99 protein-coding genes, 1 pseudogene and 1 riboswitch (1 of these 101 only partly in view) are annotated in these 115,343 nt (G+C 73.1%); of the genes and pseudogenes, 21 read left to right on the top strand and 79 right to left on the bottom strand.

What is annotated here, in order from left to right:
* The 3 genes in view from CRV15_RS24990 to CRV15_RS24980 are tightly spaced (each overlapping or abutting the next) and all read left to right on the top strand, a layout consistent with a single transcriptional unit that may run on beyond the window.
* Positions 1–277 carry the 3' portion of a LamB/YcsF family protein gene (locus CRV15_RS24990; RefSeq protein WP_029182841.1) on the top strand. 488 nt of this gene lie to the left of the window's left edge, so 277 of the gene's 765 nt are visible here — the last part of the coding sequence; the start codon falls outside the window, past its left edge; the stop codon is at positions 275–277.
* A complete protein-coding gene (gene pxpB, locus CRV15_RS24985) occupies positions 274–903 on the top strand; it encodes a 5-oxoprolinase subunit PxpB (protein WP_003959693.1) in 630 nt (209 codons plus the stop codon). The genes CRV15_RS24990 and pxpB overlap by 4 nt, the downstream gene beginning before the upstream one ends.
* Positions 900–1,766 (top strand): 5-oxoprolinase subunit C family protein, encoded by an 867-nt coding sequence (locus CRV15_RS24980; protein WP_003959694.1) that lies wholly within the window; start codon positions 900–902, stop codon positions 1,764–1,766. The genes pxpB and CRV15_RS24980 overlap by 4 nt, the downstream gene beginning before the upstream one ends.
* A 71-nt stretch (positions 1,767–1,837) precedes the next feature.
* Here the strand turns inward: CRV15_RS24980 and CRV15_RS24975 are convergent, their stop codons facing one another.
* From CRV15_RS24975 to CRV15_RS24965, 3 genes are all read right to left on the bottom strand, one after another.
* Positions 1,838–5,629: a hydantoinase B/oxoprolinase family protein gene (locus CRV15_RS24975; RefSeq protein ID WP_003959695.1), complete on the bottom strand. Its 3,792-nt coding sequence runs from the start codon at positions 5,627–5,629 to the stop codon at positions 1,838–1,840.
* Between the two features lie 705 nt (positions 5,630–6,334).
* Entirely contained in the window at positions 6,335–7,750 is a 1,416-nt protein-coding gene (locus CRV15_RS24970; protein WP_003959696.1) for a hypothetical protein, read from the bottom strand.
* Between the two features lie 328 nt (positions 7,751–8,078).
* Positions 8,079–8,471 (bottom strand): ankyrin repeat domain-containing protein, encoded by a 393-nt coding sequence (locus CRV15_RS24965; protein WP_003959697.1) that lies wholly within the window; start codon positions 8,469–8,471, stop codon positions 8,079–8,081.
* Positions 8,472–8,913: 442 nt separating this feature from the next.
* On the opposite strand from CRV15_RS24965, the gene CRV15_RS24960 reads away from it, so the two are divergent.
* Both CRV15_RS24960 and CRV15_RS24955 read left to right on the top strand, forming a co-directional pair.
* Positions 8,914–9,108: a hypothetical protein gene (locus CRV15_RS24960; RefSeq protein ID WP_003959699.1), complete on the top strand. Its 195-nt coding sequence runs from the start codon at positions 8,914–8,916 to the stop codon at positions 9,106–9,108.
* 125 nt (positions 9,109–9,233) lie between these two features.
* Positions 9,234–10,973 (top strand): membrane protein, encoded by a 1,740-nt coding sequence (locus CRV15_RS24955; RefSeq protein ID WP_009995458.1) that lies wholly within the window; start codon positions 9,234–9,236, stop codon positions 10,971–10,973.
* Positions 10,974–11,132: 159 nt separating this feature from the next.
* Here the strand turns inward: CRV15_RS24955 and CRV15_RS24950 are convergent, their stop codons facing one another.
* Positions 11,133–12,632: an SCO1417 family PLP biosynthesis transcription factor gene (locus tag CRV15_RS24950; RefSeq protein WP_174391370.1), complete on the bottom strand. Its 1,500-nt coding sequence runs from the start codon at positions 12,630–12,632 to the stop codon at positions 11,133–11,135.
* A 305-nt stretch (positions 12,633–12,937) separates the two neighbouring features.
* Here CRV15_RS24950 and yczE point away from each other — a divergent pair.
* The 4 genes and pseudogenes from yczE to CRV15_RS24930 form a co-directional block, all read left to right on the top strand.
* Positions 12,938–13,570, top strand: a pseudogene (yczE, locus tag CRV15_RS36855) (membrane protein YczE); the annotation flags it as partial.
* Positions 13,571–13,710: 140 nt separating this feature from the next.
* Positions 13,711–14,484 (top strand): glycerophosphodiester phosphodiesterase family protein, encoded by a 774-nt coding sequence (locus CRV15_RS24940; RefSeq protein ID WP_003959703.1) that lies wholly within the window; start codon positions 13,711–13,713, stop codon positions 14,482–14,484.
* A 59-nt stretch (positions 14,485–14,543) separates the two neighbouring features.
* Positions 14,544–15,893, top strand: a complete 1,350-nt coding sequence (locus CRV15_RS24935; protein ID WP_003959704.1) for an MFS transporter — start codon at positions 14,544–14,546, stop codon at positions 15,891–15,893.
* A gap of 267 nt (positions 15,894–16,160) precedes the next feature.
* Entirely contained in the window at positions 16,161–16,535 is a 375-nt protein-coding gene (locus CRV15_RS24930; protein WP_003959706.1) for an RNA polymerase-binding protein RbpA, read from the top strand.
* Between the two features lie 114 nt (positions 16,536–16,649).
* Here CRV15_RS24930 and fxsA read toward each other — a convergent pair whose 3' ends face one another.
* The 4 genes from fxsA to CRV15_RS24910 all read right to left on the bottom strand — a co-directional run bounded on the left by fxsA (position 16,650) and on the right by CRV15_RS24910 (position 20,869).
* Entirely contained in the window at positions 16,650–17,246 is a 597-nt protein-coding gene (fxsA, locus tag CRV15_RS24925; protein WP_003959707.1) for an FxsA family membrane protein, read from the bottom strand.
* A gap of 35 nt (positions 17,247–17,281) precedes the next feature.
* Positions 17,282–18,067, bottom strand: a complete 786-nt coding sequence (locus CRV15_RS24920; RefSeq protein WP_003959708.1) for a polyprenol monophosphomannose synthase — start codon at positions 18,065–18,067, stop codon at positions 17,282–17,284.
* A 650-nt stretch (positions 18,068–18,717) separates the two neighbouring features.
* Positions 18,718–20,355 carry an amidohydrolase gene (locus CRV15_RS24915; protein WP_003959710.1) on the bottom strand — a complete coding sequence of 546 codons (1,638 nt, stop codon included), beginning with the start codon at positions 20,353–20,355 and terminating at the stop codon, positions 18,718–18,720.
* A 73-nt stretch (positions 20,356–20,428) separates the two neighbouring features.
* Entirely contained in the window at positions 20,429–20,869 is a 441-nt protein-coding gene (locus CRV15_RS24910; protein WP_029182842.1) for an Lrp/AsnC family transcriptional regulator, read from the bottom strand.
* A 203-nt stretch (positions 20,870–21,072) separates the two neighbouring features.
* Between CRV15_RS24910 and CRV15_RS24905 the strand changes: the two genes are divergently transcribed.
* Positions 21,073–21,462 (top strand): hypothetical protein, encoded by a 390-nt coding sequence (locus CRV15_RS24905; protein WP_003959712.1) that lies wholly within the window; start codon positions 21,073–21,075, stop codon positions 21,460–21,462.
* Between the two features lie 181 nt (positions 21,463–21,643).
* Here the strand turns inward: CRV15_RS24905 and CRV15_RS24900 are convergent, their stop codons facing one another.
* The 4 genes from CRV15_RS24900 to CRV15_RS24885 all read right to left on the bottom strand — a co-directional run bounded on the left by CRV15_RS24900 (position 21,644) and on the right by CRV15_RS24885 (position 25,650).
* Positions 21,644–22,825 carry an acyl-CoA dehydrogenase family protein gene (locus CRV15_RS24900; RefSeq protein WP_003958040.1) on the bottom strand — a complete coding sequence of 394 codons (1,182 nt, stop codon included), beginning with the start codon at positions 22,823–22,825 and terminating at the stop codon, positions 21,644–21,646.
* Between the two features lie 340 nt (positions 22,826–23,165).
* On the bottom strand, positions 23,166–23,885 hold the full coding sequence (locus CRV15_RS24895) for a TetR/AcrR family transcriptional regulator (protein ID WP_003959715.1): 720 nt from the start codon (positions 23,883–23,885) through the stop codon (positions 23,166–23,168).
* A 99-nt stretch (positions 23,886–23,984) separates the two neighbouring features.
* A complete protein-coding gene (locus tag CRV15_RS24890; protein ID WP_003958043.1) occupies positions 23,985–24,149 on the bottom strand; it encodes an SCO1431 family membrane protein in 165 nt (54 codons plus the stop codon).
* 148 nt (positions 24,150–24,297) lie between these two features.
* Entirely contained in the window at positions 24,298–25,650 is a 1,353-nt protein-coding gene (locus CRV15_RS24885) for a C39 family peptidase (protein WP_029182843.1), read from the bottom strand.
* 292 nt (positions 25,651–25,942) lie between these two features.
* On the opposite strand from CRV15_RS24885, the gene CRV15_RS24880 reads away from it, so the two are divergent.
* Together CRV15_RS24880 and CRV15_RS24875 are read left to right on the top strand one after the other, a co-directional pair.
* Positions 25,943–26,581 (top strand): uridine kinase family protein, encoded by a 639-nt coding sequence (locus tag CRV15_RS24880; protein ID WP_003958045.1) that lies wholly within the window; start codon positions 25,943–25,945, stop codon positions 26,579–26,581.
* A gap of 403 nt (positions 26,582–26,984) precedes the next feature.
* A complete protein-coding gene (locus CRV15_RS24875) occupies positions 26,985–28,904 on the top strand; it encodes an AAA family ATPase (protein ID WP_029182844.1) in 1,920 nt (639 codons plus the stop codon).
* A gap of 29 nt (positions 28,905–28,933) precedes the next feature.
* Here CRV15_RS24875 and CRV15_RS24870 read toward each other — a convergent pair whose 3' ends face one another.
* The 11 genes from CRV15_RS24870 to CRV15_RS24820 all read right to left on the bottom strand — a co-directional run bounded on the left by CRV15_RS24870 (position 28,934) and on the right by CRV15_RS24820 (position 39,842).
* Entirely contained in the window at positions 28,934–30,115 is a 1,182-nt protein-coding gene (locus tag CRV15_RS24870; RefSeq protein WP_003959718.1) for a hemolysin family protein, read from the bottom strand.
* Positions 30,112–31,446 (bottom strand): hemolysin family protein, encoded by a 1,335-nt coding sequence (locus CRV15_RS24865; protein WP_003958048.1) that lies wholly within the window; start codon positions 31,444–31,446, stop codon positions 30,112–30,114. Before CRV15_RS24865 ends, CRV15_RS24870 begins: the two co-directional genes overlap by 4 nt.
* Positions 31,447–31,699: 253 nt before the next feature.
* Complete coding sequence (locus tag CRV15_RS24860; RefSeq protein WP_003958049.1) at positions 31,700–32,164, bottom strand: PH domain-containing protein; 465 nt, start codon at positions 32,162–32,164, stop codon at positions 31,700–31,702.
* Between the two features lie 14 nt (positions 32,165–32,178).
* Positions 32,179–33,027, bottom strand: a complete 849-nt coding sequence (hisG, locus tag CRV15_RS24855; RefSeq protein ID WP_003958051.1) for an ATP phosphoribosyltransferase — start codon at positions 33,025–33,027, stop codon at positions 32,179–32,181.
* A gap of 69 nt (positions 33,028–33,096) precedes the next feature.
* Positions 33,097–33,369: a phosphoribosyl-ATP diphosphatase gene (locus tag CRV15_RS24850; RefSeq protein WP_003958052.1), complete on the bottom strand. Its 273-nt coding sequence runs from the start codon at positions 33,367–33,369 to the stop codon at positions 33,097–33,099.
* A gap of 33 nt (positions 33,370–33,402) precedes the next feature.
* A complete protein-coding gene (gene ribH / locus CRV15_RS24845; protein ID WP_003958053.1) occupies positions 33,403–33,888 on the bottom strand; it encodes a 6,7-dimethyl-8-ribityllumazine synthase in 486 nt (161 codons plus the stop codon).
* Positions 33,885–35,285, bottom strand: a complete 1,401-nt coding sequence (locus CRV15_RS24840) for a bifunctional 3,4-dihydroxy-2-butanone-4-phosphate synthase/GTP cyclohydrolase II (protein ID WP_003959719.1) — start codon at positions 35,283–35,285, stop codon at positions 33,885–33,887. Before CRV15_RS24840 ends, ribH begins: the two co-directional genes overlap by 4 nt.
* Positions 35,282–35,926, bottom strand: coding sequence for a nicotinamide mononucleotide transporter family protein (locus CRV15_RS24835; protein ID WP_003958056.1), 645 nt, complete (start codon positions 35,924–35,926; stop codon positions 35,282–35,284). The genes CRV15_RS24840 and CRV15_RS24835 overlap by 4 nt, the downstream gene beginning before the upstream one ends.
* Positions 35,923–36,558: a riboflavin synthase gene (locus CRV15_RS24830; protein WP_003958057.1), complete on the bottom strand. Its 636-nt coding sequence runs from the start codon at positions 36,556–36,558 to the stop codon at positions 35,923–35,925. Before CRV15_RS24830 ends, CRV15_RS24835 begins: the two co-directional genes overlap by 4 nt.
* Positions 36,559–37,725 (bottom strand): bifunctional diaminohydroxyphosphoribosylaminopyrimidine deaminase/5-amino-6-(5-phosphoribosylamino)uracil reductase RibD, encoded by a 1,167-nt coding sequence (gene ribD, locus CRV15_RS24825; RefSeq protein ID WP_009995478.1) that lies wholly within the window; start codon positions 37,723–37,725, stop codon positions 36,559–36,561.
* 165 nt (positions 37,726–37,890) lie between these two features.
* Positions 37,891–38,021: riboswitch (FMN riboswitch) on the bottom strand.
* A gap of 633 nt (positions 38,022–38,654) precedes the next feature.
* Positions 38,655–39,842 (bottom strand): ROK family transcriptional regulator, encoded by a 1,188-nt coding sequence (locus CRV15_RS24820; protein ID WP_003959722.1) that lies wholly within the window; start codon positions 39,840–39,842, stop codon positions 38,655–38,657.
* Positions 39,843–39,962: 120 nt separating this feature from the next.
* On the opposite strand from CRV15_RS24820, the gene CRV15_RS24815 reads away from it, so the two are divergent.
* A complete protein-coding gene (locus tag CRV15_RS24815) occupies positions 39,963–41,189 on the top strand; it encodes an MFS transporter (protein WP_003958060.1) in 1,227 nt (408 codons plus the stop codon).
* Positions 41,190–42,153: 964 nt separating this feature from the next.
* On the opposite strand, the gene CRV15_RS24810 is transcribed toward CRV15_RS24815, so the two are convergent.
* Positions 42,154–43,521 carry an alginate lyase family protein gene (locus tag CRV15_RS24810; protein WP_003959723.1) on the bottom strand — a complete coding sequence of 456 codons (1,368 nt, stop codon included), beginning with the start codon at positions 43,519–43,521 and terminating at the stop codon, positions 42,154–42,156.
* A 221-nt stretch (positions 43,522–43,742) separates the two neighbouring features.
* Between CRV15_RS24810 and CRV15_RS24805 the strand changes: the two genes are divergently transcribed.
* Together CRV15_RS24805 and CRV15_RS24800 are read left to right on the top strand one after the other, a co-directional pair.
* Entirely contained in the window at positions 43,743–45,167 is a 1,425-nt protein-coding gene (locus tag CRV15_RS24805; protein ID WP_003958062.1) for a uracil-xanthine permease family protein, read from the top strand.
* A gap of 72 nt (positions 45,168–45,239) precedes the next feature.
* Positions 45,240–45,938 (top strand): DUF5995 family protein, encoded by a 699-nt coding sequence (locus tag CRV15_RS24800; protein ID WP_003959724.1) that lies wholly within the window; start codon positions 45,240–45,242, stop codon positions 45,936–45,938.
* 155 nt (positions 45,939–46,093) lie between these two features.
* Here CRV15_RS24800 and CRV15_RS24795 read toward each other — a convergent pair whose 3' ends face one another.
* The 13 genes from CRV15_RS24795 to fmt all read right to left on the bottom strand — a co-directional run bounded on the left by CRV15_RS24795 (position 46,094) and on the right by fmt (position 60,740).
* The gene (locus tag CRV15_RS24795) at positions 46,094–47,785 is read right to left on the bottom strand and encodes a flavin monoamine oxidase family protein (RefSeq protein ID WP_003958065.1); all 1,692 of its coding nucleotides are present in this window, start codon (positions 47,783–47,785) and stop codon (positions 46,094–46,096) included.
* Between the two features lie 89 nt (positions 47,786–47,874).
* Positions 47,875–48,672 carry a carbon-nitrogen hydrolase family protein gene (locus tag CRV15_RS24790; RefSeq protein WP_003958066.1) on the bottom strand — a complete coding sequence of 266 codons (798 nt, stop codon included), beginning with the start codon at positions 48,670–48,672 and terminating at the stop codon, positions 47,875–47,877.
* A gap of 287 nt (positions 48,673–48,959) precedes the next feature.
* On the bottom strand, positions 48,960–49,415 hold the full coding sequence (locus CRV15_RS24785; RefSeq protein ID WP_009995481.1) for an Lrp/AsnC family transcriptional regulator: 456 nt from the start codon (positions 49,413–49,415) through the stop codon (positions 48,960–48,962).
* Positions 49,416–49,565: 150 nt separating this feature from the next.
* Entirely contained in the window at positions 49,566–50,435 is an 870-nt protein-coding gene (locus CRV15_RS24780; protein ID WP_003958068.1) for an RNA polymerase sigma factor SigF, read from the bottom strand.
* Between the two features lie 138 nt (positions 50,436–50,573).
* On the bottom strand, positions 50,574–52,016 hold the full coding sequence (locus tag CRV15_RS24775) for a GuaB1 family IMP dehydrogenase-related protein (protein ID WP_003959726.1): 1,443 nt from the start codon (positions 52,014–52,016) through the stop codon (positions 50,574–50,576).
* Positions 52,017–52,185: 169 nt separating this feature from the next.
* Positions 52,186–52,971 carry an oxygenase MpaB family protein gene (locus tag CRV15_RS24770; protein ID WP_003959727.1) on the bottom strand — a complete coding sequence of 262 codons (786 nt, stop codon included), beginning with the start codon at positions 52,969–52,971 and terminating at the stop codon, positions 52,186–52,188.
* A gap of 129 nt (positions 52,972–53,100) precedes the next feature.
* The gene (locus CRV15_RS24765; RefSeq protein ID WP_003959728.1) at positions 53,101–54,333 is read right to left on the bottom strand and encodes an MAB_1171c family putative transporter; all 1,233 of its coding nucleotides are present in this window, start codon (positions 54,331–54,333) and stop codon (positions 53,101–53,103) included.
* Complete coding sequence (locus CRV15_RS24760; protein WP_009995484.1) at positions 54,326–54,832, bottom strand: signal recognition particle subunit SRP19/SEC65 family protein; 507 nt, start codon at positions 54,830–54,832, stop codon at positions 54,326–54,328. The genes CRV15_RS24765 and CRV15_RS24760 overlap by 8 nt, the downstream gene beginning before the upstream one ends.
* Before the next feature lie 82 nt (positions 54,833–54,914).
* Positions 54,915–55,577 carry a helix-turn-helix transcriptional regulator gene (locus CRV15_RS24755; RefSeq protein WP_003959730.1) on the bottom strand — a complete coding sequence of 221 codons (663 nt, stop codon included), beginning with the start codon at positions 55,575–55,577 and terminating at the stop codon, positions 54,915–54,917.
* 607 nt (positions 55,578–56,184) lie between these two features.
* A complete protein-coding gene (locus tag CRV15_RS24750) occupies positions 56,185–57,165 on the bottom strand; it encodes a sugar-binding transcriptional regulator (protein ID WP_063646035.1) in 981 nt (326 codons plus the stop codon).
* 225 nt (positions 57,166–57,390) lie between these two features.
* Entirely contained in the window at positions 57,391–58,077 is a 687-nt protein-coding gene (gene rpe, locus CRV15_RS24745; RefSeq protein WP_009995487.1) for a ribulose-phosphate 3-epimerase, read from the bottom strand.
* A gap of 152 nt (positions 58,078–58,229) precedes the next feature.
* On the bottom strand, positions 58,230–59,675 hold the full coding sequence (locus tag CRV15_RS24740) for an RsmB/NOP family class I SAM-dependent RNA methyltransferase (RefSeq protein WP_003959734.1): 1,446 nt from the start codon (positions 59,673–59,675) through the stop codon (positions 58,230–58,232).
* A gap of 102 nt (positions 59,676–59,777) precedes the next feature.
* The gene (fmt, locus tag CRV15_RS24735) at positions 59,778–60,740 is read right to left on the bottom strand and encodes a methionyl-tRNA formyltransferase (RefSeq protein WP_003959735.1); all 963 of its coding nucleotides are present in this window, start codon (positions 60,738–60,740) and stop codon (positions 59,778–59,780) included.
* A gap of 298 nt (positions 60,741–61,038) precedes the next feature.
* Here fmt and CRV15_RS24730 point away from each other — a divergent pair, with 298 nt between their 5' ends.
* Positions 61,039–61,572 (top strand): hypothetical protein, encoded by a 534-nt coding sequence (locus tag CRV15_RS24730; protein WP_003959736.1) that lies wholly within the window; start codon positions 61,039–61,041, stop codon positions 61,570–61,572.
* Positions 61,573–62,313: 741 nt separating this feature from the next.
* On the opposite strand, the gene CRV15_RS24715 is transcribed toward CRV15_RS24730, so the two are convergent.
* The 14 genes from CRV15_RS24715 to pyrR form a co-directional block, all read right to left on the bottom strand.
* Positions 62,314–64,488, bottom strand: a complete 2,175-nt coding sequence (locus CRV15_RS24715; RefSeq protein WP_009995489.1) for a primosomal protein N' — start codon at positions 64,486–64,488, stop codon at positions 62,314–62,316.
* Positions 64,489–64,609: 121 nt separating this feature from the next.
* Entirely contained in the window at positions 64,610–65,827 is a 1,218-nt protein-coding gene (metK, locus tag CRV15_RS24710) for a methionine adenosyltransferase (protein WP_003956418.1), read from the bottom strand.
* A 240-nt stretch (positions 65,828–66,067) separates the two neighbouring features.
* The gene (gene coaBC, locus CRV15_RS24705) at positions 66,068–67,270 is read right to left on the bottom strand and encodes a bifunctional phosphopantothenoylcysteine decarboxylase/phosphopantothenate--cysteine ligase CoaBC (protein ID WP_009995492.1); all 1,203 of its coding nucleotides are present in this window, start codon (positions 67,268–67,270) and stop codon (positions 66,068–66,070) included.
* A gap of 186 nt (positions 67,271–67,456) precedes the next feature.
* Positions 67,457–67,729, bottom strand: coding sequence for a DNA-directed RNA polymerase subunit omega (gene rpoZ, locus CRV15_RS24700; RefSeq protein WP_003956416.1), 273 nt, complete (start codon positions 67,727–67,729; stop codon positions 67,457–67,459).
* Positions 67,730–67,797: 68 nt separating this feature from the next.
* Positions 67,798–68,370: a guanylate kinase gene (gene gmk, locus CRV15_RS24695; RefSeq protein ID WP_003959740.1), complete on the bottom strand. Its 573-nt coding sequence runs from the start codon at positions 68,368–68,370 to the stop codon at positions 67,798–67,800.
* Positions 68,371–68,408: 38 nt separating this feature from the next.
* Positions 68,409–68,732 (bottom strand): integration host factor, encoded by a 324-nt coding sequence (locus CRV15_RS24690; protein ID WP_003956414.1) that lies wholly within the window; start codon positions 68,730–68,732, stop codon positions 68,409–68,411.
* Positions 68,733–69,087: 355 nt separating this feature from the next.
* Positions 69,088–69,960 (bottom strand): orotidine-5'-phosphate decarboxylase, encoded by an 873-nt coding sequence (gene pyrF / locus CRV15_RS24685; RefSeq protein WP_003956413.1) that lies wholly within the window; start codon positions 69,958–69,960, stop codon positions 69,088–69,090.
* The gene (locus CRV15_RS24680; RefSeq protein WP_003956412.1) at positions 69,957–71,090 is read right to left on the bottom strand and encodes a quinone-dependent dihydroorotate dehydrogenase; all 1,134 of its coding nucleotides are present in this window, start codon (positions 71,088–71,090) and stop codon (positions 69,957–69,959) included. The genes pyrF and CRV15_RS24680 overlap by 4 nt, the downstream gene beginning before the upstream one ends.
* Before the next feature lie 59 nt (positions 71,091–71,149).
* Positions 71,150–74,467, bottom strand: coding sequence for a carbamoyl-phosphate synthase large subunit (carB, locus tag CRV15_RS24675; RefSeq protein WP_003956411.1), 3,318 nt, complete (start codon positions 74,465–74,467; stop codon positions 71,150–71,152).
* The gene (gene carA / locus CRV15_RS24670) at positions 74,460–75,608 is read right to left on the bottom strand and encodes a glutamine-hydrolyzing carbamoyl-phosphate synthase small subunit (protein WP_003956410.1); all 1,149 of its coding nucleotides are present in this window, start codon (positions 75,606–75,608) and stop codon (positions 74,460–74,462) included. The genes carB and carA overlap by 8 nt, the downstream gene beginning before the upstream one ends.
* Positions 75,605–76,189, bottom strand: coding sequence for a PH-like domain-containing protein (locus CRV15_RS24665; protein ID WP_003959742.1), 585 nt, complete (start codon positions 76,187–76,189; stop codon positions 75,605–75,607). The genes carA and CRV15_RS24665 overlap by 4 nt, the downstream gene beginning before the upstream one ends.
* Positions 76,186–77,472: a dihydroorotase gene (locus tag CRV15_RS24660; RefSeq protein ID WP_003959743.1), complete on the bottom strand. Its 1,287-nt coding sequence runs from the start codon at positions 77,470–77,472 to the stop codon at positions 76,186–76,188. The genes CRV15_RS24665 and CRV15_RS24660 overlap by 4 nt, the downstream gene beginning before the upstream one ends.
* 2 nt (positions 77,473–77,474) lie before the next feature.
* A complete protein-coding gene (locus CRV15_RS24655; RefSeq protein WP_003956408.1) occupies positions 77,475–78,461 on the bottom strand; it encodes an aspartate carbamoyltransferase catalytic subunit in 987 nt (328 codons plus the stop codon).
* Between the two features lie 174 nt (positions 78,462–78,635).
* Positions 78,636–79,211 carry a bifunctional pyr operon transcriptional regulator/uracil phosphoribosyltransferase PyrR gene (gene pyrR / locus CRV15_RS24650; RefSeq protein WP_003956407.1) on the bottom strand — a complete coding sequence of 192 codons (576 nt, stop codon included), beginning with the start codon at positions 79,209–79,211 and terminating at the stop codon, positions 78,636–78,638.
* 399 nt (positions 79,212–79,610) lie between these two features.
* Between pyrR and bldD the strand changes: the two genes are divergently transcribed.
* Complete coding sequence (bldD, locus tag CRV15_RS24645) at positions 79,611–80,111, top strand: transcriptional regulator BldD (protein WP_003956405.1); 501 nt, start codon at positions 79,611–79,613, stop codon at positions 80,109–80,111.
* Positions 80,112–80,523: 412 nt separating this feature from the next.
* On the opposite strand, the gene nusB is transcribed toward bldD, so the two are convergent.
* The 15 genes from nusB to rpsD all read right to left on the bottom strand — a co-directional run bounded on the left by nusB (position 80,524) and on the right by rpsD (position 95,121).
* Positions 80,524–80,952, bottom strand: a complete 429-nt coding sequence (gene nusB / locus CRV15_RS24640) for a transcription antitermination factor NusB (RefSeq protein WP_003956404.1) — start codon at positions 80,950–80,952, stop codon at positions 80,524–80,526.
* A 2-nt stretch (positions 80,953–80,954) separates the two neighbouring features.
* Positions 80,955–81,521 carry an elongation factor P gene (gene efp / locus CRV15_RS24635; RefSeq protein WP_003956403.1) on the bottom strand — a complete coding sequence of 189 codons (567 nt, stop codon included), beginning with the start codon at positions 81,519–81,521 and terminating at the stop codon, positions 80,955–80,957.
* 57 nt (positions 81,522–81,578) lie between these two features.
* Positions 81,579–82,685, bottom strand: a complete 1,107-nt coding sequence (locus CRV15_RS24630) for an aminopeptidase P family protein (RefSeq protein WP_003956402.1) — start codon at positions 82,683–82,685, stop codon at positions 81,579–81,581.
* A gap of 701 nt (positions 82,686–83,386) precedes the next feature.
* Positions 83,387–84,112, bottom strand: a complete 726-nt coding sequence (locus tag CRV15_RS24625; protein ID WP_003956401.1) for an AAA family ATPase — start codon at positions 84,110–84,112, stop codon at positions 83,387–83,389.
* A 24-nt stretch (positions 84,113–84,136) separates the two neighbouring features.
* Entirely contained in the window at positions 84,137–84,577 is a 441-nt protein-coding gene (locus tag CRV15_RS24620) for a type II 3-dehydroquinate dehydratase (RefSeq protein ID WP_003956400.1), read from the bottom strand.
* Positions 84,574–85,668, bottom strand: coding sequence for a 3-dehydroquinate synthase (aroB, locus tag CRV15_RS24615; RefSeq protein WP_003956399.1), 1,095 nt, complete (start codon positions 85,666–85,668; stop codon positions 84,574–84,576). Before aroB ends, CRV15_RS24620 begins: the two co-directional genes overlap by 4 nt.
* Positions 85,665–86,147, bottom strand: a complete 483-nt coding sequence (locus tag CRV15_RS24610) for a shikimate kinase (RefSeq protein WP_003959745.1) — start codon at positions 86,145–86,147, stop codon at positions 85,665–85,667. Before CRV15_RS24610 ends, aroB begins: the two co-directional genes overlap by 4 nt.
* A gap of 29 nt (positions 86,148–86,176) precedes the next feature.
* Positions 86,177–87,361, bottom strand: coding sequence for a chorismate synthase (gene aroC / locus CRV15_RS24605; RefSeq protein WP_003959746.1), 1,185 nt, complete (start codon positions 87,359–87,361; stop codon positions 86,177–86,179).
* Between the two features lie 147 nt (positions 87,362–87,508).
* Positions 87,509–88,360, bottom strand: coding sequence for a shikimate dehydrogenase (locus CRV15_RS24600; protein WP_003959747.1), 852 nt, complete (start codon positions 88,358–88,360; stop codon positions 87,509–87,511).
* A 25-nt stretch (positions 88,361–88,385) separates the two neighbouring features.
* Positions 88,386–90,254 (bottom strand): endolytic transglycosylase MltG, encoded by a 1,869-nt coding sequence (gene mltG / locus CRV15_RS24595; protein WP_003959748.1) that lies wholly within the window; start codon positions 90,252–90,254, stop codon positions 88,386–88,388.
* A gap of 101 nt (positions 90,255–90,355) precedes the next feature.
* Positions 90,356–90,829, bottom strand: coding sequence for a Holliday junction resolvase RuvX (gene ruvX, locus CRV15_RS24590; RefSeq protein WP_003959749.1), 474 nt, complete (start codon positions 90,827–90,829; stop codon positions 90,356–90,358).
* Positions 90,826–93,495 carry an alanine--tRNA ligase gene (gene alaS, locus CRV15_RS24585; RefSeq protein WP_003959750.1) on the bottom strand — a complete coding sequence of 890 codons (2,670 nt, stop codon included), beginning with the start codon at positions 93,493–93,495 and terminating at the stop codon, positions 90,826–90,828. Before alaS ends, ruvX begins: the two co-directional genes overlap by 4 nt.
* Complete coding sequence (locus CRV15_RS24580) at positions 93,495–93,851, bottom strand: hypothetical protein (protein ID WP_003956395.1); 357 nt, start codon at positions 93,849–93,851, stop codon at positions 93,495–93,497. Before CRV15_RS24580 ends, alaS begins: the two co-directional genes overlap by 1 nt.
* A gap of 5 nt (positions 93,852–93,856) precedes the next feature.
* On the bottom strand, positions 93,857–94,297 hold the full coding sequence (locus tag CRV15_RS24575; RefSeq protein ID WP_003956394.1) for a DUF948 domain-containing protein: 441 nt from the start codon (positions 94,295–94,297) through the stop codon (positions 93,857–93,859).
* 206 nt (positions 94,298–94,503) lie between these two features.
* A complete protein-coding gene (rpsD, locus tag CRV15_RS24570) occupies positions 94,504–95,121 on the bottom strand; it encodes a 30S ribosomal protein S4 (protein ID WP_003956393.1) in 618 nt (205 codons plus the stop codon).
* Positions 95,122–95,312: 191 nt separating this feature from the next.
* On the opposite strand from rpsD, the gene CRV15_RS24565 reads away from it, so the two are divergent.
* On the top strand, positions 95,313–96,014 hold the full coding sequence (locus CRV15_RS24565) for a DUF2470 domain-containing protein (protein ID WP_029182848.1): 702 nt from the start codon (positions 95,313–95,315) through the stop codon (positions 96,012–96,014).
* 32 nt (positions 96,015–96,046) lie between these two features.
* On the opposite strand, the gene CRV15_RS24560 is transcribed toward CRV15_RS24565, so the two are convergent.
* From CRV15_RS24560 to CRV15_RS24545, 4 genes are all read right to left on the bottom strand, one after another.
* Positions 96,047–97,411 (bottom strand): replication-associated recombination protein A, encoded by a 1,365-nt coding sequence (locus tag CRV15_RS24560; RefSeq protein ID WP_003959753.1) that lies wholly within the window; start codon positions 97,409–97,411, stop codon positions 96,047–96,049.
* Between the two features lie 77 nt (positions 97,412–97,488).
* Positions 97,489–98,133, bottom strand: coding sequence for a vitamin K epoxide reductase family protein (locus tag CRV15_RS24555; RefSeq protein ID WP_003959754.1), 645 nt, complete (start codon positions 98,131–98,133; stop codon positions 97,489–97,491).
* A 322-nt stretch (positions 98,134–98,455) separates the two neighbouring features.
* Positions 98,456–99,718: a histidine--tRNA ligase gene (hisS, locus tag CRV15_RS24550; protein WP_009995513.1), complete on the bottom strand. Its 1,263-nt coding sequence runs from the start codon at positions 99,716–99,718 to the stop codon at positions 98,456–98,458.
* A 14-nt stretch (positions 99,719–99,732) separates the two neighbouring features.
* Positions 99,733–100,440, bottom strand: coding sequence for an MBL fold metallo-hydrolase (locus CRV15_RS24545; RefSeq protein WP_003956390.1), 708 nt, complete (start codon positions 100,438–100,440; stop codon positions 99,733–99,735).
* Positions 100,441–100,601: 161 nt separating this feature from the next.
* Here CRV15_RS24545 and CRV15_RS24540 point away from each other — a divergent pair, with 161 nt between their 5' ends.
* From CRV15_RS24540 to CRV15_RS24530, 3 genes are all read left to right on the top strand, one after another.
* Positions 100,602–101,396 carry a peptidylprolyl isomerase gene (locus tag CRV15_RS24540; protein ID WP_003956389.1) on the top strand — a complete coding sequence of 265 codons (795 nt, stop codon included), beginning with the start codon at positions 100,602–100,604 and terminating at the stop codon, positions 101,394–101,396.
* A gap of 163 nt (positions 101,397–101,559) precedes the next feature.
* Positions 101,560–102,789, top strand: a complete 1,230-nt coding sequence (locus CRV15_RS24535) for a DUF349 domain-containing protein (protein ID WP_009995515.1) — start codon at positions 101,560–101,562, stop codon at positions 102,787–102,789.
* A 511-nt stretch (positions 102,790–103,300) separates the two neighbouring features.
* Complete coding sequence (locus tag CRV15_RS24530) at positions 103,301–104,899, top strand: peroxidase family protein (protein ID WP_230864097.1); 1,599 nt, start codon at positions 103,301–103,303, stop codon at positions 104,897–104,899.
* Positions 104,900–105,004: 105 nt separating this feature from the next.
* Here the strand turns inward: CRV15_RS24530 and CRV15_RS24525 are convergent, their stop codons facing one another.
* The 9 genes from CRV15_RS24525 to CRV15_RS24485 all read right to left on the bottom strand — a co-directional run bounded on the left by CRV15_RS24525 (position 105,005) and on the right by CRV15_RS24485 (position 115,313).
* Positions 105,005–107,542 (bottom strand): RelA/SpoT family protein, encoded by a 2,538-nt coding sequence (locus tag CRV15_RS24525; protein WP_003956386.1) that lies wholly within the window; start codon positions 107,540–107,542, stop codon positions 105,005–105,007.
* Positions 107,543–107,718: 176 nt separating this feature from the next.
* Positions 107,719–108,261, bottom strand: a complete 543-nt coding sequence (locus CRV15_RS24520; protein ID WP_003956385.1) for an adenine phosphoribosyltransferase — start codon at positions 108,259–108,261, stop codon at positions 107,719–107,721.
* The gene (secF, locus tag CRV15_RS24515; protein WP_003956384.1) at positions 108,258–109,379 is read right to left on the bottom strand and encodes a protein translocase subunit SecF; all 1,122 of its coding nucleotides are present in this window, start codon (positions 109,377–109,379) and stop codon (positions 108,258–108,260) included. The genes CRV15_RS24520 and secF overlap by 4 nt, the downstream gene beginning before the upstream one ends.
* 1 nt (position 109,380) lies before the next feature.
* On the bottom strand, positions 109,381–111,183 hold the full coding sequence (gene secD / locus CRV15_RS24510; protein ID WP_009995516.1) for a protein translocase subunit SecD: 1,803 nt from the start codon (positions 111,181–111,183) through the stop codon (positions 109,381–109,383).
* A 146-nt stretch (positions 111,184–111,329) separates the two neighbouring features.
* Positions 111,330–111,773 (bottom strand): preprotein translocase subunit YajC, encoded by a 444-nt coding sequence (gene yajC, locus CRV15_RS24505; RefSeq protein ID WP_003956382.1) that lies wholly within the window; start codon positions 111,771–111,773, stop codon positions 111,330–111,332.
* A gap of 163 nt (positions 111,774–111,936) precedes the next feature.
* Positions 111,937–113,034, bottom strand: a complete 1,098-nt coding sequence (gene ruvB / locus CRV15_RS24500) for a Holliday junction branch migration DNA helicase RuvB (protein WP_003956381.1) — start codon at positions 113,032–113,034, stop codon at positions 111,937–111,939.
* Positions 113,035–113,203: 169 nt separating this feature from the next.
* Positions 113,204–113,818 (bottom strand): Holliday junction branch migration protein RuvA, encoded by a 615-nt coding sequence (gene ruvA / locus CRV15_RS24495; RefSeq protein WP_003959761.1) that lies wholly within the window; start codon positions 113,816–113,818, stop codon positions 113,204–113,206.
* Entirely contained in the window at positions 113,815–114,420 is a 606-nt protein-coding gene (gene ruvC, locus CRV15_RS24490; RefSeq protein ID WP_029182850.1) for a crossover junction endodeoxyribonuclease RuvC, read from the bottom strand. Before ruvC ends, ruvA begins: the two co-directional genes overlap by 4 nt.
* Before the next feature lie 143 nt (positions 114,421–114,563).
* A complete protein-coding gene (locus CRV15_RS24485) occupies positions 114,564–115,313 on the bottom strand; it encodes a YebC/PmpR family DNA-binding transcriptional regulator (protein WP_003956377.1) in 750 nt (249 codons plus the stop codon).
* Positions 115,314–115,343 lie beyond the last annotated feature (30 nt).

The raw sequence follows: 115,343 nt of genomic DNA, 5'->3' as shown, positions 1-115,343 counted from the left end.
GGTCGCCGAGGCGTTCGCGGACCGGGGGTACACCGCCGACGGCAGGCTGGTGCCCCGGCGGGAGGAGGGGGCGGTGATCACCGATCCGGCGGCGGTGGTCGAGCGCTCCGTCGGCATGGCCCGGTTCGGGACGGTCGCCGCGCACTCCGGTGAGCCGGTGCCGGTGCGGGCCCGTTCGCTCTGTCTGCACGGCGACACCCCGGGAGCGGTGTCGCTGGCCCGGCGGGTGCGCCGGGAGCTGGAGTCGGTGGGCGTGCGGGTGGAGCCCTTCGTATGAGCCTCAGAGCGCTGCCCGTCGGCGAACGGGCCCTGCTGGTGGAGCTGGCCGACGGAGCGGAGGCGGGGGCGTTCCACGCCGAGTTGCTGCGGCGGCGCGCGGCGGGGACGCTGCCCGCCGTACGGGAGATCGTGCCCGCCGCGTGCACCGTGCTGCTCGACGGGCTCGACACCCCCCGGCGGTTCGCACAGGAGCTGGCCCGCTGGGAGATACCGCCGCTCGCCCGGCGGGATGAGCGGGTGGTCGAGATCCCGGTGCGCTACGACGGGCCCGATCTGGCGGAGGTCGCGGCGGTGTGGAAGGTGGCGGAGGAGGAGGTGGCGGCGATGCACACGGCGGTCGAGTTCCGGGTCGCCTTCTGCGGGTTCGCGCCCGGTTTCGGCTATCTGACGGGGCTGCCGGAGCGGTACGCGGTGCCACGCCGGGCCACGCCGCGCACCTCGGTCCCGGCGGGCTCGCTGGGGCTCGCCGGTCCGTACACGGGTGTCTATCCCCGGTCGTCGCCCGGCGGCTGGCGGCTGATCGGCCGGACGGAGCGGGAGCTGTGGAACCCGGAGCGGGAGCCCGCGGCGCTGCTGTCGCCGGGGACGCGGGTGCGGTTCGTGGCGGAGACGGGGGCGGAGTGAGCGACCGGGCCGTCGTGGTCGTCCGGGCGGGGGCGCTGACCACCGTGCAGGACCGGGGGCGGCCCGGCCACGCCCATCTCGGGGTGCCGTGCTCGGGGGCGCTCGACCTTCCGGCCGCCGCTCTCGCCAACCGGCTGGTGGGCAATGATCCGGGCGCCGCGGTGCTGGAGACCACCCTCACGGGCTGTGCGCTCCGGCCGCGGCGGGCGGTGACCGTCGCGGTCGGCGGGGCGCACGGGCCGGTGCGGGTCGACGGACGCCCGGCGGCGTGGGGGGCGCCGGTGCGGGTACCGGCGGGCGCCCTGCTCGATGTCGGCCGGGCGGTGTCCGGGGTGCGCGGCTATGTGGCCCTCGCCGGAGGCATAGCCGTCGCCCCGGTGCTGGGCAGCCGCTCCACGGATCTGCTCTCCGGGCTCGGTCCCCCGCCGGTCACGGACGGGACGGTGCTGCCGCTCGGGCCGCCGTCCGGGGTGCCCGCGCGGACCGACGGTGCGCTGCCCTGGCCCGCGCCGCCGGGGGAGCTGGTGCTGCGGGTGCGGTTCGGTCCGCGTGCCGACTGGTTCACCGGGGAGGCGCTGCGGACGTTCGTCTCCGGCGGCTACCGGGTGGCTGCGGCGGGCAATCGGATCGGGCTGCGGACCGAGGGCCCGGCGCTGGCGCGGGCGCGCGGCGAGGAGCTGCCCAGTGAGGGGATGGTGCTGGGTGCGGTGCAGGTGCCGCCGGACGGCCGCCCGGTGGTCTTTCTCGCGGACCATCCGACGACCGGCGGATATCCGGTGATCGCCGTCGTCGACGCACGGGACCTCCCGGCGGCGGCGCAGGCGCCCCCGGGGACCCCGCTGCGTTTCGTCCCGCTCGGCTGATGCGCGTCCGCGACCGGTCGCCGGGCACCCGCCGCACCGCTGCCGGCCCTCGGTGGCGGTGGGGCGCCGGATCAGTACCCGGGCGGGCCGTAGCCGCCCCCGCCGGGGGTGACGATCACCAGGACATCGCCCGGGGCGACGTCCACCGAGTCGACCCCGGCGAGGTGGGTGACGCTGCCGTCGGGGTGTTCGACCGAGTTGTGGCCGAGGGCCCCGGGCAGACCGCCCGCGAGGCCGTACGGGGGCATCCGGCGGTGGCCGGTGAGCAGGGCGACGGTCATGGGTGCCAGGAAGCGGAGTCTGCGGACCACTCCGTCGCCGCCGTGGCGGCGCCCCCGGCCGCCGCTGCCGCCGCGGATGGAGAACGCCTCCACACGCACCGGAAAACGCCACTCCAGGACTTCGGGGTCGGTCAGCCGGGAGTTGGTCATATGGGTCTGGACGGCGTCCGTGCCGTCGAAGTCCGCGCCCGCGCCGGAGCCGCTGGCGACGGTCTCGTAGTACTGCACCGTGTCATTGCCGAAGGTGACGTTGTTCATGGTGCCGGAGCCCTCGGCCTGGACCCCGAGGGCCGCGTAGAGCGCGCCGGTGACGGCCTGGGAGGTCTCGACATTGCCCGCGACGGTGGCGGCGGGGTGGACGGGGGCGAGCATGGAGCCTGCGGGCACGCGGACCTCCAGGGGCTCCAGGCAGCCGCTGTTGAGCGGGATGTCCTCGCCGACGAGGGTGCGGAAGACATAGAGGACGGCCGCCGTCACCACGGAGGTGGGGGCGTTGTCGTTGCCGGGGCGCTGGGGCGAGGTGCCGGTGAAGTCGACGACGGCGCCGCGCGCCTCCCGGTCGACCCGCAGGGCGACCCGGATAACCGCGCCGCCGTCGGTCTCGTAGGCGTACGCGCCGTCGCTCAGCCCGGCCACGATACGGCGGACGGACTCCTCGGCGTTGTCCCGTACATGGCGCATATAGGCGTGCACCACGTCCAGTCCGAACCGGTCGGTCATCCGGCGCAGTTCCTCGACGCCCTTCTCGTTGGCGGCGATCTGGGCCCGCAGATCGGCGAGGTTGACGTCGGGGGCGCGGGAGGGGTGGACGGCGCCGGTGAGCAGGGCGCGGGTCTCGCGTTCCCGGAAGCGGCCGTCACGGACCAGGAGCCAGTTGTCGAAGAGGACGCCCTCCTCGTCGACGGTGCGGCTGAAGGCGGGCATCGAGCCGGGGGTGATGCCGCCGATCTCGGCGTGGTGTCCCCGGGAGGCGACGAGGAAGCGCAGCCCTCCCCCGCCCTCCCCTTTCCCCTCGTCCCCCTCGGCCCCCTCGTCGAACACGGGCGTCACCACCGTCACATCGGGCAGATGCGTACCACCGTGATACGGGTCGTTGACGGCGTAGACGTCCCCCGGTCGCAGTTCTCCGGCGGCCCGGCGGCGGCGCAGCACCTCCTTGATCGACTCTCCCATGGAGCCGAGGTGGACGGGGATGTGGGGCGCGTTGGCGATCAGACGGCCCTCGGAGTCGAAGAGGGCACAGGAGAAGTCGAGGCGTTCCTTGATGTTGACGGAGTGCGCGGTGCTCTCCAGCCGGACGCCCATCTGTTCGGCGATCGCCATGAAGAGGCTGTTGAACACCTCCAGGAGGACGGGGTCGGCCTCGGTGCCGACGGCCACCCGGGAGGGGCGGGGGACGGCCCGGGTCAGCAGCAGATGACCCGCCGGGTGGACACGGGCGCTCCAGCCGGGGTCCACGACGGTGGTGGCATCGGGCTCGGCGACGATCGCGGGGCCGTCGACCGTGTCCCCGGGGCGGAGGTCGGCCCGGCGGTACAAGGGGATGTCCCGGTGGGCGCCGTCGGTGAACATCGTCACCCGGTCGTGGGGCGGGGGCGGCGCGGCCGGACCATGACCGCGGGACGGGGCCGACACGGCCGGATCGTGGCCGGTGCCGCCGTCCTCCGCCGGGCCCGCGCCGTGGCCCGGGTGGTCCGCGCCGTCGGCCGCAGGGCCCGGTTGTCCGCCACCCGCACCACGGCCACCCTCACCGCGGCCGTCCGCGGCCTGGACGCCTTCCTCGCCCGGACCTGCCGCCGCACCCGTGGCCTCCACCGTCACCGCCTCCACCACCACCGGTTTCTCCATGGTGAACGCGTAGCGGACGCGGTGGGCCGCGACGAAGGCGTCCCGCATGGCGGGGGCGGTGTCCAGGGGGACGGTCAGGGGCGCGTCGGTGCCCGCGTAGCGCAGCAGCACCCGGGCCCGGGTCGTGATCGCGGTGTCGGGGATGTCGTCCGCGCGCAGTTCGGCGCGGACTCCGTCGGCGAGTTCGGCGCAGAGCGCGTGCACCCGGTCGGCCGTCGCCCCGGTCAGTTCGGCCTCCACGGACCGTTCCCGCAGGGCGGTGGCGTCCGCGAGCCCGATGCCGTGGGCGGAGAGCACCCCGGCGAGCGGCGGCACGATCACGGTGTCGATCCCGAGGGCGTCCGCGACCGCGCAGGCGTGCTGCCCGCCCGCCCCGCCGAAGGAGGTGAGCGCGTAGCGGGTGATGTCATGGCCGCGCTGTACGGAGATCTTCTTGACGGCGTTGGCCATATGGAGGACGGCGATCTCCAGGAAGCCCGCCGCGACCTCCTCGGGGGTGCGCTCGGCCCCGCTCTCCCGGGCCACCCGGCGGGCGAGTGCGGCGAAGCGGAGCCGTACCGTCCCGCTGTCGAGCGGCTGATCGCCGCCCGGCCCGAAGACGGCGGGGAAGTGGGCGGGCTGGATGCGGCCCAGCATCACGTTGGCGTCGGTCACGGTGAGCGGTCCGCCGCGCCGGTAGCAGGCGGGTCCGGGGTCGGCGCCCGCGGAGTCGGGCCCCACCCGGTAGCGGCGGCCGTCGAAGTGGAGGACGGAGCCGCCGCCCGCGGCGACGGTGTGGATGTTCAGCATGGGGGCGCGCATCCGCACACCGGCGATCTCGGTGCCCGGTTCGCGTTCGAACTCCCCCGCGTAGTGGGAGACATCGGTGGAGGTCCCGCCCATGTCGAAGCCGATGACCCGGTGGTACCCGGCCCGGGCGGCGGTACGGGCCATGCCGACGACGCCGCCCGCGGGGCCGGAGAGCACGGCGTCCTTGCCACGGAAGTGGGAGGCCTCGCGCAGCCCTCCGTTGGACTGCATGAACAGCAGCCGGATGCCGTCGAGTTCGGCGGCGAGGGAGTCGACGTAGCGGCGCAGCACCGGCGAGAGGTAGGCGTCGACGACGGTGGTGTCGCCCCGGGGCACGAGTTTGATCAGCGGGCTGACCTCGTGGGAGCAGCTGATCTGGGTGAAGCCCAGCTCCCGGGCGGCCGCGGCGACACGGCGTTCGTGGGCGGGGTGGCGATAGCCGTGCACCAGGACGACGGCGGCGCTGCGGAAGCCGTCCGCGCGGGCCGCGGCGAGGCGTTCGGTGACGGTGGCGAGGTCGAGCGGGCGGACGGTCTCCCCCCGGGCCCCGACGCGTTCGGGGACCTCGACGACCCGTTCGTACACGGCTTCGGGAAGGACGATATGGCGGTCGAAGATCCGGGGGCGGTTCTGGTAGGCGATGCGCAGCGCGTCCGCGAAGCCCTCGGTGACAACGAGGACGGTGGGTTCGCCGCGCCGCTCCAGCAGGGCGTTGGTGGCGACGGTGGTGCCCATGGTGACGCGGGAGACGCGGTCGGCGGGGATCGGCGCGTCCGGCGCGAGATCCAGCAGTAGCCGAATCCCGGCGACGGCGGCGTCCGGGTAGCGCTCGGGGTCGTATGAGAGGAGCTTGCGGGTGACGAGCCGCCCGTCGGGCCGTCTGCCCACGATGTCGGTGAAGGTGCCGCCCCGGTCGATCCAGAACTCCCAGCGCCCGCCGTTCATGGCGCCATTCTGGCAGGAGGGGTCCCGCAGGGCCGTGAGCCGCGCGGCCCGGCGGGGGTGGAGCCGACCGTTCCGCGCGCACCGCCCAGGGACCCCGCGCCGGTCGTGGACCCCGCGCCGGTCGTGGACGTACGGACGGTGTCGAGGGCGCTCGGACGGCCGCCGTCCGAGCCCGGGGCGGGGCCGAGGCGGGGCCGAGGCGGCGCAAGAAAGCGGGGCGGCGCAGACGGGCTGAGGGCTGCCGGGGCGGGGCGCCGTGCGGCGCCGTGGAGCGGTCACAGGCCCGTGCCGACCGACCGCGGGGCGGGCCCCGGGTACCGGCCCGGCCGCGTCGGCAGCGCCGACGCCGGACGCGCAGATCTGCGTTTCTCCGACGTCCCGCGACGCGCAACGAGCCCGGCCGACGGGACACGCGCCGCCCCCGGAGCGGACCGCGCCGTGACGCGCGCAGGCCAGGGCGGCACCGGCCCGCGCGGCACCCCGGCGCGCAACCCGGCCGGTCCGTATCCGTACGGCGGGAACGGGCCGCCCCCGGACGGATGTCCACGGGGCCCGGGCACCGCCCGGCCGCACACTGTCCCGCCGGACGGAGCGGACAGACCGGACGAACCGGGCGCGACCGGGCGGTACGGAGTCCGGCGGGCGGCGGGCGGGGCGGCGCCACGAGCGGGCGGGGCGGGTGCCCCGGGCCCCGGGGCGGCGCGGTCAGACCGGGCGGTCGGGGCCGATCCTGCTGCGCACGGCGGTCTGGACCTCGGCCTCCTCGGCGGGGTCGGCGGCCAGTCTGCGCAGGCGCTCCGCGACCCGGACATCGCCGGTCTCCGCGTGGAGCGCGGCCACTTCCCGGGTGGTCTCCTCGCAGTCCCACAGGCATTCGACGGCGAAGCCGGTGGCGAAGGAGGTGTCGGTGGCGGCGAGCGCGCGGGCTGCGCGGCCCCGCAGATGGGACGAGGTGGTCTCGCGGTAGACATGGCGCAGCACGGGGGCGGCGCAGCCGATGCCGAGGCGTCCGGCGCCGTCCACGAGGGTCCACAGCGGCGGCGCGTCGGGCCCCTGGATCCGCACGGTCTCCCGCAGGGCGCCGAGGACGAGCCGGTCGTCACCGGCGCCGCCCCGGCAGGCGAGGACGCCCGCCGCGGACACGCCGAGGGCGTCGGACCGGTGCACCCAGCCGCGGGCGCGGGCGACGGCCTCGTCACCGCACATGCGCTCGAACGCGGAGACGGCGGCCTCGGCGACGACCGGCGAGCCGGTGTCGACGGCCCGTTCGACGAGGTCGAGGACGACGGGGTCGGAGATCTGGGCGAGATAGTGCAGGGCGGCGCAGCGCGCGCCGTCGGACCCCTCGCGGGCCACCGTGACGATGGCATCGCGGTCCTCGGACCCGGCGACGGCCGACAGACAGCGGGCGGCGGGCACATGGAGCGGAGTCCCCCGCTCCAGTCCCTGGTCAGCCCAGTCGAACACGGCCTGGACACTCCAGCCCGGACGGGGGCCGCTGGGCCGGAGCTGCCGCTGCCAGCGGTCGAAGGAACCGGCCTCCTGGGCCGCGCGCACCCGGGCACCGACGGACGGGCGCGGGTCCTCGGCCCACAGCCGCCACGGCCGGGGCTCGAAGGCGTCCCGCACGGTGGCCGCCAGCTCGGCCTCGCCCTCCGGGGTGTCCGGGAAGCGGTCGAGGACCGGGCGGGCCAGCGAGCGCAGCCCGGAGTCGTCGTCGCGCAGGGCCAGCTCGTCGAGTGCCCAGGCCCAGTTGGACCCGGTGGCGGCGTAGCGGCGCAGCAGCGCGAGGGCGTCCGCGCGACCGTAGGCGGCGAGGTGCCCGAGGACCGCGAGCGCGAGGCCGGTCCGGTTCTCGTCGGTGTCGAGGTGGTCGTCGGGGTCGCACACATGCCGTTCGATCGCTTCCAGACCGCCGTGGAGGTCCAGATACAGGCGTGCGTAGTACAGGGAGCGGTTCTCGACCTGCCAGTCGTGACGGGGGTCGTTCAGCACGCAGTGGTTGAGGGCGGCGAGCGCCTCGTCGCGTGGCGCGGCGAGCGCGTGCAACGTGCCGTCTCCGCGGCCCCTCTGGAGCAGACCGAGCAGGGTACCGCTCGGCGCTATGACTGGATCGAACATGGGGAAAGCCTCACATCAAGCTCTCGACGCAACCGGGGACTGGTGATGCCTAGGCCGCGCGCCGGCCGATGGGGCGGAGCGTCGTCGTCTGCGTCATGCGCTTGGTGGTGAGCATTTTCCTGCCTCTCGTCGGTGACCCCAGGGGAACTCCCGGTGATGTCCGGGACAGGGCCGTACGTCATCATGACCCACCCATATCGCCACCGCGACCACATTTACGACGCCCTTTGGCGGGGGCGCACATGGTGGTCCGATGGGAGATCGGTGTACTGCGGGCGCCGGATTCCTCGGCACGCGACGGTTACCGGACGGGAGGCCCGGGTGACCGTCAGCTACTGCCGAACAGCTCCAGAAGCTCCGTCTTCCCGAACATCCGCGCGGTATCCACGGCGGAGGGCGTTCCGGCCGCCGGATCGGCGCCACCGGCGAGCAGCGCCCGCACGACGGCGTCCTCCCCCTTGAAGACGGCTCCCGCGAGGGGGGTCTGACCGCGGTCGTTGGGACGGTCGGGGTCCGCGCCACGCGCGAGCAGGGTCTCGACCGCGGCCGTGTGCCCGTGGTAGGCGGCGAGCATCACCAGGGTGTCCCCGCGATCGTTGGTGAGATCGGCGGGGACACCGGCGTCGATGTACGCGGCCAGCTTCTCCGCCTCACCCTGGCGGGCGAGGTCGAAGACCTTGGTCGCGAGCTCGATGACTTCGGGGTCCGGGACCTCGCTCATCAGGTGGTCCGCCTTTCGCCGGTTTGAGGTGTACCGCGTTGACCTGGGACGCGCACGGCGGGAACAGCCGTACGAGTGAACCGGGACAGGTTACTGCCCGCCCGGCCGCCCCGGGGGCTCGACCGCCCCGCGGGGCCCGTACGGAGGCTCCCGGGCGGGCGGGGCCGCCCTGCCGCACGGCGGTCCCGGGCAGCCGCGGGAGGCGCCGCCCCGGGTGCCCGGCGGTCCCGGCGCACCGCCCCGGGCGGGCCGCCGGAGCCCGTTCCGGCCGGGCCCCGGCGGCCGGCTGCTCCGTCCGCGGGACCCCCGCAGGGGCGAACCCTCTGCCCCACTTCAGCGATTTATAGAGATTTTCACTCGTTTGCACCTTTCCTCGCACGGGTGCTACCTGTGAGGCTGGAAGTACTGATGGTGACTGTCCCCTCACCCAGGAGAAAAGCTCATGGTCCTCTCCATCTCGGGCGTGGTCCTTCTCGCGATCATCGTCTTCCTCTTCTTCCGCAAGGGCGGGCTCAAGGCATCCCACGCCGTCGCCTGCGCACTCTTCGGCTTCTTCCTCGCGGGCACCGCGATCGCCCCCAGCATCGACGCGGGCACACAGAGCCTCGCCAGCCTGCTCGGCGGCATCAAGTTCTGACAGCGCCGTTGGGGCGGTGCGATTCCGACAGCAACGCCACCGGCACCGGTGACCGGCATCCGTAGCGGTGCCCCAGTCACCGGTGCCGGTGGAACGACAACGACACGACCATCCAGGAGACCGATGTGGCCCGGCGACCGCTCCCCCGCATGTTGCGCGGCGGAAAGGCCCAGCTCGGAAAGGCCCCGTGGCGGAAGGCCAAACCCGGAAGGGACGAGTCCGAGAAGAGCGGTACCGGGAGAATCCGGCTCGGAAGGGACCGGCTCGCCCGCGGTCTGGAGCTGACCCGCAATGCGGCCGATGGCGCCGCCGATGTCTTCCAGCCACTGATCACGGTCGCCCGGGGGGTGCGCAGACTGGCCGGAAAGGCCCGGCAGAGCTGGTCCGCGACCCCGAAGGACCGGCGCGGCCCCACCCTGCTGCTGGTCGCGGGGTGCGTCATGGGGGTCGCGCTCGTACCGCTCGGCCCGGTGCTCGCCCTGATCGCGGTGATGGCGGCGGCGGCCTGGGCGGGGCGGGAGCGCGCCCCGGCACGGACCGGCCCCGGCCCGGCGGAGGCCGCCCGGCTCCAGTCGCTGTACGAGGCGCTGGTGCCGTACTTCTCGGTCCCCGACGACCCGGCCCCGCTGTACGCGCACGGCGGCTCGTGGACCGCCGCCCTCCACGACCCCGTGTTCGACGACAGCGGACGCCTGGCCGAACTGCGGATCGTCTACCCCGCGTACTTCACCGACGGGGAGGCCGCGTCCCGGGCCCGGATCGAACAGGTGCTGCACGCCAAGTCGGGCCGGGGCCGGGAGTACCGCTTCCGCTGGGACGAGGAGGGGAACCGACTGCTGATGCGGGTACTGCCCGCGCTCTCCACCGCCATCGCGGCACAGCGTTTCGTCACCGCGCCCGGGGAGACGGTCCTCGGCTTCACCGACGCGGACGCGGTGCAGCGCACCGTCCCGGTGACGGTGGCAGCGGCGGAGGCGGCGGAGGACGCCGCGGACACCTGGGACGCCTCCCCCGTCATCTGGCGCACGGGCCCCCGTTCCACCGAACCGCATCTGCTGGCCGTCGGCGGCCCCGGCGCGGGCACCACCACCCTGCTGCGGTCGATCGCCCTCCAGGCGCTGCCGGACGGCGACGTCCTGATCGTGGAGGGCAGCGGCACCGGCGAGTACACCTGCCTGAGCGGGCGTACGGGGGTGCTCGCGGTCGAGTGCGGCCTGGCCGGGGCGCTGAGCAGCCTGGAGTGGGCGGCGCACGAGACCGAGCGGCGGCTGATCTCCATGAACCGCGCCCGGCAGGCGGGGCGGCCCGCGCCCGAGGACACCCGGCGCCCGCTGTGGATTCTCCTCGACCGGCCCGCCGTCCTCGGACATCTCGCGGCGGCCGACGGGCACACCGATCCGCAGACCCTGCTCCAGGTGCCACTGCGGCACGGCCGGGCGGCCTCGGTGACGGTCGTGGTGGCGGAGCAGTACGACGCGCTGGACGCGCTGAGCGAGACGGTACGGACGCACACCCGCGCCCGGGTGGCGCTCGGGGCCACCGGGGCGGACGAGGTGACGGCCGTCCTCGGGGCCGCCCCGAACACGACGCCCGCGCCGGACGTGCCCCCGGGGCGCGGCTATGTGCGCCTGGGCACCGGGCCGGTGCTCAGGCTCCAGGTCCCGGCCACCCCCGACCCGTACGAGGACGCCACGGAGGAGGCGCACCGGCAGGCGGTACTGGAGCTGCTGCCGGAGCGGCAGGGCGGCGGGGAGGGTCCGTCCCGCGCCCGCCGGGCGGCACAGCTCTCGTTCGAGAAGACCGGGGCGGGCGACGGAGCGGGCACGCGGGAGCTGACCGGGGCACCGGCGACGGCCGACGGCTGATGCCCGACACCCCGTGGACGGCGATCCATGGCCGACGACCCGCAGCCGATGCGGCCGACGGCCCACGACCGGGAGCCGACGGCTGAAAACGGACGTCAGGGAGCCGACCGCCGACGTCCGGAGGCTGACGCCCCCGGGACTGTCCGAAAAAAGACGGGGTCAGGCCACGAAGGTCCGGGGCGTCTCCGCCCCTGTCGACGCTCCCGTCTCGACCAGCTCGGCGGCGGCGGCGAGCCGGGCGGCGGCCTCGTCGGCGACCGGCCCCGCGACCGTGAAAGGCAGCCGGACAAAGCCCTCGAAAGCCCCGTCGACACCGAAGCGCGGCCCCGAGGGCACCCGTACCCCCACCCGTTCGCCGACCTCGGCGAGGCGCGAACCCGACAGCCCCCCGGTCCGCACCCAGAGCGTCAGACCGCCGGACGGCACGGCGAACTCCCACTCCGGCAGCTCCCGGCGGACCGCCGCCACCAAGGCGTCCCGGTTCTGCCGGGCCTGCTCGCGGCGGGCGGAGACCGCCTCCTCCCAGCCGCCCGTCCGCATCAGCCAGTGCACGCCGAGCTGCTCCAGGACGGGGGTGCCGAGGTCGGCGTAGGCCCGGGCGGCCACCAGGGAGCGGATCACATCGGGGGCGGCCCGTACCCAGCCGATCCGCAGCCCCGCCCAGAACGCCTTGCTCGCCGACCCCACGGTCACCACCGTGGAACCCGCCGGGTCGAAGGCGCAGACCGGCCGGGGCAGGTCGAGGCCGGACTCCAGATGGAGTTCGGCCATCGTCTCGTCCACGACCAGGACCGTCCCGGCCGAGCGCGCCGCGTCGACGACGGCCCGGCGGCGCTCCTCGTCGGCGAGGGCCCCGGTGGGGTTGTGGAAGTCGGCGACGACATACGCCAGCCGGGGCGCGGCGTCCCGCAGCACCTGGCGCCAGCGGGTCAGGTCCCAGCCCGCGAGCCCCGGTTCCATGGCCACGGGGACCAGCCGGGCCCCGGCCTCGCGCATCAACTGGAGGATGTTCGCGTACGAGGGTGACTCCACCGCGATCCGCTCCCCGCGCCCGGCGAAGAGATGGCAGAGGGCGTCCATGGCGCCCATCGCGCCGGTGGTGACCATGATCTGCTCGGGCATGGTGGGGATGCCGCGCTCGGTGTAGCGGTCGGCGAGCATCCGGCGGAGCACGGGGATACCGGCCGGGTAGTCGCCGTGGGTGTGCGCGTACGGCGGCAGCTCCTCCAGCGCCCCCTGGATGCTGCGGGTGAGCCAGGGCTCCGGCGCGGGCAGCGCGGCGCAGCCCAGGTCGATCATCGAGCCGAGCGATTCGGGCGGCAGCGGCTCCAGCCCGCGGGCGGGCAGCGGATTCCCCGCCGGTACGGCGGTCCAGCTCCCCGCGCCCCTGCGGGATTCGAGGAAGCCCTCGGTGCGCAGTGCCTCGTAGGCGGCGGCCACGGTGGTGCGGCTGACCGAGAGGGAGAGGGCCAGCTCACGCTCGGCGGGCAGCCGGGCGGCGACCGGGATGCGCCCTTCGAGGACGAGCAGCCGCACCCCGTCGGCGAGCGCGCGATAGGCGGGCGGCTTACGGGTGCCGGGGCCCGCGGGGCGCTGCTGCTGGGACTGGAGTTGCCGGGCGAGCTGGGCCGCTCCCACCGCAGAGGTCCATTGGGCCATATAAATCAGTCCACCTTCCCCGGATTGGCCATGGTTGCCAACCATTCCATAGCCACAGAGTGTCATGAGCCAGTCCAGAATCGCCAGAGGGGACCACGACCGTGTCCAGAGGATCGATCGAACCCACCGACGAACCCGCCGGACCCGCCTCCGAGCAGGGCGAGCGGGGCGGGCACGGAGCGTCCGCCCGGCCCGGCACAGCGAGCGGAGCGGCGACCGGGCCACGGAGGACCGCCGCCGCGACCCCGGCCACCGGCACGGACACGGACACCGGCGCGGGCGTCCGGGGAACGGCCTCCCGGCGGCTGCCCCGCAGGCTCCTCCAGCTCTACGCCGGTCTGGTCCTGTACGGATTCAGCTCGGCGCTGCTGGTGCGCGCCGGGCTCGGCCTGGAGCCCTGGAACGTGCTGCACCAGGGCCTCTCCGAGCTGACCGGTCTCTCCATCGGTCTGATGACGACCCTCCTGGGCGTCGTGGTGCTGCTCGCGTGGATACCGCTGCGCCAGCGGCCCGGCCTCGGCACCGTCTCCAACGTGCTCGTCATCGGACTGGCGATGGACGTCTCGCTCGCGCTGCTCCCGGAGGTGACCGGGCTCGCCGTCCGGATTCCGCTGATGGTCGCCGGAGTGGTGCTCAACGGGCTCGCCACCGGTCTGTACATCGCCGCCCGCTTCGGCCCCGGCCCGCGCGACGGTCTGATGACCGGGCTGCACCGGCTCACCGGATACTCGATCCGGCTGGTGCGTACGGGACTTGAGGTGGCCGTGGTGGCGAGCGGCTTCCTCCTCGGCGGTTCGGTCGGCGTCGGTACGGTGGTCTACGCGCTGGCCATCGGCCCGCTGGCGCAGCTCGGGCTGCGGATCTCGGCCGTGCCCGAGGGGGACGGCGGCAGCCGGGTCGTCGCCTCGGGCAACGCGGAGCGAGGCACAGCGGAGCCGGGCACAGCGGAGCGGGGCGACGCGGAACAGCGCACAGCGGACAGCGGACACCGGGCGGAGCGCGGCCCCGTGAACCGCGGCACGGCCGACGCGGTGCGCGGCACGGCAGCCGTCCGGGCGGCGCGCGCGATACTGCGACGGTGACCCGCGCACCCCACCCACTCCACCCCTTTCTGACCCACCCCGGGCCGCTGCCGTTCGCCCACCGCGGCGGCGCGGCCGACGGCATCGAGAACACGGCCGCGGCCTTCCGGCGCGCGGCCCGTCTCGGCTACCGCTATTTCGAGACAGATGTCCACACCACCGCGGACGGCCGGCTCGTGGCCTTCCACGACACCACGCTGGACCGGGTCACGGACGCGCGCGGACGGCTGGACCGGCTGCCGTGGGAGCAGGTGCGGCGGGCCCGGGTCGGGGGCCGGGAGCCGCTGCCGCTCTTCGAGGAGCTACTGGCGGAGTTCCCCGGAGCCCGGTGGAACGTCGATGTGAAGGCGGATTCCGCCGTGGCGCCGCTGGTGGAGCTGCTGCGCCGGGCGGACGCCTGGGAACGGATCTGCGTGGGCTCGTTCTCGGAGGCGCGGGTGGCCCGCGCCGCCCGGCTCGCGGGCCCCCGTCTGGCGACGTCGTACGGCATGCGGGGAGTGGCGGGGCTGCGGCTGCGGTCGCTCGGGCTCCCGGCGGCGGTGCGCGCGGGCGCCGTCTGCGTCCAGGTGCCCGAGTCCCGCTACGGCGTGCGCGTGGTGGACCGGCGCTTCGTCCGCCAGGCGCGTGCGCGCGGGCTCCAGGTGCATGTGTGGACCGTGAACGAGCCGGACAGGATGAGGGCTCTGCTCGACCTCGGCGTGGATGGCATCATGACCGATCATCTGGAGACGCTGCGCGCGGTGCTGACCGAGCGGGGCGCCTGGGTCTGACCGTGAACGGCCCCGGCGCGCTCCCCGGGCCGCCCGCGCCGAGCGAGGGGGAGGCACGGATGGCCGCCGAGACCACGGACGCGGCGACCGGCGCGGACGGCGACCGGAGACGGGAGCAACGGGGCTGGTACTTCTACGACTTCGCCTGCTCCGTCTATTCGACGAGCGTCGTCACGGTCTTCCTGGGGCCGTATCTGACCTCGGTGGCGAAGGCCGCCGCCGACGCCGACGGCTATGTCCACCCGCTGGGCGTCCCGGTGCGGGCGGGCTCCCTCTTCGCCTACGCGGTCTCCGCCTCCGTGCTGCTCGCGGTGGTGCTCATGCCGCTTGCGGGGGCCTGGGCGGACCGCACCGGCCGCAGAAAGCCGCTGCTGGCCGCCGCCGCGTACACGGGGGCCGCGGCGACGACGGGGCTGTTCCTCGTCAGCGGCGAACGCTATCTGCTGGGCGCGCTGCTGCTGATCGTGGCCAACGCGGCACTCGCCGTGTCGATGGTGGTCTACAACGCCTATCTGCCGGAGATCGCGGCGCCCGGGGAACGGGACGCCGTCTCCTCCCGGGGCTGGGCCTTCGGCTACACGGCGGGCGCGCTCGTCCTCGTCGTCGATCTGGTGCTCTACACCGGTCACGAGCGCTTCGGGCTCTCCGAGGGGGAGGCGGTGCGGATCGCGCTGGCGTCGGCGGGGCTGTGGTGGGGCGCGTTCACGGTGGTGCCGCTGCGACGGCTGCGGGACCGGGCCGCCCCGTCCCCCGCCGCCGGAGCGGGCGGCGGGGGGCTGCGGCAGCTCGTGGCGACGCTCCGGGACATGCGCCGCCATCCGCTGACCCTCTCGTTCCTGCTGGCGTATCTCTTCTACAACGACGGCGTCCAGACGGTGATCTCCCAGGCGTCGGTCTACGGCTCCGAGGAGCTGGGCCTCGACCAGACGACGCTGATCACGGCGGTGCTGCTGGTGCAGGTCCTCGCGGTGGCCGGAGCGCTGCTCATGGCCCGGCTGGCCCGGTCCCACGGTACGAAGCGGACGCTGCTGGGCTCCCTGGCGGTGTGGACGGCGATCCTCCTCGCCGGGTTCGCGCTCCCGGCGGGCTCCGCCCCGTGGTTCTACGCGCTGGCGGCGATGATCGGGCTGGTGCTGGGCGGCAGCCAGGCCCTGTCGCGGTCGCTCTTCTCCCATCTCGTCCCCCGGGGCAAGGAGGCCGAGTACTTCGCCGCCTATGAGCTGAGCGACCGGGGGCTGAGCTGGCTGGGGCCGCTGTTCTTCGGGCTCGCGTACCAGTTGACCGGGAGTTATCGCGACGCGATCGGGTCTCTCGTGATCTTTTTCGGCATCGGCTTCGCCCTGCTCGCACGGGTGCCCGTACAGCGTGCGGTGGCCGCCGCGGGCAACCCCGTACCGGACCGGATTTAGACCGTGCAGCGAAAGGCCGGTAGTGTACGCGTTTGGCCTGCCAGGCGGACCGTTACTGCGCACAGGGGGGAAGTGGAATCCGTGGGTGACACTTTCTGTCAGATGTGACAAACCGGGCACTGGTGGGTACCCCAACCTTGGGAAAGCAGCGGCACGACGGGCGACGCATGACCCGGAACGGGAATCTTTACGGCCGACCGGACGTTGACCGGATGACGACGACAGCGACACCTGTCCTGTGGGCGACAAGCCCGGGAGGCACGATTCATGAGTGAGCGAGCTCTCCGCGGCACGCGCCTCGTGGTTACCAGCTACGAGACGGACCGCGGCATCGATCTGGCCCCGCGCCAGGCGGTGGAGTACGCATGCCAGAACGGACATCGTTTTGAGATGCCGTTCTCGGTCGAGGCGGAGATTCCGCCGGAGTGGGAGTGCAAGGCGTGCGGCGCCCAGGCACTCCTGGTGGACGGGGACGGCCCCGAGGAGAAGAAGGGCAAGCCCGCGCGCACGCACTGGGACATGCTCATGGAGCGGCGTACCCGCGAGGAGCTGGAGGAAGTGCTGGCCGAGCGGCTGGCGGTCCTGCGCTCCGGTGCCATGAACATCGCCGTGCATCCGCGGGACAGCAGGAAGTCAGCGTAAGGGGCCGCGCGCCCCGGAGCGATCAGCGATCAGAGCCGCGGGCCGGTCCGCACCCCTGGGTGCGGACCGGCCCGCGGCTCTGTGGTGTGCGCCCGCGCCGGGCGGGCTCCGGGATCAGGGGGTCAGCGGCGGCCTCGGGCCCTCGGGGCCGGAGGAGTGCCTGGACGCGTCGCCGGGGGTGCCGTCCGGGCGGATCACCTCGCCCTGGACGACCTTTCCGTCCGGTCGGCGCATCCGGGCCTGCTGGGCCTGCTGGAAGACGTCCTGGAGGCCGGGAGCCGCCGCGCGCACCCGGCGCTCCAGGGAGCGCTCGGCGGTGCGCTTCACCAGGGAGCGCACCGGCGGGAGCAGCAGAAGCAGCCCCACCGCGTCGGAGATCAGGCCGGGCAGCATCAGCAGCAGCCCGCTGAGCATCAGGAAGCCGTGGCCGCCGCTCCCGTTCTCGACCGGGGGCTTGCCCGCCTGCTGGCGCTGGACGGTCTCGGCGAGCCGGTCGAAGGCCCGGCGCCCGGCCCGCTTCACCAGCGCGCCGCCGACGAGCGCCCCGCCGAGCAGCAGGGCCACCACGGCCAGTCCCCCGGCCTCCCTCCCCACCAGGGTCAGCAGCCAGATCTCCAGAACCAGCCAGGCGGCGACACCGAGGGGCAGGAAGGCGCGGGCGCGTGAGCGCCGGGGGCCGGAAGCGGGCGGGGGCATGGCACCGGTCGTCATGCTCCCAGTGTGCCTGGACGCCCGGGAAAGCGTCGTCAGGGGGTGGAGCGGCCCCGCAGCCGGCCGGCGCGGTCCGAGACGCCCCATCCGGCCACCCGCCACAGCGCCTCGATGGCGATGTCGCGGTTCATCTTGGAGTCGCCGTGCTCGCGCTCGACGAAGGTGATCGGGACCTCCACGACCTGGTAGCCCGCGGCGACGGCCCGGCGGGCCAGGTCGACCTGGAAGCAGTAGCCCTGGGAGGTCACCTGATCCAGTCCGAGGCCGCGCAGGGTCTCGGCCCGGAAGGCACGGAAGCCGCCGGTGACATCGCGGATGGAGAGTCCGAGGAAGAGCCGCGAGTAGGTGCTGCCGCCCCGGGAGAGGATCTCGCGGGACTTGGGCCAGTTGACCACCCGGCCGCCGGGGACCCAGCGGGAGCCGAGGACGAGATCGGCGTTCTTGAGCGCGGTGAGCAGCCGGGGCAGTTCCTCGGGCTGGTGGGAGCCGTCGGCGTCCATCTCGATCAGTACGCCGTAGTCGTGTTCGAGACCCCAGGCGAAACCGGCGAGATAGGCGGCCCCCAGCCCTTCCTTGCCCTTGCGGTGCAGTACATGCACCTGGTCGTCGCCGGCGGCCAGTTCATCGGCGATCTTGCCGGTGCCGTCGGGGCTGTTGTCGTCGGCGACGAGGACGTCCACGTCGGGCACCGCGCTCCGCACCCGGGAGACGATCGCCTCGATGTTCTCGGCCTCGTTGTAGGTAGGGATGATCACCAAGGATCTGCCGAGCGGCCCGTACCGCTTCCCCTGGGCTTCGCTGTCCCTAGCGCCGTCGTTCACTGCTGGCCCCTTTGATGTCCGTGCACAGGGACCACCTTAGCGATCGACGGGAGCACCGGGGCGGCGGCACGGGCACACGGCCCCGCCGACCCGCGGCACGGGGGTGCGACCCGGAGCGGGGACGGCCGGGACGGCGGGAAGGGCAAAGGGAGCGGCGGGAGGGACGGAAGGACGGGCGGAGAGGCGGACGGAAAGGGGAGGGGGGCGGCCGCCCGCAGCGGGCGGCCGGTGCGCGGAGGGGTCCGGCCTCCTTCGGGCCGACCTGGAACCCGCTGGCTGCGGGTCGACCGAGAGCCGTTGTCTACTGAACGCCGGACCCCGTCCGGGTCGCACCTGCCGCCCGGCAAGAGCCTTCCCTCGTCCCCGGCGCGCGGTCGCTGGGCCTGGCTCCCAGTGGCCGTACCCCGGTGCGGCGCACGGCCCCATGGCCCAGCGGCGTTCGACGAGGGCGCGGAGGTCCGCCGGTCGGACGTCCTGTGGTGGACCCGGCCGAACCTACCGGCCACCGGGCGCTCCATGTCAACAGTCGTGCGGTCTGCGCGGTTTGCCCAATTCGACCGTTTCCCCGAAGAAGATCCGCAGGTCGCGGCCGAGCACTCCAGAAACCGGCTCCAAGCAGGAAAGGTCAGGACGTCACCCGTTCAGCCCCATCACATCCCGTTTGTCCAGATGGTCTGCCCGGCGACCACCGTCCGCAGACAGACCGGCAGTTCGGTCCCCGGGGTGAGGTCGGGCAGCCCCGGGGTGCCGGAGCGCGGATCGGTGGACCAGCGGGCCACCCGGTCGTCGGGGGCCTGCACGATCAGCTCACCGGTGCGCCACACGGCGTAGTCGGCGGGCGCGCCGGGGACCAGCACCCCGGCGTCGTCGCGGCCGGTGGCCCGCCAGCCGCCCCGGGTGTGGGCGGTGAAGGCGGCCCGGACCGAGATCCGGTGCTCCGGGGTGCGGTGGAACGCCGCGGCGCGGACCGCGCCCCAGGGGTCCAGCGGGGTCACCGGGGCGTCCGAACCCAGCGCCAGTGGCACTCCGGCGCGCAGCAGCGCCGCGTACGGGTTGAGCGTGCGGGCACGGTCCACGCCCAGCCGCTCCGCGTACATCCCCTCGTCGCCGCCCCAGAAGGCGTCGAACGCGGGCTGGACGGAGGCGGTGAGCCCCAGTTCGGCGAAGGCCGCGACATGCCCGGAGGTCAGCATCTCGGCGTGCTCGACCCGGTGCCGGGCGGCGCGCACCCGGGCGAGGCCGACGGTGTCGGCGGCGGCCCGTACCCCCTCGACGACGGCGGTGAGGGCGGCGTCCCCGATGGCGTGGAAACCGGCCTGGAGCCCTTCCTCGGTGCAGACGGCGACATGGGCGGCGACGGCGTCCGCGTCGATATGGGCGACACCGGTGTGCCCCGCGTCCGCGTACGGGTGGTGGAGGCAGGCGGTGTGCGAGCCGAGGGAGCCGTCCACGAAGAGATCGCCCGCGGCGCCCAGGGCGCCCAGCTCCCGGACCCGGCGGGCCCCCTTCGCGTCGGTGACCTGCTCGGCCCAGTAGCCGACGACCCGCGGACCGGGGCCAGCGGCGGCGAGCGACAGCAGACCGGTGAGGTCGTCCTCGCTGGAGATCTCGGGCCCGGCGCACTCGTGGACGGTGCCGATGCCGAGGGACGCCGCGCGCTCCAGGGCCGCCCGCTGGGCCGCCTCGCGCTGTCCGGGGGTGACGGCGGCGTACGCGGCGGCCCGTACGGCGTGGTGGGCGGCGTCGGTGAGGGGCCCGTCGGGGTGGTGGCCGCGCAGGGCGGCGACCTGGGGCACCCGGTCGAGCAGCGCGGTGGTGACCACGGCCGAGTGGACATCGATCCGGGTGAGGTAGAGGGGGCGCCCGCCCGCGGCCCCGTCCAGCTCGGCGCGGGTGGGGTGGCGCCGCTCCGGCCAGCGGGCGGCGTCCCAGCCGTGGCCGAGCAGCACCTGGTCCCGGGGGTGCCCGGCGCTGTACGCGCGCAGCCGGGCGAGGGCGTCGGCGAGGCTCACGGCGCCGGAGAGATCGAGGCCGGTGAGCGCGAGACCGGTGGCCGTGGTGTGCACATGGGCGTCGGTGAACGCCGGGGTCACCAGCGCCCCGTCCAGGTCGACGATCTCGTCCACCCCGGCCGCGAAGGCGTCGGCCGCCCCCTCGGAGCCGACCCAGGCGACATGCCCCCGTTCGACCACCATCGCGGTGGCGAAGGGGTCGGCGGGGCTGTGGACTTCTCCACCGCGCAGCAGCGTGGTGCGGTGCTCGCCGGGGAGGGCGGTGCTCTCGGTCATGGCCACCAGCCTAGGTCGTGGCCCCGCGCCCCCGGGCAGGGGCTCAGCCGCGCCTCCGCACCCCCGCCGGGGCTCAGATGCGCGGCGGGCGGGCCTCGTAGGGCGTGGAGAGGACGACGGTGGTGCGGGAGGAGACCCCGGCCAGCGAGCGGATCCGGCTGAGCAGGTGCTCCAGCTCCAGGGGGGTGGCGACACGCACCTTGAGGATGTAGTTCTCGTCCCCGGCGACGCTGTGGCACGCCTCGATCTCGGGGACGTCGGCGAGCCGTTCGGCGATGTCGTCGGGGGCGCTGGGGTCGAAGGGCTTGACCGAGATGAACGCGGTGAGCGGCAGCCCGACCGCCTCCGGGTCGACGACGGCCGCGTAGCCGCGGATGACTCCGCGCTGCTCCAGCCGGCGGACCCGCTGGTGCACCGCCGACGTGGACAGGCCGGTGGCCTTGCCGAGGTCGGTGTAGCTCATGCGCCCGTCCCGGACGAGCAATTCAACGATCTGACGATCCAGGTCCTCCATGTGGATCAACTTAAGGGCCGGAGCGCCTTCCGGCACAGCGGGAGAGGGCTTCGTATGCCACCCGGGGGCGGACATGTGACGAACGCCACAGAAGTCATGGCCTTCAGGCCGTAACCCGACGGTTACCTGCCGATCTCGATGGGAAGTGCTTGCTGTGGTCGAGGCCACATGAGCCCGGTTGGCCCACCCGAGGGGGAGAACCCATGCAGAATGTCAGGAATATCCGTATCGCATCGGAGCCTCTTGATCCGGCCGAGCCGGACGGGGTCGAGGAGTTCGACGCGTACGACACATTCGAGATGTACCGGGTGGTCTGCCCGGACTGCGATCGTCCGATCGCCCTGCTCACGGATGAGGACATCCTCCCCGAGCACGCGCTGTGCCCCACTCCGTGGAACCCCTTCGGGCTGACCGTGTGCGCCGGGACCGGCCGGCCGGCGACGCAGGCGCGTCCCGCCGAGGACGGCGAGGGCGTCCAGGAGCAGGACATGGGGCTGCTCCTGACGCTGCCTCAGGGGCTCGACTGGCGGATGCAGCCGTTCTCCCACGTGGGCGGCCCGGGCTCGCGCCCGCTGCGCAGGCACGCCGCCTGACCCTCCGCGCCCCGGACGGACCGGTGGGCGGCGGTCGTCGCGTACGGCCGGTTCACGCCCGACCCTCGGCGCGCGGGACGGACGGCCGACGGGCCGCCCGGGTCCGCACCTCGACCCATGCGTCAGGCCGTACCCCCGGCTCCCCGGGGGTACGGCCTGACGCATGGGAGCGGCCGGGGCGTCAGCGGCCGGGACCCGCCTCGGGCCCGAGCAGATGGCGGGCGACGACCATCCGCTGGATCTGGTTGGTGCCCTCCACGATCTGGAGCACCTTGGCCTCGCGCATCAGACGCTCCACGGGGAAGTCCGCGGTGTAGCCGTAGCCGCCGAGCACCTGGACGGCGTCGACGGTCACGGACATCGCGGCGTCCGTGCAGAAGAGCTTGGCCATGGCCGCCTCGCGGGAGAACGGGAGCCCCTGGTCCCGCCGCCGGGCCGCGGCCAGACAGAGGGAGCGCCCCGCCTCGATCCGGGTGGCCATGTCCGCGAGCAGGAACCGCAGCCCCTGGAAGTCGGCGATGGGCCGGCCGAACTGGCGGCGCCCGGCGGCGTAGGCCAGCGCCTCGTCCAGGGCCGCCTGCGCGATACCGACGGCGCAGGCGGCGATGCCCAGCCGTCCGGAGTCCAGCGCGGAGAGCGCGATCGTGAAGCCCTGCCCCTCCTCGCCGATCCGGCGGGTGTCCGGGACCCGGACCCCGTCGAAGTGGAGCTGGGCGGTGGGCGAGCCCTTCATCCCCATCTTCTTCTCGGGCGCGGCGGCCGTCAGCCCGGGAGCGTCACCGGGGACGAGGAAGGCGGTGATCCCCCGGGAGCCCTCGCCGCCGCTGCGGGCGAGCACCGTATAGAAATCGGCCACACCGCCATGGGTGATCCATGCCTTGGTGCCGGTGATCACCCAGTCCTCGCCGTCGCGGACGGCCCGGGTGCGCAGCGAGGCCGCGTCCGATCCGGCGGCGGGCTCGGAGAGGCAGTAGGCGCCGAGGAGCCCGCCGCCGAGCATGTCGGGCAGCCACTCGGCCTGCTGCTCCTTGCTGCCGTATCCGGCCAGGGCGTGGCAGGCGAGGGTGTGCACACTGGCGCCGAGGCCCACCGTCAGCCGGGCCGCGGCCAGTTCCTCCAGGACCTGGAGGTAGACCTCGTAGGGCTGTTCCCCGCCGCCGAACTCGGTGGCGTAGGGCAGCCCGAGCAGTCCGGAGCCGGAGAGCAGGGTGAAGACCTCGCGGGGAAAACGGCCCGCTTCCTCCTCCTCGGCGGCGCGGGGGGCGATCTCCCGATGGGCGATGTCCCGTACGAGCGAGACGAGTTGCTGGGATTCCTCCGTCGGCAGCTGACGGTCCACCGGCTGCGGGACGCGGTCGGACATTGCGGCGCTCTCCTCCCTGTCGGGCTGTGGGCGGCACGCGCTCAAGGGTGTTGGCGCGCCTCGCCGGACATTCCGCCGTACCGCCGGGCCGTACCGCCGGATCGCGGCAGGACGGCAGAACTGTTGCGGTGGCGCGTCGAGTATGCCCGATCATCGGACCCCCGTCACGGGTGAAGTGCGGAAATCTGCTTTCCGTACCTCACATGCCGATTGTCTGTTCGACGGGAGGGCGGTGGCAGCGGGGATTCCGGGGGCGGACCCGAATTCACCACCGCTTTCCCTTCCGGTTCCCGCGAACCGAAAATGGTCCAGACCTATGGAAGGAACCCGGGGAGGGAACCTAGAGCAGGAGAACTCCCGGAAGGGCCTTCGGCACCGGCGGCGCGATCCCCTCCAGCGGCGGGCACGGACAGCCCGGCTCGAATTCGCCGACCGTCGCAAGGGTCGCCGCCAGCAGCCGGGTGAGCAGTTCGCAGACCTGCTCACGGCCGGGTTCCGCCGGGTGGGCGAGCCACTCCAGGGCGATCTGTTCCACGGAGCCGAGCCAGCCGACGAGGGCGAGCCGCGCCGTCGGGGGAATCTCCCGGGTGCCATAGGCGCCTTCGGCGATGGCGGCGGTCAGTTCCTCCCGCACGGAATCCCTGAGCGACTGCACCTCGGGATCGAATCCGACCCCGCCGGAGGTGATGGTGCGGAATGCCGCCCCGTTGTTCTGGGCGTAGCGCAGATATCCGTCCACGGTGCGCCGGACCCGTTCGGCGCCCGGCAGTTCCGTACGATCCCGGGCGCGGGAGACCAGACCGGCCACGGAATCCTCGACAATGGCGAGGTAATAACCCCGTTTACTGGCGAAGTAGTAGTAGATCAGCCCCTTCGCGACGCCTGCCTGACGGGCGATGTCGTCCATGGACAGGGCGTCGTAGGGGGTGTGGGCGAACAACTTCCGCCCGACCGCGATGAGTTCGGCACGGCGGCCCCGGGGCTGCTCGGCCGTGGCGCGCCGGATGTCGTCAGGCGGGCCCTCAGTCAGGTCCTCAGGCAATTCCGACCCTTGTCTCATCTCAACGGGACACAGGATCTCCGCAGTATGGCAGAGGGCGGAGGCGGTCCGGCGCGGGCCCGCGGGCCCGCGCCGAAGGCCCGGGACGCACGGGCAGCCCTAGAGCAGACCGAGCCGGGTGACCAGCATCGCGAGCACCACGGCCAGCGCCCAGCCGGCGATCTGCTCGACCAGTTCGGAGCGGCGGTCGTCGGGGCCGCCGGTCCGGGGGCGGGCGGAGGCGGAGGCTGCGGCGAGCGGGGCCGGGTGCGCGGATGCGGTCATGATCGTGCTCGTTCGTTCGAGAGGGCGGGGCCACCGGAGAGGAGCGCCGGTGACCCCACCACAGTGCCAGCGACCCGGGCCCCTCGGGGAGAGACATCGGTCACTCCCGCCTCCCCCGTCACTCCCCGGCCCCGGGCACGCGGACCCGTCAGCGGACCCCGACGGCCGCGAGGGCCCGGCGCTGGGCGCCCGTGGGGTGCTGCGGCCAGTAGAGGTAGCAGACCCCGCCGCTGCCGGACGCGACCTTCCCGGTGGCCGTGTAGCGCTTGGTGCGGAGCCAGATGTTCTCCCACTCCCGGCGCCGGTAGACCCGTCGTACGGCCTCATTGCTGGGCGACGCGGGGTCGTTGGCGATCACATCGCCCTCGGGTGTGAAGCCGATCACGGTCATCAGATGCCCCGCGGTGCCGTAGCCCGCGCCGGTCAGCTCGTCCTGCCGGAAGGACTGCGAGGTGATCAGCGGGATTCCGGCCCGTACCAGCCGTTCCGCGTCCGTCAGCGAGCCGAGCCGGGTGACCACGGCGTTCATCCCCCGGTAGCTCGCGGCGTAGGCGGCGTTGAAGGGCCAGTTGCCGCAGCCCTCGTACGCGTAGTCGTAGGTGAACCGGGCCGCGTGGCAGACCTGGGGGTCGGCGAAGGCGGGGTCGACCCAGGAGAGGTCCGCCGCCGACGGGCGCCGCCCCCAGTACTCGACGATCATCTGCGAGGACGTGGGGCTGCACCACGCCTCTCCCCCGTTGTCGTACTCCGGGTACTGGCCGATATGGGTGTTCTGCGAGTACCGGGGGACGATCAGCTCCCGGGCGTGCTCCGGTACGGAGGCGGGCACCGTGAACCGGTCCGGGACGTCGGACGCCATGGCCCCGGCCCGCCGGACGACCGGCGTGAGCCGGGTGCCGGGCCTGCGGAAGAGGGTGAGCCGCAGCCGGTAGGCGACCAGCCGTACCCCGGCGGCCGGGTCGTCGACGGCGAGCGTGTCCGTCCAGACGCTCGTCCTGCCGTCGCGCTGGCCGTCCAGGGAGGTGCGCCGGATGTCGGCGTCGCCGAGGGCCCAGCGGCCCATGACGTACCACGGGGTCCAGCTCCCGTCGGCGTACTCGCAGCTCAGCTCCGTCTGGAGCCAGGTGCCTGGCGGGGTGTGGGCGTTCCAGGAGGGGATGACCTCGGTCGCGGGCGTCCCCACCCGGTGGACGGGCGAGGTCCAGGTGGCGTACTCCCAGGAGTCGGTCCGCCCGGTGTGCGGGTCGGTGTGGTCCAGCACCCCGGCCGGGCGGGCGATCACCACCGCGGGGCGCGCGCCGTGCACCACCGTACGCACCCCGTCCGCCGTGCCGCGGCGCCAGTCGCCGTACGAACTCCAGAAGCGGTTGTCCACGGGCGCGGTGCGCGGTGTCCCGGCCGCCGGGGCGGACAGGGCGGCGGCGGGGCCCGATGTGAGCGCACCCGCCCCCGCGAGGGTCCCGATCGCGGCGCAGAGCACGGTTCGGCGCGAAGTGGCCATGTGTTCCCCCTTGTCATCGGCGCGGGGCGCCGAGTGGTCGAAGCTGATCCCGACGCTGGTCACTATCTCCGGAACGGCAGATCCCGGCCAGGGTCCGCGCCCGTCCCGGTCCCGCCGGTCACCCCGGCGGTCCGTCACGGACCCCGACAGTCCACCGTTATGCCCCGCTCTGCCCCGCCGCCCCATCCCTCCATCCCTCCGGCCCACCGGCTGCCCGGCCCACCGGCCCGCCGATGTCACCGGTGCCCGGCCGCCCGCCGACCGGCGCGGCCGGTCTGCGTACGCTGGCCACGTGGACGATCTCGACCGGCTGGCCCGGACCCTGCGCACGCTCCCGCCCTCCCTGGGGCCGGTGCGGCTGATCGCCGTGGACGGGCACGCGGGCTCGGGCAAGAGCACCTTCACCGCCCGGCTGCGCACCGCGCTCGGCGGACCGGGGGGCGTCCCCGTCCTCCACCTGGACGACCTGGCGAGCCACGAGGAGTTCTTCGCCTGGACGGACCGGCTGCGGGCCCAGGTGATCCGGCCGCTCGCCGGGGGCAGAACCGCGTACTACGCGCCCTACGACTGGACGGCGCGCCGGTTCGGCACTCCGCGCGCCCTGCCGTCCGCGCCCGTGGTGCTCATCGAGGGCGTCGGCGCGGGGCGGCACGCGCTGCGCCCCTTCCTGGCGGCGCTGCTCTGGATGGACCGCGCGGCCGAGGGCTCCTGGCAGCGGGGGCGGCGCCGCGACGGCAGCGCCCTGAACGGCTTCTGGGACGAGTGGACAGTGGCGGAGACACGCCATTTCTCGGCCGACCCGTCGCGCCCGTTCGCCGATGTTCTGGTACGGGAGTGTCCCGAGGGATACGAGGCGTCGACCGGTCCCCGCGCAACCGCAGGCGAGAGCCATTTCCTCACGCTCGGTGACCATTTTTCGCGGGCAGACTGACGGGTCGGAAATCTGCCGCAGCTCTGCCCGAACTCTGCTTGACCGGGGGGGTGTAGAGGTCTTACGTTCTCAATGTGCGGCTTTGGAGCTGCCACATACACGAAGCCCCCGGTTGTTCCCCCGTGACCGGGGGCTTCGTTCTGCACCGCGCACGGCCCCGACGGAGCGGCCGGGCCTCACCCTCGGTCACCGCCGCCCGGATACCCGCGCGGCACCCTTAAGCTGTCCGTCCCCCCGCAGGTACGATGCCCTTCTGTGGGGTCAATTCCCGCTCACGGCGGGGCGGTTCGGCGGGTGCCACGGGCCGTCCCCCGGCCGGCGGGCCCGGGAAGAGCATTCCCCCCCGACGGACGCACGGCCGTACCGGCCGGACAGGGCGCAGGCGCACTTGGTGGGGGACCTGATGGACAGCGGCACACAGGGCGCACCGGACCCGGCCGACCTCGCCTGGGTACGCGCCGTCGACGCCTACACCATGGGGGCCTACCCCCAGGCCGAGGACGAGTTCCGCACCGCCGTCCGGCTCGACCCGGGCATGGCCGACGGCTGGCTCGGACTGCACGCGCTGCGGGTGGACACCACCGACGCGCTGCTGCGGATGTACCGCTCCCGGGACCGCTTCGGCGAGCAGCGCACCCGCCACCGGCGCACCCTCAACTCCTGGTACTGGCTGGGCTGGTGGGTCCAGCCGGTACTGGAGACCCCCCGCGACCTGCTGCTGGCCCACGCCTCCCACTGGCTCGACGGCCGCCATGTCGCCGAGCTGGACCGGGCGCTGGCGGGGCTGCCGCCCGTGGACGCCGATCCCCAGGTGCGTTTTCTGCACGCCTGCCGGTCCTATCTGGTCAAGGACTGGGAGCAGTTGGTCCGGCACACCGAACCGCTCGTCGACGATCAGCTCCTGGGCATCGAGGCGGGGCTCTTCGGCGGGATGGCGCGGGTGCGGCTGGAGATGTACGGACAGGCCGAACCGCTGCTGTCGGCCGCGCTGATGCGCTGCCGCAGTGAGCAGCCGCAGCGCAAGGAGCTGCGGTACTGGCTGGCCCGGGCGCACGAGGGCACCGGTCGCAGCGCGGCGGCGCTGCCGCTGTACCGGGCGGTGCACCGGATCGACCCGGCGTTCATGGACACCTCCGCCCGGCTGGCGGCGATCGCGGCGTACGACGGCATAGAGGGCGTGGACGGCTTCGACGGACTGGACGGCGCCGACGGGGCGACGGGGCTCGCGGTGTCACTGGCGGGCTTCGGCCAGGAGAACACGGAGGAACGGGCCGACAGCGAGGGCCCGGGCCCCGCCGACGCCCGCCCCGGCGGCGATCCGCAGGACCGGCCGCCCGGCTCCGTCGCCCCGGGAACGGCCTTCGGCACCCCCCGGCGGCGGGTCCGCTCCACCACCCGGAGCGAGGGCCTCCTCTTCCCTTCCGGTCCCACCGATCCGGCACTGCTCGCCGAAGCCCTGTCCGAACTGGAGCGGATGGTGGGCCTGGAACCGGTGAAACGGCAGGTCAAAGCACTTTCGGCACAGTTGGAGATGGCCCGGCTGCGCGCGGGCCAGGGGCTGCCGGTGCAGCCGCCGAAACGGCACTTCGTCTTCTCCGGCCCGCCGGGCACCGGCAAGACCACCGTCGCCCGGATTCTGGGCCGGGTCTTCTACGCCCTCGGACTGCTCGGCGGCGACCATCTGGTGGAGGCCCAGCGCTCGGACATGGTGGGCGAGTACCTGGGCCAGACGGCGGTGAAGGCCAATGAGCTGATCGACTCCGCCCTGGGCGGGGTGCTCTTCGTCGACGAGGCGTACTCGCTCGCCAACTCCGGCTACTCCAAGGGCGACGCCTACGGGGACGAGGCCCTCCAGGTCCTGCTGAAGCGCGCCGAGGACAACCGGGACCACCTGGTGGTCATCCTCGCCGGCCATCCGGAGGGCATGGACCGGCTGCTCACCGCCAACCCCGGGCTGACCTCCCGTTTCACCACCCGGGTCGACTTCCCCTCGTACCGTCCGCTGGAGCTGACCGCGATCGGCGAGGTCCTGGCCGCGCAGAACGGGGACGGCTGGGACGAGGAGGCGGTCGACGAGCTGCGCTCCATCAGCGGCCATGTGGTGGATCAGCGCTGGATCGACGAGCTGGGCAACGGGCGGTTCCTGCGCACGCTGTACGAGAAGAGCTGCGCCTATCGCGATCTGCGGCTGTCGGGGTATCCGGGCACCCCGACACGCGAGGATCTGTCGACGCTGCGGCTGCCGGATCTGATGCAGGCGTACGGGGAGGTCCTGTCGGGCCGCGGCCCGCTGGAGCGCGGCCCGCAGGACCCCCCGCTCTGACGCCCGCCCCCGGCACCGGGGGCGGCGGCTCAGCTCACCAGGGCGATGTCCCCGGTGGTCCGGGCCGTGGGCGGGGAAGCCGTCGCCGAGGAGCCCGGGGACGGGGAGGCCGGGGACGGGGAGGCCGGGGACGGGGAGGCCGGGGACGGGGAGGCCGGGGACGGGGAGCGGGCCGCGCTGGGGTGGTGCGCGGGGTCACGCACCTCCCCCACCAGGGTCTCCAGCACATCCTCCAGGGCCACAAGGCCCAGGACCCGCCCACCGGGGTCGGCCACCTGCGCGAGATGGGCGCCCGCGCGGCGCAACACCGCGAGCGCCTCGTCCAGGGGCAGCCCCTCGGCGAGGGTGACCATGGGCCGCCACACCCGCCGGGGCACCGCCCGGTCGCCCTCCTCCAGGTCGAGGACGTCCTTCACATGGAGATACCCGCGGTAGGGGCCGGTGGCGTCGCCGCGCACCGGAAAGCGCGAGTAGCCGGTGCGCACCGTCAGCTCCTCGATCTGGCGCGGGGTGACCGAGGGGTCCACGGTCACCAGCGCGGACCGGGCGATCAGCACCTCGCCGACGGGGTGGCAGCCCAGCTCCAGGGCGTCGCCCAGGCGCTCCTGCGCGGCGGGGTCGAGCAGCCCCGCCTGGCCCGCGTCCTCCACCAGCCGCCCGAGCTGGGCCCGGGTGAAGACGGCCTCGACCTCCTCACGGGGCTCCACGCCCAGAGCGCGCAGCACCACCCGCGCCAGGGCGCCGAACGCGGCCGTCACCGGATGGCAGAGCCGGGCGAAGGCGACCAGACCGGGCCCGAACCAGAGGGCGGTGCGCTCCGGGGCGGCGAGGGCCAGGTTCTTCGGCACCATCTCCCCGATCACCAGGTGGAGCGAGACCACCACGGCGAGGGCGGCGGCGTAGCCCAGGGGGTGGACCAGCCCCGCCGGGACCCCGGCGACCTGGAACACGGGCTCCAGCAGCCGGGCGACGGTGGGTTCGGCCACGGCCCCGAGGGTGAGCGAGCACACGGTGATGCCGAACTGGGCCGCCGCCATCATCCGGGGCAGGTGCTCCAGGCCGTACAGCACCCGGCGGGCGGGGGCCGAGCCCTGGGCGGCGAGGGGTTCGATCTGGCTGCGGCGCACGGAGACCAGGGCGAACTCGGCGCCGACGAAGAATCCGTTGGCGAGGACCAGCAGGGCGGCGAGAAGAAGGGGGAACGCGCTCATCGCACCGCCTCCGGCTCCGGGGCCGCGGTGCGGACCAGCCGTACCCGTTCGGCCCGGTAGCGGTCGACGCGGCGGACCGAGAGCCGCCAGCCGGGCAGTTCGGCGCGGTCCCCGGCGGCGGGGATGCGTCCCAGCAGATCGGCGACGAGCCCGGCGACGGTCTCATAGGGGCCGTCGGGCACATCGAGGCCCATCCGGCGCAGGGTGAGCACCCGGCAGCTCCCGTCGGCCTCCCAGGCGGGACGGCCGTCCTCCGGTGCCAGGGGCGCGAGTTCGGGGCGGTCCGCGGCCTCGGCGTCGTGCTCGTCACGGACCTCGCCGACCAACTCCTCCACGATGTCCTCCAGGGTGACGACGCCCGCGGTGCCCCCGTACTCGTCCACGACCACGGCGAGGGGCTGCTCGCTGCGGAGGCGGACCAGGAGCCGGTCGACCGGCAGGGTGCCGGGGACCAGCAGGGGCGGCGCGGCGAAGGAGCCGACGGCGGTGCGGGGCCGGGCCGGGGCGGGCACGGCGAGCGCGTCCTTCAGATGGACGGCGCCGACGACGTCGTCGATGCCCTCCCGGTAGACGGGGAAACGGGAGAGCCCGGTGGCCCGGGTGAGGTTGAGGACGTCGGTGGCGGTGGCGTCGGTGTGCAGGGCGAGCGTCCGTACCCGGGGGGTCATCACATGCTGCGCGGTGAGCCGGCCCAGCGACAGGGTGCGGACGAAGAGATCGGCGGTGCCCTGCTCCAGCGCGCCCGCGCGCGCGGAGTGCCGGGCGAGGCTGACCAGTTCCCCCGGTCCCCGGGCGGACGCCAGCTCCTCGGCGGGCTCCACGCCGAAGAGCCGTACGATCCGGTTGGCGACGGCGTTGAGCAGGGTGATCAGGGGGCGGAAGAGGGCGGAGAAGAGCCGTTGGGGGCCCGCGGTGAAGCGGGCCACCTGGAGCGGGCGGGAGACGGCCCAGTTCTTGGGCACCAGTTCGCCGATGACCATCTGCACCGCGGAGGCCAGCAGCATGCCGGTGACGACCGCGACCGTCGCGACGGCCCCGGCGGGCAGTCCGGCGGCGGTGAGCGGCCCGCCGAGCAGCCCGAGCAGCGCGGGCTGGGCGAGCATGCCGACCGCGAGCGAGGTGAGGGTGATGCCGAGCTGAGTGCCCGACAGCTGGAAGGAGAGTTCCCGGAGTGCTTCGACGACCCGGAGGGCACGGCGGTCGCCCGCCGCCGCGGCGCGTTCGGCGTCCGGGCGTTCCACGGTGACGAGGCCGAACTCGGCGGCGACGAAGAATCCGTTGGCGAGGATCAGGGCGCAGGCCGCGCAGAGCGGCATCAGGGTGGTGATCATGGGGCCGCCTCCCGGTGGGGGGCGGCGGGGGTACTGCCGGACGGTCCGTCCATGGCCGGAGGGTGTCACTCCTCTGGTCGCAGGTGTCCCCCGGAGGGCACCCCGCCGCACGCGGGGCACCGGGAGGGGACGGGGCGCGCTCGGCGCCACCGCCACCAGATTAAGCACGGGCGGGGGGAGCGGGGCAGGGGAAGCGCCGGGGCATACCCCGCACGCCCGCCCCCCGGAGTGCGCCCCGGCGGCCGGCCGCGGGCTACGGCTCGACGCCGCCGCGCGACTCGGCGAGGGCACGCAGCGCGCGGGCGTCGCTGATGGCCTGCTCACGGGCGATTCCGGGCTGGATGCCGAGGACCGGGAGGCTGCTGCCGTCGCTCAGGTCGAGGAAGACCCAGGGGTCGCCGGTGCGGAGATTGACCCGGAGGATCTCCGCCCATTCGAGACGCCGGACACGGGTGATGTTGACGACCGTGACTCCGTCGGCGTCGGCGACCACCTTGGGCCGGGCCAGCAGACAGAGGACGCCGAGGAAGAGGAACGCGGTGAAGACGAAGCTGATCCGCTCCCCCGGGTTGAGCCGGTTCAGGGTCAGCCCGGCGAAGGCGATCACGGCGAACATCACCGCGCCCACGGTCAGCAGGACGACCCGGGTCCGGGTGGGCCGGAAGGTGACGGGGAGTGTGGGCAGCCCGGTCTCGGACGGTGCGGGGGTGGTGGTCACGGGTGGTCCGTCCCTCAGAGGCGGCAGGCGTGGATCGCGGTGGTGAGGATCGCGCGGGCGCCCAGCTCGTACAGATCGTCCATGATCCGCTGGGCCTCCTTGGCGGCGACCATCGACCGTACGGCGACCCAGCCCTCGTGGTGGAGCGGGGAGATCGTCGGGGACTCCAGGCCGGGGGTGAGCGCCACGGCCTGTTCGAGGTGCTCGACCCGGCAGTCGTAGTCCATCATCACGTAGGAGCGGGCCACGAGGACGCCCTGGAGACGGCGGAGGAACTGCTGCACCTTGGGGTCGTCGGTACCGGCGCCGGTGCGGCGGATCACGACCGCCTCGGAGGTCATGATGGGCTCGCCGATCACTTCGAGGCCCGCGTTCCGCAGTGAGGTGCCGGTCTCGACGACATCGGCGATGATCTGGGCCACGCCCAGCTCGATGGCGGTCTCGACGGCGCCGTCGAGGTGGACCACGGAGGCGTCGATGCCGTTGTCGGCGAGGTGCTGGGCGACGATGCCCTCGTAGGAGGTGGCGACCGTCATCCCGGTGAAGTCCGCGACGCCCCGCGCCGTGCCGGGCCGGGTGGCGTAGCGGAAGGTGGAGCGGGCGAAGCCGAGCTGGAGGATCTCCTCGGCCTCGGCCCCGGAGTCGAGCAGCAGGTCACGGCCGGTGATGCCGATGTCGAGGCGGCCGGAGCTGACATAGATGGCGATGTCCCGGGGGCGGAGGTAGAAGAACTCCACCTCGTTCTCCGGGTCGACCAGCACCAGCTCCTTGGACTCCTTGCGCTGCTGGTAGCCGGCCTCATGGAGCATCGCCGACGCAGGTCCGGAGAGTGAACCCTTGTTGGGAATGGCGATACGCAGCATGAGGACGGCTTCCTTTGACTCGATCGGTGCGGGACGGGCGGGGGCGGGGCGCCGGGGACGGCGCGCGGATCAGAGGTGGGAGTAGACGTCGTCGAGGGAGATCCCGCGCGCGACCATCATCACCTGGACGTGGTAGAGGAGCTGGGAGATCTCCTCGGCGGCGGCTTCCTTGCCCTCGTACTCGGCGGCCATCCACACCTCGGCGGCCTCCTCGACGACCTTCTTGCCGATGGCGTGGACGCCCTTGTCCACCAGCTCGGCGGTACGGGAGGAGGCGGGGTCGCCGTGGGCCGCCTTGTGCTGAAGCTCCGCGAAGAGTTCTTCGAAGGTTTTGTTCGCCATGATGATCCCAGGGTACGGGGTGGGGGGCTCCGCTCAGCGCCAGGGTTCGCTGAACGAACGCAGGGCCGTGGCGGTCGCGACGGCGGCGGTGACCGCCTCGTGGCCCTTGTCCTCCCGGGAGCCCGCGAGGCCGGCCCGGTCGAGCGCCTGTTCCTCCGTGTCGCACGTCAGCACGCCGAAGCCGACGGGGACACCGGTGTCGACGGCCACCTGGGTCAGGCCCTGGGTGACGCCCTGACACACATAGTCGAAGTGCGGGGTGCCGCCGCGGATGACGACCCCGAGCGCGACGACGGCGTCATAGCCGCGTCCGGCGAGCACCTTGGCGACCACGGGAAGCTCGAAGCTCCCGGGGACCCTCAGCAGGGTCGGCTCGTCGATGCCCAGCTCCCGCAGGGCGCGCAGGGCCCCGTCGACGAGCCCGTCCATGATCTTCTCGTGCCACAGGGCAGCGATCACGGCGACACGGAGGTCGCCGCAGTTGCGTACCGACAGTTCGGGTGCGCCGTTGCCGCTCACGCTTCTCCTCGGTGGTGCGGTCGGGTGGGGTGGTGCGGGTGTTCGGTGTCGAGGTCCGGCAGCTCATGGCCCATCCGGTCCCGTTTGGTGCGCAGATAGCGCAGATTGTGTTCGCCCGCCTGGACGGGCAGCCGCTCCCGGCCGTGGACGGTGAGACCGTGCCGGGCGAGCGCGGTGACCTTGTCGGGGTTGTTGGTGATCAGCCGGAGGCTGTGCACCCCGAGGTCGGCGAGGATCTGGGCCCCGGCGGCGTAGTCCCGGGCGTCGGCGGGGAGCCCCAGCTCCAGATTGGCGTCCAGGGTGTCCCGGCCGCGCTCCTGGAGTTCGTACGCGCGCAGCTTGGGCAGCAGGCCGATGCCCCGGCCCTCGTGGCCGCGGAGATAGACCACGACACCGCGTCCGGCGCGGGTGATGTGGTCCATGGAGGCGTGGAGCTGGGGTCCGCAGTCGCAGCGCAGCGAGTGGAAGATGTCGCCGGTGAGGCACTCGGAGTGGAGCCGGACGAGGACGTCCTCGCCGTCGCCGATGTCGCCGTGGACGAGGGCGATGTGCTCGACCCCGTCGATCGTGGAGCGGTAGCCGTAGGCGGTGAAGCGGCCGAAGGAGGTCGGCAGGTCGACGGCGGCCTCGCGCTCGACGGTGGGCTCGCCCGCCCGGCGGTAGGCGATCAGGTCCTCGATGGAGATGATCGTCAGCCCGTGTTTGCGGGCGAACGGGATCAGCTCGGGCAGCCGGAGCATCCGGCCGTCCTCGCCCGCGATCTCCACGATCGCCCCGGCGGGGCGCAGCCCGGCGAGCCGGGCGAGGTCGACGGCGGCCTCGGTGTGGCCGTTGCGGACGAGGACCCCGCCCCGCTTGGCGCGCAGCGGGAAGATGTGGCCGGGGCGGACGAGGTCGGCGGGGGCGGTGTCCCCGGCGGCCAGCAGCCGCAGGGTGGTGGAGCGGTCGGCGGCGCTGATGCCGGTGGTCACGCCGTGGGCGCGGCTCGCGTCGACGGAGACGGTGAAGGCGGTCTGGAGGGACTCGGTGTTGCGCTCCACCATCTGCGGGAGTTCCAGCCGGTCCAGCTCCTCGGCCTCCATGGGCGCGCAGATCAGCCCGCGGCACTCGCTCATCATGAACGCGACGATCTCGGGGGTCGCCTTCTCGGCGGCGATGACGAGGTCGCCCTCGTTCTCGCGGTTCTCGTCGTCGACGACCACGACGGGGCGGCCCGCGGCGATGTCCCGGATGGCCTGCTCGACGGGGTCGAGGGCGAAGTCCTCGGGGCCGGGGTCGGCGGCGGGGTACCAGAGCGGGGCCCCGGCCCGGGGCTCCGGGGACGGCTCAGGGGGCCGTTCCGGGGATCGTTCCGGGGAGCGGGCGGGAGCCGGTCCGGAGGGCAGGGCGGTGTTCACGCGGGGACTCCTTTCAGGGCCGGGGTGCGGGACCGCAGCCACCAGTCCCGCAGTCCCCACAGCACCAGTCCGAAGTAGACGACGTAGACGATGCCGGAGAAGGCGAGACCGCTGCTGAACGCGAGGGGGACGCCGACGAGGTCCACCAGGAGCCAGGCGAACCAGAACTCGACCAGCCCCCGGGCCTGGGCGATCATCGCCACGACGGTGCCCACGAAGATATAGGCGTCGGCCCACGGGCTCCAGGAGAGCGAGGGGAAGGCCAGGAAGAGACCGGCGACCGCGAGGGTGCCGACGGCGGCGCCGCCGGCCAGCAGCGCGCGCTCGGTCCGGCTCGCGAAGCGGACGGCGACGGAGCCGTCACGGGCCTGCCGCCGGCCCTGGCTCCACTGGTGCCAGCCCCACAGCGCGACCACGATGACCAGGAGCTGTTTCCCGACGCCGCCGCTGAGTCCGGCCGAGGCGTAGGCGGCCACCAGGACGAGGCCGGAGAGGAGCTGGGCGGGCCAGGTCCAGATGGAGCGCCGCCAGCCGAGGGCCAGGGCGATCAGTCCGACGATGTTGCCGACCATGTCGGACCACTTGATGTCCTGTCCGAAGGCCGTGAAGGCCACGGAGTTCAGGGTGGAGAAGACGTTCACCGGGCCGCCTCCGGATCGCCCGCCGGGCCGGTCGCCCCGGCGGCGCGGTGGCCGAGCAGCCGCTCCACATATTTGGCGATCACGTCGACCTCGATGTTGACGGGGTCGCCGGTGCCCTTGACGCCGAGGGTGGTCAGGGCGAGGGTCGTCGGGATCAGGCTGACCGTGAAGCGGTCCTCGCCGACGGAGACGACGGTGAGGCTGACGCCGTCGACGGTGATGGAGCCCTTCTCCACCACATAGCGGGCCAGCGGGGCGGGCAGGGAGACGGTGACCAGCTCCCAGTGCTCCGACGGGGCGCGCTCCACGATGGTGCCGACGCCGTCGACATGGCCCTGGACGACATGGCCGCCGAGGCGTCCGCCGACGGGTGTGGGCCGCTCCAGGTTGACGCGGTCGCCGGGGGCGAGGGCGCCGAGGCTGGAGCGCTTGAGGGTCTCGGCCATCACATCGGCGGTGAACTCGCCGTCGCCGTGGTCGACCACGGTGAGGCAGACGCCGTTGACGGCGATGGAGTCGCCGTGCCGGGCGCCGTCGGTGACCAGGGGGCCGCGCAGTCGGAAGCGGGCGGAGTCGCCGAGCGTCTCGACGCCGGTGACCTGACCCAGTTCCTCGACGATTCCGGTGAACACTCAGCTCTCCTCGGGTGCGGGTGCGGCTGCGGATACGGGGGTGGACACGGGTACGGACACGGGACCGGCTGCGGCTGCGGGCACGGACGCGGGTACCGCGGTGATGCGCAGATCGGGGCCGATGCGGACGGACTCCGTCAGGTCGAGCCGCAACGCCTCGCCGATCGTGGAGATTCCGGCGCCGCCGAGGGCGGCGGGGCCCGCGCCGAGCAGCGCGGGGGCGAGATAGCCGATGACCTTGTCGACGGCGCGCGCGGCGACGAAGGCGCCCGCGAGGGTGGGTCCGCCTTCGAGCAGGACGGAACGGACGCCGCGGGCGGACAACTCGGCCAGCAGGGCGTGGAGGTCGAGGCCGCGCCCCGGGCCGGGGGCCGCCGGGAGGACGACGGTGTCGACGCCGGGCAGATGGCCGGTGTCGGCGCCCTCGCCCACGGCGATCAGGGTCGGCGCGGCGTCGTCGAGGACGCGGGCCGCGGGTGTGACCGTGGCCCGGGAGTCGAGGACGACCCGCAGGGGCTGGACGGCGCCCTCGATGCCCCGGACGGCGAGCTGGGGGTCGTCCGTCCGCAGGGTGCCGGAGCCGATGACGACGGCGTCGGCCCCGGCGCGCAGCCGGTGGACGTCGGCGCGGGCCTCGGGGGAGGTGATCCAGCGGCTGCTGCGGTCCTCTGCGGCGATCCGTCCGTCGAGGGTCGCCGCGTACTTCCAGACGACCTGGGGGCGGCCGAGGCGTACGGAGGTGAGCCAGGCGGCGTTGACCGCCTCGGCCTCGGGGCCGAGCAGCCCGCACTCGACCCGGACCCCGGCGGCGCGCAGGGTTCCGGCACCGCCGGACGCCTGGGGGTTCGGGTCGGCGACGGCGTGGACGACCCGGGTGATCCCGGCGGCGAGGAGGGCCTGGGAGCAGGGGCCGGTGCGGCCGGTGTGGTCGCAGGGTTCGAGGGTGACGTACGCGGTGCCGCCCCGGGCCCGCGTCCCCGCGGCACGCAGGGCGTGCACCTCGGCGTGCGGTCCGCCCGCGCGCTCGTGGTACCCCGTTCCGGCGATCTCTCCGGAGGCGTCCGTGATGACGCATCCGACGACCGGATTGGGGCTGGTGGAGCCGAGTCCGCGGGCGGCGAGCTCGATCGCCCGCCGCATGGCGGCGATGTCGGCTGCGGTGGCCACCGGGTCCTCCTGCCTGTTCGGGCACGGACTCCGGGGCTGTCGATCGACGACAGAACAGCGGGAGACGCCGGAGACACGGGAACGCCGGAGCCGTCGGGCACACCGGTCACCAAAGTGGGTGACCAGCCGCCGCCAACGGCCGGCGTACCGCGAAAGGGCCGCCCGCCGCGCACTGCCTCCCATCCGGACTTTCACCGTCGGTCCAGGAATTTCACCTGGTCAACCGGCCGCTGGCTGCGGACGGGTCGCGGACTGTAACCGCCGGTTCGGAATTGCACCGACCCCGGAGTGCGCTGCTGCTGATACAGGGCCAGTCTGCCACGGCCGGATGTGGGCCATAGGAGTGATCCGCTGTGGCCTGGATCACAGCACCGCCGGGATCGAACGGGGGATCGCCCCGGATCGCCGGGCCCCGCAACGCTCTTGACGTGTTGGTCTAGTCCTTTTACGCTCGCCGGACTCCGCAGCGCGGGGTGACGGGCGCCCGGCGGCGGAGTCCCGGCCCTTGCCGTCGCCGGGCGCTCCCCCGCACACGAGCGGCGGCTGTTCGCGGACCGGGGCACCGGATCGGGGGCACCGGATCGGCCATCGGGCGCGCGAGCCGCCGACGCGGGCCCCGCGAACGGCCGCACGCCCCCGGCAGTCCTCGCAGATCCCGCCTTCGCGGCAGCCGCGCGCACCGACCGAGGGGACCGCAGCGCCGCGAATCCACCGGGCAGCCGACGCACTGCACGCACCGGCACGCACCAGCGGCATGGGCGGCAGCGGTGCACCGCGGGCGCGCCGTCGGGGGTGACCCGCACCCGGGAGCCGCCGACCATGGCCGGATCTCACCCGTACAGAACGTGCGGATCGCGCGGAACGGGGTAGAGGCGCCCCGCCGACCACAGCGGCACACCGGCGGGTGGCGCGCGCAGCCGCGGGCGGGGTCAGCGCGTGGCAGCCGCGAAGAGGTCGTCCTGCGCCTGGTCGCGGGCGGTGAGCAGAGCGCCCCGCAGCACCGCCGAGCCGCCCAGCTCGCCCGCGCGGACCTGGGTCGCCAGCGGGGTGAGCCCGGCGAGACGGACCTCCACCCGGCGCGCCAGCTCGGCCCCGCCCGCGAGCCCCAGCTCACCGCCGAGGACCACACAGCCGGGGTCCAGGACCGAGGTCACCGCCGCCGCCCCCAGGGAGATCCGGTGGGCGAGGGCGTCCAGGAAGGCGTCCTCGCCCGCGTCGACCGCCCCGGCCACGATCGCGGCGGCCGGCGGCCCGTCCACCGCGCGGGCCCCGGCTCCGGGGAGACCGACCCCGTACTCCTCCGCGAGCCGGTGCACCGCCCCCGCGCTCACGAGGGAGTGGAATCCGCCGTCGCAGCCGACGGCCGAGGGCAGCCCGCCGGTGCCGGGCAGGGGCAGGAAGCCGATCTCGCCCGCGCCGCCCGACGCCCCCCGGCGCAGCCGCCCGTCGAGGAAGATGCCCGCGCCGACGCCGTGCCCCAGCCAGAGGAACGCGAAGCTGTCGCGGTCGCGGGCGGCCCCGGCGCGCTGCTCGGCGACGGCGGCGAGATTGGTCTCGTTCTCCAGGACCACCCGGGCGGGCAGCCGCTCCTGGAGCGCGGTGACCAGACGGCGGTGCCAGGCGGGCAGCCCCCGGGCGGTCCGCAGCTCCCCGGTGGCCGGGTCGATCAGTCCGGGCACGCCGACGCCGACACTGTGCAGCCGGGAGGCGCCCGCCTCGCGCACGGTCCGCTCCAGCAGGGCGGCGGCCCGCTCCACCGCCGGTTCGGTCCCGGTGTCGTCCCCGATGGGCAGCGCCGCCTCGGCGAGCGTGGCCCCGAGGAGGTCCGCGACGACCAGGGAGACCCCTTCGGTCCGTATGTCCAGCGCGGCGAGGTGGGCCCGGTCGGCGACGATCCCGTACACACGGGCGTTGGGGCCGCGCCGCTGGGCGCCCGCCTCTCCGACCACCTGGATCAGGCCCGACTCCTGGAGCCGGTCCACCAGATCGGCGACAGTGGGCCGGGACAGTCCCGTCTTGGCCTTCAGCTCTCCGGCCGTCAACGGCCCCTCGCTCTGGAGGAGTTGCAGAGCGAGACGGTCATTGATGACCCGGGCGGTGCTGGGGGATGCGGCCATGCCGAGATCCTTTCAGATCGACAGCCCCGCCGATAAACATTAACTATCAGGCAAGGTTCCTGATAGTTTACGCGGCCAGCGACGGGACATCCGGTCGACGACGACAGGGAGGGACGCTGTATGGCGTACGAGGGAGCCTTCGGGCAGCGACGACTGACCAGGGCGCGATGGGCCGTGGCCATGATCTTCTGTACCCACGGCGCGGTCGCCGGGAGCTTCGCCACCCGGATTCCCTGGATTCAGGACCATACGGGGGTCAGCGCCGGACAGCTCGGGCTCGCGCTGGCCTTCCCCGCGGTCGGCGCCTCGCTGGCGATGCCGCTGGCGGGCTGGCTCAGCCACCGGTTCGGCGCGCGCACCGCCCTGCGCGGGCTCCTCACCCTGTGGACCCTGGCGCTGCTGCTGCCCTCGCTCGCGCCGGATCTGCTCACGCTGTGCGCGGCGCTCTTCGTCTACGGCGCGACCTCCGGGATGTCGGACGTGGCGATGAACGCGTCGGGCGTCGAGACCGAGAACCGGCTCGGCCGTTCGATCATGTCCAGCCTGCACGGCATGTGGAGCGTGGGCGCGCTGATCGGTTCGGCGGGCGGGACGCTCGCGGCGCATCTGGGGACGGACGCCCGCGTGCACCACGCCCTGGCCGTGGCGATCCTCACCGTGACCGGGCTCCTCGCCTGCCGGGGGGTGCTGGATCTGCGCGGCACCGCCGACGAGGAGCCGCCGCCGCGGTTCGCGCTGCCGCCCAGGTCGGCGGTGATCATCGGCGCGGTCGGCTTCTGCGCGGTCTTCGCGGAGGGCGCGAGCCTGGACTGGTCGGCCATCTATCTGCGGGACGAACTGGGCACGTCGGACGGGCTCGCCGCCGCGTCCACGACGGCGTTCGCCCTGACCATGGCGGTGGCACGGCTGGCGGGCGACCGGGTCGTGGACCGGTTCGGCACCGTCCGCACCGTCCGTACCGGCGGGGTGCTGGCCACGGCGGGCGGTCTGCTGGTGGTGCTCGCCCCGCATCCGGCGATGGCGCTGACGGGCTTCGGCCTCATCGGGCTCGGGGTCGCGGTGGTCGTCCCGCTGGCCTTCGCCGCGGCGGCCCGCAGCGGCCCGCGCCCGGCGCAGGCCATCGCGGGCGTCGCGACCATCACCTACACGTCCTCGTTGATCGCCCCCTCCGCGATCGGCGGGATCGCGGACCTGACGAGCATGGTGTTCTCGTTCGGTCTCGTCACCGCGCTGACCGCCGGGCTGATCGTGGGCGCGGGTGTGCTGCGCTCGGCCCGCGGCGGCCCGGCCGGGGCGCCCACCGCCGACCGGACCGCGCCCCGGGGCGCCCCGGAGCCGAAAGCCTGAGCCCGGGGCCTGCCCGCCGAAACCTTCCACCGGTCCCCGGCCGACCGGGGACCACAACGGCCACCGGCCCCGCGCCCGGGGGACCGCCGCGAGCACGGCACTCCCCCGTACCGGAGGGGGCTGCCGGACACCGGACGCCGTCCGGCAGTGGCGAGAGCGGAACGGAGGTACGGCCCGGCCGTGAACGGCCGGGCCGTACCCCGCCACCCGCCGGGCGCGCGGCTCAGCCTGCTCCGGCCCCGCCGGTACACCATCCGACAGGGTCGGTACGAGACCGGAACGGGAGCGGGACGGACACCCGCCGGAGCGCAGGCACCGGACACCCCACAGCCGGACACAGCCCGCCGGGACACGCGGCACGACCCGCTCCGCACGCGCCGGACACGTCCCACAGGACCGGTACGGAACCGGGAGCGGGACGAACACCCGCCGGAGCACAGGCATCGGAGGCCGCACCGCCGGACACAGCCCATCGGGCCCGCCCCGTACCCGCCGGGCACCGTCCCGTCCCCCAGGACCGGAACAGCACCGGAGCGGAACGGACACGACTCCACCGGGACACGGCCGTCGGACACCGCACGGCGGGGCACGGCCCGCCGCCGGGGCCCGCGGCGCAAACCCGCCCCGCAGCCGCCGGACACCGTCCCTCGGAGCCGGAACAGCACCGGAGCGGGGCAAAGGCGCGGCCCCACCGGGACACGGCCGTCGAAGGTCTCGCCGAAGGCCGGACGGCCGGACGGCCGGACGCGGCCCGCCGGGGCCTGCGGCACCGCCCGCCCGGCACCGTCCGTCCCCAGGGCGGGAACGGCAGCGGAGCAGACCGGGAGCAGGGGCGGACACAGCCCGGCGGAGCCCCGCCATCGGACACGGCCGGACGCGGCCCCCACCGAACCCGCCCCGCCCCTGGCCGACACGGCGGACACCGGCCCGCGGGGTCCGGTGTCCGCCGTGCCGGGCCCGCGGCTCAGCCCGTGCCGGACGGTGCGATCGAGTCGAGCTGTTCGGCGGCGGGGCGCAGCGGCCAGAGGTCGCCGCCCGGGGGCGGTTCGAGGGCGGGGACGGCCGCGCGGGACGGGCGGTCGCCCGCGTCCGCCGCCGCGCGGACGACATCGGCCGCGGCGTAACGGCGGAAATTCAGCTCGGGATGGGGCCAGCGGGCGGAGCCGGTCGCGGCGGGCAGCAGATAGTGGACGGCCCGGGCGAGGCTCTGCCCCTGGGGCCCGCGGTGGGCCCACAGATCCACGCCGAGCTGTCTGCCGAGCGCCGCCAGCCGGACGTGCGCGACGAGCGAGAAGGTCGAGTAGTGCCAGCTCCGGGTGCGGCGCAGCTCCTGCGGCTGGGTCCCGTCGGGCGCGATCTGGAGGTCGATGCGCTTGGCGCGGGCCTCCCGGACGACGTTCCGGGCCAGTGCCCGGTCCCCGGTGGCGGCGGCGAGCGCGGCGACCTGGAGATCGTGGAAGACGCCGTGGTTGTTGGCCGCCGCCGCCTCCTCCTTGCCGAAGGGGCTGGTGCGCAGCCAGTCCAGGAAGGCGCGGTTCCAGGCGCGCAGCCCCTTGCGGTCGGCGGCGCGCCAGCCCGGGGCCCCGGTGTCCAGGATCGCGACGGCGTCCAGGACGGTCGTGTACATCTGGGAGAAGTCGATGATCCCGATCGCCCGTCCGGTGAACCGGCAGGGGATGAACTGCGCGTGGTCGAGGTGCGGGTTCATCCGGGTGGCCGGGTCGACGAACCAGGTGCGCAGCACCGTGGCCGCGTGCTCCGCGTACCGCTTCCGCCCCGTGTAGTACCAGGCGAGGCTGAGGGTGGTGACCGAGTCCACCACCCTGCCGATGTCGGGGCGGTCGGTGCCGGTGTCGACCTCGGGGTTGCGCTCGCCGTCGCGCTGGACGTACGGGCAGCCCCAGGGGTTCTCCGGGGTCCTCGGCTTGGTGGGCCACCAGTACGGGGCCTGGCTGAGGTAGTCGTGCGGATCGCCGCTGGGCGCGGGGCGCGGTTTGTCGACGACGGTCCAGGGGCCCTCGCCGAGTCGGCGGTCGGCGCGGGCGATCAGTTCACGGGCGGCCCGGACCAGTTCCGGATCGCCGCGGAGCAAACGTTTCCGCGCCTCCTTGAGCCGCTTTCCCTCCAGGACGACCGTCTTCGGGACCCGTGCCTTCCAGGCCGCCGGGGCCGTCTCCCCGTCCGCGCGCGGGTCGACGCGCGCCACGGTGGTCCGGCCTCCGCCGACCGGCCCGGCGGCCTGCGCGGAGGCGGCGGGTAACAGCAGGGCGAGGGCGGCTGCGGCGGCGGTCAGCCCCGTTCCCCAGCTCCTCCCCCAGAGATTTCCGGCCATCGAACACTCCCATCAGGTATATGAACGAGATTCATGAACCGGACCGTGCGAGCCTAGGGCGGCGCGCCAAGGGGTGACAACCCGCCCGCACGGTCACGAAGGGAAACGGTTGGCCGAAAGTCGCACTACCATTGCGCCGATCGATCGAACCCCGGCGAAGGACTCCTCGGAGAAGAACTCCCGGGAGGCGAAACCCCGGAAGAAGGACGAAGGAGCGGCCCGTGAACCTCGGCGTGCGCTGGACTCTGCACGGCGACGGGCGGACTCCCGCTCCCGGCGCCGTCGTACGCCCCGACGAGCGGCTGTCGTGGCCACGGACGGCGGGGCTCGGCGCCCAGCATGTGGTGGCCATGTTCGGAGCCTCGTTCGTCGCGCCCCTTTTGATGGGGCTCGACCCGAATCTCGCGATCATGATGTCCGGCTTCGCCACCATGATCTTCCTGCTGGCCACCCGGGGCCGGGTCCCCAGCTATCTGGGCTGTTCCCTCTCGTTCGTCGGTGTCGCCGCCGCGATCCGGGCGGGCGGCGGCGACAGCGCCACCGTCACCGGCGCGGTCTTCGTCGTCGGCGCCGCGCTCTTCCTCGCCGGTCTGGCCGTCCAGCGCTTCGGCGCCCGGATCATCCACGCCGCCATGCCACCGATCGTGACCGGCGCCGTGGTGATGCTCATCGGCTTCAACCTGGCTCCGGTCACCGCCAGTACCTACTGGCCGCAGGACCAGTGGACGGCGCTCGCGGTGATGCTGTTCACCGGGCTCGCCGTGGTCTGTCTGCGGGGCTTCTTCTCCCGTATCGCCATCTTCCTCGGACTGCTCTTCGGCTACGGGCTCTCCTGGGTCCTGGACCGGGTCTTCGGCAAGATCAGCTCCCCGGTCGGCGGCCAGGTCACCGACCACTGGCGGCTGGACCTCTCCGGTGTCGCCAAGGCCGACTGGATCGGGCTGCCGTCCTTCCACGCGCCCAGCTTCGAGTGGTCGGCGATCCTGGTCGCGCTCCCCGTCGTCATCGCGCTCATCGCGGAGAACGCCGGCCATGTGAAGGCCGTCGGCGAGATGACCGGCGACCCGCTGGACGACAAGCTGGGCACCGCGATCGCCGCCGACGGCGCCGCGTCCATGCTGTCGACGGCCGTGGGCGGCCCGCCGAACACCACCTACTCCGAGAACATCGGCGTGATGGCGGCCACCCGTGTCTACTCGACCGCCGCCTACTGGGCCGCCGCCTGCTTCGCGCTGCTCTTCGGCCTCTGCCCCAAGTTCGGCGCGATCGTGGCCGCGATCCCCGGCGGTGTCCTCGGCGGGATCACGGTGATCCTCTACGGGATGATCGGCCTCCTCGGCGCGCAGATCTGGATCAACGCCAAGGTCGACCTGCGCAACCCGCTGAACCTGGTCCCGGCCGCCGCGGGCATCATCATCGGCGTCGGCGGCGTCAGCCTGAAGATCAGCGACAGCTTCGAGCTGGGCGGGATCGCCCTCGGCACGATCGTCGTCATCACCGGGTACCACGTCCTGCGGGCGTTCGCCCCGGCCCATATGAAGCAGCAGGAGCCGCTGCTCGACGCGGGCACCTCCACCTACGACAGCGACAGCGGGCCGTCCGCCGAGGGCGGTCCGGACGGGACCGGCGGCGGCAGCAAGGGCTGACGGGGTCCCCCGTTCCGGCGAAGTCCCGGCCGGGGGCCACCGGGCCGCCGCCCCGGCTGGGACGCTGCCCCCATGGCGCCACCGCACGCATCCACGACGACCGTCGCCGCTCCCCCGGGGGCGGCCGACGCCCTCTCCCCCGCCGTCCCCGGCCAACCCGCCCGCCGCTGCGGGCCGACCGGGGACGGCGTCGCCGTCTGCCGCCGCATCCTGCTGACGGTGGGCCGGGACCCCGCCGGGACCGGGGGCGCGGCGGAACTCCTCGGCCGCCGGGCGGCGGACACCGTCGGCGCGCTCGCCGTGCGGCGCTCCCTGCGGGCGCTGGCGGCGGCCCGGCCCCCGGCCTGCTGGCGTCCGGTGTTCCAGTACCGCCACCACCCCCGGGTGCATCCGGTGCAGTTCGCGCTGGCGGGGCTCAACGCCCATGTCGGGCACGATCTCCCGCTCGCCGTGGTGGACGCGTGCCGGGCCCAGGGCGCGGCGCCGGAGCGGCTGGAGCGCGAGTTCGACCGGGTGGCCGGGCTTCTCGCGCTGGTGGAGGAGGGCATCCGGGAGGAGCTGCTGACCGGCCCCGAGCCGCTGGAGGTCGCCGATCCGCTCACCCATCTGCTGGGTTCCTGGAGCCCGGGCCGGGCCTGCGACAGCGCCTGGTCGGCGGCCCGGCTGCTGTGGCGGCTCCAGGACCAGGCGCCCCTGGCCGAGGAGTTCGCCGCGCGGCTGGACAGCGGCACCGGTCTGGTGGGGCGCTGTCTGCTCACCCCCCGCCGCTGAGCCGAGCTGTCCGCCGCTGAGCGGAACGCCCCGCCGCTGAGCCGGGCCGTCCGCCGCTGAGCGGAACCCGCCGCCGCTGAGCCGGGCCGTCCGCCGCTGAGCGGAACCCCCCGCCGCTGAGCCGGGCCGTCCGCCCGGACTCATGTCCCCGGCGCTCAGTCCTCCGGCAGCTCGACGGGGGCGATCTCGTCGTACAGGTCGCCCGGCCCCGGGTTGACCGGGTCGCTCGCCCCGCCGAGGTGCGTCATCACACCCCACACCGCGTTCAGCGCGGTCTGCACCGCGCCCTCGGCCCACCCCGCCGTCCAGGAGATGTCGTCGCCCGCCAGGAAGATCCCCCGCTTGTCCGCGGGCAGCCGGTCCTGCATGAAGTGGGTGAAGAGCCGCCGCTGATAGCGGTAGTGGCCGGGCAGGTTCGCCTTGAACGCGCCCATGAAGTAGGGCTCGTTCTCCCAGGAGACGGTGACGGGGTTGCCGATGATGTGGCTGCGGATGTCGACACCCGGGTAGATCTCGCCGAGCGAGTTCAGCATGACGTCCATCCGCTCCTGGGCGGAGAGCGGCAGCCACTTGAGGCTGTCGTCGCACCAGGTGTACGAGAGGCAGATGACGGCCGGGCGGTCGGGCCCGTTGTCCAGCAGATAGGTGCCCCGGGTCATCCGGTCGGTCAGCGTCATGGACATCGTGTCCCGCCCGGTGGTCCCGTCCGGGTCCAGCCAGAACGGCCGGTCCACCGGGACGAAGAGCTTGGACGACTCCATGTAGTGGGTGCGCTCGATCGCGGTCCAGTGGTCGATCGGGAACAGCTCGTCATCACAGGTGATCTTGGACAGCAGCATCCAGGACTGCGCGGTGAACACCGCCGCCCGGTAGGTGCGGATGTCGCCGGAGGCGTCCGTGACGGTGATCCGGTTCCCGGCGGTCCGGGTGAGTCGGGTGACGGCGGGACGCGGGTCGCCCCCGTGCAGCGAGGAGAGCGAGGTGCCCGGGGCCCAGTGCAGGATCTTCCCCGGCTCGCGCTCCCACAGCCGCAGCGGAAGCTCCTGGCTGCCCTCCACGATGCCCCGGTGGTGGTCGTCCGCCTCCGCGTAGACCACCCGCAGGATCTCCAGGATGGAGTTGGGGAAGTCGGTGTCCCAGCCGCCGGTGCCGAAGCCGACCTGCCCGAAGATCTCCCGGTGCCGGAACGAGGAGAACGCCTCGGAGTCGCAGAGGAAGCCGTAGAACGTCTGATTGTCCAGCTTCTCCACCAGCCGCGCCCAGATCTCCCGGATCCTCGGCACATCGCGCTCCCGCATGGCGCGGTTCATGTCGGAGAAGTCGGCCCCCTCCTCCAGACAGGCGTTCCAGGCGTTCATCACATCGCGGTAGACCTGCGGCAGATCGTCGATGGTCTCCGCGTAGTGGCTCTCCCCCTTGAGGTCGACCACGGTCGACGGGGTGGCCGGGGAGAGCGGGTTGGGGAAGGGCCGGGTCGTCAGGCCCACCAGGTCGATGTAGTGCTGGAGCGCCGTGGACGAGGGCGGGAAGCGCATCGCGCCCATCTCGGCGCTCAGCTCCGGGTCACAGCCCTCGAAGCCGACCGTGCGCAGCCGCCCGCCGATCCGGTCCGCCTCGTACACGACGGGCTTGAGCCCCATCTTCATCAGCTCGTACGCGGCGACGATGCCGGAGAGCCCGCCGCCGATCACCGCCACCTCGGTACCGTGCTCGGTCGCCGGGACCTGGCCGAGGCCCGCCGGGTGGGCGAGGTAGTCGTCGTACGCGTACGGGAAGTCCGGGCCGAACATCGTGATCGGCGGCTGCGCGTCGGTGTGCTGGGCGGCGGTGGGCACCATGGACGTCATGGGGCGGACTCCTCGGGTGAAGCGGGTGCAACAGATGAACGAAAAGGGGTGCGGCCCCGCGGCGGGGCGTACCGGAGGGGGAACGGGGGTCAGTCCCGCGTTCCGTACAGCTCGGGGCGGCGGTCGCGCAGATAGGGGTTGCCGGTGCGGGACGCGGCGAGGAAGACGGGGTCCACCTCGGCGGTGACGAGGTCCTCGGTGCGGCCCGCCCGTGCCCGGGAGAGTCCGTCGGGGCCCGCGAGGGTGCTCAGCCCGACGAACTCGAACTCGCCCTCCGCGCCGACCCGGTTCACATACGCGATGTAGAGCTGGCTCTCGAAGGCCCGCACCGGCACCAGCGACTCGGCCACGAACTGGAAGGGGTGCATCTGCGCGGTGGGCACCAGCAGCAGATCGGTCCCGGCCAGCGCGTGCGCCCGGACGTTCTCCGGGAACTCCACGTCGTAGCAGATCAGCATCCCGATCCGCAGTCCGTCCAGCTCCGCCTGGACCACCTGGCGCTCCCCGGGGGTGAACCAGCGCTGCTCGAAGCAACCGAACAGATGGGTCTTGCGGTAGTTCGCGAGCGGGGCGCCGTCCGGGCCGGTCAGCCGGGCCGAGTTGAAGATCCGTTCCCCGTCCCGCTCGGGGTAGCCGTGGCAGATCGCGAGGGAGTGGCGGGCGGCGATCCCGGCCACGGCGGCGGCGGACGGCCCGTCGGCGTTCTCGGCCAGCTCGGGCACCCGGTCGCCGATCGCGTATCCGGTCAGGAACATCTCGGGGGTGACCAGCAGCCGGGCTCCCGAGGCGGCGGCGCGCTCGGCGGCCTCGTCGAGCGTCCGGAGATTGTCCTCGACCGAGCCCGGCCGTCCGGAGCTCTGGAGCAGGGCGATACGCGTCGATGACATGGCTGACCTCGGGCTGAAGGATGACGGACCCGCCGGGCCGGGCCGCTCGGACGGGCCGGGCGCGCGCGGGGGCGGGAGGGCGGCGGGGAAGCCGTTCAAAACCGTATGGCCCGGCCGGGCCGCCGGACAAGGCACGACCGTTGCAGGGCATCAGGTGATTTATTGCGTCATCTGCGGCGGTCTCGGCGATTTGTTGCGCCGCCCTGTCCCGGCCCGGTGAAACGGTGGAAATCCGCTGGTCCTGGGCGGAATGACAGCCCTCGGGCGGAGGTCAGGCGCGGTGGGGGTCAGGCGGGCGAACCGGAGGAGAAGCGCCGCAGCAGCGGCGAGAGCACCAGCACCGACTTGGTGCGCTCCACGAAGGGCTCGCCCGCGATCCGTTCCAGGACCCGTTCGAAGTGCCGCATGTCGGAGGCGAAGACCTGGAGGACGGCGTCGGCCTCACCGGTGACGGTGGAGGCGGAGGCGATCTCCGGATAGCGCTTCAGGCCGCGTTCGATGGCCTCCGGCGAGGTGTTGCTGCGGCAGTACAGCTCGATGAACCCCTCGGTCTCCCAGCCGAGCGCCGCCGGGTCGACCCGTACCGTGAAACCGGTGATGGCACCGGTCTCCCGCAGCCGGTCCACGCGGCGCTTCACCGCCGGGGCGGAGAGCCCGACCAGCGAGCCGATGTCGGCGTAGGAGCGGCGGGCGTCCTCCGCGAGGGCGTGGACGATGCGTTCGTCGAGGTCATTCAGTCGCACTGCGGGGTGATCACTTCTCTGCGGCGGCCGGGGCCGGGGGACGGGGGCGGTGCGATACCGCCACCCGCAGTAGACCACGGACGCGCGCCCGCTCCGGCACACCGGGTCCGCAGGGGTGACCCGGTGCGCCCGAGCGGGTCCGGGGGCGCCTCAGCCGCTCGCGAGCAGCCCCTCGCGGAGCCGGGTGGTGATCCGGGTCAGCAGCCGGGACACATGCATCTGGGAGACCCCCAGCTCGGCGCCGATCTCCGACTGGGTCAGCTCCTCGCCGAAGCGCATCCGCAGAATGCGGCGGTCCCGTTCGCCCAGTTCCTCGATGAGCGGCTTGAGCGCCTGGACGTTCTCGGCGATCTCCAGACCGGCGTCGGGTGCGCCCAGCCGGTCGGAGAGCGAGCTGGTGGTGTGGTCGGAGGAGTCCTCCAGGGGCATGTCGATCGAGCCGGCCGTGTAGCCGTTGGCGGCGACGACGCCCTCGATGACCTCCTGCTCGTCGATGCCGAGGTGCTCGGCCAGCTCCCGGGTGGTCGGCGAGCGGTCCAGCCGCTGGGAGAGGTCGTCGGTGGCCTTGGCCAGGTCGATCCGCAGCTCCTGGAGGCGCCGGGGCACATGCACGGCCCAGCTCGTGTCCCGGAAGAACCGCTTGATCTCCCCGACGATGTACGGGACGGCGAAGGTCGCGAACTCCACCTCACGGCTCAGCTCGAACCGGTCGATCGCCTTGATCAGGCCGATCGTGCCGACCTGGATGATGTCCTCCATCTGCTCGGCCCGGTTGCGGAACCGTCCGGCGGCGTACTTCACCAGCGCCAGGTTGAGCTCGATGAGGGTGTTGCGGACGTACTGGTGGTCGCGGGTGCCCTCGTCCAGGTGTGCCAGCCGCTCGAAGAAGATCCGGGAGATCTCACGGGCGTCCCGGGGCGCAACTTCGCCGGGGTTCGTCACCTCCGGCAGGTCCAGCTCTGGGCTCGGGCACCGTGTTCCGTCGATGAGTCCGGTCGTGACCTGGCTCGCCGTGGACACTTCGTCCTCCCCTGCTCCGTGGTCAGTGCAGGGGCGCGCCTACCCCGAACGATTCCTTCCATGCGGAGAAATTCGCCGGGGCGGGACGGAGGCGGTCCGGACCCGCCCCGCGGCGGGGCGGGTCCGGCGGCCGGGGGCTCAGCTCCAGCTGGCGTGGAGCGGCTTGCCCTCCGCGTATCCGGCGGCGCTCTGGACACCGACGACGGCGCGCTCCGCGAACTCCTCCAGCGAGGCGGCGCCCGCGTAGGTGCAGGAGGAGCGGACGCCCGCGATGATCGAGTCGATCAGGTCCTCGACACCCGGGCGCTCCGGGTCGAGGAACATCCGGGAGGTGGAGATGCCCTCCTCGAAGAGCGCCTTGCGGGCGCGGTCGTACGCCGACTCCTCGCTGGTGCGGTTGCGCACGGCGCGGGCGGAGGCCATGCCGAAGGACTCCTTGTAGAGCCGCCCGTCGGCGGTCTGCTGGAGGTCGCCCGGCGACTCGTACGTCCCGGCGAACCAGGAGCCGACCATGACGTTGGACGCGCCGGCGGCGAGCGCCATGGCGACGTCGCGGGGGTGGCGGACCCCGCCGTCGGCCCAGACGTGCTTGCCGTACTTCTTCGCCTCGGCGGCGCACTCCAGGACGGCGGAGAACTGCGGACGGCCGACACCGGTCATCATCCGGGTGGTGCACATGGCGCCGGGGCCCACGCCGACCTTGATGATGTCGGCGCCCGCCTCGATCAGATCGCGCACGCCCTCGGCGGCGACGATGTTGCCCGCGACGATCGGGACCTTCGGGTCGAGCGCGCGGACCGCCTTGATCGCGGCGATCATCGACTCCTGGTGGCCGTGGGCGGTGTCCACCACGAGGGTGTCCACACCGGCGTCCAGGAGCTGCTTGGCCTTGCCCGCCACATCGCCGTTGATCCCGACGGCGGCGGCGATCCGCAGCCCGCCGCGCTCGTCCACGGCCGGGGTGTAGAGGGTGGCGCGCAGCGCGCCCTTGCGGGTGAGGATGCCCGCGAGGCGGCCCTCCCCGTCCACGGCGGGGGCGTAGCGGCGGTTGGCGTGGTCCAGCCGGTTGAAGGCGTCCCGGGGGTCGATGTCGGCGTCCAGGATCAGCAGATCCGTGGACATGACCTCGCTGAGCTGGGTGAAGCGGTCCACGCCGCTGAGGTCGGCGTCGGTCACCACACCGACGGGCCGGTGGTCCTCGTCCACGACCACGCCCGCCTCGTGGGCGCGCTTGGGCAGCAGCGCCAGGGCGTCGGCGACGGTCTGGTGCGGGGCGAGCACGATGGGGGTGTCCAGCACCAGATGGCGGGTCTTGACCCAGGAGACGACATCGGTGACGACGTCGATGGGGATGTCCTGGGGGATGACGACCAGGCCGCCGCGGCGGGCCACGGTCTCGGCCATCCGGCGTCCGGAGATGGCGGTCATATTGGCGACGACCAGCGGGATCGTGGTGCCGGTGCCGTCGGGGGCCGAGAGGTCCACGCCCTGGCGGGAGCCGACGGCCGAACGGCTGGGGACCATGAACACATCGTCGTACGTCAGGTCGTACGGCGGCTTCAGATCATTGAGAAAACGCACGTGCAGAACATCCCGGTGGATTGGAGTTGGCCCCCCGGCGGCTGCGCGGGGGAAAACGCACGTACTTCATTCTCACACGAGCCGATGGCTGGATGTGGTGGGACGAAGCTCCAGCTCATGGGGGTCCCGGAAGGCAGATCCTCCAAAGGCCCTCTAGAGATCCGCCCGGTCAGCGCGGTCGGCCCGGTCCGGAACGGGCGAGGAGGCGGCGGACGGCGGCCTCGGCGGCCCGGCGCAGCGGGGCGGGGCGCCGGGGCAGGCCCGAGGCGCGGGGGGAGGGGTCCATCAGACACCCGGCGACCAGGGGTCCGAGCCCGGCGACGGGGCGGGGCAGCCGGGCGGCGAAGACGGAGCGCGCCGAGCGCCACAGGGCCCGGCCCTCGGGGGTGGGGCGGAAGGTGCGGGCCTCGTAGCCGTCGGTGAAGTCGGCCAGCGGCTGATATCCGGTGGGCAGGCCGGTCAGGCCCATGCGGTGCCCGAGCGCGGTGTAGAAGGCGTGGGCGGCGTCCCGTTCGGCGGGGGTGACGGGACGGGGTCCGCAGCGGTCGAGGAAGCGCAGCGGATGGACGCAGAAGAGGCCGAGGACATAGACGAAGGCGTCGTCCCCGACGGGCAGCCCGCGGTGGACCGCGCGCAGCCGGGCCAGGCTCTCCCGGGCCTCGGGGGTGTCGAATCCCTGGTCGAGGAGGAGGAAGAGGGGGAGTCCCGTGGCTTTGGCACGGGCCATCGGCTCGCTGCCCATCCGTCCGGTTCCGGCCAGGACGGCGGCTATCCCGGGGACGGCGAAGCAGCGGTAGAAGGCGAGGTTGAGGCCGATCCTGAGGGCGGTGGGATGGCTGTGCGCGAGCCGCCGGTAGGCCGCCCAGGAGGGCTCGGCGCCGGGCGGGCCCGCGGACGGGCCGGGCCGGGAGGAAGGCGTCGGAGGGGGCGGCGGGGAGGGTGTCGGAGAGGGCAAGGGCGCGGCTTCCTCGGGTCGGGGTCGGTGTCGGCGGAGCGGTCGGTCGCACGGGGCGGACGCGGCGCGGAACGGATACGGCGCGCGGGACGGGCAGGGCGGGCGGGCGGTGCCACGGTCCGGCGGCGGTCACTCGGGGTGTCCCAGCGCGGCCAGGACCGCCGGGTGGTCCAGATGGCGGGAGACCCGTACGAGCTGTTCGCGTTCGACCCGGGCGTCGGCTCCGGTCGCGAGGGCGCCGGTGCCGGTGCCGGTGGCCGCCCGGCCGGGGGCGAAGGCCCGGGGCAGGAGCCCGGAGCGGGCCCGGACCACGGCCGCGAGCAGCCCCGCCGCCTCCTGCGCGGCCCGCAGATCGGCGCCGCTGAGCCCATGGCGCTCGGCCGTGTCCGCGACCGCCCGGGCGGCGGCCGGTGAGCGGTAGGGGTGCAGGGAGCGCCGGGCGTCGGTGATCTCGACGATCCGCCGGGTGAGCAGAAAGCCGATGCCGCCGAGGGCCAGCCGCTCCGTCAGCGGCCCCGCCGACGCCGGTACCCGCCGGGGCGCGTGCTCGCGCACGACCGCCCGCCAGAGCGGGGCGAGCAGCCGGTAGTCCCTCCGGTCGGCGAGCCAGCGGCCGAGGACCGGATGGAAGAATCCGGCCACGATCACCAGGGCGCCGAGCGCGGAGACCATCGGCCCGACCACATCGCTCAGGACGTCGGCGCGGTAGGCGCCGGTGGCGGCGCCGAGGATCGCGATCGCTTTGACGACCCCGTACACGGAACAGATCAGGGTCCCGGCCGTGACGCACAGCAGCCCGCGCCGCACCCTCGCCTCGTGCGCCCCGACCAGCCGCAGCCGCCCCCGGCAGACGGCGGCCACACTGAGACAGGCCGTGAACCATCCGGCCTGGTAGACGAGGAGGAAGGCCAGCGGCACGGGTTCCTTGGCGTGTTCCATGTCGAACGTGAGCGGGGTCTCGGGGCCGCCGGGCCGGTCGAGGAGGAAGAGGGCGACGAGCACCGCGGCGAGAGCGGCGTGCCGCAGGATCGGCCCGCGGACGCGGGGCGGCCTCCCGCAGGCGCCCAGCCGCCCGGTGGGGGTCCACAGCGCCACCATGGCCTGGGCGAGTCCGCCGTAGACCAGGACGGAGGTGTAGACGAGGAGGGTGCCGATGTTGGGGACCCCGGTGAACGCCCCCGCCGCGCGGTAGACGGTCGGGGCGCCGAAGACGAACGCGGTGCCGCCCCAGAACACGGCGACGGTGGTCAGGACGAGCGGCGGGGACGCGGTCACCCGCAGCCGGACCAGCCGCAGGACGACATTGCCGTACGCGGCGGCGCCGACGGTGAGGTAGACGGTGTCGTAGAGACGTTCAGACACCGGTGCCGCCGCCCTGGAAGGAGGCCGACAGCGCGGTGACGGGCGTACGGGACAGATCCAGGCACTGGAGCAGGACGGTACCGATGACCTCGGCCTCGATCTCCGCGTCGGCGTCGTACGCGCCCCGGCCGAGCACCATCCGCACGATCTCGGGGCTCACGGTGGAGAACAGCGCGTGCGCGGTCTCGTCGTCGAGGACGTCGTGGTCGGCGGGGCGGTGCCCGCGGTGGAGATGGACCAGTTCATGGCAGACGACCTGGTACTGGAGGACGGGTCCGGCGTTCGCGTCGACGACGATGTAGTCGGTGGTGTCGGACTGGGCGCAGTAGCCGGAGAGCCGGGGCTCCAGCGGTTCGACGAGCAGCCGGACGGGGCGGCCCCGGCGGGCCGCCACGGCGTCGACGACCTCCTGGAGCGAGGGGGCCTCGGACAGCCCCAGCTCGGTCCTGATCCGGCGCGCCCAGCGCCAGCGCATCCACCACAGGGTCAGGGCGCGCATGTCGCCACCTTCGCCGCCTTCCGGGAGTCGCCTTCGGTGCACCCACGCACCGGCACGGGGTGAATCCATCGGCGCGGGGCGCTCACGCACCGCCGCCGGGTGCCGGTCCGCCGGGGCCGTGCCCGGTCCCGGGTTCGCGGTACCCGGCCTCGTACCGGTCCACGAGCCGCCCGACCACCTGGCGCACCCGCCGGTCGGCGAGGGCCCGCAGCAGCCGCAGATTGGCCGTGGCCTCGACCACCTGGGGCGCGTCGTCGGCCAGGACGAGGAAGTCCCGGGTGTGGCCGAAACACGAGGCGACGGCGGTGAGCGGGCCCGCGCTGAAGTAGCCCACGTCGACGCCGAAGAAGTCGGCGTACTTCTGGGCGAGCACGATCGAGGGGTTGTTCCTGCCCGCCCGGAGATTGCCGACGTGCTGCTTGTTGCTCTTGAGCGCCTCGGCGACCTCGGTCTGGGTCATCCGCTTCCCGGTGCGGGGGGAGAGACGGGTGCGGAAGAGGCAGTCGAGGCGCTGGGCGAACAGCCGCTCGCGCTGGTGCTCGTCGATCGCCGGGTCCACGTCCTCGGGGCTCAGGGTGCCCGCGCGCAGCCCCTCCACATAGGCCAGGCCGACCCCGGCGCGGTCGGCGACCTCGGCGCTGGTCCAGGGGCGCTGGAGCGCGGCGGGCCGGATCACCGAGAACAGCAGCTCCAGCCGGGTGGCCACACGGGACGGCAGCTCCGCCGCGCCGGGCACTTCGGTCATGCGCCAGGGCCTCCGATCACCCGCCGCCGGACGGGGCACGCGCTTCTCCGCCCGCCCGTGGCGCGGTCGTCCGACGGCAGCAGTATGTGGGCGCGGCACCGGGGGGTCAAGAAAAACTGACACTGTCTCATATCAGGGCGCGCGGTGGTGCGTTGACGCCCGGATACCTCCGGGGCGCGTAGGGTAAAGAATTGTTGACCCACTCCGGGAAGGGGGTTGCCGCACCAGCGAGACAGGTCTCTTGTGCACGGGGGTGCCGTATGTCCCGCACGCGGTGGACATCTGGAGGTCCGGGACGCGGGGCGTGCCTCGCCGCCTCGGGCCCAGGGGCGGAGGACACCACCGCGTTGCGAGGTCAGTCTTATGTCACATCACCGGGCGGTCGCGCCCACGGCGGCACCGGCCACCCCCTGGATCACCGACCGCCCCGGCACCGCCGGAGCCGCGGGCAGGCGCCGCGCCCGCTCCTGGGACCCGGGCTGAACGGCCACGGTCCGTACGGAGCGCGGGGCCCCGGCCCGAGCGGACCGGAGCCCCGCGCTCCGTACTCCTGGACGTCAGCCGTGCCTCCCGGAGACCGGCCGCGCGGACGCCCGCCGCGCAGATGTCAGTCGTCCGGGTCCGCCCGGTCCAGGGCCGGGCGGGGGCTCGGCGGCCCCGCGAGCAGATGGTCGGCGGCGGCCGTGTCCGTCACCAGGCTGGTGACCAGACCGGAGCGGAGCACCGCCCCGATCGCGTCCGCCTTGCGCTGCCCGCCCGCGATCGCCACGACCTCGGGAATCCGGCGCAGCCGGTCCGCCTCCACCGTGATGCAGCGCTCCCCCAGATCGCGGCCGACCCGGCGGCCGTCCCCGTCGAAGAGGTGCGCGGACATCTCGGCGGCGACACCGTAGGAGGCGTAGCGCGCCCGCTCCTCCTCGCTGAGCATGTCGTGGACCGTCGAGATGCCCGGCTCCCAGGACCCGATGGAGACGGCCGCGACGGTGACCTTGTCGAAGTACTCGAAAGCGCGGGCGATGCCCGTCTGATGGCGCAGCGCCGCCGCCGTCGCCGCGTCGGGCAGCAGCATCGGCGCGTAGATGGGGTGGGCGTCCCCGCCGGAGACCTGGGCCGCCCGCCGGACGGCCTCCACCGAGCCGCGCTCGGCGGTCCCCGCGTCGTACACCCCGGTGAGCTGGACGACCGTGCACGGGGGCAGCCGGTCGAGCGCGGCGGCCATATGGATCGTGGAGCGGCCCCAGGCCAGCCCCAGTACATCGCCCTCGGTGACCAGCTCGCCGAGGAGATCGGCCGCCACCTCGCCCAGGTTCTCCGGGTCGGGCGACTCCTCGGCCTCCGCCGGGGACTCGACCACGACCGCGTGGCGCAGCCCGAAGTGGGCGCGCAGCGCGTCGGACCGCTCGGCGTCCAGCTCCGCCGGGACCCTGATCTCGATCCGTACGAGATCACGCTCCAGCGCGGTCTCCAGTACGCGCGCCACCTTGAAGCGGCTGACCCCGAACTCCTCCGCGATCTGGATCTTGGATTTGCCCTCCAGATAGAAGCGGCGGGCCATGGCCGCCGCCTGCACCAGCTCCGCGGGTCCCATCCGCATGGCTGACCGGCCCGTCGACACCGCGATCTCCTTCACTGCTGTTCACACTCCGGAGCCGCCATCCTGTCAGATCCGGGCGTTGTTGATCAGCCCGAATGGGCCGAGTCCGATTCGTTCTGCGGGACGGGACCCCCGAGGGGGCCCGTCGTACCGCCCGGCTCCCGTCTCCGGGACCACCCGCCGGGCGGCGGCGCAACCGCTCCGCCGTTTCTCACTCTCTCAGTGATGGCACGCCCAGCCCGCCGTGGCGAGGGTCGCTTCGGCCTTCTCCCGCAGCGCGCGCACCGCCCGCGCCGGGTCGTCCGCCCCGTAGACGGCCGAACCGGCGACGAACACATCGGCGCCCGCCTCGGCGCACCGCTCGATGGTGGCATCGGAGACCCCGCCGTCGACCTGGAGCCACAGTTCGAGCCCGTGTTTGCCGATCAGCTCCCGGGTCCGGCGGATCTTGGGCAGCATGATGTCGAGGAAGGACTGGCCGCCGAAGCCGGGCTCCACCGTCATGATCAGGAGCATGTCCAGTTCGGGGAGGAGATCCTCGTACGGCTCGATCGGGGTGGCGGGCTTGAGCGCCATCGAGGCGCGCGCGCCCTTGGCCCGGATCTCCCGGGCGAGCCGGACCGGGGCCGCCGCCGCCTCCACATGGAAGGTGACCGATCCGGCCCCCGCCTCCACGTACTGCGGGGCCCAGCGGTCGGGGTCGGCGATCATCAGATGGCAGTCCAGCGGGGTGTCCGTCGCCCGGCCGAGGGACTCCACCACCGGCACGCCCAGGGTCAGATTGGGCACGAAGTGGTTGTCCATCACATCGACATGGAGCCAGTCCGCGCCATCGACGGCCTTGGCCTCGTCCGCCAGACGGGAGAAGTCGGCGGAGAGAATGCTGGGATTGATCTGTACGGCCATGGACCAAGCCTGCCATGTCCCGGGGCGGTTCCCGCCCCCGGACGGCCATCGGCTCCGGACCGGGGGCGGCCGGGAGGGCCACACCTCCCGACAAAACCGACATTTCCCATGCCGGGCCCGGGGTCGGGGCCCGGCCCAGGGGCGTGCGGGGCTCAGGCGGTACGGCGCAGCAGCGCCAGATACATCGCGTCCGTGCCGTGCAGATGCGGCCAGAGCTGGATGTCGGGGCCGTCCCCCAGCGCGGGCACACCGGGCAGCAGCGGCCGGGCGTCCACCCACTCCGCCGCGACGGGGTCACCGCCCCGGCCGCGCAGCACGTCGTCCACGACCACCCGGGTCTCGGCGAGATGCGGCGAACAGGTCGCGTACCCCACCACTCCCCCGACCCGGACGGCCCGCAGGGCCTCGCGCAGCAGCGAGCGCTGGAGCGGGGCGAAGCCCTCCAGGTCCTCGGAGCGGCGGCGCCAGCGGGCCTCCGGGCGGCGGCGGAGCGCGCCGAGGCCGGAGCAGGGGACATCCATCAGGACCCGGTCGAAGCTGTCCGGCCGCCACGGCGGACGGGTGCCGTCGGCGGTGATCACCTGGTACGGGCCCGGATTGCCGGCCAGCGAACGGGCCACCAGACCCGCGCGGTGCGGCTGCTTCTCGGCGGCGAGCAGGGTGGCCCCCCGCCCGGCGGCCACCCCCGCGAGCAGGGCCGCCTTGCCGCCGGGCCCGGCGCAGCCGTCGAGCCAGCGGGCGTCGGGGCCCTCCAGCGGGGCGTTCGCCAGCGCCAGGGCCACCAGCTGGCTGCCCTCGTCCTGGACCCCGGCGCGGCCCTCGCGGACCGCGTCCAGCAGCCCCGGCTCACCGCCCTCGGCCAGCCGGACCGCGTACGGCGACCAGCGGCCCGGGAGCCCCGAGTCCTCGCCGAGCGCCGCCAGCAGCTCCTCGGGCGTGGACCGGCCGGGACGGGCGACCAGGGTCACCTCGGGCCGCTCGTTGTCGGCCGCCAGCAGATCCTCGATCCCGGCCCGGCCGCCGCCCAGCGCGTCCCACAGCGCGGAGACGATCCACCGGGGGTGCGAGTGGACGACCGCGAGATGCTCCTCGGCGTCCTTCTCGTACGGCGGGGCGACCCGCTCGACCCAGGTGTCCAGGTCGTCCCGGGCGATCCTGCGCAGCACCGCGTTGACGAACTTCGCCCGCCCGTCGCCGAGGACCACCCGGGCCAGCTCCACCGTCGCGGAGACGGCGGCGTGGCTCGGGATACGGGTCCCCAGGAGCTGGTGGGCGCCGAGCGAGAGCACATCGAGGACCGGCGGGTCGACCTCGCGCAGCGGCCGGTCGACACAGGCCGCGATCACGGCGTCATAGGTGCCCTGGAGGCGCAGGGTGCCGTACACCAGCTCGGTGGCGAGCGCCGCGTCGCGGGCGTCGAAGTCGCCCTTCTCCCGGGCCTTCCGCAGCAGCGGGGGCAGGACGAGGTTCGCGTACGCGTCCCGCTCATCGACGGCCCGCAGCGCCTCGAAGGCGAGGATGCGGACGGGGTCCTTCTTCGGGCGGCGGTAGGGCTTGGCGGCCCGGCGGGGGCCGGCGGGACGTGCCTGGTCGTTCAAAGGTGCTCCGCTGTCAAGGGGTCCGAACCCTGCAAGGGTAGTCCCTGCGGCCGGACCCCGCCCCGGCGGACCGGGGCGGGCGGACGGCGCCGCCGGGAGGGCTCAGCCGTTCCCCGGGGCCCCGGGGGCCGCCGCGGCGCCCAGGTGCTCCCCGGGGGCGATCCGCACCCCGCGGGCCCAGTCGGCGGCCTTCATCGGCTTCTTGCCCTGGGGCTGGACCCACAGCAGCTCCACGGCGTGCGACCCGGTGCCCACGTGGACGTCGTTCTTCCCGGCGGCCAGCGCCCCCGGGGCGAGGTCGGCGCGGTCCGGGACGAGCCGTACGGAGACCAGCTTCAGCCGCTCGCCGCGGAACTCCGTCCAGGCGCCCGGGGCGGGGGTGCAGCCCCGTACCACCCGGTCGACCCGGAGCGCGGGGGCGTGCCAGTCGACCCGGGCGTCGTCGACCGTGAGCTTGGGGGCGAGCGAGACGCCCTCCGCGGGCTGCGGAACCGCGGTCAGGGTGCCGTCCTCGATGCCGTCCATGGTGGCGGTGAGCAGCCCCGCGCCCGCGAAGGCCAGCCGGGTCAGCAGATCACCGCTGGTGTCGGTGGGACGGACGCCCTCCGTGAGCACGCCGTAGACGGGTCCCGAGTCCAGCCCCCGTTCGATCTGGAACGTGGAGGCCCCGGTCAGCTCGTCCCCGGCGAGCACCGCGTGCTGGACGGGCGCCGCGCCGCGCCAGGCGGGCAGCAGCGAGAAGTGGAGGTTGACCCAGCCCCGGGCGGGGACGTCCAGCGCGACCTGGGGCAGCAGCGCGCCGTAGGCGACGACCGGGCAGCAGTCGGGGCCGATCTCGCGCAGCCGGGCCAGGAAGTCCTCGTCGCGCGGGCTCGCGGGCTTCAGGACCTCGATACCGGCCTCCTCCGCGCGCTGGGCCACGGGGCTGGCGACCAGCCGCCGGCCGCGCCCCGCGGGGGCGTCCGGCCGGGTGACGACGGCGGCCACCTCGTGCCGCTCGGAGGCGATCAGGGCGTCCAGGGCGGGTACGGCGACCTCGGGGGTGCCTGCGAAGACGAGCTTCATCGGTGCTGACTGCCTCTCGGGCCGCGGTGCGCGGCGGAGCCGGTGACAAATGCGACGATCATCGGCGCCCCAGTCTATGCCGGATCCCGGCGGGGGGAGCGCGGGGGGCCGGGGGGCACCGCGGGGGGCGTACGGGAGCCCGCACGCCCTGGAGGTTCGCTCTTACGCCCCCGCACCGTGACCAGATCGCCGGGTGGCGCGTTGGTCAAGAGAGATTGACCCGAAGCGGGCCGCCCGGAAGCGATGCCGGACGCGATGCGGCCCGACCCCTTTCAACGCCGGTTCGAGAGGCTTCCCAATGGCCGACCACGCAACCCACGACGCCCAAGCCCGAGCAAGTCTGCACTTGTTGGTGCGGGACATCGAGCGGGTCCGCCGGCAGGTGGACGCATTGCGCACCCTCACCGCCCAGCTGGGCAATGTCTACCGCCCGCGCCGCTCCGGGCCCTCCACGGGCTTCGTCGTCTACGGCAGGGCCCCCGCCCCGACGGTCCGCCTCGCGCAGGAGCTCCGGGACAGCGTCGAGACGCTGGTGACGGCGGCGGTCGACTTCGACCGCTCGCTGGGGTTCTCCTGGGACGCGGTGGGATCGGCGCTCGGGGTCACCAAACAGGCGGTGCACCGCCGGTACGGGGCCCGCAGGGCCACACCGCAGACGGTGGCCGGGGACGAGCGGGCCCCGGAGCCCGCGGGGGCCCGCGCACTGCCGGGGCCGACGCTGCCGGCCGCGGTGCCCGCGGCGCGGGCGATGCCGCCGCAGCACCTGGTCGCCGGCCAGCCGCTGCGCGACGACCCCCGCCCCGGCGCCTTCCCCGGCCCCCGCAACGGCTGACCTCACCGCGCGGCCCCCGCCCTTCCCCCGGGGGCCGCGCCGGGGACGACCAGTGGCGCACAGGCCGCGCCCCTTCCGCCGGGGCATCCCCCGGAGGCCGTTTCTGTGCGGGCGACCCGGGGCAGCTCCAGCCCCTGGGGGCACGCACCCCCTCCGGGAGGGCTGAGGACGGGCCCCCGCACCACGCGGGCCCGTGCCCCGTGGTGGGGGTGCGGGGTCGTCTCCCCCGGCAGGACCCGGAGCCGTCCGTCTCCCACCGGGCGGGAGTGTGCCCACGTCCCGCACCGGGTGTCCGTCTCCCCGTGGTGGGGCCCCTGGTCGGGACCCGGGGCCGCCTTTCTCCCACCGGGCGGGACTGCGCCCACTGCGTGCAGGAGGGGCCTGCGGCTCCCCCTTCCCACCGGGCGGAGGTGTGCCCACTCCCCGCACCGAGTGGGCCGTCTCCCCGTGGTGGGGGGTGCAGGGTCGTCCCCGGAAGGGACCGGCGGACGCTGACCCGCGTCCAGACATCGAACGCCCGGTCTGCCGGCCCTGAGGAGTCGAGCCCGGAGGCCCCCACCCCCGCACCCGACGACCGACCCGAGCAAAACAAGCCCGTCCGGCGATTGAGGACGGACCCCGCACCCCACGCAAGGCTCACGCGCAAGCCGACGAACCCCCGCGCGGCCCCGTCGTCGGGGGCCAGCCCCCGAACCCCCGCTCCTCAAACGCCGGAGAGGCTGATTAAGTGCGGGCCAACGGCTAGCCGATGTCCAGCGGATCGACGCGAACACGCACCTGCGGTGTGCCCGCGCGAGCCATGCGCGTGGCCTGGGCGGATTTGAGGGCGGAGGCGAGGGCGGCGCCACTGCCGGGGGGGACGCGGAGAAGGACGCGGTCCCAGACCTCACCCACGGGCGGCTCGCCCGGTCGCCTCGGACGCCCGGGCGGCGGCTGCGGCAGCCGCACCGGCCCCAGCACCTCCGCCTCGGGCGGCAACGCGGCCGAGGCGACGAGCGCCTCGACCGCCGCGGCGGGCCCCGTCACCGAGGCCATGCGCGACACCGGTGGGAACCTCAGCTCCGCCCGGTCCGCCAGCTCCCGCCGCGCGTGCCCGGTGGGGTCCCACCGCACCAGCGCCTGCACCGGTCTGAGCGTCGGCTCGGCCACGACGACCACGGTGCCGCCCTCGCCCTGCGGGCGGACCAGCGCGGCGGCGTCGATCCAGCGCCGCAGCGCCTCCTCGCCCGCGCGCAGATCGGGCCGGGTGAGCAGGGCCCAGCCGTCGAGGAGGAGGGCCGCCGCGTAGCCCCCGTCGGCGACGGGCTCCGCGCCGGGGGTGCTGACGACGAGCGCGGGGCGCCCGGGGACCGCGTCCAGGACCTGGTCCCGCCCGGAGGTCCGCACCGGGACCGCGGGAAAGGCCCGCCCCAGCTCCTCCGCCGTGCGCCGCGCCCCCACCACCCGGGCGCGCAGCCGGGTGCCGCCGCACTCGGGGCAGTGCCAGCCGTTCGCGTCCCGTCCGCACCAGCGGCAGCCGGTCCGGTCCTCGCCGGTGGCCTCCAGCGGGCCCGCGCAGTGGCCGCAGCGCGCGGGGGCGCGGCAGCGCGCGCAGCCGAGCCCGGGGACATAGCCGTGCCGGGGCACCTGGACCAGGACCGGCCCGCTCTTCAGGCCCTCCCGGACGGTCTGCCAGGCCAGGCTGGGGAGGCGGGCGGCGCGGGCTGCCTCGTCCCGGGCCAGCTCCTCGTCCCCGACGGTACGGATCAGGGGCGCGGCGGCGCGCACCTGCTCCCGCTCGGCGGCCAGCGGCAGCGCCCAGCCGCTCTCGACGAGCTGGGCGGCCTCCACGGTGCAGCTCGTGGAGCCGAGCAGAAAGGCACAGCGCTCCTGCGCGGAGCGCAGTTCGAGGACTTCGCGGACATGGGGGAAGGGGGCGTTCTCGTCGCTGTGGCTGGAGTCCCCGTCGTCCCAGACCACGACCAGCCCGGGGTGGTGGACGGGCGCGAACATGGCGGCGCGGGTGCCGACGACGGCGCGCACCGAGCCGCGGCGGACGGCGAGCCACTGGCGGTAGCGCTCCTCGGGCCCGGACTCGGCGGTCAGCAGCGCGTGGCGGCCCGCGCCCAGCAGGGCGGTGAGGGCGGCGTCGACACGGGCGGCCCGTTTGCCGTCGGGGACGACGACGAGCGCGCCGCGCCCGGAGGAGAGGGTGGCGGCGACGGCGCGGGCCAGCTCCTCGGGCCAGTGCGGCCCGGGGAGCGCGGTCCACACGGCCCGGGGGGTGCCGCCGTTCGCGAGGGCGCGCAGAAAGGCCGGTCCGCTGCCGTACCGGGCCCAGCTTCCGGGCTCGGGGGCGGGCGGCGGCGGCAGCGGCTCGGGCGAGGGGCGGGACTCGGCCTTTCCGCTGCGCGGCGGCACGGCGAGCTGGAGTATGTCGGCCAGCGATCCTGCGTACCGGTCGGCGACGGCGCGGGCGAGCGCCAGCGTCCCGGGGCTCAGCACCGGCTCGGGCGAGACCACATAGGCGAGCGCGGCGAGCGCGCCGCTGTAGTCCGATGAGGCGCGGCGCTCCACGAGGAAGCCGTCGACGAGGCCGCCGCCCTCGCGGCGGCCCTCGCGCACCCGGTGCGCCCCGGCGCCGAAGCGGACCCGGACCCGGACCCCGGGCTGTGCGTCGGCGTCCAGCTCGGCGGGGACGGCGTAGTCGAAGTACTGGTCGAGGTGGAGCACGCCTTTGTTGACCACCACACGGGCGACGGGCAGCTCGGGGGCGAGCGCCGCCCCGCGCCAGGTGCGCGGCTTGGCCCGGGGGGTCTTCGCCCGGCGTACGGTCTCCCGGAGCAGCGCGAGCTGCTCGGGCCCTTCGGCGGCGGGCGGGCCGGGGGCGGCCCCCTCGGCGGCGGGCCCGTCGGGGCGCTGGTCTTGGCTGCTCACAGCCTCATTCGTACCAGAGGGCACGGACAGTCGGGCCCCGGGTACGGCGGCGGCCCCGCGCACCGCAGGGTGCCGGGGCCGTCGCCGGAGAAGGTCGCCGCCACTGGGCGAACGGGGTGGCTCAGAGGCCGGCCGCCGCGCGCAGCGCGTCGACGCGGTCGGTCCGCTCCCAGGTGAAGTCGGGCAGCTCACGGCCGAAGTGGCCGTACGCGGCGGTCCGGCCGTAGATCGGGCGCAGCAGGTCGAGGTCGCGGATGATCGCGGCCGGGCGGAGGTCGAAGACCTCGGAGATGGCCTGCTCGATGCGCTCGGTCTCGACGGTGGCGGTGCCGAAGGTCTCGACGAAGAGACCGACGGGCTCGGCCTTGCCGATGGCGTAGGCGACCTGGACCTCGCAGCGGGCGGCGAGCCCGGCGGCCACGACGTTCTTGGCGACCCAGCGCATGGCGTAGGCGGCGGAGCGGTCGACCTTGGACGGGTCCTTGCCGGAGAAGGCGCCGCCGCCGTGGCGGGCCATGCCGCCGTAGGTGTCGATGATGATCTTGCGGCCGGTGAGGCCGGCGTCACCCATCGGGCCGCCGATCTCGAAGCGGCCGGTCGGGTTCACCAGCAGCCGGTAGCCCTCGGTGTCCAGCTTGATGCCGTCCTCGACGAGCTGGGCGAGGACGTGCTCCACGACGAATTCGCGGATGTCGGGCGCGAGCAGCGAGTCCAGGTCGATGTCGGACGCGTGCTGGGAGGAGACCACGACCGTGTCGAGGCGGACGGCCTTGTCGCCGTCGTACTCGATGGTGACCTGCGTCTTGCCGTCGGGGCGCAGGTAGGGGATGGTGCCGTTCTTGCGGACCTCGGTGAGCCGGCGGGAGAGCCGGTGGGCGAGGTGGATGGGCAGCGGCATCAGCTCGGGGGTCTCGTCGCAGGCGTACCCGAACATCAGGCCCTGGTCACCGGCGCCCTGCCGGTCCAGGTCGTCGCCCTTGCCCCCGGTGCTGTCGACACGGGCCTCGTGGGAGGCGTCCACGCCCTGGGCGATGTCGGGCGACTGCGCGCCGATGGAGACCGAGACGCCGCAGGAGGCGCCGTCGAAGCCCTTCTTCGACGAGTCGTAACCGATCTCCAGGATGGTGTTGCGCACCAGCGTGGGAATGTCGGCGTAGGCCTGGGTGGTCACCTCGCCGGCCACATGGACCAGGCCGGTGGTGATCAGGGTCTCGACGGCCACACGGGAGGTCGGGTCCTCCGTGAGCAGGGCGTCGAGAATGGCGTCGCTGATCTGATCGGCGATCTTGTCGGGGTGACCCTCGGTCACGGACTCCGAGGTGAAGAGACGGCGGGACACATCGCTCCCTGGGGTTGCAGCGGCTGCTGGCTGATCATGGGTGGACCGGCAGGGGGCTGCGCCCCGCGACGTTCCAGAGGTCAGTTTATCCACCGCTCCCCCGCTCCGGACCACCCCGTCTCGATTCCCGAGAGCCCCGGTCCACGATCCGGCACGGTCGGCCCTGCTCTCGGCCACCCCTTCCGACCTGCGGATGTGTCCCCGAAACGGGGGTCATCGGGGGTCGTGGGAAGGGTCCGCTCAGTGGAACAGCGGCAGTGCGAGATCCCACACGGTGTCGGCCAGAGCCTCCTTGGGGCCGTGCGGCACCGGGGTCTCGGTGCCGTCGGCGGCGAGGACGACGGCCTCGTTCTCCTCGGCGCCGAAGGTCCGGTGCTCCCCCACCTCGTTGACGACCAGCAGATCGCAGCCCTTGCGCAGCAGCTTCGCCCGGCCGTTGGCGAGGACGTCGTCGGTCTCGGCGGCGAAGCCCACGATCACCTGATCGGCCCGGACCCGTTCGGCGGAGATCTCGGCGAGGATGTCGGGGTTGCGGACCAGGACGACGGGCGCGGGCTCCTCGCCGTCCTTCTTCTTGATCTTGCCTGCGGCGTACTCGGCGGGACGGAAGTCGGCCACGGCCGCCGCCATCACCACCGCGTCGGCGTCGGCCGCCGCGGCGAGGACCGCCGCGCGCAGTTCGACGGCGGTGCCGACATGGACGACGTCGACCCCGGCGGGGTCGGGGAGCCGGGTATTGGCCTCGACGAGGGTCACCCGGGCGCCGCGTGCGGCGGCGGTGCGGGCGAGGGCGTACCCCTGCTTGCCGGAGGAGCGGTTGCCGAGGAAGCGGACCGGGTCCAGGGGCTCCCGGGTGCCGCCCGCGCTGATCACCACATGCCGTCCGGCCAGGTCGGGGGCGGCGGTGCCGCGGGCCAGCACCCGGCGGCAGACCTCGAAGATCTCCGCGGGGTCGGGCAGCCGGCCCTTGCCGGTGTCGGCGCCGGTGAGACGGCCCACGGCGGGCTCGACGACGACGGCGCCCCGGCGACGCAGGGTGGCGACGTTCTCCTGCGTCGCGGGGTGCTCCCACATCTCGGTGTGCATCGCCGGGGCGAGGACGACGGGGCAGCGGGCGGTCAGCAGGGTGTTGGTGAGCAGATCGTCGGCGAGCCCGTGGGCGGCCTTCGCCAGCAGGTCCGCGGTGGCGGGGGCGACGACGACGAGATCGGCGCTCTGGCCGATCCGGACGTGCGGGACCTCGTGGACCTCGGACCAGACCTCGGTGGAGACGGGGTGCCCGGAGAGCGCGGCCCAGGTGGGGGCGCCCACGAAGTGCAGCGCGGACGCGGTCGGCACCACCCGGACGTCGTGTCCCGACTCGGTGAGGCGCCGCAGCAGCTCGCACGCCTTGTAGGCGGCGATGCCCCCGCTGACCCCCAGGACCACCTTCGGCTTCTCCACTGTGTCTCCCCGCACTCGGTCTCTCGGCGTGTCGGCCCGGCGGGCCCCGGCGGTATCCGCCCGCGGGGCCGATACCGACGTCCGCCTCCATCACACACCACAGGCCCGGCGGGAGTGCCGCCGGGCCTGGGGTGAAAGGGCTGTACGCCGTACGGGCAGGGCCCTACGGGCGCGCCGTGCCGCTGGTCAGTGGGCCGGACCGTCGATGGCCTCGGAGGTCAGCAGACCGGCGTTGATCTCACGCAGCGCGATCGACAGCGGCTTCTCGTGGACATGGGTGTCGACGAGCGGACCGACGTACTCCAGCAGGCCCTCGCCGAGCTGGGAGTAGTACGCGTTGATCTGACGGGCGCGCTTGGCCGCGTAGATCACGAGGCTGTACTTGGAGTCCGTGGCCTCAAGCAGCTCGTCGATCGGCGGGTTGATGATGCCCTCGGGCGCGGTGATGGAAGAGGACACGCTCTACCTTCCGTTGTGATTCTCGGAGACGCTTTCTCCTGGAGTGCCCAGGAGGTTCACTCGAAAGATCACTTCCCTGAAGACACCGTCATCAAGGCTAGCAGCTCACGGGAGACATCCTCGACGGAGGTGTTGACCAGGGTGGTGTCGAACTCGGACTCGGCGGCCAGCTCCACTGTCGCGGCGGCCAGTCTGCGCTCGATCACCTCGGCCGACTCGGTGCCCCGGCCGGTGAGTCTGCGGACCAGCTCGTCCCAGCTCGGCGGGGCGAGAAAGACCAGCCGGGAGTCGGGCATGGACTCCTTGACCTGGCGGGCGCCCTGGAGATCGATCTCCAGCAGCACCGGCTCACCGGCCGCCAGCCGCTCCAGGACCGCCTGCCGGGGGGTGCCGTAGCGGTTGCCCGCGAACTCGGCCCATTCCAGCAGCTCGCCATTTGCGATGAGCTTGTCGAATTCGTCGTCGCCGACGAAGAAATACTGCACGCCGTGGCGCTCGCCTGGGCGTGGCTTCCTGGTGGTGGCCGACACCGAGAGCCAGACCTCGGGGTGGACCTTGCGCATATGCGCGACGACCGTGCTCTTGCCGACCCCGGAGGGGCCGGAGAGCACGGTCAGCCGCGGACGTACCTCTACTGCCATGCAGCGATTATCCAGGTTCCCGGGGGTGCCCGGGAACGTCAGGCGGGGCCGCCGCCGAACTCGCGTTCCAGGGAAGCGATCTGGTTCGAGCCGAGACCGCGCACCCGGCGGCTCTCGGAGATCCCGAGCCGCTCCATGATCTGCTTGGCGCGGACCTTGCCCACGCCCGGCAGGGACTCCAGGAGGGCGGAGACCTTCATCTTGCCGATGACGTCGTTCTCCTGGCCCTGCTTGATGACCTCGTGGAGCGAGGCGCCGGAGTGCTTGAGTCGATTCTTGACCTCGGCCCGCTCCCGGCGAGCCGCGGCGGCCTTTTCGAGCGCGGCTGCGCGCTGTTCAGGGGTAAGGGGCGGAAGAGCCACGCCTACGTCACCTCGGATGTCGAACTGTCGGATGAAAGTCCGGTACGGAACCAGGAAATGCCCGCACCAGGGAAGGAACGAGCGACGCAGTACGCGTGCGCTCTCCGACGGAGACTAGCGGCCCGCACCGCTCCAGTCAGCGAGAACAAGCGAAAAGTCCTGGTCAGCATCGGCCGACCAGGACTTTTGCGACATATCGGCCGAGATTTCGGCCAAGTTTCTGTCAAGAGGGCGGGTACAGCTGTTTCACCGACGGCCTTTGCGTGGTCCCACCACGGATTATTCCGGGGTACGGAGCGGGTACTCGCGCCCGGGGGCGTGTCCTTTCACGCCCCCGATGACCACCTTTTCACTCTTACGCGCCCCCGCGTTCGCCCTTCTGGCCGGACACCCCGTCGGCGGCGGAGACGGCCGCCCGGATCTCCTCGGCGAAACGCTCGGCGGACGCCCGCAGGGCCGCCGGGTCGGGGCCGTGCCGCAGCACCCCCCGGCTGACGCTGGGCACCACCTGGCCGACCGCCGCGCCGAAGACAGCGGGCAGATCCGCCGGGGTCGCGCCCTGCGCCCCGATCCCGGGGGCCAGCAGCGGACCGTTGATCGCCAGGTCGACCCCGGCGTCGCCCAGGGTGGCGCCGACGACCGCGCCCACCGAGCCCATCGGCTCCGCCCCGGCGTTCTCGGCCGCCATCCGGTCCAGCATCAGCTGGGCCAGCGCCCGCCCGTCGGCGGCGGTGGCGCGCTGCACCTCGGCGCCCTCCGGGTTGGAGGTGAGCGCGAGGACGAAGACCCCCGAGCCGGAGCGGGCGGCCAGGTCGAGCGCCGGGCGCAGCGAGCCGAAGCCGAGGTACGGCGAGACGGTGACCGCGTCCGAGAAGAGCGGGGAGCCCGGGTCCAGATAGGTGGCGGCGTACGCGGCCATCGTGGAGCCGATGTCGCCGCGCTTGGCGTCCATCAGCACCAGGGCGCCCGCCTGGCGGGCCTCGGCGACGGCGGTCTCCAGGACGGCGACGCCGCGCGAGCCGAAGCGCTCGAAGAACGCGGACTGCGGCTTGAGCACCGCGACCCGGTCGGCCAGCGCCTCCACGGTGGTGCGGGTGAACCGCTCCAGGCCCGCGACGGTGTCGTCCAGGCCCCAGTCGGTGAGCAGGGAGGGGTGGGGGTCGATGCCGACACAGAGCGGGCCACGGGTGTCCATGGCCGTGCGCAGCCGGGCGCCGAAGGGGATCACGCGGCGCTCTCCTCGGTGGTGGCGGAAGCGGTACGGGCCTCGCGGACCCCGGCGCCGACGGCCTCGGCGAGGGTGGCGTAGGGGCTGGCGGCCAGGCGCGCGGCGAGGCCCTTGTGGACGGCGCGGCACCAGAACGGGCCCTGGTAGATGAAGGCGCTGTAGCCCTGGACCAGGGTGGCCCCGGCGAGGATGCGCTGCCAGGCGTCCTCGGCGGTCTCGACGCCGCCGACGCCCACAAGGGTGATCCGGTCGCCCACCCGGGCGTACAGCCGCCGCAGGACCTCCAGGGAGCGCTCCTTGAGCGGGGCGCCGGAGAGGCCGCCGGTCTCGGCGGTCAGCTCCGCCGGGGAGGCGAGGCCCTCGCGGGAGATGGTGGTGTTGGTGGCGATGATGCCGTCGAGGCCGAGTTCCACGGCGAGGTCGGCGACGGCGTCGACGTCCTCGTCCGCGAGATCGGGGGCGATCTTGACGAGCAGGGGGACCCGGCGGGAGGTGACCGTGCGGTCGGCGGCCTCGCGCACGGCGGTGAGCAGCGGTCGCAGCGCCTCGGTGGCCTGGAGGTTCCGCAGCCCGGGGGTGTTGGGCGAGGAGACGTTGACCACGAGGTAGTCGGCGTGGGCGGCGAGCCGCTCGGTGGAGGTGACGTAGTCGGCGACCGCCTCCGCCTCGGGGACGACCTTGGTCTTGCCGATGTTGACGCCGACGACGCCCCGGAAGACCGGACGGCGCTCGGCGAGCCGCTGGGCGACGGCCGCGGAGCCCTCGTTGTTGAAGCCCATGCGGTTGATCAGGGCCCGGTCGGGGATCAGCCGGAACAGCCGCTTCCTGGGGTTGCCCGGCTGGGCCAGACCGGTGACGGTGCCGATCTCGACATGGTCGAAGCCGAGCATCGTCAGACCGTCGATGGCGACGGCGTTCTTGTCGAAGCCCGCGGCGAGCCCGAAGGGCCCGTGCATCCGCAGTCCGAGGGCCTCGGTGCGCAGCTCCCGGTGGCGGGGGGCGAGCACGGCGGCGATGTACGTCCGCAGGACGGGTACGGAGGCGGCGCGCTGAATCCAGCCGACGGCCAGGTGGTGGGCGCGCTCGGGGTCCATCCGCCGGAAGACGAGGTCGAAGAGAAGTCGGTACATGGTGGGGTCCTCATCAGGAGGGGGACACCGGTGTCCGGTGTCCCCCTCGGGTCGTCGTCCTAGTCGCGGCCGGCGGTCAGCCGCCGGGCGTGTTCCTGGAGGGAGCGGACGCCCACGTCGCCGCGGCCGAGCGCGTCGATGCCCTGGACGGCGGCGGCGAGCGCCTGGACCGTGGTGAGGCAGGGGACGGAGCGGGCCACGGCGGCGGTGCGGATGTCGTAGCCGTCGAGCCGGCCGCCGGTGCCGTACGGGGTGTTGACGATGAGGTCGACCTCGCCGTCGTGGACGAGCTGGACGATGGTCCGCTCGCCGTTCGGGCCCTCGCCCTCGCTGTGCTTGCGCACCACGGTGGCGTTGATGCCGTTGCGCTTGAGGACCTCGGCGGTGCCGGAGGTGGCCAGCAGCTCGAAGCCGTGGGCGACCAGCTCCCGCGCCGGGAAGATCATCGAGCGCTTGTCCCGGTTGGCGACGGAGATGAAGGCGCGGCCCTTGGTGGGCAGCGGGCCGTAGGCGCCCGCCTGCGACTTGGCGTAGGCGGTGCCGAAGACGGAGTCGATGCCCATGACCTCGCCGGTGGAGCGCATCTCCGGGCCGAGGATGGTGTCGACGCCCCGGCCGTGGATGTCCCGGAAGCGGGACCACGGCAGCACGGCCTCCTTGACGGAGATCGGCGCGTCCATGGGCAGGGTGCCGCCGTCGCCCTCCCGGGGGAGCAGCCCCTCGGCGCGCAGCTCGGCGATGGTGGCGCCGAGCGAGATCCGGGCGGCGGCCTTCGCCAGCGGCACGGCCGTGGCCTTGGAGGTGAAGGGCACGGTGCGGGAGGCGCGCGGGTTGGCCTCCAGGACATAGAGGATGTCCCCGGCCAGGGCGAACTGGATGTTGATCAGTCCGCGGACGCCGACGCCCCGGGCGATGGCCGCCGTGGAGGCGCGCAGCCGCTTGATGTCGAAGCCGCCCAGGGTGATGGGGGGCAGGGCACAGGCGGAGTCGCCGGAGTGGATACCGGCCTCCTCGATGTGCTCCATGACGCCGCCGAGGTACAGCTCCTCGCCGTCGTAGAGGGCGTCGACGTCGATCTCGATGGCGTCGTCGAGGAAGCGGTCGACGAGAACCGGCCGGTCGGGCGAGATCTCGGTGGACTCGGCGATGTACGACTGGAGGCGGGCCTCCTCGTACACGATCTCCATGCCGCGCCCGCCGAGGACGTAGGAGGGGCGGACGAGGACGGGGTAGCCGATCTCGTCGGCGATGGCCTTGGCCTCGGCGAAGGTGGTGGCGGTGCCGTGCTTGGGGGCGGGCAGCCCGGCCTCCTGGAGGACCCGGCCGAAGGCGCCGCGGTCCTCGGCGGCGTGGATGGCCTCGGGGGAGGTGCCGACGACCGGGACGCCGTTGTCCTTGAGCGCCTGGGCGAGGCCCAGCGGGGTCTGGCCGCCGAGCTGGACGATCACACCGGCGATCGGTCCCGCCTGCGCCTCGGCGTGCACGATCTCCAGGACGTCCTCCAGGGTGAGCGGCTCGAAGTAGAGCCGGTCGGAGGTGTCGTAGTCGGTGGAGACGGTCTCCGGGTTGCAGTTGACCATGACGGTCTCGTACCCGGCGTCGCTGAGCGCGAAGGAGGCGTGGACGCAGGAGTAGTCGAACTCGATGCCCTGGCCGATCCGGTTGGGGCCGGAGCCGAGGATGATCACCGCGGGCTTCTCGCGCGGGGCGACCTCGGTCTCCTCGTCGTACGAGGAGTAGAAGTACGGGGTGCGGGCGGCGAACTCGGCGGCGCAGGTGTCGACGGTCTTGTAGACGGGGCGGATGCCGAGCGCGTGCCGGACCTCGCGGACGACGTCCTCGCGCAGCCCGCGGATGCCCGCGATCTGGCTGTCGGAGAAGCCGTGGCGCTTGGCCTCGGCCAGCAGCTCGGGGGTGAGCTTCTCGGCGGCGGCCAGCTCGTCCGCGTACTCCTTGATCAGGAACATCTGGTCGACGAACCAGGGGTCGATCCGGGTGGCCTCGAAGACCTCCTCCGGGGTGGCCCCGGCACGGATGGCCAGCATCACCGTGTTGATCCGGCCGTCGGTGGGGCGGACGGCGGCGCGCAGCAGCTCGTCCTTGTCGCCGAGGTCGGCGGCGTCGCCGGAGAAGTCGAACTGGCTGCCCTTCTTCTCCAGGGAGCGCAGGGCCTTCTGGAGGGCCTCGGTGAAGTTGCGGCCGATGGCCATGGCCTCGCCCACCGACTTCATGGTGGTGGTGAGACCGGCGTCGGCGGAGGGGAACTTCTCGAAGGCGAAGCGGGGGGCCTTGACCACGACGTAGTCGAGCGTGGGCTCGAAGGAGGCCGGGGTCTGCTCGGTGATGTCGTTGGGGATCTCGTCCAGCGTGTAGCCGACGGCGAGCTTGGCGGCGATCTTGGCGATCGGGAAGCCGGTGGCCTTGGAGGCGAGTGCGGAGGAGCGGGAGACCCGGGGGTTCATCTCGATGACGATGATCCGGCCGTCGACCGGGTTCACGGCGAACTGGATGTTGCAGCCGCCGGTGTCGACGCCGACCTCGCGGATGATGGCGATGCCGATGTCGCGGAGGCGCTGGTACTCACGGTCCGTGAGGGTCATCGAGGGGGCGACGGTGATGGAGTCGCCGGTGTGGACGCCCATCGGGTCGAAGTTCTCGATGGAGCAGACGACGACGACATTGTCGTTCTTGTCGCGCATCAGCTCCAGCTCGTACTCCTTCCAGCCGAGGATGGACTCCTCCAGGAGGACCTCGGTGGTCGGGGAGAGCGTGAGGCCCTGGCCCGCGATGCGGCGCAGCTCGTCCTCGTCGTGGGCGAAGCCGGAGCCCGCGCCGCCCATGGTGAAGGAGGGGCGGACGACGACGGGGTAGCCGCCCAGGGTGTCGACGCCCGCGAGGACGTCGTCCATGGAGTGGCAGATGACGGAGCGGGCGGACTCGCCGTGGCCGGTCTTGCGGCGGACCTCCTCGACGACCTCCTTGAAGAGGTCGCGGTCCTCGCCCTTGTTGATCGCCGTCACATTGGCGCCGATCAGCTCGACACCGTACTGCTCCAGGACGCCGCGCTCATGGAGGGAGATGGCGGTGTTGAGGGCGGTCTGGCCGCCGAGGGTGGGCAGGAGCGTGTCGGGGCGCTCCTTGGCGATGATCTTCTCGACGAACTCGGGGGTGATCGGCTCGACGTAGGTGGCGTCGGCGATCTCCGGGTCGGTCATGATCGTGGCCGGGTTGGAGTTGACCAGGATGACCCGCAGCCCCTCGGCCTTGAGGACCCGGCACGCCTGGGTGCCGGAGTAGTCGAACTCGGCGGCCTGGCCGATGACGATCGGGCCGGAGCCGATGACCAGGACGGACTGGATGTCGGAGCGCTTAGGCACGCTGGTCCTCCATCAGGGAGACGAAGCGGTCGAACAGGTAGGCGGCGTCGTGGGGACCGGCCGCCGCCTCGGGGTGGTACTGGACACTGAAGGCGGGCCGGTCGAGGAGTTGGAGCCCCTCCACCACGTTGTCGTTGAGGCAGACGTGGGAGACCTTGACCCGGCCGAACGGGGTGTCGGAGACACGGTCGAGCGGGGCGTCCACGGCGAAGCCGTGGTTGTGGGCGGTGACCTCGACCTTGCCGGTGGAACGGTCCTGCACGGGCTGGTTGATGCCGCGGTGGCCGTACTTCAGCTTGTAGGTGCCGAAGCCGAGGGCCCGGCCCAGGAGCTGGTTGCCGAAGCAGATGCCGAAGAGCGGGGTCCCGCGCTCCAGCACCGCGCGGACCACGGTGAGGTCGGCGGTGGCCGGGTCGCCGGGGCCGTTGGAGAGGAAGACGCCGTCCGGCTGGACCGCGTACACGTCGTCCGCGGTGGCGGTGGCGGGCAGGACGTGCACCTCGATGCCGCGCTCGGCCATCCGGTGCGGGGTCATGCCCTTGATGCCGAGGTCGATGGCGGCGACGGTGAACCGCTTGGTCCCGATCGCCGGGACGACATAGGTCTCGGCGGTGGCGACCTCGGCGGAGAGGTCCGCGCCGGTCATCTCGGGGGCGCTGCGGACCCGGGAGAGCAGGCTCTGCTCGTCGGCGACGGCCTCGCCCGAGAAGATGCCGACGCGCATCGCGCCGCGCTCGCGCAGATGGCGGGTGAGGGCGCGGGTGTCGATCCCGCTGATGCCGACCACGCCCTGCGCGGCCAGCTCCTCGTCGAGGGTGTGCCTGGAGCGCCAGTTGGAGCGGACCCGCGAGGGGTCGCGCACCACATAGCCGGCGACCCAGATCCGCCGGGACTCGTCGTCCTCGTGGTTGACGCCCGTGTTGCCGATGTGGGGGGCGGTCATCACGACGACCTGGCGGTGGTAGGAGGGGTCGGTCAGGGTCTCCTGGTAGCCGGTCATACCGGTGTTGAAGACCGCTTCGCCGAAGGTCTCCCCCACAGCCCCGTAGGCACGGCCGCGGAAGGTGCGGCCGTCCTCCAGGACGAGAACGGCGGGGGCTGTGTTCTTCGCCGAGGCGATCCCCGGGGTGGAGGTCGTCATCGTGCGCCTTCCGTCATATCGGTCAGTTGGTTCAGGGTGGTGACCCACTCGGGGTGCACGGCCGCGGTGTCGGAGCGGAAACCGGAGTCGATCAGGGTGTCGCCGAGCTGCCAGGTGACGATCAGCAGACCGCCCTCGGGGAGGACCTTCCCGGCGATGCCCCGGTCGATCCGGGCGCCGCGCAGATCCCGGCGGGGGATGTGGAAGTCGTCGGCCCCGGGGCGGACCGCGGTCAGCCCTTCGTCGGTGAGGCTCAGCTCGACCCGGCTGCGGACGCCGAGGCCGTGGGCGACGATCCGGTCCAGCCACTGCCCGGCGGTGGTCGAGCCGTGGTAGCGGCCGGTCAGGGCCAGCCGTGCGGCGCCGGGGTCGGCGGGCGGGGCGGCCGGGGCGGGCAGCCCGGACTGGAGGGCTCCGCGCCACTTCCAGCCCTGGCGCATCAGCCACCAGACCAGGGCGATGAAGATCAGCAGTCCGACGACCCAGCCGATGCGGGCCGCCCAGTCGGTCACCTCCGCCGACTTCTGTTCGGCGGCGAGCGGGGCCGGGAGCCGGGTTGCGATATGGGTCAGTGATGTCACGCGAGTTTCCCGTCGAGTACCGTGGCGCGGCCCCGCAGGAAGGTGTGGGTGACGCGGCCCGGCAGCTCACGCCCCTGGTAGGGGGTGTTGCGGCTGCGGGAGGCGAAGCGGGCGGGGTCCACGGTCCCACGGTATGCCGGATCGACCAGGACCAGGTTGGCGGGCTCGCCCGCGGCCACGGGGCGGCCGTGCCCGGCGAGCCGGCCGATCCTCGCGGGGCGGAAGGACATCCGGTCGGCGACGCCCGCCCAGTCGAGCAGCCCGGTCTCGACCATCGTCTCCTGGACCACGCTGAGCGCGGTCTCCAGGCCGACCATGCCCATGGCCGCCGCGCCCCACTCGCAGTCCTTGTCCTCGTGCGGGTGGGGGGCGTGGTCGGTGGCCACGCAGTCGATGGTGCCGTCGGCGAGGGCCTCGCGCAGGGCCAGCACATCGGCCTCGGTGCGCAGCGGCGGGTTCACCTTGTAGACGGGGTTGTAGGTGCGGACCAGCTCGTCGGTGAGGAGGAGGTGGTGCGGGGTGACCTCGGCGGTGACGTTCCAGCCCTTGGACTTGGCCCAGCGGACGATCTCGACGGAGCCCGCCGTGGAGAGGTGGCAGACGTGCAGCCGGGAGCCGACGTGCGCGGCGAGCAGCACATCGCGGGCGATGATCGACTCCTCGGCGACGGCGGGCCAGCCGCCGAGACCCAGCTCGGCGGAGACGACGCCCTCGTTCATCTGGGCGCCCTCCGTGAGCCGGGGCTCCTGGGCGTGCTGGGCGATGACCCCGTCGAACGCCTTCACGTACTCCAGCGCCCGGCGCATGATCACGGCGTCGTCGACGCACTTGCCGTCGTCGGAGAAGACCTTCACCCCGGCGGCGGAGTCGTGCATGGCGCCCAGCTCGGCCAGGTGCTTGCCCTCCAGGCCCACGGTGACGGCGCCGACCGGCTGGACGTCGCAGTAGCCGGACTCCTTGCCGAGCCGGTAGACCTGCTCGACCACACCGGCGGTGTCGGCGACGGGGTGGGTGTTGGCCATGGCGTGGACGGCGGTGTAGCCGCCGACGGCCGCGGCGCGGGTGCCGGTGAGGACGGTCTCGGAGTCCTCGCGGCCGGGCTCGCGCAGATGGGTGTGGAGGTCCACCAGGCCGGGCAGCAGGATCTGGCCCTCCGCCTCGACGACCTGGGCGCCCTCGGCGCTCAGACCGGTGCCGACCCGGGTCACGGCCGCGCCCTCGATCAGGACGTCCTGCGCGGCGCCGCCGAGTACCTTCGCACCACGGATAAGGATCGTGCTCATGGTCAGTGGTTCTCCTGGGTCCGTGCGGGGGTGGGGGTGGCGGCGGACTCGTAGCCGCCCATCAGCAGATAGAGGACGGCCATCCGGGTGGAGACGCCGTTGGCGACCTGTTCGACCGCCGTGCAGCGGTCCGAGTCGGCGACCTCGGCGGTGATCTCCATACCCCGGTTCATCGGGCCGGGGTGCATCACGACGGCGTGTTCGGGCATCCGGGCCATCCGGTCGCCGTCGAGTCCGTAGCGGCGGGAGTACTCGCGCTCGGTGGGGAAGAAGGCGGCGTTCATGCGCTCGCGCTGGACCCGGAGCATCATCACGGCGTCGGACTTGGCGAGCACCGCGTCCAGGTCGTAGGAGACCTCGCAGGGCCAGCGCTCGACCCCGATGGGGAGCAGGGTCGGCGGGGCGACCAGGGTGACCTCGGCGCCGAGGGTGTGCAGCAGCAGGACGTTGGAGCGGGCGACCCGGCTGTGCAGGATGTCGCCGACGATGGTGATCCGGCGTCCGGCCAGGTCGCGCCCGATACCGGCGTCCCGTCCGACCAGCCTGCGGCGCACGGTGAAGGCGTCGAGCAGGGCCTGGGTGGGGTGCTCGTGGGTGCCGTCACCGGCGTTGACGACGGCGCCGTCGATCCAGCCGGAGTTCGCCAGCCGGTAGGGCGCGCCGGAGGCGTGGTGGCGGATGACGACGGCGTCGGCGCCCATCGCCTCCAGGGTGAGCGCGGTGTCCTTCAGGGACTCGCCCTTCGACACCGACGACCCCTTGGCGGAGAAGTTGATGACGTCGGCGGAGAGCCGCTTGGCGGCGGCCTCGAAGGAGATCCGGGTCCGGGTCGAGTCCTCGAAGAAGAGGTTGACGACGGTACGGCCGCGGAGGGTGGGCAGTTTCTTGATCGGCCGGTCGGCGACCCGGGCCATCTCCTCGGCGGTGTCGAGGATGAGGACGGCGTCGTCACGGGTCAGATCGGCGGCCGAGATGAGGTGGCGCTTCATCGGAGGGCTCCGAGGGGTCCGGGGTTCGGGAGGGCTCAGGGGGCGGTGGCGCGCGGTGCCGGGGCGGCGGCCGTGCGGGGCCGGGTGCCGGTGGACCGGTTTCCGGGGCGGATGGCCCCGGGGCGCACGGGTGCGCGGAGGTCGCCGGCGGGCGGAGGGAGGGCCTGGGGCGGGCTACTGCCCGGCGGCCGGGGCGTTCTCGCGCACCCCGAGCAGCACGGTGTCGCGGCCGTCCTCCTCGGAGAGCTGGACCCGGACCGTCTCGCGGAGCGACGTGGGCAGGTTCTTGCCCACGTAGTCGGCGCGGATGGGCAGCTCGCGGTGGCCCCGGTCGACGAGGACGGCGAGCTGTACGGCACGGGGGCGGCCGATGTCGCCGAGCGCGTCGAGGGCGGCGCGGATGGTGCGGCCGGAGAAGAGCACGTCGTCGACGAGGACGACCAGTCGGCCGTCGATGCCGTCACCGGGGATCTCGGTCCGGCCCAGCGCCCGGGCGGGCCGCAGCCGCAGATCGTCCCGGTACATGGTGATGTCGAGCGAGCCGACCGGCATGGCGCGGCCGGTGATCTCCTCCAGCTTGGCGGCGAGCCTGCGGGCGAGGAAGACGCCGCGGGTCGGGATGCCGAGGAGCACCACGTCGTCGGCGCCCTTGGCGCGCTCGACGATCTCGTGGGCGATCCGGGTCAGAACCCGGGCGATGTCGGGCGCCTCAAGAACGGGGCGGGCCGCATCGGAGTTGTGTGTGTCCATACGAGAAGGACCTCCTTCTCCGCCTCACGGGACGGATCTTAAAGGACGTCTGATGTGCGTCATTACCGTACCAGGGGCCGGAGGGGGCCGTGCACCGGGCCGGTCCGGGCGGGCGTACGGGGCCGCTCCGGGGGTGGCGCGAGGGCGGGGCGGGAGCCGGGCAAGGAGCCGTGGACAAGGAGCGCGGACAAGGAGTGTGGGCAAGGGAGCGGGCAGGGGGCGGGCAGGGACGAAAACGAGCCGGGGAACGGGCCCCGGCGTCGTACCGATCATGACAAGTTACCGGTCCGGCCCACCCGGCTTGACGCATCCAAGTAACTCTGCGTAACCTCACAGTGAGTTACCAGCCGCGCGGCCGAGCCGTACGGCGTCACCTCGTCACAGCGTCCGGGGAGCCATATGTCCAGCGAATACGCAAAACAGCTCGGGGCCAAGCTCCGCGCCATCCGCACCCAGCAGGGGCTGTCCCTCCACGGCGTGGAAGAGAAGTCCCAGGGCCGCTGGAAGGCCGTGGTGGTCGGTTCGTACGAGCGCGGCGACCGCGCCGTGACCGTCCAGCGACTGGCCGAGCTGGCCGATTTCTATGGGGTCCCGGTGCAGGAGCTGCTGCCGGGGACGACCCCGGGCGGAGCCGCCGAGCCGCCGCCGAAGCTGGTGCTCGACCTGGAGCGCCTGGCCCATGTCCCGGCCGAGAAGGCGGGCCCGCTCCAGCGCTACGCCGCCACGATCCAGTCCCAGCGCGGTGACTACAACGGCAAGGTGCTCTCGATCCGCCAGGACGACCTGCGCACACTCGCCGTCATCTACGACCAGTCGCCGTCGGTGCTGACCGAGCAGCTCATCAGCTGGGGTGTGCTCGACGCGGACGCGCGTCGCGCCGTCAGCCACGAGGAGAGCTGAGGCAGCCGCCTTTCCGCTCACTCCGCGCCTCCGCCGCTGGCGCGTCCGTTCCGTCCCCCGAGGCCCGAGCCGTTCGGGAGGGTCGAGGAGAAACGTCACGGCGATATCGGCACAGCAGGAGGGCGGGCCCCCCGGGAGGGGCCCGCCCTCCTGTCGTTTCCGGCGGAGTGCCCCATGGCGGGAGCCGTGTGCCGCTGGAGGCACCGGGGGCACAGAAGGCGCGTGAGACGCCCGGCAGCGCTCCGGTGGAGGGTCGGAGCGGCCCCGGCCCCACCGTGCGCCTCCGGTGCGCCAGAGGCCCCGGAAGGGGCAATTCCGGAACCTGTGCTCCCCCGGCGCACAGCACTCGGGCCCGGGTCCGACGACTGCGGAAGTCGTCGGACCCGGGCCCGGGTGTCGAACCGGCCCGCCGCTACGCGCGGCGCAGGCTCGGCTTGAGGTCCTTGAAACGGCCGAGGAGACCGTTCACGAACGCGGGCGACTCGTCGGTGGAGAACTCCTTCGCGAGCTCCACCGCCTCGTCGATCACGACCGCGTCCGGCGTCCCGTCCACCCACACCAGTTCATAGGTGCCCAGCCGCAGGATGTTGCGGTCCACGACCGGCATCCGGTCCAGGTCCCAGCCCTCGGCGTAGGTCGCGATCAGCTCGTCGATCCGGGGCGCGTACTGCGCGTACCCCTCGACCAGCTCCATCGTGTACTCGCTGACCGGAGGCTGCCGGGTGTCGGTCCGCGAGTGCCGAATCCAGTCGGCGAGGACGGTCTGCACGGAGACATCGCGCTGGTCGGCCTCGAAGAGGATCTGGAAGGCGCGCTTACGGGCCTTGTTGCGGGCGGCCACGGTTAGCTGTTCACCCGGCTGAGGTAGTCGCCGGAGCGGGTGTCGACCTTGATCTTCTCACCGGTGGTGATGAAGAGCGGGACCTGGACGGTGTAGCCGGTCTCCAGCTTGGCGGGCTTGGTGCCACCGGTGGAGCGGTCGCCCTGGACGCCCGGCTCGGTCTCCGCGATGACCAGCTCGACGGCGGCGGGCAGCTCGACGTAGAGCACCTCGCCCTCGTGCGTGGCGACGGTGGCGGTGAAGCCCTCGATCAGGAAGTTCGCGGCGTCGCCGACGGACGGGCGGGAGACGTGCAGCTGGTCGTAGGTCTGCATGTCCATGAAGACGAAGTAGTCGCCGTCCATGTACGAGAACTGCATGTCGCGGCGGTCGACGGTGGCCGTCTCGACCTTCACGCCGGCGTTGAACGTCTTGTCGACGATCTTGCCGGACAGCACGTTCTTGAGCTTGGTGCGCACGAAAGCCGGGCCCTTGCCGGGCTTGACGTGCTGGAACTCGACGACGGACCACAGCTGGCCGTTGTCGAGCTTGAGCACCATGCCGTTCTTGAGGTCGTTCGTGGAAGCCACGGTTGCGGAATCTCCTGGACTGACGCTGGTGGACGGCCGAGGGCTGCGGGCCGCGCCTCAGAGCGCGAGCAGTTCCTTGGTCGTGATGGTGAGTAGCTCGGGTCCGCCGTCCGCCTCCTGGCGCACGACGAGCGTGTCATCGATCCGGACCCCGCCCCGGCCCGGGAGGTGGACCCCCGGTTCGACGGTGACCGGCACACAAGCGTCCAGTTTACCCATGGCGGCCGGAGCCAACTGCGGGTCCTCGTCGATTTCCAGGCCGACACCGTGTCCGGTGAGCGGGGCGAGGCCCTCGCCATGGCCCGCCGCGTCCAGGATCTGGCGTGCCGCGCGGTCCACATCGCGGCACGCGGCGCCCGGTGCCAGGGCCTCACGGGCGGCCCGCTGCGCGGCGAAGACAAGATCGTACAGTTCGATCTGCCACTGGGCCGGGGAGGTGCCGATGACAAAGGTACGGCCGATCTCACACCGGTAGCCCCGGTAGTCCGCGCCCACGCAGACGGAGAGGAAGTCGCCCTCCTCGACCCTGCGGTCCGTGGGGTGGTGTCCCCGGCGGCCGGAGTTCGGTCCGGTGGCCACGGAGGTGGGGAACGCGGGGCCGTCCGCGCCGTGGTCGATCAGACGGCGTTCCAGCTCCAGGGCGAGATGGCGTTCGGTGCGGCCGACGAGGATCGACTCCAGCAGCTCCCCGAGGGCCTGGTCGGTGATCTCCGCGGCGATCCGCAGACAGGCGATCTCCTCCTCGTCCTTGACCACGCGGAGCTGCTCGACCGCGAGACCGAGGTCGGCGAGGCGCATCCGGGGCGCGACGGAGCGGACCGCGCGGTGGCGGGAGACGGTGAGGTGGTGCTCCTCGACGGCGAGCGAGGCGCCGCCGGCGGTGCGGGCGAGATCGGCGGCGGCGACGGCGGGGTCGCCGGAGGCGGTGGGCAGCACGGTCAGGCGCAGCCGCTCGTCGGGGCGGCCCTCGCGGGTGTCGCCCGTGGGCTCCCGGGGGCAGAGCAGGACGTCCTCGGCCGGGCCGAGGAGCAGGACCGCGCCACGGGGGGCGCCGCCGGCGAGGTAGCGGACGTTGGCGGGCCGGGAGACGAGGGCGCCGGCGGTGCCGGTGGCCGCGTATCGCTCGCGCAGGCGGTTGCGGCGGACGCCATACACCTCAGACATGTCCTGAGCGTACGAGCGCCCCCGCGCCGGGGCCCGCCGGGACGTCCGACCGGGTTTCTTCCCGCACCGGGTGCGGCAGCCTTCTCCCTCCCACCGGGCGGGAGCGTGCCCGCTTCCGGCACCGGGTGGGCCGTCTGCCCGTGGTGGGGGGTGCAGGGTCGTCCCCACCCCGTGTGGGCCGGGGCCGCCCCTACTCCCACCGGGCGGGAGTATGCCCACGTCCCGCACGGGGGCCCGTCTCCCCGTGGTGGGGCCCCTGGCCGGGATCCGGGGCCGCCTTTCTCCCACCGGGGCGGGAGTGTGCCCACTGCGTGCGGGGGGCCTGCGGCTCCCCCTTCCCACCGGGCGGAGGTGTGCCCACTCCCCGCACCGAGTGAGCCGTCTCCCCGTGGTGGGGGGTGCAGGGTCGTCCCCGGAAGGGACCGGCGGACAACGACCCGCGCCCGGACGACGGACGCCCGGTCTGCCGGCCCTGAGGAGTCGAGCCCGGAGGCCCCCACCCCCGCACCCGACGACCGACCCGAGCAAAACCAGCCCGTCCGGCGCTTGAGGACGGACCCCGCACCCAACGCAAGGCTCACGCGCAAGCCGACGAACCCCCGCGCGGCCCCGTCGTCGGGGGCCAGCCCCCGAACCCCCGCTCCTCAAACGCCGGAGAGGCTGAATCTCAGGCACCCCCACAAGGCGTGGCGTGGTGCGGGTCAGGGCGCGCGCAGCGCGTTGGTGAGGGCCGTGTCGAGGGCTTGCGCGGTGGTTTCGACGTCGTGGTGAGAGTTGTCGATGATCGGGAGACCCGATCCGTACCAGCCGGCCATCCGGCCGTGGATGGACGCGACCTCCTCGTCCGCGAGGCGTCTGCTCCCCGACCGCCGCGCGTTCCGCTCCAGCACCGTGTCCAGCCCCGGCAGCAGCACCACCGGCAGCAGCCCCGGCCCGACATGCCGTTTCCACCCGCCGAGGCCCACGACGGGCCAGTCGGGGAAGACTGCGTCGTCGATGATGCAGGAGATCCCGTTCGCCAGAAAGTTCCGCGCGGCGAAACCGCAGGTGCGGCGGGCGAGGCGGTACTGGGTCTCGGAGTGCTCGTTCCAGCCCGAGCGCGGGTCGGCGAAACCGGAGCGCACCCACTCACGGACGTCGTCCAGGCTGATGTGCGCGGTGGGCACCCGCCGCCGCGTGGCCCAGTGGCGGGCCACCGTGGTCTTGCCCGCCCCGGCCGGGCCGATGAGGAGGACGGCGAGCGGGGCGGTCCCGGCACCGGTCACGGGCGCGGGGCCGGTCTGGGTCCAGCCGGTCGTCCCCTGGGGCGGCTGGGCCCCCACGGCGTGCTGCATCCGGTGCCACTCCGTCTCGTACGACTGACGCTGCCCGGACGGCGGAACGGGCCGCCGCCCGGGTCGAACGCTACCCCCGGACCCCGGGCACAAGCCCCGCGGGGCCGGGCCGGGTGCTCAGACCGACAGCTCCTCCGCCAGCGCCCGCAGCGCCAGCCGGTAGGACCCGATGCCGAAGCCCGCGATCGTCGCGCTGGCGACGGCGGCGACCACCGAGGTGTGCCGGAAGGTCTCCCGCGCGTACGGGTTGGAGATGTGCACCTCGATCAGCGGCGCGGTCCGCTGGGCCGCCGCATCGCGCATCCCGTAGGAGTAGTGCGTGAAGGCGCCCGGGTTGAGCACCACGGGGATCGAGCCGTCCGCGGCCTCGTGCAGCCAGCGGATCAGCTCGCCCTCGTCGTTGGTCTCCCGGACCTCGACGTCGAAGCCCAGCTCCGCGCCGAGGTCCCGGCAGGTGTCCACCAGGGAGGCGTAGGAGGCGGCGCCGTAGACGTCGGGCTCGCGGGAGCCCAGCCGCCCCAGGTTGGGGCCGTTGAGCACCAGGACCCGCCGGGTCATGCCGAGACCTCCCCGTACGCGGCGAGCAGGACCGCCGGGTCGGGGCCCTCCAGGACGGTGGGCTTGGCGAGGCCGTCGAGGACGATGAAGCGGAGCAGGTTGCCCCGGGACTTCTTGTCGACCTTCATGGTCTCCAGCAGCCGGGGCCACGCGTCGCCCTGGTAGGTCAGCGGCAGCCCGACGGAGGCGAGGACGGCCCGGTGCCGGTCGGCGGTGGCGTCGTCGAGGCGGCCGGCCAGCCGCCCCAGTTCGGCGGCGAAGACCATGCCGACCGAGACGGCCGCCCCGTGCCGCCACTTGTAGCGCTCGTTCTTCTCGATGGCGTGCGCGAGGGTGTGCCCGTAGTTGAGGATCTCGCGGCGGCCGGACTCCTTGAGGTCGCCGGAGACGACCTCGGCCTTGACCCGGATGGAGCGCTCGATCAGCTCGGCGGTGTGCCGCCCCTCGGGGCTGCGCGCCGCCTCGGGGTCGGACTCGACGAGGTCGAGGATGACCGGGTCGGCGATGAATCCGGCCTTGATGACCTCCGCGAGCCCGGAGACATAGTCGTGCACCGGGAGCGAGTCCAGCGCGGCGAGGTCGCAGAGGACCCCGGCGGGCGGGTGGAAGGCGCCGACGAGGTTCTTGCCCTCGGCGGTGTTGATGCCGGTCTTGCCGCCGACGGCGGCGTCGACCATACCCAGCACGGTGGTGGGGACCGCGATCCAGCGCACCCCGCGCAGCCAGGTCGCGGCCACGAAGCCCGCCAGGTCGGTGGTGGCTCCCCCGCCGACGCCGACGATCACATCGGTGCGGGTGAAGCCGGTCTGGCCGAGCGCCTTCCAGCAGTACGCGGCGACCTCGGCGGTCTTGGCCTCCTCGGCGTTGGGCACCTGGACGGCGATGACCTCGTAGCCCTGGGCGGCCAGGTCCTCGCGGATCGCCTCGCCGGTCCCGGCCAGCGCCTCGGGGTGGATCACGGCCACCCTGGTGGCCTGCGGGCCGATCAGCCCGGCCAGCTCGCCGAGCAGTTGCCGGCCGACCAGGACCTCGTAGGGCGCGGAGCCCTCCGTACCGGCGACCGGGATACGGGTCACTGACTGGTCCGTCATTCGTCCCTCAGTTCCAGAGCGTCGAGGACCGCGTCGGCGACCTCGTCGGGTGTGCGGTCGTCGGTGGCCACGACGGCGCGGGCCACCTCGGTGTACAGATGGCGGCGGGCGTCCATCAGCTCCCGCCACTGGCGGCGCGGGTTGATCGCGAGCAGCGGCCGGGCCTGGTTGAGCCCGGTGCGCCGGACGGCCTCGTCGACCTCCAGGGAGAGATAGACGACGGGCAGCCCGGCCAGCAGGGAGCGGGTCGACGCGTCCAGGACCGCGCCGCCGCCGAGGGCGAGGACACCGGTGTGCTCGGCGAGCGCCGCCGCCACGGCGGCGCGCTCCCGCTCACGGAAGTAGGGCTCGCCCTCGGTGAGGAAGAGGTCCGAGATCTCCCGGCCCTCGGTGGCGACGACATCGGCGTCGGTGTCCCGGTAGGGGACGCCGAGCCGCTGGGCGAGCAGTTCCCCGACGGTGGACTTGCCCGACCCCATGGGCCCGACCAGGACGACGAGTGGGCCGCTCACCGGATGTGGAGATGGTCGAGGTACGCGGTGGCGTTGCGGCGGGTCTCGGTGACGCTGTCACCGCCGAACTTCTCGGCGACCGCGTCGGCGAGCACCAGGGCGACCATCGCTTCGGCGACGATGCCCGCGGCCGGGACGGCGCAGACGTCGGAGCGCTGGTGGTGGGCGGCGGCGACCTCGCCGGTGGTGATGTCGACGGTGGCCAGCGCCCGGGGCACGGTGGCGATCGGCTTCATCGCGGCGCGGACCCGCAGCAGCTCGCCGGTGGACATGCCGCCCTCGGTGCCGCCGGACCGCCCGGAGCTGCGCCGGATGCCCTCGGGGGTGGGGATGATCTCGTCATGGGCCTGCGAGCCGGGGACGCGCGCCAGCTCGAAGCCGTCGCCGACCTCGACGCCCTTGATCGCCTGGATGCCCATGAGGGCTCCGGCCAGCCGGGCGTCGAGCCGCCGGTCCCAGTGGACGTGGGAGCCGAGGCCGACGGGGACGCCGTAGGCCAGCACCTCGACGACGCCGCCGAGGGTGTCGCCGTCCTTGTGGGCCTGGTCGATCTCGGCGACCATCGCGGCGGACGCGGTCTCGTCCAGGCAGCGCACCGGGTCGGCGTCGAGCTTCTCGACGTCGGCGGGGGTCGGGTAGTGGCCGTAGGGGGCCTTCGCGGCGGCCAGCTCGATCACATGGGAGACGATCTCGATCCCGGTGGTCTCCTTGAGGTAGGAGCGGGCGATCGCGCCGAGCGCGACCCGGGCCGCGGTCTCCCGGGCGGAGGCGCGCTCCAGCACCGGGCGGGCCTCGTCGAGGGCGTACTTCTGCATGCCCGCGAGGTCGGCGTGGCCGGGGCGGGGCCGGGTCAGCGGGGCGTTGCGGGCCAGCGAGGCCAGCTCCTCGGGGTCCACGGGGTCGGCCGACATGACCTTCTCCCACTTGGGCCACTCGGTGTTGCCGATCATCACGGCCACCGGGGAGCCCATGGTCAGGCCGTGGCGCACCCCGCCGAGGAAGGTGATCTCGTCCCGTTCGAACTTCATCCGGGCACCGCGTCCATAGCCGAGCCGGCGACGGGCCAGGTGGTCCGCCACCAGTTCCGTGGTGACCGGCACACCGGCGGGCAGTCCCTCCAGTGTGGCCACCAGTGCGGGGCCGTGGGACTCCCCCGCCGTCAGCCAACGCAACCTGCTCAACGGTGCTCCTCTTGCTCGCGCCTGGAACTGCGACGGCGCGACCGGGTGCGCGGCCCTGGCCCGCCTGACACGATCCTCCCATGTCCGGCGGTATGCCCCGGGCCGTGGTCCAGCAGTCGGACGCGGGTGGAGCGACGCGGGCGGCGGTTATCGCGCGGCGATGGCCGCCTCGCCCGCCGCGCGCATCGCCGCCAGCGGACCCGGGGCGCGTCCGGTCATCTGTTCGACCTGAAGGACGGCCTGGTGGACGAGGAGGTCGAGGCCGCCGAGGACCGCTCCGCCCCGGGCGGACCAGGCGGCGGCGAGCGGGGTGGGCCAGGGGTCGTAGAGCACGTCGAAGAGGGTGCCGGGGCGGTCGGGCACCGCCGCGGCGAGCGCGTCGGCGGCCCCCGCGGGGGTGGTGGCGACGACGAGCGGGGCTTCGAGGGCCCGTGCGGCGTCGCTCCAGTCGGCGGTGTGCACCTCGACGCCGAGCCGTTCGCCCCAGCCGAGCATCTCGGCCGCGCGGGCCTCGCCCCGGACATAGGCGGTGACGGGGCCCGCGCAGATCCGGGCCAGGGCGGCGAGGGCGGAGGAGGCGGTGGCGCCCGCGCCGAGGACGGCGGCGGACTCGACCTTGTCGACGCCCCGCTCGGCCAGGGCCGCGACCATGCCGGGGATGTCGGTGTTGTCGCCGAGCCGACGGCCGTCCGGGGTGAGGACGACGGTGTTGACGGCGGCCACGGCGGCGGCCGTGGGGCTGACCCCGTCGAGCAGCGGGATGACCGCCCGCTTGAGCGGCATGGTCAGGGAGAGCCCGGCCCAGGAGGGGTCGAGCCCGTCCAGGAAGCCGGGGAGGGTCTCCTCCGTCACCTCGTGGCGCCCGTACGACCAGGCGTCGAGGCCGAGGGCGGCGTAGGCGGCGCGGTGCAGCACCGGGGAGAGCGAGTGCTCGATGGGCGAACCGAGCACCGCCGCCCTGCGCACCGGTCCGGCGGGCCCGGACTGTGCGGCGGTCATCGTGTCCCCCTCCTGGATATCGGGCTCATTCGACGCCCGACTCGTTGAACTTGTTCTTCAGCACCAGGAACTCGTCGTGGTCCTTGGCGAACTCGGTCTTGTTCATGCCGTCGGTGGCGACGAAGTAGAGCCAGCCGTCGTCCGTGGGGTCGATCGCCGCCTTCAGCGCCTCCATGCCGGGGTTGCCGATCGGTCCCGGCGTGAGGCCCTCGTGGTAGTAGGTGTTGTACGGGTCCGGGTTGTTCCGGATCTCGGACTCGCCGATCCTGATCTCGCTCTGGCCCTGGAGATAGTTGAAGGCGGAGTCGAACTCGATCTTCCGGTTGGTCTCGGTGTTGTCGGGCTTCAGCCGGTTGTAGATGACCTCGGACATCTTGCGGAAGTCTTCCTCGGTCTTGCCCTCGGCCTGGACCAGGCTGGCCACGGTGACGAGCTGCCAGGGGTTCTCCAGCCCCAGCTCCCGGGCCTCGGCGGCCAGGTCGACGCGGTCGTACTCGGCGACGGCACGGGTCACCATCCGCTTGAGGACCTTCTCCGGCTCGGTGCCCTTGGCGACGGGGTAGCTCGCGGGGAAGAGGAAGCCCTCCAGCGGGTCCTTGACCTTGGAGTGGCCCGTGGCCCAGGCCGGGAGTCCCATCTCCCCGGCCTTCTCCTGGGCGACCTTCGCGGTGGTGCCGGGGTCGAGCTCCAGCCGCTTGTCGATCTGCTGGTAGACCCAGACATTGCGGCGGCCCTCGGGGATGATCAGCGCGTTGCGGCTCTCGGGCTTGAGCATGGTCGCGAGGGCGCTGGCCGCGGACATCTCCTTCTTCAGGGTGTAGACCCCGGCCTGGATGCCGTTGCCCCCCTCGGGGTTGCTGCTCTGGGCGGCGACAAAGGCGTCGACGCTCTTGACCACGCCGTTCCTCTTGAGAATCCGGCCGATCTCGGCGCCGACGGCGCCCTGGGGGATCTCGACCTGGACGGTGCCGGTGCCCGCGCCGCTGTAGTCGGGGGCCGCGCCGAAGCGGCCCTCCCAGTACTGGTAGCCGACATAGGCGACCACGCCCAGCCCGCCCGCGAGGACGGTGGCGACGACCAGGCAGGCGATCCCGTTGCGGCTCTTCTTCTGCTTCCGGGGGCGGCCGGAGCGGCCGCTGCCGCCCGCGTCGCCGCCCCGCCGGGAGCGCGCGGGTGCGGGGGCCCCGTCGCCGGGGCCGTCCTCGTCGGCGGCGGGGGACGGCGCGTCGACGGGGGACGCACCGGTGTCCTCGGCCGGCCCGGCGGCACCGGTGGCCGCGGGGTCCGCCGCGGGGGTCCGGCGGCCCGGGGGCTCCGGCGGCGGGTAGGCGTCCGGGGTGGTGTACGGATCGGGCATCTGCCCGCCGTAGGGCTCGGCCGCCACCTGCGCGACCTGGGCCGGGTCGTACGCGACCTGCGCCGGGTCGTAGGTGAGCGCGGTCTGCCGGCCCGCGTCCCAGCCCCCGGCGGCGTACTGCTGCTCGCCGTACTGCTGCTGGGGGGCCGGGTACTGCTGCTCCGCGTAGACCGGTGCCTCCGGGCCCCCGTACACCGGGCCGGGCTGCTGCGGCTGCTGCTGCCCCTGCCCGGCATACGGGTCCTGCGGCTGACCGGCATACGGGTCCTGCTGCCCGGTGTACGGGTCCTGGGGCTGACCGGCGTACGGCTGCCCCGGCTGCGGCTGTCCGCCGTACGGCTGCTGCTGATACGGATCGGGCTGCCCGGCGGCGTACTGCTGCTGGGCGGCCTGCTGCGCGGCGTACGGGTCGACGGGCTGCTGCTCCGGATACGGCTGACCGGGCGACGCCTGCTGCGCCGCCCATGCCGGGTCACCGAACAACGGGTCCTCCGGAGGCCACGGCGCGGAGTCCTGACCCCGTCCATATTCAGTCATGGTTCCCCAAACAGCCGCGAGGGGTCCGGACGGTCCGCCTCTCCGTTGAGCAGCGGCTGCTCGAAAAGCGCCGCATCGCGCGGAACGTTACCGTATCGCGATCAGACAACCACTTCGACGGACTCGCCCGGGGGTGAACCTGCCGCCCGTTCGGACTCCAGGGCGTTCTGGAGGATGACGACGGCCGCCGCCTGGTCCACGACCGAACGGCCCTTTTTCGCCTTGACCCCCGAGGCGCGCAGCCCCTGGGTGGCGGTCACCGTGGTCATCCTCTCGTCCACCAGCCGCACCGGAACGGGTGCCACGCCCCGGGCCACTTCCCCGGCGAAGGTACGGACCTTCTTGGCGGCCGGGCCCTCCCGGCCGTTGAGGGAGCGGGGCAGACCGACGACGATCTCGATGGGCTCGTACTCCTCGACCAGCGCCCTGATCCGCCGGTGGGCGGCCGGGACATCACGTCCCGGCACGGTCTCCACCGGGGTGGCGAGCACCCCGTCGGGGTCGCAGGACGCGACCCCGATCCGGGCGTCCCCCACATCGAGGGCGAGACGGCGGCCCCGTCGGAGAGAGCTCACGAGACCTCGGCCACCAGACGCTCGACGGCGGCGATGGCCTCGCCGACGGCCTCGGGGTTCTGGCCGCCGCCCTGGGCGACGTCCGGCTTGCCGCCGCCGCCTCCACCGAGCGTCTTGGCGGCGGTGCGCACCAGGTCACCGGCCTTGAGCCCGCGCTCGCGCCCGGCCTCGTTGGTGGCGATGACGGTGAGCGGACGGCCGTTCGCCACGGTGAACAGCGCCACCACGGCGGGCCGGTCGCCGGGGATGCGGCCCCGGACGTCGAGAACCAGCCTGCGCAGGTCGTCGGCGGAGGTGCCGTCCTCGACCCGACCGCTGACCAGGGCCACGCCATGGATGTCCTGGGCACCGGCGGCGAGCCCCGCGGCGGCCTGGAGCACCTTCTCGGCGCGGAACTTCTCGATCTCCTTCTCGGCGTCCTTCAGCTTGGCGAGCATGCCGGAGATCTTCTCGGGCAGCTCCTCGGGACGGCCCTTGACCAGCTCCTGGAGCTGGGCGACGACCGTGTGCTCCTTGGCGAGGAAGTTATAGGCGTCCACGCCGACCAGGGCCTCGATCCGGCGCACGCCGGAGCCGATGGAGGACTCGCCGAGCAGCTTCACCAGGCCGAGCTGGGCGGTGTTGTGCACATGGGTGCCGCCGCACAGCTCCTTGGAGAAGTCGCCGATGGTGACGACGCGGACCCGCTCGCCGTACTTCTCGCCGAACTCGGCGATGGCACCCTGCTTCTTGGCCTCGTCCAGGCTCATGACCTCGGCCTGGACGTCCAGCTCACGGGAGAGGACCTCGTTGATCCGCTGCTCGACGTCGGTGAGGACCGAGCCGGGGACGGCGGAGGGCGCGCCGAAGTCGAAACGGAAGCGGCCCGGGGAGTTCTCCGAACCCGCCTGGGCGGCCGTCGGGCCGAGGGCGTCGCGCAGCGCCTGGTGGGTGAGATGGGTGGCGCTGTGGGCGCGGGCGATGGCGCGGCGGCGCTTCACATCGATGGCGGCGTAGGCGGAGGCGCCCACGGTCACCTCGCCGACCTGCACCGAGCCCTTGTGCACGGAGACACCGGGCACCGGCTGCTGCACATCGCGCACCTCGATGACGGCGCCGGAGTCCAGCTTGATCCGGCCCTGGTCGGCGAGCTGACCGCCGCCCTCGGCGTAGAAGGGGGTGCGGTCGAGGACGACCTCGACCTCGTCGCCCTCGGTGGCGGCGGGCGAGGGCACGCCGTCGACGAGCAGACCGACGATGGTCGACTCGCCCTCGGTGGCGGCGTAGCCGGTGAACTCGGTGGCGCCGGAGCCGTCGGCGACCTCGCGGTAGGCGGAGAGGTCGGCGTGGCCGGTCTTCTTGGCCTTGGCGTCGGCCTTGGCCTTGGCCCGCTGCTCCTTCATCAGACGGCGGAAGCCGTCCTCGTCCACGCTCAGGCCCTGCTCGGCGGCGATCTCCAGGGTGAGATCGATGGGGAAGCCCCAGGTGTCGTGGAGCAGGAACGCCTTGTCGCCCGCGAGGACGGTGCCACCGGTGGCCTTGGCCTCGGTGATGGCGCCCTCCAGCACATTGGTGCCCGCGTTGAGGGTCTTGAGGAAGCGGGCCTCCTCGGCGAGGGCCACGGCCTCGATCCGGGTGCGGTCGGTGACCAGCTCGGGGTACTGCTCGCCCATGGTCCGGACGACGACGTCGACCAGCGCGGCGACGACCGGTCCGGTGGCGCCGAGCAGCCGCATGTTGCGGATGGCGCGGCGCATGATGCGGCGCAGCACATAGCCGCGGCCCTCGTTGCCGGGGGTGACACCGTCGCCGATGAGCATGACGGAGGTGCGGATGTGATCGGCGATCACCCGCAGGGAGACGTCGGAGGCGTGGTCGGCGCCGTAGCGGACGCCGGTCAGCTCGGTGGCCTTGTCCATGACGACGCGCAGGGTGTCGGTCTCGTACATGTTCTGTACGCCCTGGAGGATCATGGCGAGACGTTCGAGGCCGAGGCCGGTGTCGATGTTCTTGGAGGGCAGGTCGCCGAGGATCGGGAAGTCCTCCTTGCCCTCGCCCGCGCCGCGCTCGTACTGCATGAAGACCAGGTTCCAGATCTCCACGTAGCGCTCGTCGTTGACGGCGGGGCCGCCCTCGGCGCCGAACGCGGGGCCCCGGTCGTAGTTGATCTCGGAACAGGGGCCGCAGGGGCCGGGGACGCCCATGGACCAGAAGTTGTCCTTCTTGCCCAGCCGCTGGATGCGCTCGGCGGGCACACCGACGACATCGCGCCAGATCTGCTCGGCCTCGTCGTCGTCCTGGTAGACGGTGATCCAGAGCTTCTCCGGCTCCAGGCCGTAGCCGCCGTCCTCGACGGGGGTGGTCAGCAGCTCCCAGGAGAGCTTGATGGCGCCCTCCTTGAAGTAGTCGCCGAAGGAGAAGTTGCCGCACATCTGGAAGAACGTGCCGTGCCGGGTGGTCTTGCCGACCTCTTCGATGTCCGGGGTGCGGACGCACTTCTGCACGCTGGTGGCGCGCGGGAACGGCGGCTTGGTCTCGCCGAGGAAGTAGGGCTTGAACGGCACCATGCCCGCGTTGATCAGCAGCAGAGTCGGGTCGTCCGCGATGAGCGACGCCGAAGGGACGACGGTGTGCCCGCGCTCCTCGAAGAAGCTCAGCCAGCGGCGGCGGATTTCAGCCGACTCCATCAGTGGTCCTCATTCCGGTTGTATGAATAGGGGTGGATGTGCGTGGACCGGCCGGGGTTCCCGAGGGCCGGACGGCGGGGCCCCGGGGGGACCGCGGTGCCGGGGCCCGCGGACGGCGCCGGGTCGGGCCGGTGGGTGGTGCCGAGTACTTCACCCAACTCGGCCTCGCGCTGAATCATTCCGGCGCGGACGTCCAGAGCGAAGTCCTTGAGCTTGTGACCTGCGTCGATGGCCTTGTTGGCGGCCTGGGCCGCAAGGCTTTCGGGGGTCAGTCGCTGAATCTTGCGGTTGACCTTGGTGGTGGCCCAGACACCGGCGGCAGCACCCGCGGTGAACCAGAAGGCGCGGCGGAACATCTGTGTCAGCCCTTCCTGCCCCAGCGGCCACGGGTGGCGCGGGCGGGCGGGACGGTACGGCCGACGACCACGGTGCGGTCGCGCTCCCGCGGGGTCCCGTCGTCCGTGCGGCCCATCGCCCGGCGTACGCCGTAGCCGAAGGCGGCGACCTTGACCAGCGGGCCGCCGAAGGTGGAGGCGACGGTGGTGGAGAGCGCGGAGGCGTTGGAGGTGACCTCCTGGACATCGGTGGCGATGGCGTCGACCCGGTCGAGCTGGGTCTGCGCGGAGCGGACCGTCGCGGAGGCGTCCGCCAGCAGCGGCACCGCCTGCTCGGTCACCTCCGTCACCAGCCGCGTCGTCGCCCTGAGCGTCTGCGCCAGCCTCACCAGCGCCACGGCCAGGAAGGAGACCAGGATCGCCCAGAAGACGGCGACCAGAATCCCGGCCACCTCACCACCGGTCACGCCGCACCGCTCTCTGCTTGTCGCTGGATGTCTTGAGAAATTGTCCACCGAGCCTATCGCGCCCGCCGGGGCGTCCCGGCACGAATATCGCGGGGACACCCGGCAGCCGCGGACCGGGCCGGAGGAGGCCCGGGAACGCGAGAGCCCGCCGCTCCCCCAGGGGTGAACGGCGGGCCGTTGCGCGCAGTGGTACCGCGCCGTCCGGATCAGCGGCCGGCGTAGTACTCGACGACGAGCTGCTCGTCGCAGATCACGGGGATCTCCTTGCGCTGCGGGTCCCGGTCCATGCGGAAGGCCAGGGCCTTCAGGTTGACCTGGAGGTAGCGCGGGGTCTCACCGTCGGCGGCGAAGCCACCCTCGCGGGCGACCTGGAACAGGCTCTTGGCGCGCGAGCGCTCGCGGACCATCACGACGTCGTCGGGACGGACGCGGAAGGACGGCTTGTCGACCTTGCCGCCGTTGACCTCGATGTGGCCGTGGACGACCATCTGACGGGCCTGGTAGATGGTGCGGGCGATGCCCGAGCGCAGCAGCAGCGCGTCGAGGCGGCGCTCCAGCTCGACCACCAGGGCCTCGCCGGTCTTGCCCTCGGCCTTGCGGGCGCGGTCGTAGGCACGGGCCATCTGGCGCTCGCTGATGTTGTACTGCGCACGCAGCCGCTGCTTCTCCAGCAGACGGACCTTGTAGTCCGAGTTCTGCTTGCGGCCACGGCCGTGCTCGCCCGGCGGGTACGGACGGGCCTCGAAGTACTTGACGGCCTTCGGCGTCAGCGCGATGCCGAGCGCACGAGACTTCTTGACCTTGGGACGCGACTGGTTAGGCACGTTCTCCAGACCTCCGAAATAGGTTAGGTTAGGCTCACCTTACTCAAGGAGATCGCATGTCTCGCCCGGGGAACACCACACGCATCACGGACAGCACAAAAAACGCCGACGCTGTTCAGAAGAGCGTCGAGGTGACGGAGGTCCGATCAGCTCATGGTCAGCCGCGTCACAGCGGGCATGAATCCGACCGGATGCCGTCAGCAGCCGATCGCACACGAACTCTCGTACAGAGTACATGCTCGGCGGTGCTGATGATTCCGGGCCTCGACGTGCCCCGCACGGAGCAGCTCGTCCCGCAGGCCCGGGTGGTGGGCCCGGACGGCGAGGTGTTCCTGCTCTTCCCGGCCGACTCGCCCGCCGTGCGGGCCGCCACCCACGCCCAGGACGACGAGCTGCCCGCCGTTCTGGAGATCACCGATGTGGCCCCGGTCTCGGTCCCTCAGCGCATCCGGGGCCGTGCCTGGGTCTCGGGGTGGCTGACCTGCGCCCCCGGCCTCGCCGAGCCCGGCTCGACGATGGTCCGCCTGGAGCCGGGCGAGCTGTATGTGGACGATCTGTGGGGCGCCTGCTCCGTCGACGCCGACACCTTCGCCCGGGCCTCGGTGGACCCCCTGACCGCGCACGAGACGGAGCTGCTCCAGCATCTGCACTCCGCCCACAGCGGGCAGGTGCAGGAGCTGTGCGGCCTGCTCGGGGACCGCACCCGGGCGCTCGCCGACGGCGACGGCTCCCCCGTCCGCGCGGTGCCGCTGGCCCTGGACCGCTTCGGACTGCGGGTGCGGTTCGTCGGGGAGCGCTGCTTCGACGCGCGCTTCGACTTTCCCGAGCCGGTGGACGGCGTCACGGAGCTGCGCCGGGCGATGCGCGCCCTCTTCTCCGCCGCCGCGGGCTGACCCGGGCCGCGCCCGCGCGGCGGCGGTGCGCGTCAGCCGCCGGAGGGGCCCGGGTGCCCCAGCCGCTCGCGGACCCGCTCCACCACGTCCGCGTACCGGGCCTCCGCGCCGTACCGGGTCGGCTCGTAGTACCGCTTGCCGTGGAGGGCGTCCGGCGCGTACTGCTGGGCGGCGATCGCGCCGGGCACGTCATGGGGGTAGACATAGCCCTGGGCATGGCCCAGCTTGGCCGCGCCCTGGTAGTGGCCGTCCCGCAGATGCGCCGGGACGGGGCCCGCGAGCCCCGCGCGGACATCGGCGAGCGCCGCGCCGATCGCGGTGGTCGCGGTGTTGGACTTGGGGGCCAGCGCCAGGGCGATCGTGGCGTGGCTGAGGGTGAGCGCGGCCTCCGGGAAGCCGATCATGGCCACGGCCTGGGCCGCGGCGACCGCGATGGGCAGCGCCGCGGGATCGGCGAGACCGATGTCCTCGCTCGCGGAGATCATCAGCCGCCGGGCGATGAACCGGGGGTCCTCCCCCGCCTCGATCATGCGGGCCAGATAGTGCAGCGCCGCGTCCACGTCGGAGCCCCGGATGGACTTGATCAGCGCGCTCGCCACGTCGTAGTGCTGGTCGCCGTCCCGGTCGTAGGCCACGGCCGCGCGGTCGACGGTCTCCTCGACGGTGCCGAGGGTGATCTCCGCCTCGCCCTTGTCGAGCGCGGCGCCCGCCGCCGCCTCCAGCGCGGTCAGGGCCCGCCGGGCGTCGCCCCCCGCGACCCGCAGCAGATGCGCCTCGGCGTCCTCGGGCAGGGTGAGCGCCCCGCCGAGCCCGCGCTCCTCGCGCAGCGCCCGGGCGAGCAGCCCGCGCAGATCGTCGTCGGTCAGGGGCTCCAGGGTGAGCAGCAGGGAGCGGGAGAGCAGCGGGGAGATCACCGAGAAGTAGGGGTTCTCGGTGGTGGCGGCGATCAGGGTGACCCAGCGGTTCTCCACGGCGGGGAGCAGGGAGTCCTGCTGGGCCTTGGAGAAGCGGTGGATCTCGTCCAGGAAGAGGACGGTCTCCTTGCCGAAGCCGCCCGCGGCGCGCCGGGCGCCGTCGATGACGGCCCGGACCTCCTTGACGCCCGCGGTGATCGCGGACAGCTCCACGAAGCGCTTGTCGGTCGCGGCGGAGACCACATACGCGAGGGTCGTCTTGCCGATGCCGGGCGGGCCCCAGAGGATCACCGACGAGGCTCCGGCGGGGCCGCCGGGGCCCTCGCCGACCAGCCGTCGCAGCGGTGATCCGGGCTTCAGCAGATGCCGCTGCCCGACGACCTCGTCCAGGGTGCGCGGACGCATCCGGACGGCCAGGGGGCTGCTGGACGGGTCCTTCTCCTGGCGGGCTTCGGCGGCGGCGGTGAACAGGTCGGGCTCCACACAGGGCAGCCTATGTCAGCCCACTGACAACGCGGCCCGCGGCGCCCGCCCGGCCGGTGCCGCCGGTGCCGCCGGTGTCAGCTCGTCCAGAAGTCCCACCAGCGGGTCAGCACCAGCATGCCGATGCTGCCGATCCAGAGCACGGGGGGCATCCAGTGGAACTCCAGCAGCCCGGAGCGCAGCCCCTCGGGGACCTTGATGATCCGGTGCCGGACATTGTGGACGGTGACGTAGCAGAACATCACGATGGTCGCGGCCCAGGCCAGCGAGCACCACAGACAGAGCGAGTTGATCACGTACAGCGACTGGTACATCAGCCACATGCAGAACCCGGCGCCGAAGGCGGTGCCCGCGTTCAGCCCCAGCCAGTACCAGGGGCGGAAGCGCGCGCCCGCGAGCAGGGCCATGCCGATGGCGATCACCATGCCGTAGGTGACCAGGCCCAGCATGGGGTTGGGGAAGCCGAAGACCGACGCCTGGTCGCTCTTCATGATGTTGCCGCAGGAGACCACCGGGTTCAGGCTGCACCCGGGGGTGAAGGAGGGGTCCTCCAGCAGCTTGAACTTGTCGATGGTGATGACCCAGGCCGCGAGCAGCCCCGCCGCGCCCGTGATCACCAGCAGCCAGGCGAAGGGGCGGCTGCCGCCCACCGTCCGCCGGCCGTCGCCGTCCTCGTCCGCCCGTTCGCCGGAGGCCACGTCGTCCATCGCCGCTGTCGTCATATCGATATCGCCGTTTCGCCGTTTCCGTTGCTGGGAGCCGCTCGGACACGGACATTCTGCCGCACCCCCCGCCGTCCGCTCCCTGCGTGGACGGCGCGCGGAACACCAGCATGCCCGCTGGGCAGGGCCCCGGAACAGGGCCGTTCGGCCGCGGCGGGGCCGCCGACCGCCGTGCCCGCCCCGGTGCGGTGCCGGTGTGAGGGAGCGGGCCCGGGGTTGACCGGCGGCCTCCGGGTACGCGGACGGCCCTGTGCCCGGGTACGCGTACGGCCCCGGGAGCGGCGCTCCCGGGGCCGTACGACCGGCCGGTGCCGGACGGGGCTCAGGCGAGGAGCGCGCCCAGCTCGTCCACGACCGTGGAGAGCGGTACGGGGCGCTGCTCGCCCGACTCCATGTTCTTGAGCTGCACGACGCCCTCGGCGAGGTCGCGCTCACCGGCGACGACGGTGTACCGGGCGCCGCTGCGGTGGGCCACCTTCATGGCGCCCTTGAGGCCGCGGCCCCCGTAGGCGAAGTCGGCGGCGACGCCCGCCCGGCGCAGCCGGGTGACGACGCCGAACAGGGCGCGGCGGGCCTCCTCGCCCAGCGGGACGGCGAAGACGCTGGTGGCGGGCGGCAGCTCCAGCGACACGCCCTCGGCCTGGAGGGCCAGGACGGTGCGGTCGACGCCGAGCGCCCAGCCGACGGAGGGCAGGGCCGGGCCGCCGAGCATCTCGGAGAGCCCGTCGTAGCGCCCGCCGCCGCCCACGGCGGACTGGGAGCCGAGGCCGTCGTGGACGAACTCGAAGGTGGTCCGGGTGTAGTAGTCGAGGCCGCGCACCAGCTTCTCGTCGTCCTCGAAGGAGACGCCCGCCTCGGTCAGCAGCTCGCGGACCTCCTGGTGGTAGGCGCGGCAGCCGTCGCAGAGGGAGTCGCGCAGGGAGGGGGCCCCCGTGAGCTGCCTCCGTACCTCGGGCCGCTTGTCGTCGAGGACGCGCAGCGGGTTGATCTCCACCCGGCGGCGGGTCTCCTCGTCGAGGTCGAGTCCGCGCAGGAACTCCTGGAGGGCCTCGCGGTAGACGGGGCGGCACTCCTGGTCGCCGAGCGAGTTCAGCAGGATGCGGAAGTGGCGCAGGCCCAGCGAGCGGTACGCCTGGTCGGCGAGGATGATCAGCTCGGCGTCCAGGGCCGGGTCCTCGGCGCCGATCGCCTCGGCGCCGACCTGGGAGAAGTGGCGGTAGCGGCCCTTCTGCGGCTTCTCGTAGCGGTAGTACGAGCCGGAGTACCAGAGCTTGACCGGCAGGACGCCCTGCTTGTGCAGGTTGGCCTCCAGCGCGGCGCGCAGGACGGACGCGGTGCCCTCGGGGCGCAGGGCCAGCTTGGTGCCGCCCTTGGTCTCGAAGGCGTACATCTCCTTCGTCACGATGTCGGTGGACTCGCCGACACCGCGCGCGAACAGTTCGACGGCTTCAAACCCTGGCGTCTCGACATAGCCGTAGCCGGAGTTCTTCAGCGGAGCCGCGATCGCCTCACGAACCGCCAGGAACGTGGCGGAGTCGGGCGGCAGCAGATCGTAGGTGCCCCGGGGGGCCTGAAACGTGGTCACAGGGGTTTCTCTCGTCACATTCCTCGTCGGGGAGCGTCCGCGCTCCCGAGGCCGTCGGCGACATCTCGCAGATAGGGGTTGGAGACGCGCTCACGGCCGATGGTCGTCTGGGGACCGTGTCCCGACAGCACCACGGTCGAGTCGTCCAGCGGGAGGCACACACGGGCCAGGGAGCGGAGCATCTCGTCGTGGTCGCCGCCGGGCAGGTCGGTGCGGCCGATGGAGCCGGCGAACAGCAGGTCGCCCGAGAAGAAGACCGAGGGGATCTCGGTGGTCTCGGGCAGCCGGAAGGTCACCGACCCCTTGGTATGGCCGGGCGCGTGCGCCACGGTCAGCTCCAGACCGGCCAGCTCCAGTCGGCTGCCGTCGGTCAGCTCGTGCACGTCGGAGGGTTCTCCCACGGTCAGCTCGCCCATGAGCCGCGCGCCGAGCGAGCGGCCGAGGGCCTTCTCCGGGTCGCTCATCATGTAGCGGTCGGCGGGGTGGATCCACGCGGGCACGTCGTGCGCGCCACAGACCGGGACCACCGAGGCGACATGATCGATATGACCGTGGGTGAGGACCACGGCGACCGGCTTGAGCCGGTGCTTCCTGACGGCCTCGGCGACGCCCTCGGCGGCCTGGTGGCCCGGATCGACGATCACGCACTCCTCACCCGCGGCGGGGGCGACCAGATAGCAATTGGTCCCCCAGGCCCCGGCGGGGAACCCGGCAATCAGCACGTTCGTCCTCGAAGTGGTTACGGAGGGTGGTCGAGAGTGAAGCTCGCTGGCGTGAAATGCAGCAGATCAGAGCCTACCGGCGCTCCTCGCTCCACAGCCAACCCGTATACGGTACGGGCACACGCCACGCACGGCACAGAGGAACTGAGGGAGAACACCCGGTGGTCAGCAGCGAGCAGCGGCGGCGGCAGCTTGCCCGAGAGAAGTTCGAGCGCCAGCAGCAGCGTCGGGCCCAGGCCCGGAAGAGGAAGCAGCGGAACACGGTGATCGCGGCGGCGGTCGCCGTGGTGCTCGCGGCGGGCGCGACGGCCTTCGCGACCGGGGCGTTCTCCGGCGGCGACGACGGCAAGGACACCAAGGCCAAGGAGCAGCCCGCGGCGAGCGACTCGGCCGCGCCGCCCGAGGAGAAGAAGAGCCCCGAGCCCGCCTTGTCGATCGACAAGAAGGCGACGTACTCGATGAAGCTCGACACCAGCCAGGGCCCGATCACGTTCGCGATGGACGCGGCGAAGACGCCCCGGACGGCGAATTCCTTCAAGGCCCTGGCCGACAAGGACTTCTTCGACAACACGAAGTGCCACCGGCTCACCACGCAGGGCATCCATGTGCTCCAGTGCGGCGATCCCAAGGGCGACGGCACCGGCGGCCCCGGTTACAACATTCCCGACGAGAACCTGGACGCGCTGGGCAAGGCGGGCGCGGACGGCACGGTGACCTATCCGCCGGGCACGGTCGCGATGGCCAACACCGGGGCGCCGAACAGCGGTGGCAGCCAGTTCTTCCTCGTCTACAAGGAGACCAAGCTGCCGCCGACGTACACCCCGTTCGGAAAGATGGACGCGGCCGGGCTGAAGACGGTGGAGAAGGTCGGCAAGGGCGGAGTGGCCACCGGCGGTGGCGACGGCCCGCCCAAGCTGGAGGTCACGGTGAAGAAGGCCACCGTCACCAAGGGATGACCCGCCTCGGCGGGCCGGGGAATTTCGGCCGTGCTGAGTGCGGACAGGCGGGCGACCGGTCGCCTAGATTGGCGTTGTGCAGGGCGGGCACAGCCCGCCCCAGGAAACTGTGGACGATGCCCGGGGGCGGGAGCCCGCGCGGGTATCAGGTGGAGGAGGCGCTGTGAGCAGCGACCCGTGGGGCCGCGTCGATGAGACGGGCACCGTGTACGTGCGTACCGCCGACGGCGAGCAGGTCGTCGGATCGTGGCAGGCCGGGACCCCTGAGGAGGCCCTGGCCTATTTCGAGCGCAAGTACGAGGGCCTGGTGGTCGAGATCGACCTCCTCGAACGGCGGGTGAGGACCACCGACCTGTCGGCGAAGGACGCCCAGGCGGCCATCGACCATCTGCGGGAGCAGATCGTCGAGCACCACGCGGTGGGCGATCTGGACGCGCTGGCCAAGCGGCTCGACGGGCTCGTCGAGGCGGTCGACAAGCGCCGCGAGGAGCGCAAGGCCGAGCGGGCGAAGCAGCACGACGAGGCCCGGCGGGCCAAGGAGGAGCTGGTCACCGAGGCCGAGGAGCTGGCGCAGAGCGAGCAGTGGCGGTCGGCCGGCGAGCGGCTGCGGGCACTGGTGGACACCTGGAAGGGGCTGCCCCGGCTCGACCGCAAGTCGGACGACGAGCTGTGGCACCGCTTCTCGCACGCCCGCTCGGCCTTCTCCAAGCGCCGCAAGGCCCACTTCGCCTCGCTGGACGCCCAGCGCGAGGAGGCCCGCAAGGTCAAGGAGAAGCTCGTCGGCGAGGCCGAGGGGCTGTCCGGTTCGACGGACTGGGGGCCGACGGCCGCCCGCTACCGCGACCTGATGGCCCAGTGGAAGGCCGCGGGCCGGGCGCAGCGGGAGGCCGAGGACGAGCTGTGGAACCGTTTCCGCGGCGCCCAGGACGTCTTCTTCGCGGCGCGCAGCGAGGTGTTCGCGGAGCGTGACGCCGAGCAGTCGGAGAATCTGAAGCTCAAGGAGGAGCTGGCGGCCGAGGCCGAGAAGCTGGTTCCGGTGACGGATCTGAAGGCCGCGCGGGCCGCCTTCCGCTCCGTCAACGAGCGCTGGGAGGCCGTCGGGCATGTGCCCCGGGACGCCCGGGCGCGGGTCGAGGGCCGGATGCACGCCGTGGAGCGCGCGCTCCAGGAGTCCGAGGAGAGCGAGTGGCGCCGGACCAACCCTGAGGCGCGGGCGCGTGCCGCGGGTCTCACGGGCCAGCTCCAGGCGGCCGTGGACAAGCTGCGGTCCCAGGTCGACGCCGCTCGGGCGGCGGGCAACAACGCCAAGGCGGACAAGCTGGCGAAGGAGCTGGAGGGCCGTCAGGCCCTGCTGGACCAGGCGCTGAAGGGCCTGGAGGAGTTCGGCGGCTGACCGTCGGGCGGCGGCTGACGGCCGCCGTCCGCGGACGCGGCGTGAGGGGCCCCGTACTCCGGTACGGGGCCCCTTTCCTGCGCCCGCCGCCCGCTTCCATGTTTTTTCGCACCTTTTTCGCGCCGGTTCCCGCCCTCTCCGACACCGTTATCCGGAATCTTCATTCCGCTGTCACTCGCTGCAAGAATGCCGCTATCCGGATTCCTTGGGGGCGTCTCTCGAAAAATTCTGGCGGCTGAAAATCGCCGCCTGTTCATCACGCTGTGAAACACCACGAGGCAACCCTCTCCCCACAATCCCCGTCTCCCTCAATGACCGAAGACATTGGCCACCACGGGGAAACACACCCGCGGTTCCGGGGGACAGAACGGGGATGGACGTGCACCGCCATCAGCGTGAAAAGTATTTCCTTGTCGACGACGGAAACATTCTGGAATCCGATGGCCGGGGCGGGGCGCAGAGCCGCGTTCCGAGCGCCGAGGAATCCCAGACGGCATTCCGTTTCTCACGGATGAGCAAACAGAAAGGCGTTCAGGTCAGTGAGGGGCTGCGCGTAAAACTCGCGGAGGCCATGACAACAGGATCGGGTCCGGCGCCCGATCCCGATTCCCAGCCCGGAATTCCGGCCGGGTACACCTATCTCGGTCAGTTCGTCGACCACGATCTGACCCTGGACCGCACCCAGGTCGCGCTGGGCGACCCGGTGCCCGTGGAGGAGCTGCTCCAGGGCCGCTCCCCCGCGCTCGACCTGGACTCCCTGTACGGGATGGGGCCGGACCACGCGTCGAGCAGCCGCTTCTACGAGGTGGACGGACGGCTGAAGACGGGGGACGCGCTGGGCGTGGGCTTCCCGCCGTCCTTTCCGCCCGCCAACACCGATCAGAAGGGCTTCGACCTGCCCCGGGCCGGAGCGACGGCCCCGGGGACCAAGGCCGACCAGCGGGCCCCCCTGATCCCGGACGCCCGCAATGACGAGAATCTGATCGTCGGCCAGCTCCATCTGGCGTTCATCCACTTCCACAACCGGGTGGTCCAGCGGCTCGCGGTGGGCGGGCGGCCCGTGCCCGAGGTCTTCCGGGCCAGCCGTGACCTGGTCGTCAAGCACTACCAGTGGATACTGCGGACGGACTTCCTGCCCCGGATCGTGGACCCCGCGATCGTGGACGACGTCTTCACCAACGGCCGCCGCCACTTCGAGGTGCCCGGCCCGGTGGGACAGCCCGGGGAGCACCCGACGATGCCCATCGAGTTCTCGGTGGCCGCCTACCGCTTCGGCCACAGCATGATCCGCGCCGGCTATCAGTGGAACCGCGTCTTCCGGACGGGCGGGCCCGGCGGGGTGGCGACCCTGGGGGCGCTCTTCCGGTTCAGCGGTACCTCGGGCAACCTCAGCGTCGGTCCCGATGACCTCAGCGACCTCGACGACCCGAACTCCGGCGACTTGCTCCGGCTGCCCAGCAACTGGATCACCGACTGGCGCAGGCTGTTCGACTTCGGCTCGGCGGGGCGGACGGACCTCGCCGTTCCGGCGGTCGAGTTCAATGTGGCCAAGAGGATCGACACCCTGCTCGTCGACCCGCTGACGACGCTCCCGACCGGGACCTTCGAGGGCCGGGGCAAGCCGGCTCCGCCGCCCCTCCACCGCAATCTCGCCTTCCGCAACCTGGCCCGCGCCGGGATGGTCGAGCTGGCCACGGGGCCGCAGCTCGCGGCCCAGATGGGGATACGCCCGCTGACCGAGCAGCAGATCGTCGACGGGGCCGGGGGCGCCCGGCTGACGGGGCTCACCGCCGCCGAGCGCGCCGAACTCGTCGCGCACACCCCGCTGTGGTTCTACATCCTGCGCGAGGCGGAGGTGAACGCGAACCATCCGGGGCTGCTCACCGGTGTCGGCGGCCGGCTGGTGGCCGAGGTGTTCCACCGCTCGATCGACGGCAGCCGGATCTCCATCATCAGGGAGCCCGGCTGGCGGCCCACGCTCCCCGCCCACCGGGCGGGCAGCTTCACCATGGCCGATCTGCTGCTGTTCGCCTTCGAGAACGACGCCAACCGGCTCAACCCGCTGGGGGACGGACCGCTCCCCGCCGCCGGGGGCGGCGCCGCGGCCTGATCCGCGGCCGACCAGGACGGCCCTGGCCGGAAGCCCCCCGCTCCGGCCGATAAGGGGCCCGATGCCGCCGTCCCTCCCCCAGGGCGGCGGCATCGCCCCGGTCGGTTATGGCCGGCGGGCGGAGGTCACCCGGTAGACGTCGTACACGCCCTCCACGCCCCGCACCGCCTTGAGGACATGCCCCAGATGCTTGGGGTCGCCCATCTCGAAGGTGAAGCGCGAGGTCGCCACCCGGTCGCGGGAGGTCTGCACCGCCGCCGACAGGATATTGACGTGCTGGTCGGACAGGACCCGGGTGACGTCCGACAGCAGCCGGGACCGGTCCAGCGCCTCCACCTGGATGGCCACCAGGAAGACGGAGGACTGGGTGGGCGCCCACTCGACCTCCAGAATCCGCTCGGGCTGCTGCGACAGCGAGTCCACGTTGACGCAGTCGGCGCGGTGCACGGAGACCCCGCTGCCCCGGGTGACGAACCCGATGATCGGGTCGCCGGGCACCGGGGTGCAGCAGCGGGCCAGCTTCACCCAGACGTCCTCGACGCCCTTGACCACCACACCGGGATCGGCGGCGGAGCGGCGCTTGCCGCGCCCCCGGGAGGGCGGCGCGGACTCGGCGATGTCCTCGTTGGCGGCCTCCTCGCCGCCGAGGGCCTGCACCAGTTTCTGCACCACGCCCTGGGCGGCGACATGGCCCTCGCCGATCGCCGCGTACAGCGAGGAGATGTCGGGGTAGCGCATCTCATGGGCGAGGGTGACCAGGGAGTCCCCGGTCAAGATCCGCTGGATGGGCAGGTTCTGTTTGCGCATGGCCCGGACGATGGCGTCCTTGCCCTGCTCGATCGCCTCGTCGCGGCGCTCCTTGGAGAACCAGGCCCGGATCTTGTTGCGGGCCCGCGGGGACTTGACGAAGCCCAGCCAGTCGCGGGACGGGCCCGCGCCCTCGGCCTTGGAGGTGAAGACCTCCACCAGATCGCCGTTGTCGAGGGTCGACTCCAGCGGGACCAGCCGCCCGTTGACCCGGGCGCCGATGGTGCGGTGGCCGACCTCGGTGTGGACGGCGTACGCGAAGTCCACCGGTGTGGCACCCGCGGGCAGCGCTATGACATCGCCCTTGGGCGTGAAGACGAAGACCTCGTTGCGGGAGAGGTCGAAGCGCAGCGACTCCAGGAACTCCGAGGGGTCCTCGGTCTCCTTCTGCCAGTCGAGGAGCTGCCGCAGCCACGCCATGTCGTTGACGTGGTCGTCCTTGCCGGACTTCCGGGGCACGTCGGTCCGCACCTTGGACGCCCCGGCCACGGCCTCCTGCTTGTACTTCCAGTGGGCCGCGATGCCGTACTCGGCCCTGCGGTGCATGTCGAAGGTGCGGATCTGGAGCTCGACCGGCTTGCCGTTGGGTCCGATGACCGTCGTGTGCAGCGACTGGTACATGTTGAACTTCGGCATCGCGATGTAGTCCTTGAACCGGCCGGGGACCGGATTCCATCGCGCGTGAACGGTACCGAGCGCCGCATAGCAGTCACGGACGGTGTCGACGAGGACACGGATGCCGACGAGGTCGTAGATCTCCGCGAAGTCCCGGCCGCGGACGATCATCTTCTGGTAGACGCTGTAGTAGTGCTTGGGGCGTCCGGTGACGGTGGCCTTGATCCGGGCGGCCCGCAGATCGGACTGGACCTCGTCGGTCACTATCGCCAGATACTCGTCCCGCTTGGGCGCGCGCTCGGCGACCAACCGGACGATCTCGTCGTACATCTTGGGGTAGAGGATCGCGAAGGCGAGGTCCTCCAGCTCCCACTTGATGGTGTTCATGCCCAGCCGGTGCGCCAGCGGGGCGTAGATCTCCAGGGTCTCGCGGGCCTTCTTCTCCTGCTTCTCCCGCTTGAGATAGCGCATGGTGCGCATGTTGTGGAGCCGGTCGGCGAGCTTGATGACCAGCACCCGGGGGTCCTTGGCCATGGCGACGACCATCTTGCGCACGGTCTCCGCCTGCGCCGCCTCGCCGAACTTGACCTTGTCCAGCTTGGTGACGCCGTCCACCAGCAGGGCGACCTGGTCGCCGAAGTCACGGCGGAGGGTGTCCAGGCCGTACTCGGTGTCCTCGACGGTGTCGTGCAGCAGCCCCGCCATCAGGGTCGCCGGGTCCATGCCCAGCTCGGCGAGGATGGTGGTGACAGCGAGCGGGTGGGTGATGTACGGATCGCCGCTCTTGCGCTTCTGGCCCCGGTGCCAGCGCTCCGCGACCTGGTAGGCCCGCTCGATCTGCCGCAGCGTGGCCGTCTCGATCTTGGGGTCGTTGCCGCGGACGATCCTGAGCAGGGGCTCCAGAACGGGGTTGTACGGGGAGGAGCGCTGTACGCCGAGCCGGGCGAGGCGGGCGCGGACGCGGTTGGAGGAGGCGGTGCCCCGGGGCACGGACCCCGAGGAGGGCCGGGGCGCCGGCTTGGACAGCGGCCGGGCCGGGGCGGGCTGGGCCCCGTTCCCGGGCTTCAGCGCCGATACGGGGGATGCTCCGGACACGGTGTGTCCCCGGGTGGCCATGGGCTTGTCACCCGAGGTCTTCGCGGGCGCGCCCTGGCCCGGTGCGGCCTGATCGGCCTTCCGGTCGGGCTGCGCGGCGGCGGCGGGACGGGCCTCGTCTGGCAAGAGCGCTCCTCGTGCAGTTCCGGCTCCCCCGGGCAGGTCCGGAAAGGCCATCGTATCGACCTCTCTGTCCTGCTGCCCCAGAGGGAGAAACAGACCCCTGGGGTCCCGGCATTCCCGGGACCCCAGGGGTCGGGTACCCCTCTCACCACCGGAGACGTCTCCGGCGGCGGAGTGGTTCAGAGCGCGAGCAGGGCCTCCAGCGGAGCTCCCGCGAGAGTGGGCTCCAGCCGGGCCCGCCCGCCGAGGAAGCCCAGCTCCATCAGGACCGCGAGTCCGGCGACATCGGCGCCGCCCCGGCGGATCAGCTCCATCGCCGCGGCGGCGGTGCCACCGGTGGCCAGGACGTCGTCGATGACCATGACCCGGTCGTCCGGGGTCAGGTCCTCGGCGTGCACCTCGATCTCGGCGGTGCCGTACTCCAGCGCGTACGCCTGGGAGAGGGTCGCCCCGGGGAGCTTGCCCGCCTTGCGGATCGGGATGAAGCCGAGGCCCGCGCGGACGGCGACCGGGGCGCCCAGGATGAAGCCCCGGGCCTCCAGACCGACGACCTTGGTGGCGCCGTGGCGCACACACACCTCGGCGAGCGCCTCGGTCAGCACCGAGAACGCCTCGGGGTCCGCGAGCAGCGGGGTGATGTCCTTGAACACCACACCCGGCTGCGGATAGTCCGGAACGTCCCGGATGCGGCTGAGCAGCAGCTCCTGTGCTCCCCCGGTCATCGGCGCCGTCCCGCGGAGCGGCCCCGGCCCCGGCCGCCGCGCGGGGCGACGACCCCGGCCCCGGCGGGGGCGGCGTCACCGTCCAGCGCGTCCGGCTCGTCACCACCGGTGTCCGCCAGGTCCTCCGCGTCCGGCGACTCGCCCCGGGCGGCAGCGGCGGCCCGCTTGGCGAGCACCCGCTTGCGCAGGGCCTTCATCTGCGGGTCGCGCTCCTTGAGGTCGGCGACCAGCGGGGTGGCGATGAAGATCGACGAGTAGGCACCGGCCGCGAGACCGACGAAGAGCGACAGCGAGATGTCGTTCAGCATGCCCGCGCCGAGGAAGCCGCCGCCGATGAAGAGCAGACCGGCGACCGGCAGCAGCGCGACCACGGTGGTGTTGATGGAACGCACCAGCGTGCCGTTGAGGCTGCGGTTCGCGATCTCGCTGTAGGTCCAGCGGGTCTGCTTGGTGATGCCCACGGCACCCTCCTTGAGACCGTCGAAGACGACGACGGTGTCGTAGAGGGAGTAGCCGAGGATGGTGAGCAGACCGATCACCGTACCCGGGGTGACCTCGAAGCCGACGATCGCGTACACACCGACCGTGATGGTGAGGTCGTGGATGAGCGCGATCAGTGCCGCGAGCGCCATCCGCCACTCGAAGGCGATCGCGAGATAGATCACCACCAGGATCATGAAGATCCCGAGGCCGGTCCATGCCTTGTTGGCGATCTCCTTGCCCCAGCTCGGACCCACCAGCTCCTTGTTGATCTTGTCGGCGGGGACGTCGAGGTCCTTGGCCAGGACGGTCTGCACCTTGGTCGCCTGCTGGGTGTCCAACTCGCTGACCTGGACGCGCAGCGTGCCGTTGCCCAGCTTCTGGACGATGGCGTGGTGGCCGGAGGCCTCCGCCGCCGACTCCTGGACCACGGAGACCGAGGCACTGGTCTTGGGCGTGGTGAAGACCGCGCCGCCCTTGAACTCGATGCCCATGTTCAGACCGCGGATCGCCAGACCCGCGATGGCGACGATCGTGATCAGTATGGAGACGCCGTACCAGAGCCACCGCTTGGCGACGAAGTCGTAGCCGATCTCGCCGCGGTGGAGCCGGGCGCCAATGGTGCCGAGACGCGACATCTCACGCCTCCTTCAGGTCGGTGGTGACGACGGTGGTACGGCGCGAGCGGCGCAGCGGGGGCTCGACCCCGAGCCGCTTCGGGTCCAGTCCGGACCACGGGTGACCGCCGCCGAAGAACTTCGACCGGGCGGCCAGGGTCATCAGCGGCTTGGTGAAGAAGAACACCACGACCACGTCGAGCAGGGTGGTCAGACCCAGGGTGAAGGCGAAGCCCTGGACCTTGCCGACGGTGACGATGAAGAGCACCGCGGCGGCGAGGAACGACACGAAGTCGGAGACCAGGATGGTGCGCCGGGCGCGCGGCCAGGCACGCTCGACGGCCGGACGCAGGGTGCGGCCCTCGCGGACCTCGTCCCGGATCCGTTCGAAGTAGACGATGAACGAGTCCGCCGTGATACCGATGGCGACGATCGCGCCACAGACCGCGGGCAGGTTCAGCGCGAAGCCGATGGCCGGGCCGAGCAGCGACATCAGGACATAGGTCAGGGCCGCCGAGACCAGGAGGCTCAGGATCGCGATGGCCGCGAGACCCCGGTAGTAGGCCACCAGGTAGATGATGACCAGGGCGAGACCGATGGCACCGGCGATCAGACCGGCGCGGAGCTGCTCACCGCCGAGCGCGGCGCTGACGGTGGTGACGCTCTCCTCCTGGAAGGTGAGCGGCAGGGCTCCGTAGGAGAGCATGTTGCCCAGCTCCTGGGCGGACTTCTGGTTGAAGCTGCCGGAGATCTCGGCGTTGGCGGTCAGCGTCTGGTTGACCTGCGGGGCCGAGACGACCTCGCCGTCGAGGACGATCGCGAACTGGTTCGCGGGCGACTGCTGCTGCGAGAGCTTGCTGGTGATCTTCTGGAACTTCTTCGACCCCTTGTCGGTGAAGTCCATGGTGACGATCCAGATACCGCGGTTCTGGTCGAACTGGCCCTTGGCGTCGTCGACGTCCTTGCCGTCCACCTCGGCCGGGCCGAGGAGGTACTTCTCCCACTGGCCCGCGCTGTTCTTGCCGCAGGAGACCATGGGGTTCTCGGGACGGGCGCTCTCGGTGACGGCGGCGCGCGCCTTCTGGTCCTCGCAGTTCAGCGTGGCGAAGGCGGTCTGGAGCGCGGCCACGTCGCCCGTCGGCGCCGGATCCGGCGTCTTCGCAGCGTCCTTGCCGTCCTTGCCGTCCTTGGCGCCCTCGGCGGGCTTGCCGGGCTCGGAGGCGCCGGGCGAGGGGTCCTTCAGGGCGTCGGTGACAGCACGGCCCTGCGGGGTGCTGCCGCCCGGCTGCGCGCTGGTGCCGGTGCTCGCCGACGGGGACGCCTTGTCGCCGTCCTTGGCGTCCTTGGCGTCCTTGCCCTCGGCGGGCTTGCCGGACTCGGAGGCGCCGGGAGTGGGCTGCTGCGGCACGGGGGCACCCGCGGCCACCTGGAGCACGGGCCGGAAGTAGAGCTGGGCGGTGGTACCGACCTGCCTACGGGCCTGCTCCGAGTCGGTTCCCTTGGGGATGTTGACGATGATGTGCGAGCGGCCCTGGGTCTGGACCTCGGCCTCCGAGACACCGAGACCGTTGACACGGCGTTCGAGAATGCCGACCGCCGTGTTCATGTTGGTCTCGTTGACCGCGCTCTCCTTGCCGGGCTCAGCCTTGGCCTTGAGCGTGATCGTCGTACCGCCCGCGAGGTCGATGCCCAGACGCGGCGTGGTGTCGCCCGTGGCGAACATCCCACCGGTCAGCGCGACCAAGGCGATCAGGATCAGTACCAGGGTGCGCCCCGGCTTCCCCTGACCCCCCGCGGGCCTTCGGCCCCTCTTCGGTGCTGCCACCTTCTCGTTTCTCCCTGTCCAACCGCTCCGCACCGGGTGTGCTCCCGAGCGGCCACGAAGTCTTGTGGGGACCTGCCCCCGCAGAAGTCAACACGACCAGGGGAGCGCGCGGCGCCACGCGGGTGCCGCGCGCTCCCCGGACCTGGCTACTTCTCGCCCTCGGTCCTGTCCTTGGGCTCGTCCCCGCCGGCGTCCTTCGCCTCGTCCCCCTCGGGCTTCTTGCCCAGGTCGATCTTGGAGGCGTCCGGCTCAGCGTCGGTCAGCGAGGAGAGGTCGTCGGGGACGACCGGGGTCTCCTCGCCGGGCTCGTCGCCGTGGACGATGCGGTTGTACTCCTCGTCGTCCAGCACCGCGCCGATGGAGTTCTTCGCGTACATCGCGTGGACGCCCGGGGCGACCTCAAGGAGGACCGTGTCGTCGTGGACCTCCTTGACCGTGGCGTACATACCGCCGATGGTGCGGACTCCGGAACCCGGCTGCATCGAGTTGCGCATGTCCGCCGCCTGCTGCTGCTTCTTCTTGGCGGACCGGGTCATCAGGAACATGAGCCCGATGAGCAGAACAAAGGGGAGAAGGGCGACGAGATCCACGGGAAGAGACTTCCTTCACACGACCGCATCACTGGGCGGCCTATCTACGGGGGTGGGCACGCCGACCTGGTAGGTCGGCATCGGCGGAGTCTAAGCGAGTCCGCATCATTGGAACAACGCCCAGCATCCCACCGTGGTTCCCCCGAGGGGAGTGTCCGCGCCGTCACGGGCCGAACAATCCGCCCTGCCCGGCCCGCCCGCCGGGACCCCCCGCGGCCTGCGGCGGCACCAGTCCGAGGTGCGCCCAGGCCGCCGGGGTGGCGATCCGCCCACGCGGGGTCCTGGCCAGCAGTCCCTCCCGTACGAGGAAGGGCTCGGCGACCTCCTCGACCGTTTCCCGCTCCTCCCCCACGGCCACCGCCAGGGTGGAGAGTCCGACGGGGCCGCCCGCGAACAGTTTCAGCAGGGCCTCCAGGACCGCGCGGTCCAGCCGGTCGAGGCCGCGGCTGTCCACCTCGTACACCCGCAGGGCCGCGCAAGCCACCTCACGGGTGATCCGGCCGTCCACCTTGACCTGCGCGTAGTCCCGTACCCGGCGGAGCAGCCGGTTGGCGATCCGGGGGGTGCCGCGGGAGCGTCCGGCGATCTCGGCGGCCCCGTCGGTGTCGATCTCGACGTCGAGCAGCAGCGCCGAGCGGTGGACGACCCGCTGGAGCTCGGCGGGGTCGTAGAACTCCATATGGGCGGTGAAGCCGAAGCGGTCGCGCAGCGGCGGCGGCAGCAGCCCGGCCCGGGTGGTGGCCCCGACCAGGGTGAAGGGCGGCAGCTCCAGGGGGATGGCGGTGGCCCCGGGGCCCTTGCCGACGATCACGTCGACCCGGAAGTCCTCCATGGCCATGTAGAGCATCTCCTCGGCGGGCCGGGACATCCGGTGGATCTCGTCGAGGAAGAGCACCTCGCCCTCCTGGAGGGAGGAGAGGATCGCGGCGAGATCGCCCGCGTGCTGGATGGCGGGGCCCGAGGTGATCCGGATCGGGGCCTGCATCTCGGCGGCGATGATCATCGACAGGGTGGTCTTGCCCAGCCCGGGGGCGCCGGAGAGCAGGACGTGGTCGGCGGTCGCCCCCCGGGCGCGGGCGGCCCTCAGCACCAGGTCGAGCTGTTCCCGTACGCGCTCCTGGCCGACGAACTCGTCCAGCGACTTCGGGCGGAGCGCCGCCTCGACGGCCTGGTCCTCCCCGTCGGCGAAGGAGCCGACGAGCCGTCCGCCGGGAGCGGTGGGGGCGTCGTCGGGGCCGGTGGTGCTGTCGTCCCAGTTCACTGCGTGTGTGCCTCATGGGGTCGGGCGGCAGGGCCGCGGGGCGGTCGGCGGGCGCGGGTCCCGGGGCACCCCTGGGCGGGGAGCGCGGGGCGTCCTCGCGCGGGACCCGCCGTGGGGAGCGGGCCGGAGCGCGGCGGCCCGGCCCGGCCCGGACGGCGGGCCCCGGGGGTCACCGGGTGCGGTTGAGGGTCTGGAGGGCCGCCTTGAGCAACACGCCCACCTGCGGGGCCGCCCCGGCGGCCGCGGCCTGCGGGGTGACGGCGGCCACGGCCTCGTCGGCCTCGCGGCCCGCGTAGCCGAGACCGATCAGCGCGGCGTGGAGCTGGTCGCTCCAGGAGGCGGGGGCCGCCGCGGCCCCGCGCCGGGCGCCGGGCACCCCGGTGGGCTCGCCGAGCCGGTCCTTCAGTTCGAGCAGCAGCTTCTGGGCGCCCTTCTTGCCGATGCCGGGGACGGCGGTGAGGGCCCGCTCGTCGCCGCCCGCGACGGCCGTGCGCAGCGCGTCGGGGCTGTGCACGGCGAGCATCGCCTGGGCCAGCCGGGGGCCGACCCCGCTGGCCGTCTGGAGCAGCTCGAACACCTGGCGCTCGTCGTCGTCGGCGAAGCCGTAGAGGGTGAGGGAGTCCTCCCGCACGACGAGGGAGGTCGCGAGCCGGGCCTCCTCGCCCACCCGGAGCCCGGCGAGGGTGGCCGGGGTGCAGTGGACGGACATCCCGACCCCGCCGACCGCGACGACGGCGGTGGTGGGGGCGAGGGCGGCGACCTGGCCGCTCACAAAGGCGATCATGCGGTACGGCCTTTCGGTGCGTGCCGGGGGGCTCGGTGCGGCGCCGGGGACGGGCCGCCGGACGCGGCGGGCGGCGGGGTCCGCCGGACGGCGGTGTGGAGGTCGACGGCGCGCTGGAGGCGGCTCTGCGCGGGGGCGCGCCAGATATGGCAGATGGCGAGGGCCAGCGCGTCGGCGGCGTCGGCGGGCCGGGGCGGGGCGTCGAGCCGCAGCAGCCGGGTGACCATCGCCCCGACCTGCGCCTTGTCGGCGCGTCCCGTGCCGGTGACGGCGGCCTTGACCTCGCTGGGGGTGTGCAGCACGACGGGGATGCCCCGGCGGCCGGCGCAGAGCATGGCGACGGCGCTGGCCTGGGCGGTGCCCATCACCGTGCGCACATTGTGCTGGCTGAAGACCCGCTCGACGGCGACGCGTTCGGGCCGGTATTCGTCGAGCCACCGCTCCAGACCCTGCTCGATGGCGACGAGTCTGCCGGCCAGGTCGGCGTCCGGGCTGCTGCGGACGACGCCCACCCCGAGCATGGCGAGCGGACGGCCCGCCTCCCCCTCGACGACACCGACGCCGCACCGGGTCAGCCCCGGGTCCACCCCGAGCACCCTCACCATCGCCCCCCTGGGTTCGATCGCCTGTTTGTGCAGGCTATCCGGTGCCACTGACAACGCCGGTCAGCGACGCCCGGCACGGCGACGGACCGACGGGAAGTCCCGTCGGCCCGTTCCGCGGTCTCGGACAGGTCGGCCCGAGGTCAGCCCAGGGAGGCCATGATCTCGTCGGAGACGTCGAAGTTGGCGAAGACGTTCTGGACGTCGTCGCTGTCCTCCAGCGCGTCGATCAGCTTGAAGATCTTGCGCGCGCCCTCCTCGTCCAGCTGGACCTGCATGGTCGGGACGAAGTTGGCCTCGGCGGAGTCGTAGTCGATGCCCTCGGCCTGGAGCGCGGTGCGCACCGTGACCAGGTCGGTGGCCTCGCTCAGCACCTCGAAGGACTCACCGAGGTCGTTGACCTCCTCGGCGCCCGCGTCCAGGACCGCGCCCAGGACGTCGTCCTCGGTCAGCTCGCCCTTGGGGACGATGATGACGCCCTTGCGGTGGAAGAGGTACGAGACCGAGCCCGGGTCGGCCATCGAGCCGCCGTTGCGGGTCATGGCGACCCGGACGTCGGAGGCGGCGCGGTTGCGGTTGTCGGTCAGACACTCGATGAGGACGGCGACACCGTTCGGCCCGTAACCCTCGTACATGATCGTCTCGTAGTCGGCGCCGCCGGCCTCCAGGCCCGCGCCGCGCTTGAGCGCCGAGTCGATGTTCTTGTTCGGGACCGACTGCTTCTTCGCCTTCTGGACGGCGTCGAACAGGGTCGGGTTGCCGTCGATGTCGGCGCCGCCCATGCGGGCCGCGACCTCGATGTTCTTGATCAGCTTCGCGAAGAGCTTGCCACGCTTGGCGTCGATCACGGCCTTCTTGTGCTTCGTCGTAGCCCATTTAGAGTGGCCGGACATCTGCCTGTCTCCTTCGCGTTACCCACTGCT

The organism is Streptomyces clavuligerus (assembly GCF_005519465.1).
Classification (GTDB): domain Bacteria; phylum Actinomycetota; class Actinomycetes; order Streptomycetales; family Streptomycetaceae; genus Streptomyces; species Streptomyces clavuligerus.
Note: the sequence above shows the minus strand (reverse complement) of the source record. Positions and strands in the feature narration are given on the sequence as shown.

Coding starts and splice junctions, on each gene's coding strand:
- pxpB (WP_003959693.1), top strand. CDS start 274: ATGAGCCTCAGAGCGCTGCCCGTCGGCGAACGGGCCCTGCTGGTGGAG.
- CRV15_RS24975 (WP_003959695.1), bottom strand. CDS start 5,629: ATGAACGGCGGGCGCTGGGAGTTCTGGATCGACCGGGGCGGCACCTTC.
- CRV15_RS24970 (WP_003959696.1), bottom strand. CDS start 7,750: ATGTTCGATCCAGTCATAGCGCCGAGCGGTACCCTGCTCGGTCTGCTC.
- CRV15_RS24965 (WP_003959697.1), bottom strand. CDS start 8,471: ATGAGCGAGGTCCCGGACCCCGAAGTCATCGAGCTCGCGACCAAGGTC.
- CRV15_RS24960 (WP_003959699.1), top strand. CDS start 8,914: ATGGTCCTCTCCATCTCGGGCGTGGTCCTTCTCGCGATCATCGTCTTC.
- CRV15_RS24950 (WP_174391370.1), bottom strand. CDS start 12,632: ATGGCCCAATGGACCTCTGCGGTGGGAGCGGCCCAGCTCGCCCGGCAA.
- CRV15_RS24935 (WP_003959704.1), top strand. CDS start 14,544: ATGGCCGCCGAGACCACGGACGCGGCGACCGGCGCGGACGGCGACCGG.
- CRV15_RS24930 (WP_003959706.1), top strand. CDS start 16,161: ATGAGTGAGCGAGCTCTCCGCGGCACGCGCCTCGTGGTTACCAGCTAC.
- fxsA (WP_003959707.1), bottom strand. CDS start 17,246: ATGACGACCGGTGCCATGCCCCCGCCCGCTTCCGGCCCCCGGCGCTCA.
- CRV15_RS24915 (WP_003959710.1), bottom strand. CDS start 20,355: ATGACCGAGAGCACCGCCCTCCCCGGCGAGCACCGCACCACGCTGCTG.
- CRV15_RS24910 (WP_029182842.1), bottom strand. CDS start 20,869: ATGGAGGACCTGGATCGTCAGATCGTTGAATTGCTCGTCCGGGACGGG.
- CRV15_RS24905 (WP_003959712.1), top strand. CDS start 21,073: ATGCAGAATGTCAGGAATATCCGTATCGCATCGGAGCCTCTTGATCCG.
- CRV15_RS24900 (WP_003958040.1), bottom strand. CDS start 22,825: ATGTCCGACCGCGTCCCGCAGCCGGTGGACCGTCAGCTGCCGACGGAG.
- CRV15_RS24895 (WP_003959715.1), bottom strand. CDS start 23,885: ATGAGACAAGGGTCGGAATTGCCTGAGGACCTGACTGAGGGCCCGCCT.
- CRV15_RS24890 (WP_003958043.1), bottom strand. CDS start 24,149: ATGACCGCATCCGCGCACCCGGCCCCGCTCGCCGCAGCCTCCGCCTCC.
- CRV15_RS24885 (WP_029182843.1), bottom strand. CDS start 25,650: ATGGCCACTTCGCGCCGAACCGTGCTCTGCGCCGCGATCGGGACCCTC.
- CRV15_RS24875 (WP_029182844.1), top strand. CDS start 26,985: ATGGACAGCGGCACACAGGGCGCACCGGACCCGGCCGACCTCGCCTGG.
- CRV15_RS24870 (WP_003959718.1), bottom strand. CDS start 30,115: ATGAGCGCGTTCCCCCTTCTTCTCGCCGCCCTGCTGGTCCTCGCCAAC.
- CRV15_RS24865 (WP_003958048.1), bottom strand. CDS start 31,446: ATGATCACCACCCTGATGCCGCTCTGCGCGGCCTGCGCCCTGATCCTC.
- hisG (WP_003958051.1), bottom strand. CDS start 33,027: ATGCTGCGTATCGCCATTCCCAACAAGGGTTCACTCTCCGGACCTGCG.
- CRV15_RS24850 (WP_003958052.1), bottom strand. CDS start 33,369: ATGGCGAACAAAACCTTCGAAGAACTCTTCGCGGAGCTTCAGCACAAG.
- CRV15_RS24820 (WP_003959722.1), bottom strand. CDS start 39,842: ATGGCCGCATCCCCCAGCACCGCCCGGGTCATCAATGACCGTCTCGCT.
- CRV15_RS24815 (WP_003958060.1), top strand. CDS start 39,963: ATGGCGTACGAGGGAGCCTTCGGGCAGCGACGACTGACCAGGGCGCGA.
- CRV15_RS24810 (WP_003959723.1), bottom strand. CDS start 43,521: ATGGCCGGAAATCTCTGGGGGAGGAGCTGGGGAACGGGGCTGACCGCC.
- CRV15_RS24800 (WP_003959724.1), top strand. CDS start 45,240: ATGGCGCCACCGCACGCATCCACGACGACCGTCGCCGCTCCCCCGGGG.
- CRV15_RS24795 (WP_003958065.1), bottom strand. CDS start 47,785: ATGACGTCCATGGTGCCCACCGCCGCCCAGCACACCGACGCGCAGCCG.
- CRV15_RS24790 (WP_003958066.1), bottom strand. CDS start 48,672: ATGTCATCGACGCGTATCGCCCTGCTCCAGAGCTCCGGACGGCCGGGC.
- CRV15_RS24760 (WP_009995484.1), bottom strand. CDS start 54,832: ATGCGCGCCCTGACCCTGTGGTGGATGCGCTGGCGCTGGGCGCGCCGG.
- CRV15_RS24755 (WP_003959730.1), bottom strand. CDS start 55,577: ATGACCGAAGTGCCCGGCGCGGCGGAGCTGCCGTCCCGTGTGGCCACC.
- CRV15_RS24750 (WP_063646035.1), bottom strand. CDS start 57,165: ATGGGACCCGCGGAGCTGGTGCAGGCGGCGGCCATGGCCCGCCGCTTC.
- rpe (WP_009995487.1), bottom strand. CDS start 58,077: ATGGCCGTACAGATCAATCCCAGCATTCTCTCCGCCGACTTCTCCCGT.
- fmt (WP_003959735.1), bottom strand. CDS start 60,740: ATGAAGCTCGTCTTCGCAGGCACCCCCGAGGTCGCCGTACCCGCCCTG.
- CRV15_RS24730 (WP_003959736.1), top strand. CDS start 61,039: ATGGCCGACCACGCAACCCACGACGCCCAAGCCCGAGCAAGTCTGCAC.
- gmk (WP_003959740.1), bottom strand. CDS start 68,370: ATGGCAGTAGAGGTACGTCCGCGGCTGACCGTGCTCTCCGGCCCCTCC.
- CRV15_RS24680 (WP_003956412.1), bottom strand. CDS start 71,090: ATGTACCGACTTCTCTTCGACCTCGTCTTCCGGCGGATGGACCCCGAG.
- carA (WP_003956410.1), bottom strand. CDS start 75,608: ATGACGACCTCCACCCCGGGGATCGCCTCGGCGAAGAACACAGCCCCC.
- CRV15_RS24660 (WP_003959743.1), bottom strand. CDS start 77,472: ATGAGCACGATCCTTATCCGTGGTGCGAAGGTACTCGGCGGCGCCGCG.
- CRV15_RS24655 (WP_003956408.1), bottom strand. CDS start 78,461: ATGAAGCGCCACCTCATCTCGGCCGCCGATCTGACCCGTGACGACGCC.
- pyrR (WP_003956407.1), bottom strand. CDS start 79,211: ATGGACACACACAACTCCGATGCGGCCCGCCCCGTTCTTGAGGCGCCC.
- bldD (WP_003956405.1), top strand. CDS start 79,611: ATGTCCAGCGAATACGCAAAACAGCTCGGGGCCAAGCTCCGCGCCATC.
- CRV15_RS24630 (WP_003956402.1), bottom strand. CDS start 82,685: ATGTCTGAGGTGTATGGCGTCCGCCGCAACCGCCTGCGCGAGCGATAC.
- CRV15_RS24620 (WP_003956400.1), bottom strand. CDS start 84,577: ATGACCCGGCGGGTCCTGGTGCTCAACGGCCCCAACCTGGGGCGGCTG.
- aroB (WP_003956399.1), bottom strand. CDS start 85,668: ATGACGGACCAGTCAGTGACCCGTATCCCGGTCGCCGGTACGGAGGGC.
- CRV15_RS24610 (WP_003959745.1), bottom strand. CDS start 86,147: ATGGGGTCGGGCAAGTCCACCGTCGGGGAACTGCTCGCCCAGCGGCTC.
- CRV15_RS24600 (WP_003959747.1), bottom strand. CDS start 88,360: ATGACCGCCGCACAGTCCGGGCCCGCCGGACCGGTGCGCAGGGCGGCG.
- mltG (WP_003959748.1), bottom strand. CDS start 90,254: ATGACTGAATATGGACGGGGTCAGGACTCCGCGCCGTGGCCTCCGGAG.
- alaS (WP_003959750.1), bottom strand. CDS start 93,495: ATGGAGTCGGCTGAAATCCGCCGCCGCTGGCTGAGCTTCTTCGAGGAG.
- CRV15_RS24580 (WP_003956395.1), bottom strand. CDS start 93,851: ATGTTCCGCCGCGCCTTCTGGTTCACCGCGGGTGCTGCCGCCGGTGTC.
- CRV15_RS24565 (WP_029182848.1), top strand. CDS start 95,313: ATGCCGTCAGCAGCCGATCGCACACGAACTCTCGTACAGAGTACATGC.
- CRV15_RS24555 (WP_003959754.1), bottom strand. CDS start 98,133: ATGACGACAGCGGCGATGGACGACGTGGCCTCCGGCGAACGGGCGGAC.
- CRV15_RS24530 (WP_230864097.1), top strand. CDS start 103,301: ATGAGCAAACAGAAAGGCGTTCAGGTCAGTGAGGGGCTGCGCGTAAAA.
- CRV15_RS24520 (WP_003956385.1), bottom strand. CDS start 108,261: ATGACCGGGGGAGCACAGGAGCTGCTGCTCAGCCGCATCCGGGACGTT.
- secF (WP_003956384.1), bottom strand. CDS start 109,379: ATGTCGCGTCTCGGCACCATTGGCGCCCGGCTCCACCGCGGCGAGATC.
- ruvA (WP_003959761.1), bottom strand. CDS start 113,818: ATGATCGCCTTTGTGAGCGGCCAGGTCGCCGCCCTCGCCCCCACCACC.
- CRV15_RS24485 (WP_003956377.1), bottom strand. CDS start 115,313: ATGTCCGGCCACTCTAAATGGGCTACGACGAAGCACAAGAAGGCCGTG.